Raw genomic sequence first — 115,343 nt, forward strand, 5'->3', positions numbered from 1 at the left:
CTTGAAAAAGTTGCAGCAAACAATTAAGCAATATGAGACGAGCGACGACTGGCAGCTGTTTTTATGGAAAAAGGAAGAAGACATTCTTGGGATTATTGGTATTTTATTATCGGGTGAGCATGTAGCGGAAATTCAGCATATTAGCGTGAACCCTTCGCATCGTCATCAAGGGATCGGAAAGCAAATGGTAAAGGCATTAAAAGAATTATATCCGGATCGCGAGTTAAGGGCGAATGAGTATACAGCTGCATTTTTAGACAAGTGTGAGCTGTAGGAAGAGGCGGCCTAGTGTTTAGGCCGTCTCTTTTTTTGCTTGCTTTGCATGCGGGAAGCGATCACATCAGAGCGGTCGCGCAAAGCATGCTTATGGAGCAAAAATTCATTGCGAAGATCGCTTTCTTTGCCCCAGGCTCCTCCTCTTTTTTGGCAATATTCCAAGCATTTGGCGAGCAGTGCTTCATCAGCGATCGGCAAGTTGATGCTTTGATATGTTTCCCCTTGTTCGACCCGTTGAATGTACCATTGTAAAAGCTGCTCCAGCTGTTCATAATGGATGCCAAGCTGTTCCACCGCTTCTTTTTCTCGATGAAGAAGCAAAGCTGCCTTTTTCATCATGCGTTTTGCTCCTTGGACGTTATTGCGGCGATGATGATAAAGCGCTACAGCTATTTGAATCAGCCCTACCCACACGGGTCGTTTGTGATCCTGCTTCCAATGCTCTTCTAATATTTCATGACATTCAAAATAGTCACGGTCTGTATGAAAGTGAAACAAATAATCGATATATGCATCCGGGTACAAGATAGCCACCTTCTTTTCTATGACGAATCCAAATGGTTTTTTGGTATGATATCTTTCTCAAATAAAAACAGAGAGAGGGATGAGCGAAACGGCAACGGTGGGCTTTATTCGCTCTCGCAGTCGGCGCCGCTTAGATGAATTGAGCCACCAGCTTGCTTTCTTGCTTCTAATCATATTGTATCATAGGATCGGGAAAAATTTGCTTGGACAACATGCAATTATCATCTATACTTAACGGTAGTGTCATTATAAATGGTGGGATGAATGTGCAGTACAATGTAAAAATTGATGCGTTTGAAGGTCCGCTTGACCTGTTGTTGCATTTAATTAACCGATATGAAATTGATATTTATAATATTCCGGTTTCGGAAATCACCGATCAATATATGGAATATATTCATGCTATGCAGGAGCTGCAGCTTGATATTGCAAGTGAATATTTAGTGATGGCAGCGACGCTGCTGGCCATTAAAAGTAAAATGCTGCTTCCTAAACATGAAGAGGAACTGTTGGATGAAGAAATCAGCGACTTAGCCGAAGATCCGCGCGAAGAGCTTATGCACCGTCTATTGGAATACAAAAAATATAAAGAAGCGGCTCATGAGCTGAAAAAGAGAGAGGAAGATCGCTCTCTTTTATTTACAAAACCGCCAAGTGATATGAGTGCTTATGCATCAGAGCTGGAAATAGAAAAACGGCCTCTTGATGTTACCGTCTATGACATGCTTGGTGCTCTATCAAAGCTTTTACGCCGGAAAAAGTTGCAGAAGCCGCTCCATACAAAAGTGGCGCGTCAGGAAATTCCCATTGAACGGCGAATGGAGGAAATTTTGGGGGAATTGCAGAAAACAAAGACACGGAAAAGCTTTTTTGATTTATTTCCGTATTATGACCGTGAGCATATTGTTGTCACCTTTTTAGCGATTTTAGAGCTTATGAAGAAAGATTTAATCATTATTGAACAGGAACGGAATTTTGCTGACATTTTCATTGCGAGCAATGAAAGGATGGAACATCATGGAAATGAACGGCTATAAAGCCATTATCGAGGGATTGTTATTTGCTGCTGGAGATGGGGGACTATCGTTGAAACAAATCGCGATCGTCCTTGAAATTTCAGAGGAGCAAGCGATCAGCGTACTTGATGAACTGAAGGCCGACTACAGCAAAGCGGATCGCGGCATCCAATTAATTGAGCTTGCGGGTGTATATCAGCTTGCTACGAAGAAAGAGCATGCCCCGTATTTAAAGAAGCTTGTCGAAGCACCGGGCTCTTCCTCTTTATCACAGGCAGCGCTTGAGACTCTTGCGATTATCGCCTATCGTCAGCCGATTACGCGAGCAGAAATCGAAGAAATTCGCGGCGTTAAAAGCGATAAACCGCTGCAAACGCTGATCGCGAAAGCACTTGTGAAGGAAATAGGAAGGGCGGAAGGAACAGGGCGACCGATTTTATATGGAACAACAAAGGAATTTCTTGATTATTTTGGATTAAAGACGATTGAAGAACTGCCGCCGCTTCCAGAATTGAATGAAGAGGAAGAAACGGAGAGAGAGGCTGATTTATTCTTCGAAAAATTTGAAGAAACTTTTAAATAATCAAAATAATTATGGTAAGATAAACTTAATAAAAATAAGATGATAGACGCAGTTAATGAAACATCCAGTCATGTCGATTTTTTTCTTATCAAACCTATTTATAAATATTCACCTAAAAAAGAGCGCCGGTGAATGAGACTCGTGACATAGGATCAACGCGTTTGCCAACAGTTTGAATCCAATCTTCTCTATTTGCATGATAACTGTAATGTAACATTTGGATAAACAAGAGGATGGTGGCGTATTTCGACGGCTGGTGGTCGAACCGCAAATGGCTTCACGGGCTGCCATGGCTGTCCGTGTCAAAAGTCCTTCCTTCGGTTCTGCAAAGCTGCATTTGTAAATAAAGGAGGCATGGATCATGCGAATTCGCCGCTGCAAAGGGTATGAATTAGAAAAAGCGCAGCCGAATACATCGGAGGATTTTTTCAATCGCTCTGAGGTGACATTTGTAGAAGATGGGGTGGAGCGGACGTTGCATGTTTTATATGTGCGCTATTTTGATGAATGGTTTTCATCATTGACTCCATATGAACAAAACCCTATTTTTGCCGTCCATGAGCGTGAGGTTTATTTTAAAGATATTGTGGCGCTTGTATGTTTGCTGCAAAATCCGGACTTTCGTCATCGGAAGCGGGTTTATATCAATGATGAAACGGAGTTTCGTCGCTATTTTGCGCAAATGGAATATGAGAAGCTTCCTGAACTTTTTGCCAGCTTAGAAACAAAAGGAGAGTATGAGCTTGCATCACCGCTTTTGTTTATAAAACAACCATCATAAAATGGGGGTCTTTATTTATATGGGAAATTCCATTGTCATAAGTCAGACCAAGCAGGTCGAGACGTTTCTGGAACAAACGGTTCAAACCATTTCACACTATCTAAATGAAACAACGCTGACGGGGTTATTAAAGGAGCAGGAGGATGGAAAGCGAACATATAATGAGCTGCTGCTTTCCAATTTGCGCCGTCTCGTTGTTTATTGCGAGGAAGGGCTGGAAGCGTGCCGAGTGGTGTTGAATGATGAGCCATTTCGCAAAGCGGCAGCTGAAAAAATTCTGTATCGCATTTATCATTCATGCATTACTGAGTTTTTTGCGCCGAAAAACGATGTGTGGTATGAAGATAGCCGCTCTGCTTATACCGGACGAAATTCGATTAAATTTCGGGAGGTTCCTCCTCCTTCTTTTCAGGCGCTGATTGCTTCGCTTGAAGGCCCGTTTCAAACGATCCGCGAAGAGCTGGAATTTTACGAAACCGATTATCGAACCAAAATGATTCAATCGAAATAGCGAGAACATCATCCGCTTTCTAAAATAAGGAAAGCGGATGTTTTTTTGTGGGAGAGATGAACCATTTTTTTTCATTCGTCATAGGATAATGGCGAATAAAAAAGAGGAGGTTGCCATGGAAAAACAAGCTCAACTTCGGGAATATATCGATCAGGTGGCTGAATGGGCGAAGCAATTGGAAGCATGGTGGAGGGGGCATGATGATCCCGATATTCACTACGATTTTAATAGACTATGGAGTCGTTTGGAGGAGCAAGAGGAATGGACAGACGTGGAAGTGTATGAGCTGCAAGGAATGGCTACTCAGCTTTATGAAAAAACCGTGCGGTTGATTCAAGAACAACCGCTGGATTCGGTAGCCGATAGAGAAAACGAGATGGAGGAACAGAGAGAAGCGCGTGTCCCAATCGGTAGGCATCAATTGCCGCCGCTTCCTTATCGCTATGATGCACTTGAACCCCATATTTCCGAAGAAATTATGCGCCTGCATCATACAAAACATCATCAAAGCTATGTCGACGGATTAAATCAAGCGGAAAAAATGATGCAAAAAGCGCGGGAAACTAATCAATATGGTTTGCTGAAGCATTGGGAGCGCGAGGCTGCATTTCATGGATCTGGACATTATTTGCATACGATTTTTTGGAACAATTTGACGCCTAATGGCGGCGGAAATCCACACGGTAGGCTGCTTGAGCAAATAAAAGAGGATTTTGGAAGTGTGGAGCGCTTTAAGCGACATTTTACGGAAGCAGCCAAAAGCGTCGAAGGTGTGGGATGGGCTATTCTTGTTTGGGCGCCGCGTCCTGGACGTTTAGAAATTTTACACACAGAAAAGCACCAATTCATGACGCAATGGGATACGATTCCTTTGCTTGTGCTTGATGTTTGGGAACACGCCTATTATCTGCAATATAAAAATGACCGTTCTGCCTATATTGAAAGCTTTTGGAAGATTGTGAACTGGCGCGATGTCGAGGAGCGATTTGCTCAAGCGAGCCGTCTACGTTGGAAGCCATTTTAACACCATCCATCGAGAAGCCTCCCACCTCTACACGAAGGGAAGATGGGGGAGGTTCATTCTATACGAAGAGGAGGATGTCCCAAAAGAAAGGGACGTCTTTTTTATTATAAAGATGGAACGAATGGTGTCTGTAAAAAGCACGGTGACAAGCATCTCATGATTGTCATTCGATTGGGCTATCGGATCTTCAGACAAAGATTCTAGACCGTTTTCCCACCTTGCCAATGATGTGTGATCTTTGCGGAGACTTGGACATTTCCAAGCATATCCGCTCAACTGATGCATACACTTGTACAAAACGGCAAAAGGGATGGGGATTACATGGAGCAAAAGAAACGATGGATGATGTTCATCATAGCACTTGCGGTGATTTTTTCATGTATTCCGATGCGAGCGGAGGCCCAAGGAGTTAGTGCGCAAAGTGCGATTTTAATGGAGCAATCCTCTGGGCGCATTTTATTTGAAAAGGATGCTTTTACGAAACGGCGTATCGCTAGCATTACCAAAATTATGACAGCGATTATTGCGATAGAGTCAGGAAAAATGAATGATACCGTTACGGTGAGCTCTCGTGCAGTGCGAACAGAGGGGTCATCCGTTTATTTGAAAGAAGGGGAAAAAATCAAGCTGCGCGATCTTGTCTATGGTTTGATGCTCCGTTCTGGTAATGATGCCGCTGTCGCTATCGCTGAGCATGTGGGCGGAAGTGTTGAGGGGTTTGTTTTTTTAATGAACCAAAAGGCGCTGGAAATAGGAATGAAAAATACGCATTTTGCCAATCCGCACGGTCTTGATGACTCGGAGGATCATTACTCAACCGCTTATGATATGGCATTATTAATGCGCTATGCTATGCAAAATAAAGAGTTTCGCAAAATTTCCGGGACGAAAACATATCGCGCGCCAAACCCTGATGAAAAATGGGACCGTATCTGGCGCAATAAAAATAAACTACTAACGAACCTTTATGAATACTGCACGGGCGGAAAAACAGGATATACGAAGAAGGCGAAGCGAACGCTTGTCACGACTGCTTCTAAAGAAGGATTGAATTTAATTGCCGTGACACTGAATGCCCCTGACGATTGGAATGATCATATTTCTATGTACGAATATGGCTTTGATCATTATGTGGTGGCAAAAATAAACAGCAAAAAAATGGGTCGGAAAGTGGACGATCGCTTTTATCGCTATCATATTCAGGCCACTCGCGATTTGCGATATCCGGTTACTGACAAAGAAATGAAAAAGCTGCGTCTCCATGTTCAACTCATTCGTCCAAAAAAGCAATGGAAAAAGGATCAAGAACTCGTTCCCAAAATTGTCGGTAAGGCCACTCTGTACTTGAATGGAGAGGCAGTAGATGAAGTGCCGCTTTTATATAAGCCTTCTTTGCGTCAAACGTCAAAGGACGCTGCTGAACTAGTTTGGAAGCAAGTTTTCTTTTTAGGTGTGGGCGGCAATGGTTAATCTTATTTGGGCTATGCTGGCACTCGTCGGAATTGTTTTTGCGATGTTTAACGGAACCATGAATGAAGTGAATGAAGCGGTATTCAAAGGAGCGAAAGAAGCGGTTACCATCAGCATCGGAATGATAAGTATCTTAGTGTTTTGGCTTGGCTTGATGAGAATTGCTGAGCATGCAGGTTTGCTTACGAAGCTGGCACATCTATGCAAGCCGCTCGTCCGCCGCTTATTTCCAGAAGTGCCGGCGGATCATCCGGCAATGGGATATATTGTTTCGAATATGATCGCTAATATGTTTGGCCTTGGAAATGCAGCAACGCCGATGGGAATTAAGGCGATGGAGGAATTAAAGAAACTCAATGGGAATCGCGACACAGCCAGCCGTTCAATGGTGACATTTTTAGCGATGAATACGTCGGGAATTACATTGATTCCAGCCACAGTGATTTCGATCCGCATGACCTATGAATCATCAGCGCCGGGGGAAATTATTGGAACGACTCTTGTTGCCTCAGCGATTTCAACGATAGGTGCGATTTTCATTGATCGCTATTATTATTGGAGACGAACAAGAGGTGGAAAGCGATGATGGAGATTGTTCAAATCATTTCGCTGTGGCTGATTCCGCTCACCATTGGTTTTATTTTATTATATGGCACATGGAAAAAAATACCTACCTATGAGTCATTTGTTGAAGGGGGCAAAGAGGGAATTTCCATTGCTGTTTCGATTATTCCTTATCTAGTCGGTATGCTTGTCTCCATCTCTATTTTTCGTGCATCCGGCGCTTTAGATTATATGATGAGATTTATCAAGCCATTAGCTGAAGCGATTGGTCTTCCTGCAGAAGTGGTGCCATTAGCCATGGTAAGGACGATTTCAGGAACAGCGGCGCTAGGGATGACGACAGATTTAATTGCAACATACGGCCCTGATTCATTTGTAGGAAGACTTGCTTCAACAATTCAAGGCAGCACGGAGACGACATTATATGTTCTGACCGTTTATTTTGGGGCTGTCGGCATCCGTAAAATGGGGGATGCGCTAAAGGTCGGAATTTTAGCTGATATTTTGAGTTTTGTTGTATCCTTTATCATTATATTGCTCGTATTTGGAAGATAAAGCGGCCGGCTCGGCTGCTTTTTTATTTGCTTGAAAAAACAAAGGTATGATAAAAATAGGATGGTGTACCTGCCAGACTGTTGACGAACCCTTTCTTTTTGCCCGTTCGCTTATGAATGGTCTTGGCCCGATTAATCGTTTCATTCGAATGTGTTTTTTGTCTACCAAGCATTTTCAAGACAGTCAAATATGAAACATTCCCATAAATGAATGAGGCCAAATAGTTGTAGACAAAGTCGGCATAGACGTGGTCTACAATCTCGTACTTGTATCTTTTTGTCGAAAAGAGTAAGATGGTTGAAGAGGTGAAAATGATGGAACGGTTACAAAAAGTGATTGCACATGCTGGAATTGCATCACGCCGAAAAGCTGAGGAGCTTATCTTACATGGAAAAGTAAAAGTAAATGGAAAAGTGGTGACAGAGCTTGGCTTAAAGGTAGGTCCTCAAGATAAAATCGAAGTGGAAGGGATTCCGGTCGAGAGAGAAGAGCCTGTATACTATCTTCTTTATAAGCCGCGCGGTGTGATTTCAAGCGTTCAAGATGATAAAGGCCGAAAGGTTGTTACTGACTTTTTCCAGGATATTGATAAACGAATTTATCCCATTGGACGCTTAGATTATGATACATCCGGTATTTTATTATTAACAAACGACGGTGATTTTGCGAACCTTCTGATGCATCCACGCTACGAAATCGAGAAGGTATATGTGGCGAAGGTTAAAGGAATTCCGGCGAGGGCCCAGTTAAAGCAGCTAGAAAAAGGAATTTGGCTTGAGGATGGGATGACCGCACCGGCAAAAGTGAAAATGCTTTCATTGGATAAGCGGAAGAAAACAGCGGTCATTGAGATTCGCATACATGAAGGACGCAATCGTCAAGTGCGCCGCATGTTTGAAGCAATCGGCTGTCCGGTTATGAAATTGAAACGGGAAAGATATGCCTTTCTCGATTTAAAAGGATTGAATCCTGGCGATTATCGCGAACTATCCCCGCATGAAGTGAAGCAGCTGCGCGCCCTTGCGTTATCTGGGAACGGCATTCACAAATAACCGAAAACTTTTCTCATTTGTCACATAACATTCATAGAATTTTCATTATGAATATAGTGAATATTGCTATAATGATAGGTGGAATATCTTTTGCTTAGGAGAGTTAATGTGATGAAAAAGCAGCGACTTGTTTTACGAACCGTGATTTTAATTGTATTGCTAGGAGCGGTTGGGTATACCATCTATTCAAACTTTTTTATGGAAAAAGCAGAGGTCAAGGTTGGTGCAGAGGCTCCTGATTTTGTATTGACAGATTTGCAAGGAAAAAAGCACCGTCTATCTGAATATCGCGGAAAAGGCGTGTTTTTGAATTTTTGGGGCACATGGTGTAAGCCGTGTGAAAAGGAAATGCCTTACATTAACCAGCAGTATGAAAACTTTAAAAAGCAAGGAGTCGAAGTGCTGGCGGTGAATGTAGGGGAGCCGAAATTAAGCGTGCAAAAATTTGTAGACCGGTATCAATTGACATTTCCCGTTGTCATTGACCGTGAGGACCAAGTCATGAACGCTTATGGTATTGACCCGTTGCCAACGACATTTTTAATCGATAAAGACGGAAAAATTACGAAAATTATTACCGGATCCATGACAGAAGAAATGATTAAACAATACATGGAAAGCATTAAACCGTAGGGAGTTTTTGATTATGGAACAAGTAAAATGCGAATGTGGCCACGTTAATCCATATGGTACCGTGTTATGCGAATCTTGCGGAAAGCCGCTGGAGCATACGGCGAAGCCGTTGCTGGATATGCGCTATGAAGGAAGCGCCCGGCGTTCTCAAACCTATAACAAAACAATCGTTGATAAAATTTGGAATTTCTTTTCGTCTGTCAAGGTCGGAGTCTGGCTCATTGTGATAACACTGGTTGCTTCGGCGATTGGCACGATTTTTCCACAAAAAATGTATTTACCGCCTAATGTGACGCCTAGCGAATATTATGAGGACCGATATGGCTGGGCGGGAAAGCTATACTATGAGCTAGGGTTTGATAATTTGTATGGTTCATGGTGGTATATTCTGCTGCTTGCATCCATCGGGGTATCGCTTGTGATCTGTAGCTTAGACCGAGTTGTGCCTCTTTATCGTGCACTAAAAAAGCAGGGGGTGACACGCCATGAATCATTTTTGCGCCGTCAGCGCTTATTTAGCGCAACAAGAATGGAGGACGAATCTTTTTTAGAAACCATCAAGCAGCGTTTGGCGAAGCGGCATTATCATGTCCGCGAAGAAAACGGTAATATTTTGGCAGAAAAAGGCCGATTTTCGCGATGGGGTCCATATGTCAACCATATCGGACTTATCATTTTCTTGATTGGCGCCATGCTTCGTTTTGTACCAGGCATGTATGTGGATGAGGTACTTTGGATTCGCGAGGGAGAAACAAAAGAAATTCCCGGAACAAACGGTCGGTATTTTTTGAAAAATGAAAAATTTATTTTTGAAACATATGAAAAAGGAAAATCCAATCCAGTTTTTAATGAAGCAATTGATCGTGTCGGAAGCGGAATGGTGGCGAAAACCTATCAAACAACTGCGGTGCTATATAAGCGAGTAGGTCCCACTGTGCCCGGTGAAGAACCGAAGCTAAAAAAAGTGAAAGAATATCACATTCGTGTCAACGACCCGCTTAAGTATGACCATTATGCATTGTACCAAGTAGATTTTAAGATGAATGAATTGAACAAAATGTCCTTTGAGCTGATTGACAAGCAAACAGAAACCGTATTTGGAAATCTTTCAATCGATTTAAACAATCCGAAGCCATCCTATGATTTAGGAAAGGGTTATCGGGTGGAGCTGCTCAGCTACTTTCCTGATTTTTATTTTGACAATGATGGCAACCCGGCGACAAAATCGCGAGTTCCTAACAACCCGGCTTTTGTTTTTAAAATGTATGCACCGGACAAGCCAAAAGGAGAGATAAGCTTTGTGGCAATTCGCCAGACGATTGAACCGTTTGGTGATAACAAATACAAAATGGCGTTTGCTGACGTGGAGACAAGAAATGTATCTGCGCTGACGGTACGCCGAGATTTTACTTTATGGATTTTAGGAGTCGGCGGAGCCATTTTTATGATTGGCGTTATTCAGGGAATGTATTGGAATCATCGCCGCATTTGGCTTAAAATCGTTAACGGGGAAGTGTTGCTAGCTGCTCATACCAATAAAAACTGGTTTGGTCTGAAAAATGAAGTGAGAGCGATTATTGAAGGAACGGGATTAATGATGCCGATCGATCAGGCGGAGGAAGAGAAGAAAGAAGCGCAAGGGGGAAAAGGGAATGGCGCAACTAAGTAGTACGTTGCTATATATCGCATTCGTTCTGTATTTAATTGGCACATTTTTTTTCAGTGGAACGATTCGCCATAAAAAAGATCGACCACAAACGAATCGGTGGGCAACGATTGGGATTGTGATTACCATTGTAGGCTTTCTGTCTCAGGTAGGATATTTTATTACGCGATGGATTGCGGCTGGACATGCTCCTGTCAGCAATCTGTTTGAGTTTACTACCTTTTTCGGAATGATGCTTGTCGGCGCATTTATTATCGTTTATTTCATTTATAAAACAAGCATTCTTGGCGTTTTTACACTACCGATTGCTCTTCTTGTGATCGCTTATGCCAGCATGTTTCCGCGGGAAATTACACCGCTGATTCCGGCGCTGCAAAGTGATTGGCTATATATTCATGTCACAACCGCTGCTGCGGGAGAAGCGATATTAGCGATTAGTTTTGCGGCAGGGTTGATTTATTTGATTCGTGTAGTCGATCAGTCCAGACCATCCAAACGGACATTTTGGCTGGAATTTGTGCTATTTTGCTTGATTACGACTCTCGGGTTTGTCGCGGTTTCTAGTGCTTTTGGACTCGCTGATTATGAAGCCAAATTTCAATGGGTTAATAAAAATAAGGAAACGCAAGAAGTGGTGTATCAAATGCCAGCGCTTGTCGGTCCGCATCAATGGACTCTGGAAAAGCAGAGCGCGGATCGTCTAAAGCCGCTTGTGGAAATGCCGGCCATCATTAATGCCAAAAAGCTGAATACTGTCATTTGGTCATTATTTGGCGGTGCAGTGCTTTATTTGCTGCTGCGTCTCCTATTGCGGAAGCGTGTTGCTGCTGCGCTACAGCCATTTGTCAAAAACGTCAATTTAGATTTAACCGATGAGATTGGCTATCGTGCAGTTGCGATTGGATTTCCTGTGTTTACACTTGGAGCGCTGATCTTTGCCATGATTTGGGCGCAAATTGCCTGGACACGTTTCTGGGGATGGGATCCGAAGGAAGTATGGGCGCTGATCACATGGCTCTTTTATGCGGCGTTTTTACACCTGCGCTTATCCAGAGGATGGCATGGGGAAAAATCTGCATGGCTTGCGGTCATCGGTTTTGCGATTATTATGTTTAACCTCATTGCGGTCAATTTGATTATTGCTGGATTGCATTCTTATGCTTGATCATAAGCATCAGCGAAAAAGGGGATCCTCGCAAGGGATCCTTTTTTTCTTGTTTTTGGATAGTGGTTTCGGGACAACATATTATAATTATAGAAGAAACTCCCGTTTATTCATGGTGGTATTGGTCGAAGTGAACTAATCGACATAAATGAATAATGACAACGCTTCAATGGACAGAAAGAATAGGGGGAAAAAAGGGGGCGGAGTCTGTAGTCAGCTCGCATTGATTTTAACCGACACAACTTACCGCGTCGGCATTTGTTCCTAAGTGTTCAGGCGATAGCCGATATCGGTGTTTTCACATACGCTGGCATGACCGAGGACAATCACCGATTGGTTTTAATTAAAAAAATGGCATTATGTTTTTTGGAAGCATCAGCCGCATCTTCTCATGAATGGGGAGTTTGTTCAAGATTTTTTCGCCTGAACATCTTTTGGCTGCTCCAACTGGACAGGTTTGCATTGAGTTGAGTACGGAGAGTGAAGTTGTTTTTTATGGGCGCGTTCGTTACGAGGATTTTCAACCATTGGCTTTTGCAGATGCCATTCGTTCCATCTTTAAGTTGTATTTATATAGATAAAATGGTGCGGTTTTTGTAAAATAGTGAGCAAGGGAGGATGTTCAATATGGATAAACAAATCAAAATTTTAGTTGTTGATGATGAAGAGAGGATTCGCCGTTTGCTAAAGATGTATTTAGAACGTGAGGAGTATGTGATTGAGGAGTCTGATAATGGGGGGGATGCCCTCAAAAAAGCGTTGGAAAATGATTATGATTTAATTTTGCTTGATTTAATGCTGCCGGGTAAGGACGGCGTAGAAGTATGTCGAGAAATACGTGAAAAAAAGGCAACACCGATTATTATGCTGACCGCTAAAGGAGAAGAAGCGAATCGCGTGCAAGGGTTTGAAGCCGGCACGGATGACTATATTGTAAAGCCGTTTAGTCCGCGCGAAGTCGTGCTACGAGTCAAAGCTTTGCTTCGCCGTGCAGCCAATATGACTTATGTCCAAACGGATACAACAGCGAAGGATGTGCTTGTGTTTCCACACTTAACGATTGATAATGATGCCCATCGCGTGACGGCTGATGGAAAAGAAGTCAGCTTGACGCCAAAGGAATATGAGCTGTTGCTATTTTTAGCTAAATCACCTGATAAAGTATTTGATCGCGAGCAGTTGTTAAAGGAAGTGTGGCATTATGAATTTTTTGGCGATTTACGTACAGTAGATACACACATTAAGCGGCTTCGTGAAAAATTGAATAAGGTTTCCCCAGCCGCTGCTAAGATGATTGTCACCGTCTGGGGAGTGGGGTATAAATTTGAGGTTGTGAATGAATGATGTGGTTTTTGCGGAGCGTCGTCGGGAAGCTATGGGCGACTATTTTGCTTCTCGTTTCCTGTGTTTTATTCATTTTAACCATTCTATTATTAAAGTTTTTCGAAACCTACTATGTGCAGGAGGCAGAAAAAGAGCTTACACAGCTAGCCGTCAGAGTATCAGAAGTGATGCAGGAGCATCGGGATGAAGCGCTTGCCCGTTCGATTGCGGCAACCCTAGTGGGAAATACATCCAAAGCAATCATTGTCGCGGATAAAACTCACTATTGGTATTTGCCGGCTAGCTCACAGATCCGTGATTTGCCGATATCATTTGTGGAAGAAGATCAAGAGCTTCGCGAAGTCATCACAAAGCAAAAGCAAGTGAAAAAGAAAACCTATTTGCCTAGTCTTCAAACAAAAGAAGACCGTTATAATGAATGGTTGATTGTGGGCGTGCCTGTTGCTTTGAACGATGGAAAGCACGGCGCCGTGTTTGTTTACCAGTCGCTGAACGCCGTGGAGGATACGACCCAGCAAACGAAAAAGCTCATTTTTCTGGCCGCGTTTATTGCCATTGTCATGACAACCGTATTTGCGTTTTTTTTGTCCACGCGCATTACCGCGCCGCTGCGCAAAATGCGGCAAGCCGCTTTTGAAGTGGCGCGCGGCAAATTTGACACCAAAGTCCCGATTCTAACGCATGATGAAATTGGGGAATTGGCGATGGCGTTTAATCAGATGGGAAGGCGTTTGCAGTTTAATATTAATGCCCTTAATCAAGAAAAAGAGCAGCTGGCTAGTATTTTAAGCAGCATGGCAGATGGGGTCATCACATTCAATCGCGATGGGGAAATTTTAATTACCAATCCGCCCGCTGAGCGTTTTTTGCAGGCTTGGTATTTTGAACAAGGAAATGAAAGTGAAGCCATGGCAGCCTTGCCGCCGCAAGTAAAAGAGCAGTTTGCCCGCGTGGTAAAGGAAGAAACAAGACAGGTGGCAGAGGTGACGCTGCAAGGGCGGACATGGGTGATTTTAATGACGCCGCTTTATAATCAAACCGCTGTTCGTGGAGCCGTAGCGATGCTGCGGGACATGACGGAAGAGCGCCGCTTGGACAAGCTGCGCAAGGATTTTATTGCCAATGTATCACATGAATTGCGCACCCCTATTGCCATGCTACAAGGGTATAGCGAAGCCATCATTGATGACATTGCGGCAACAGATGAAGAGAAAAAAGAAATGGCAAAGGTAATCTATGATGAATCGTTGCGAATGGGGCGACTTGTCAATGATTTATTGGATTTGGCGCGAATGGAAGCCGGACATATTACGCTCAATTATGAAGATGTTCAGCTTCGGCCATACATTGAACGGGTGACTCGCAAATTTCAAGGATTAGCGAAAGAAAAGCAAATTGATTTATCTACAGAGTTTCAGAGTGAAGATTTGCATATAAACATGGATCCGGATCGCATCGAACAAGTATTGACCAATTTGATTGACAATGCCCTTCGCCATACAGAGGAGAACGGCATGGTGAAGGTGGTGGTCGAACAAACGGGAGAAGGGGTATCCATTCATGTGCAGGACTCGGGATCAGGCATTCCTGAGGAGGATTTACCATTTGTATTTGAGCGCTTTTACAAGGCGGATAAGGCACGTACTCGCGGACGTTCTGGCACAGGGCTGGGGCTTGCCATCGCTAAAAATATTATCGAGGCGCATAAAGGTACGATCCATGCTCATAGCAAGCTCGGCGAGGGGACAACGTTTACGTTTACGTTGCCGCTGAACGAAACAAAGGGTGTCTAAAAGCGTTTGAAACATTCGCTTTTCAGACACCCTTTGCACTTACTTGCCGGACGGCAAAGAAACAAAAATGGTGGTTCCTTTTCCTTTCGTTGATTCGACTTTGATGTCGCCGTGATGCATGGAAACAATTTTTTTGACAATTGCAAGTCCTAAGCCATTTCCGCCTTCAGAGCGATTTCGCGAGCGGTCTGCTTTATAAAACCGTTCAAACATATGCATTTTTTCCTCTTCAGACATGCCAATCCCTGTATCGGAGACAGCGACCTGAATCTTTTGCCCGCTTTGAGACACACTGATCGAAAGTTTTCCTTTTTGGGGAGTAAACTTAATGCTGTTATGGAGCAAGTTCATCCATACTTGATCGAGTAAATCTTTGTCCGCCACAATTTCGGTTTTATCGAGCACGATATCGATGTCAATGGCTTTTTCTAGCCACTGCGGCTCGCAAGCAAGCACAATGTTTTTTAGCTGCTGGTCCAGCCGGTATTTTTTCGGTTCAAATGGATGATGCTCTGATTCAAGCGAGGTCAGCTTTAAAAGGTTATCGCTTAATTTCGACAGCCGCTTGCTCTCAGTTTCGATAATATGAAGATAGCGGGCACGCTGTTCGGCGCTGAGCTTGTCATTTTTCAACGCATGGATAAAGCCAATAATAGATGTTAGCGGCGATTGAATTTCGTGAGAGACATTGGAAACAAATTCTTGCCGCAGCTGTTCCATTTCGCTTAATTCTTGGGCCATTCGGTTAATGCTTTCTACAAGCTCATTAAACGGAGAGTGCGGCGAAATGGATTCAAGCCTGATGTTAAAATTTCCGTTGGCAATTTGTTCAAATGATTTTTTCATGGAATGGAAAAATTCTATTTGTTTTGCCCGCCATCCCCCCATTTTCTCAAGAAATTGAACGGCTATTCCGAGAATGAAAAGGCCGATGATAAAATTCATCAGCTCGCGCACATAATTGGACGGGTGGTAATGAAAATGGCGGTACAAGTAATTCGTTAAGAAAAAAGCGATCGTCCAACAAGAAATTAACGAAAAGATCCCGACGAAAAAAACGAAAAAACGCCATATGAAAAGAAAGATGGAAGGACGCTTGTTCACGGCTGCTGCACCTCTAAGCGGTAGCCTAAGCCGCGGACAGTTATGATTTTAAAGCCGCTCTTTTCTTCAGAAAATCGTTCGCGCAGCCGTTTGATATGGACGTCGACGGTTCGTTCATCGCCTTCATAATCGTAGCCCCAAATCTCTTCAATTAATTCCTCTCTTGATAGTGTCCTTCCAGGATAGCTCGCTAGCTTGAATAAAAGCTCAAATTCTTTTTTCGGAATCGTGAGCATAGAATCGTCCCACGTGATCGTGTAAGTTTTCTCATCAAGCAACAGCCTTCCTGCTTGCACTGTGTGCGAATTCGCGATGCGGTAGCGTTTCAACAAGGCTTTAACCCTTGCTATCAGCTCCATTGGTTCAAAAGGCTTGACTAAGTAGTCATCCGCCCCCAGCTCAAACCCCTTCACTTTTTGTGATGTCTCGCCTTTAGCGGTAAGCATTAAAATGGGGATATCGGCAAAATGCCTAAGTTCTTCGCACAATTCCCAGCCGTCCATTACCGGCATCATAATATCGAGAATGGCCAGATCTATTTTGACGGTTTCTAGCAATCGAAGCGCCTGCCGACCGTCAGCCGCTTCATAAGTTTCAAACCCCGCACTTTCAAGCAAAACTTTCAAAAGCTCGCGAATATGATCATCATCATCCACAATCAATAACTTTGTCATACGTTCTCATCCTTTAGCCGTATTTTTTTGCATTTCTTCATGAAGATGCAATTGTTGGATGGCGAATTCTCGATAAAGCGCATGGGTGGCAAACAGCTCTTGATGCGTCCCCATTCCCGTAATCTCGCCTTTTTCCATGAAAATGATTTGATCAGCGTTGATGACCGTCGATAATCGATGGGCAATCACGATCGTCGTTCGTCCTTTCATTAAGTTTTGCAGCGCTTTTTGCACCGCCATTTCCGATTGGCTGTCGAGGTTGGACGTGGCTTCGTCCAATAATAAAATGCGCGGGTTGCGCAGCAGCGCGCGGGCGATGGCGATGCGTTGGCGCTGCCCGCCGGAAAGCTTGATGCCTCTCTCTCCTACCTCTGTTTCATATTTTTGTGGCAATTCTTCAATAAACGGAGAAGCATAGGCCATGTCGGCTGCCCATTTTAATTCTTCGTCACTTACTTGATGATCAAGCCCGTAGCAAATATTGTCACGAATCGTTCCAGCGATAAGCGGACTTTCTTGAGATACATAACCAATTTGCTGGCGCCATGAAGATAAAGAAAGGGCATGAATAGGTTTCTCGCCGAGAAAAATGCTGCCGCTTGTCGGTGTATAATACCGCTCTAAGATGGAAAAGAACGTCGTTTTTCCTGAACCGCTCGGGCCGACGATCGCTGTCACTTTTCCCGGTTCAATCGTAAAGTTTACGTTCTTTAAAACCGGTTCACCGTTTTCATATGAAAACGATAAATGGTTGACATGGATCGGTTCATCAATGCGAGCGACCTCTTCTCCAGACAGATAGTCTTCTTCCTGCTCGCGCAGCGTGGCCATGATGCGTTGTGTGGCTCCCATCGCTTTTTGCAATTGTGTAAAGAAAGTACTGAATGCAGCAAGCGGCATGACCATCTGGAAAAGATATAAAATGTAAGCAACGAGCTCTCCGGCCGTCATTGCCCCTGTAGAAACCCGATATCCGCCAAAGCCGAGAATGACAACAAGCAGAAGCATAAGCACAATTCCCATCAATGGCATGACCATGGCCTGAACTTTTGCTTCCTTCAATCCATAGCGAAATAAATGCGAAATGCCTTTTTTCCCTTTTTCATATTCAAGCTGTTCCGCATTGGATGATTTCACAAGGCGAATTTCTGACAGCACTTGTGTAATAAAAGCAGTAAATTGCGCTGTTTCATCCTGCAGCCTTTTAGAGTTTTTAAACATTTGTCTTCCTAACGGGATCATAATGCTAACGGCTAGTGGAAGCAGAATAAAGATGGTCAACGTCATTTTCCAATCTAAGTACAGCAATAATGCGACAGAGCCGATTATGGAAATAATGCCATTGAAAAAGTTGGCTGTATGCTCTGTGATTAATCCTTTCACAATAGCGGTATCATTTGTAATTCGGCTAACCGTTTCCCCTGTACGATGACGATCATAGTAAGGAATGCTCAAATGCAGCAGCTTCTGCCATACTTGTTCTCTTATTCTTGATACAACCGTTTCTCCTGTATAGTTAATCAAGTAGATGGAGAAGCCTCTAGCGATTGTTTGCGCAATAAAGGCGCCAACAAGCAAAATGATCGTCGTTTTATTTAATGATGAAACGGTGAAGCCGTCGATCATTTTTTTCGTAAATTGCGGAATCGTTAAGCTGACGATGGAAGACGCCACGCTTAAGAATAGCGCAATAATCATGATCATTTTAGACGGCTTCGTTGCTTGAATCATCCGGATAAACGAGCGCCAGTCTGCTTTTTCTTCTAATGATTGCTTTTCCACGATTTGATCACCACTCTTTTTGCCATGATTTTTTATGCTGTCGTGTATGTATTGTACTTGATGTTTATGAACAGAATATGAACTTTGGGACATCATCATAAATATATTATAGCACTCGCAGCGCTTCTTGATCCTGTGACAAGGCACGGAGGCTTCAGCGAAGAATGACGTTTGTAAAAAACTGTATTCGACAGCGTTCTATGATCTGCCTCCATCTGTAAAAAAAAGGATTGTGCTTTTGAATCGGCTATAAATCCATTTTTTATTTTTTCTGTTTATCGGGTCTGGAAAGCAAATGGATGGTATAATGGGATTGTAGGAAAAGAAAAGGGAGGAGATGCTGGATGTTTGGCAAAGTTGCTGCTGATGTTCTCGGATTAAGTGATATCGGCTCTGTCATTAAACCCGAAAATTATGATAAAGTGGACGCAGACGATTATGTGATGCATGAAGATGAAGAAAAGATTTATTTTTTGATTAAGTCCAAATCAGATGAATATTGCTTTACTAACCGAGCGCTTATTCATTTAGATGGGACGAGCGCGACAAGTAAAAAGCGAACGCTGCGCCGTTATGATTACTATAAGCATCCAATTGCCGGCGTATCGCTTGAGACGGCAGGCACGGTCGATTTAGATGTAGAGATTAAATTTACTATCGGATCGGAGCACTATTCGATTGATGTGCATAAAAAGCATCTGGAAGAAGTGAAAGATTTATATAAAGCGCTTTTGAAAATTTCGGAAATTTGCCATGAAAATGAAACAACGCTCGACTTTGCGCGAAAAAGCCTCGATGTTGCCTCCTCTGTGCTAGGGCGTGTTGCCAGCACTCCAAACAGCATTGCTGAACAGTTTAAAGAGCTAAATCAAATCGCGTTCAACTGGCTTGTTGAGACGAAGAAGCAGTATACAGTAAAAGAGTTTGGGGATGTATTTGAACGCTATATTAACAATTAATGGCGATCCAAACGACTCGAATGGCGATAAACTGCTGTTCGAGTCGTTTTTGCGGTAAGTCGGTGGATGTGCTTTCATCACGCCAATGCGTTAAAAAATGAGATCCATATAATATAGAGACGGGAAAAATGGCGAATTCCGTCATTTTTTTGTTGCCAAACAGCCTTTCGTCCTTTAATATTGTAACTGTCAATTGTTCGATTATTTTTTACAATTGTATATCGATGCAGAAGGGTGCCGAAGTGAGCGAATCGCTAGTAGGCTTAATAGGGAATCTGGTGCGAATCCAGAACTGTCCCCGCAACTGTAAATGCTGACGAAATGAAATAACCACTGTGCGGTATTGATGGGCAAGCTGTTGGCCGCATGGGAAGGTTCAAAGTAGGATGAAGCATAAGTCAGTAGACCTGCCCTGACTGCTCGATGTTTCCAATCTTCGGGGGGTGAGATGGCGAAACGGCAAAAGGTGGCTATTATGCTGCCACAACTCTATGGTTTGTCGTTTCTTGCTCATTCCGTCCGGGATGGGCATTTTTTAATTTATATGTGCAGGAGGAGAAACCATGATGAAGCAACTGAGGTATTATACGTGGCTGCTTGTGTTGATGCTGACGTTCGGCCTTCTTGCCGCGTGCGGTAATCAAGAAACAGACAAATCCACTCATTCATCCAATGCGAAGCAAGAAGCAACAGCTGCTTTCCCGGTAACCGTTAAGGACGGATTAGGGGAAGAGGTCACGATTCAGTCCGAACCGAAAAAAATCGTTTCGTTAATTCCGAGCAATACGGAAATTGCCTATGAACTTGGTTTAGGAGAGAAAATTGTTGGCGTCAGTGATTTTGATAACTATCCGGAAGATGTAAAAAACAAAGAAAAAATTGGTGGCATGGAGTTTAACGTGGAGAAAATTATTTCACTCAAGCCTGATTTAGTGCTTGCTCACGCATCGAGTGCCCATAATTCGCGGGACGGCCTGCAGCAGCTGAAGGATGCGGGAATTACAGTGCTTGTTGTGAACGATGCCAAAACATTTGATGATGTTTACCATTCGATCCAATTAATTGGACAAGCAACAGGGACAACGAAAAAAGCCGATCAAATTGTCAACCAGATGAAATCAAAGCTTGAAGCCATCAAGGAAAAAGCAAAAAACGTGAAAAATCCAGTAAAAGTATGGGTGGAAGTGCAGCCGGCGCCACAAATTTATACAGCAGGAAAGGGAACGTTTATCAATGACATGCTGCAAGTGATTTCAGCAGAAAACGTGGCTGGCGATCAAGAAGGATGGCCGATGTTTACGGAAGAAAAAGCGGTAGCGCTCAATCCGGATGTGATTGTTGTCACGTATGGAGACTATGTGAAGGATGCTGTAAAGCAAGTGATGGCACGGCCGGCGTGGAAGGACGTTTCGGCGGTTAAAAATCAACGCGTATATGAGGTGAATTCTGATTTAGTCACAAGATCAGGCCCACGCCTTGTTGAAGGGGTAGAGGAACTTGCCAAAGTCATTTATCCGGAAATCTTTAAATAATATGATTGCCTACATCATCGCTCTTACAGCGGTGGTCGTGTGCATTTTGTTAGGGATATCGATAGGCTCACTATCGATTCCCTTTTCGTCTATTATTGACATTTTTTTAGAGCAATGGTGGGGAATTGCGCCGTCCCCTGACATTCCTGATACGCTTGTGCAAATTGTGATGGCCATCCGCTTGCCGCGCGTTGTTTTAGCGTTTTTAGTCGGCGCTTCCCTTTCGTTGGCGGGAGCGGCGTTTCAAGGATTGCTAAAAAATCCATTGGCTGATCCTTACACGCTCGGAGTATCATCGGGCGCGTCAGTCGGAGCGGTCGTCGTTTTGTTCTTTCATCTGCAATTGCCGTGGTTTGGATCGTTTACATTACCAATCATGAGCATTGCGTTTGGGTTGCTGACTCTTTTTCTCGTTTTGTTTTTTACTCGCGCCGTCGATCCGCGCATGTCAGTGGAAACGATCATTTTAACCGGAATTATTTTCAGCGCATTTTTCAGCGCGTTGATCTCGCTTATGATTGCGCTGACAGGAGAGGAACTGCGGCAAATTATTACTTGGCTGATGGGAAGCGTCGCGATGCGAAGCTGGAAATATGTTGTCATGATGCTTCCGTTTTTTATAATAGGATGTTTGCTGTTATTAGTGAATCACCGCGAGTTAAACGCTTTTGCCTTTGGTGAAGAGGCAGCTGCTCACATAGGTGTCCATGTTGCCAAGCGCAAGCTGGTCATTTTAATCGGCGCTTCCTTATTAACAGGGGCGGCTGTTGCTGTGTCGGGGGCGATTGGCTTTGTGGGCTTGGTCGTTCCTCATATGATTCGTCTTGTTGCGGGACCGAATCATCGCTTGCTTTTACCGCTATCGCTTTTATATGGGGGCGCTTTTTTAGTGCTAGCCGATTTAGCGGCGCGAACCATGATTTCACCGAGTGAATTGCCGATCGGCATCATTACTTCGTTAATTGGTGCACCTTTGTTTGCGGGGTTATTTTTAAATAGAATGAAAAGGAAGACGTGAAAATGATGTTAAACGTTCATGATGTTTCCTATCAATACGGAGAAAAAGCGGTATTACAAAACATTACCTTCACAGTGGAACAAGGGCAATTTTTTGGAATTTTAGGGCCTAACGGCAGCGGCAAAACAACATTATTAAAGCTGTTAAGCAGAGAGCTTTCTTTACAAAAGGGGACCATTACACTGAACGCCGTCCCGCTTGCTTCCTTTTCGTCAAAAGAACTGGCGCGCCTTGTCGCTGTTCTCCCGCAAAGCGCCGATTCAGCATTTGGCTATACCGTCAAAGAAACGGTAGAGTTAGGACGCTATGCCCATCAAACAGGGTTATTTCCAACATGGACAGAGGAGGATGAACAGGCGGTAGCCGAAGCGCTTGAACAAGTGGGGATGGCACATAAAGAACAGGAAACCATCGACCGTTTAAGCGGTGGAGAAAGGCAGCGCGTCTATTTAGCAAGAGCGCTTGCCCAAAAGCCGAGCTTGCTTTTTCTCGATGAACCGACCAACCACATGGATATTGCCCAACAAATCAAACTGCTAGATCAATTAAAAAAATGGACAGAAGAAAATCAGTTAACGGTTGTAGCCATTTTTCATGATATGAATCTGGCTAGCTTATATTGTGACCGGCTTTTGTTGCTTCATGAAGGAAAGATGGCGGGACTCGGCGAACCAAGCGATATGATTGAAGAAAAACAATTAGAAACCGTATTTCAAGCGTCTGTGCGGCGTCAAGCGCATCCCGTTGTGTCCAAGCCGCTTCTCACGTTTGTTCCTCAGACCTATTCCGATACGAGTCAACAGAACGATTCCTTAAGTGCGTTAACGATTGCTCAAGACGATGAACAGATTGTCATTACCACACCGCAGCCTTTTAAAGTGCTGTCATCGGCTGTGGTTGGCGCTGGTTTTCAATGGGCTACACACTTTGTGAATAGACATGTACCGAAGCATTATCGCTGTGATGATCCAGAGGCAGAAATGAAGCAATATTTACAATCCCATTCTTTTGCCGTGCATCGTACCATTGGCATGATGACCGCTGTCTATTTAGAGGATGCCGTATGGATAAAGAGCAGCGAAGAGGAAGTGGCGCTATTCGTGATGGTGACCGCGGGCGTTGGAAATGCGGTGGATGCTGCAAAAGCGTGGGAAAAAAGGGAGAAAGTGGAAGGAATCGGTACGATTAACGTATTTATTTTTATTGATGGCCAATTAAATGAAGCAGCATTTGTACAGGCCATGATGACGACAACGGAAGCGAAAGTGAAAGCGTTATATGATGCACACGTACTTGATCCGGAAACACATACGCTGGCTACTGGCACATCCACTGATTGCATTGCCATTGCCTCATCACAAACAGGACGCTTGTTTGAGTATGCTGGAACGGCTACGCCGCTTGGCAAAGCGATTGGACGTTTTGTGTATGAGGCGACAACGGAAGCGTTGCGCAAATATAAAAAACGGAGAGGCGATGGGAAGTGACCTATCATTTGCTCGCAATGGCTTTAGCGGTCGTCATTGATTTTTTCATCGGTGACCCGCGTTGGTTGCCGCACCCGGTGCGCGGAATGGGCCGATTGATTGCCTGGCTGGATCATCGGCTGAATCGTGGGCGAATGCGGCGAGCAAAAGGGATCGTAACGATTGGAATCGTTGTTGCAGTGGTCTATGGGATCAGTTCGATCATCATATATGAAAGCTACCGCGTTTCCGTTGTATTTGGCATCGTAATCGAAGCATTGCTTATATTTACGACGATTGCCGCCAAAAGTTTAAAGGAGGCAGCGTGGAATGTGATGATTCCGCTTGAACAAGGAGATATAGAAAAGGCAAGAAACGAGCTAAGCATGATTGTTGGCCGCGATACGGAAACGCTGAATGAGCCGGAAATTGTTAGAGCTTGTGTCGAAACGGTGGCTGAAAATACGAGTGATGGAATTACGGCACCGCTTTTTTATGCGCTTGTCGGCGGCGGAGCATTGGCTTTAGTTTATCGCGCTGTTAATACGTGCGATTCTATGCTTGGCTATAAAAATGAGAAATATGGCGATTTTGGCTGGGCATCTGCACGGCTGGATGATGTATTAAATTACATACCAGCTAGGTTGACGGGGATTGTGATGGTGCTTGGAAATAGCCGGCACATTCGCCGCTGCCTTCGTCTGGTGTTGCGCGATGCCCGCAAGCACCCAAGCCCGAATAGCGGCTGGGGCGAAGCTGCCATGGCTGCATTGTTGGGCGTACAGCTAGGAGGAACCAACACTTATCAAGGCGTCATCTCGCAACGTCCGAAAATAGGAGAGGCGCTGGTTGAGCTGAAAAAAGAGCACATTCGCCAAGCTGTTCATGTGATGTTTCGGACGGTTGTCGTATTTCTTGCACTGCTTTTGTTAGGAGGGATGATCGTTGAAGCTGCCGGCACATGGGGCTAATCCGCAGCAATTATATCAAAGCGTCGGTCTCTCTATTCCGGATGAATGGATTGATTTTAGTGTCAATACCAATCCGTTCCCCCTTCCTCTTGCTGTCTGGCCTACACAAACGGAGTTTTATCAATGGGCAATGGAATATCCGGATCCGTCAGCTTCAGAATTGAAGCGCTATCTTGCACGTATGGAGCAGATCGATGTTCAGCAAATACTGCTTGGGAACGGCGCTTCACAATGTATTGATCTTCTGGCGCAATTATTTTCCGGGAAACGAATCGGCGTTGCGGAACCGACATTTTCTGAATATCGCCGCGCTTGTCTTGCCCGCGGCTGTGAGATTGTTTCCATCATGGCTGATGAAGCAAGCCAATGGACGTACAAGCAAGAGGACTGGCTTAAGCTGATCGAACAGACCGATGTTATTTTTTTATGCCAGCCCAATAATCCGACTGGGATCGTGATGGAGCCGCAACAGCTCCGTTGGCTGTTGGAAAAAGCGGAGCAAAAACGGACGGTTGTCGTGATTGATGAGGCGTTTATTCCATTTTGCGAATCTTCTTTTACCGCTATAAAATGGCTGGACTTTTTTCCGCATCTGATCGTGCTTCGTTCCTTAACAAAAATGTATCATTTAGCGGGGGTGCGTGTGGGCTATATCGCAGCTCATCACGAGATCATCAAGCAGCTTGAAGCACTTCATCCGCCATGGAGCATAAGCCAAGTAGCACAGCAGCTCGCTCTGCGCCTGTTGCCAATGAACGAGTTTGTCGTCCATACGAAGCGAATGATCGCGAAGGAACGAGAGAGAGTAACGGCGGCGTTGCGGCAATTGGGCTATTACGTATCACCATCAGCTGTAAATTTTTATTTGTTACGAGCGCCTAGTGGTTCAATGGATCGCTTATTTTATGATTTGCTACAAGAGGGATTCATTCCTCGGCATACAAAAAATTTCATGGGACTCGAGGGCCGCTATTTGCGCTTTGCTGTGAGGAACCAAAGAGAAAATGATCAGCTTCTATCGTTTTTCACGAGGTGGCAGCCATGATGATCTTTATTAGCGGCGGTGTTCGCAGCGGGAAAAGCGGAATTGCGGAGCAATGCATTCAAGCGCTTGCTTCGCGGCAAAATACGGTCCATTATATTGCGACTGCGAAAACAACAGACCAAGAAATGAAGGAGCGCATCATTCATCATCAGCGGCGGCGCTGTCAGCAATCCATCCAGTGGACCACGTGGGAGCAGCCGCTTCATTTACATGAGTTAGCCTTCCAATTCGGGCCGAATGATATCCTTCTTGTTGATTGTTTAACGAATTGGCTTGCGAACGAGTTATTTGATGAAGAGGGGTGGGAAATAGAAGCGGTTTGCTTGCAGAAAGCTGAGAGGATGCTGCGGACTGTTTCACAATTGAGCACTGTTGTGAGAGCGCTTGTCATAGTATCCAATGAACTGTTTTCCGGAGGAGTGCCGCAAGACGCAGGAACCTATCATTTTATGAAAATGCTGGGCTGGCTTCACCAGCGTATTGTCCATAGCGCTGACTATGCGATTCTTGTACACCATGGTGTGCCGATTTTAAAAAAAGGAGAGTGCCTTCCATGGCTGTTAGGGATGGATGGATTTTAGCCTTGCAATTTTTAACCGTTTTTCCATTGCGAAAAGAGGTGAATTGGCAAAGAGATACAGCCCGCTGGTCCGTTCGTTTTTTTCCGGCTGTCGGCTTATTGATTGGTGCAGCTCTGGCCGGCTGGTACCTCCTGTTAAGGTGGACACCGACGTCTTCGTTGTTTTTGGCCCTTTCGCTGCTATTTTTGTCTATTTTTTTATCGGGCGGGCTGCATGCGGACGGTTGGATGGATGTAAGCGATGCGTTTTTTTCGTATCGCGATACAGCTAGGAGACTGGAGATTTTGAAAGATTCACGAGTTGGGGCGTTTGCGGTTTTATCTGTCGTGTTTCTTTTAGCGTTTCGGTTTTTATTTTTATATGAAACAATCGTTTCTGGCATCTCGCCGCTCGTCTTTGTTGTCATTCCGTTTTTTTCGCGAACATTTATGGCGCTTTTGCTGATGGCAGCCCCGCTCGCTAAGCCGACAGGAATGGCAGCCGCGTTCCGTGAGCACGTAACGGGAGCGGATCAAGCGTTTATTCTTTCTTTTTTTGCCCTGACTGTTGCGATATTTGGATGGTTTCAGCCGCATCTGATGTTTGTATTATTGATTGGCGTTGTTCTTTCTTTTTGGATGGCGCGAACATTTTATAAACAGCAGTTTGGCGGTATCACCGGCGACATGCTTGGAGCGTTTGTAGAGGGAACGGAGGCATGGCTATGGTTTATCATCTGGCTCTTACATTTCTTCGCCATGGAATGACAAAAGCAAATAAAGAGAAACGCTATATTGGTTTTACGGATGTGCCGCTCGCTTTAGAAGAGCAGGCACGTCTCCAAGCACGAGATCCTCGCGCTTATCCTCGCGCGAAGGTCGTGGTGACAAGCGATTTGTTGCGCTGTCGGCAAACATGCGCCCTGCTGTTTGGCGAGGAAGACGTGCTAGTTCGGGAAATGAGTGACTGGCGTGAAATTAATTTTGGAGATTGGGAAGGAAAAACGTTTGCTGAGTTGAAAGAAGTAAAAGAGTATCAGCGCTGGATTCAAAGTCCTTTTTCCATTGCCCCGCCCAATGGCGAGCATTATCGAGATTTTGGTCGGCGAATGGAGCAAGCCTTGGACAAAACACTCGAACTCGCTTGCCATACAAAATCGTCTCATCTTGTTGTCATTACACATGGGGGACCGATTCGCTATGTATTGGAGCGATATGCTTCATTAGAACGTCCATTTTGGGAATGGTCGATCCCGTTTGGCGGCGGTTTTATGCTGCAATCGACAGTCGAGCGATGGAAGGAGCGAAAACGATGCATTTCGTTAGTGGAGGTGCCTTTCAAGGAAAACGGAAATGGGTGTGCGACTATTATCAATTAAATGAAAAAGTGTGGTACCGTTGGTGCAATGGGTATAAAGGCGATTATTTTTTTCCGGAGGAAGAGATGGAGAATGTTGTCGTGTTTGAAGGGATGGAAGCATTGATTTGGCGCTTGCCAGATCGCGAACATTGGGCAATGTTTTTTCAGTCGTGGCATCAATGGGAGCAAAATAAGCCGGGAAGAAATGTGGTATGGATCGGTTGTGACATCACTCAAGGAATTGTGCCGCTTACAGAAGAAGAACGGAACTGGCGTGATGTAACGGGTTGGTGCTACCAAGAGCTGACAAGCAGATGCAGTCGTGTCGATCGCTTGTGGTGTGGTTTGGCCGAACGAATCAAATAAGGGGAGGAAAATCAAGATGAAATTGTATACAAGAAAGGGAGACAAAGGGAAAACAAGTTTAATAGGCGGACGCGTAGACAAAGACCATTTGCGTGTAGAAGCCTACGGAACATTAGACGAAGTGAATTCATTAGTAGGACAAGCCATGACACTGCTTGAAGAAGAGAAGTTTCAAGATATTTATAGCGAATTGCAAAAGATCCAACATGAACTGTTTGATTGCGGTGGTGATTTAGCCATTGTGAATCAAAAGCTTCCATATAAAGTGAAAGCAGAAATGGTCACCTTTTTAGAGCAAAGAATTGATGAATATATTAAAGAAGCGCCACCGCTTGAAAAATTTATTTTGCCGGGCGGTTCCAAAGCGGCTGCAGCCATTCATGTGGCACGGACGGTGACGAGACGAGCAGAACGTTGCATCGTGTCACTGAGCAAGGCGGAGCCGATCAATGAAATTGTTTTGCAATATGTGAATCGTCTTTCTGATTACTTTTTTGCAGCCGCTCGCGTGGTGAATGCAAGACTAAACGTGAATGACATTGAATATGAACGAAGCGCGATCGTTTTTCGTGATAAAGGAGAGCAATAAGCGATATGGGAAACCTTCATTTGAAACAGTTTGCCGCTTTGATTTTATGCATCAGTCTATCTGTCGTTGGCGCCTTATTAAAATTCCCCACTCATCTTGGCAGCATTGCTCTTGATAGCGCACCAGCGCTTGTGGCTGGTGTGCTGCTCGGCAAAAAGGAAGGAGCGCTTGTAGCTGCCGTTGGCCACCTTTTATCAGCCTGGTTTGCGGGTTTTCAGTTAGGGGCTTTTCACGGGCTGATTGCATTGGAAATGGCTGTGCTTGTTTATATATTTAGTTTACTGTTTCACAAGGGCTGGAGAAAAACAGCACATGCTGCTTTTTTTATCGGCAACGTAGTTCTTGCGCCGCTTCCGCTTATTTTCAGCTTTGGGGGGATGTTTATCGTCGCTGTTTTGCCGGCTCTTGCTATTGCCACCGCATTGAATGCTGCTATCTGCTTTATTGTAGCGCCGGTGCTGCTAAAAACCAACATATTGGATCGTGGGAAGATGCACAATGCGTGATGTATTGTTCTTGCCGCTATACGAAAATGAAGAGCTTGTTATTGCTGCCGACGGTTCTGCTGCGATCGGCCTAAAAGAGCTGGATCTTGTTTGCGCATCATATGAGACAGTCAGCTATTTTGCCGCGCGTGTGGCATTGATGGAAGCGTTATGCGTCGGCGCCGAACCCCTAGCTGCCGTTTTGCAAAATTTTAATGGTGATGAATCATGGGGGGCTCTTTGTGCAGGAGTTCGCCAGGCTTTGCTGGAGCTTAGCCTCTCCTTGCCGCTTGTCGGAAGCACTGAATCGAACTTTACCACACAGCAATCTGCGTTTGGCATTACGGTGGTTGGCAAGGTGCAAAACAAGCAAAAGCGAATGGGCATAACACCTCGCCATGCCAAATTCGCCGTCATTGGCGAGCCGCTTGTTGGCGATGAGGTGTTGAAGAAACAAGATCGTCTGCTTCCGCTGCCATTATTTCGTCAACTATTATCAAGATCGGAAATTTTTGAGCTTGTGCCAATCGGGTCAAAGGGAATTTGGTATGAGCTGCAACAGCTGTTAAACGATAATGGGCTGACAGCGTCAAGCTGCTACTGCCCTTTGCCGCTGCATGCTTCAGCGGGTCCAGCTACTTCGCTGTTGATTAGTTTTCAGCCGGAGATGGAGGAAGCTATTCGGAAAATGACAAATCGCTACTTTTTTCCTATTGAGATTGTTCAATAAAAAGGAAGAATATCTGTCATGTTCTTCCTTTTTTTATTGTAAAATTTTTAGGGAGCCTGTAACGAAACGGATAATTTTAACGACGAATATGGCAGAGCGGGAGGAAAAAGAATGGATTCCGTTTTTGACGAACTATATGAAAAATACCATCATGATCTGTTTCAATTTTTATTTTATATGGTGCGAGATCGCGAGCAAGCGGAAGACCTGGTTCAAGAAGTATACATAAAAGTGTTGAATTCATATGGACGTTTCGAAGGGCGCAGCAGCGAAAGAACATGGCTGCTATCGATTGCGCGCCATGTCGCCATCGATTTTTTTCGAAAGCAGAGAAGCTGGAGGGCTAAGATCATTGGATCATTTGATTGGACAGTTAAGCCCATTCAGGATCCGCAGGCGTTACCTGAGGAAGTAGCGCTGCAAAAAGAAGAAATTCAATTGATGTATCAATGTCTGGAAAGGTGCACGCTTGATCAAAGAAGCGTGCTGGTGCTTCGATTTATTCAAGGGCTATCGGTTTCAGAAACGGCTGAGGCGCTAGGATGGACGGAAAGCAAAGTAAAAACGACTCAGCATCGGGCGCTAAAGCATCTAAGACAGCAAATGGAGGAAGAGGCAGCGAAGGGAGGATGGCATCATGAAAAAATTCCAATGGAGTGAAGACGATATTCAAGTAGTGCTCAAGCAGATGCCGCTGGTGCATGACCGCCGCTCTAAAGAAGAGATTTATAACCAGATGCTTAAAAAGAAAAAAATAATTCGGAAAAATGGGCGAATCGTCTCCGCTCTTGTTTCTGTTGCTGCTGTTTGTTTTTTTATGATGATCGGTGCTTCTTTGAACTTGTCTTCGTCATCCAAAAAGGACAAAGCACAAGAACATGAAAACGAAATGAAAGTATTGATGAATGCGGAAGAATCGTCCCCAAAGCAAGCGGTGATGATGAGTACAGATTCAGCGGACAAAGTTGCTTCTCGCATTGTTAAGGATCGTAAGGTTGTGGTTTTAGCACTTCCGGACCTTAATAGAAAAGCGGTGATCCCCGTTAGCGTTTCTGCTTCACCAAACGAACATTCTCGAGAACGGCAGCTTCAATTCGCCAAAGAACAATTGGCGGGACAATTAGGTCTAGATAACCATTGGTTTGATCGAATAACGTTTTCTAATGCTTCTGACGATCAGACTGAATGGGCGGTACACGTTGCGAAAAAACATCCGGTTTTTTCTAATGATCCGGCCGTGACGACGGTGTTTCTCTCTAGCATTGAAGAAACGATCCGTTGGCTTGGAGGAACGAATGTCCAATTTTTCACAGAACATAAAAAAGGAATTAATTTGCCATCTATCGGTCGTCTGGAATCGCTGCGTGTCTCTCACAAAAAACGGGCGTATTATTTTTATCAGTCCGATCCGTCCCATCCTTTGTTTCTCGCACCATCGACTGAGCCTTTTTCAACTATTGAAGATGCATTTCAAAGCATGCAAAGGGTGAAAAGCGCCATTTTTCGTCCGTCTATTTCGCAACATGTACACATCATGGATATACAAAAACAAGGCAAGCATCTTATTGTTCAATTTACGCCCAGCTCTGTTTTGAATGAATCGGCTGCATCTCAATGGATGCTTGAAGCAATGCTGCTGACCGCGAGAGAATTTGGTTTTCATTCTGTTACGTTTTTGGGAGGCAACACGGAACAGGTGGGGCCTTATCGGTTGGGAGAAAGCATCCGTGTCCCGATTGCGCCGAATCCTCTATCCACACGCTAGCGAAAAACATCGGTGGTGGTGGAGGGTTTATTACAGTTTCGTAAAAACTGAAAGCGGACAGTTCTAATTGCTTCTCTTTTCACATAATACATATATGGTCAAAGGAATGAAAGGAGAGGGATTAGGCGATGGAAGATGTAATGAAACGGCTGCTTGCGGTGGCCGGCATGGTCATGTGTATTCGCTTGTTATTTTTCATTGGTCTTGCTGGATAATGGGTGAAAATTCAGGCAAATCATTGTCCTTCCGCTTAACAATAAGATATAATGAGGAAAACACAGTGGGAGGAGATTGTATGCTGACAGATTACCATAATCATTTGGAAAGGGGAACGCTGACGCTTGATTATTTAAAGCAATTCACCGACGAAGCGAAACGGAAAGGCATTCAGCATTTTGGCATTTCTGAGCATGCGTATCATTTTTATCAAACGAAAAACATTCTTTCCAACCCTTGGGTCGAAGAGCGGAGATATTATGATATGGCTGACTATGTCCGTTTGTTTCATGAGGCATGGGATGCGGGGATCGATGTGAAAATGTCGATTGAAATGGACTATACACCAGGAAAGCATGCAGAAATGGCGGCATTTATTCAAGCGTATGATTTTGACTATGTCATCGGTTCAATTCATTGGATCGATGATTTTGGCATTGATTTGGCTGAGTATCGAAAAGAATGGGAGCGTCGCGATTTATATGATACATATCGAAAATATTTCGATCAAGTTGTAACCTTGGCGGAATCGAACTTGTTCGATGTTATTGGGCATTTGGATCTAGTGAAAATCTTTAATTACGTGCCCAAAGATGAAGAGTTTTTGTTTGAGCAGTATGACAGGGCGACAACCGCTCTTGCCAATTCGAAAACGTGCGTGGAAATCAGCACGGCGGGCTTGCGCAAACCTGTAGGCGAACTGTACCCTGACAGACGCTTATTGCAAATGTGCCATGATAAACGAATTCCTATTGTGCTTTCATCAGATGCTCATGTTCCTGAACATGTTGGCGCTGATTTTGACCAAGCGATTGCGCTTGCTCGCGAAGTGGGCTATACAGAGTTGATCGCCTTCCATAAAGGTGAGCGGCAGGCGGTTCCGCTAGGATAATCAAAGAAAACGGCCGAATTTGCTAGCGGCAGGTCGGGACTTTTATCGTATCCCGACAGAAGACGCTCTTTCAGGTTTTCCAAAATCTCCCGCTTCGAAGCGAAAATGGGAGGGGTTCAAAGGAAGGACGAATTCAAGGAGTGGCTTCTTCCTTTAGAAGCGAATCAACGGAAAATGGCTTTTTCATCAAGGAACAAAGGTTAGCCAGTAAAAAGGAGAACGATGGCCCCGTTCTCCTTTTCTATTATTCTTTTATAGCTCCAGTTTTTTCGCTGATTCAATATCTTCAATATCAACCAGTTTTTCTAACAGCTCGTCGTCGAGTGGCTTATCTAACGAAAGCATCATAATCGCTCTTCCGCCGGCTTGTTGCCGTCCTACCTGCATGGTTGCGATATTAGCATGATGGCTGCCTAATACGTTTCCAACCTTTCCGATCATTCCTGGCTTATCTTGATGTTGAATATAGAGAAGATGTCCTTCTGGCGCAAAATCGATCGAAAAACCATCAAAATAGACGATGCGGTTTCCGTAATTTGGAATATGAGTACCCATAATAGTAAATGTTTTATTTTCGCCATACACGGTTACCGAAATGCAGTTGGCATAGCCATGTGTTTGATCAGAAAATTTTTCCCCGAATGTAATGCCGCGCTCTTTAGCGATCATAGCTGCATTGACTTCGTTGACAGTCGAAGCGACACGCGGTTTTAAAAAGCCAGCAAGCAGGCTTCGCGTGATGTAGGTTGTTTCTAAATCAGCCACGGTCCCTGCGTAAGTCACCGTAATCTCTTGAACAGGAAGATTCATATATTGGGAAGCAATCATTCCCATTTTTTTCGCAAGAGTATAGAATGATTGAATTTTTTCGTACAAATCTTTAGACAATGTTGGTAGGTTAATCGAAGATGTGACTGGTTTTCCGTTTAAAAACTGAAGAACTTCCTCTGCTACTTGGGTAGCCACATTAAGCTGTGCTTCTATTGTGGATGCTCCAAGATGTGGTGTGACAATGACGTTATCAAAAGAAAGAAGCGGATGATCTCCAGGAGGCTCTTGTTCAAACACATCAAGAGCAGCCCCAGCGACATGGCCGTTTTCTAAAAATTTGACAAGAGCCTGCTCATCGATGATTCCTCCACGGGCACAGTTTAGCAAGTAAACTCCTTTTTTCGTTTTGGCGAGATTTTTTTCGCCAAGCAGCCCCTTTGTTTCTTTGGTTAGCGGTGTATGTACCGTAATAATATCGGAGAGAGCGAGCACTTCATCAAGCGAGCAAATCGAAACACCAAGCTTTTCCGCCCGTTCCTTCGTTAAGAAAGGATCATATACATGAACATTCATGCCAAATGCGCGCGCACGTTTAGCGACTTCTGAGCCGATTCGGCCGAAGCCGACAATGCCTAAATGTTTGCCGTGCAATTCGGAGCCTACGAAGGCGGAACGGTTCCATTCGCGCGATTTTACAGAAACATGTGCTTGAGGGATGTGACGAACGAGTGCGGCCATCATGGCAAATGTATGCTCAGCTGTGGAAATCGTGTTGCCATTGGGAGCGTTAATGACAACGACACCGTGACGAGTGGCTGCTTCAACATCAATATTATCGACCCCAACCCCTGCGCGGCCGACAATTTTTAAATTTGGCATTTTCACTAAAAGATCTTCTGTTACTTTTGTAGCGCTGCGGACAAGCAAAGCATCGAATTCGTGCAATCGCTCTTCGGCTTCTGTTACCTTCTTTTGCACAACTTCAATATGTTCGGATTTTCTGAGGGGGGCTAGACCTTCTTCGCTGATTGGATCGGATACTAAAATACGAAACAAAATGATGCACTCCTTTCAGGAACAACAATTCTGAATTTCTGATAATTTATCATAGGAGAAATAGTCTGTCAACGAAATATCAAGAAGTCATACAAATGTAAGCGTTTTTATAAGAAATGTTCGGAATTTGCTAAAAAGGAAAGCCAAGCGGATGCTTTCCGCTTGGCTTCTCAAGTGATGGGTTTATTTTTTTGTTTCTTGGTAGCGGGCGATGCACTCTTCAATTAGCTTAGCCGCAGCTTCTGGGCCTTCCCAAGTGCCGATCTCTGTTCGCTTGCCCTGTAAATCTTTGTAGCGTTCAAAGAAGTGAGCGATTTCTTTTAATTTATGCTGCGGGAGGTCTTCGATGCTGCGAACTTCGTCGAAACGAGGATCTTCGACAGGGACACCGATGAGTTTAGCATCTTCTTCACCACTGTCTACCATATTTAAGTAACCGATGACGCGAGTATCAATAACGCAGCCAGGGAAGGTCGGATTGGTCGTGATGACTAAAATATCAAGCGGATCGCCATCAAGAGCAAGCGTATTCTCTAAATAACCATATTCTGCTGGATAAAACATTGGAGAGAATAATACACGATCTAGTTTAAAGATGCCGCGCTCTTTATCAAATTCATATTTGTTTTGACTGCCTGTCGGAATTTCGATAAACGCTTCTACTACTTTGTTTTCAAACGACATGACTCATTTCCTCCTTCTTGTATGTATGCGCTTCTATTATAAAACACAGTAGCAAAATATAGCAATATGCCTGTGGTGCTGAGTGGATGCTGAAAGCTCGTTTCTTGCAAACAGCTCCCATATCCATATAATATAGTCTATGAATCTATTCATTACTCGTGGAGCTAGTTGGGCATTATTAGCCATGATGATCAATACAACTTGATCTTTCAAACATTGCTCTTATATGACAGTCGATAGTTGGCGCTCGGTCACGCCAAAGTGTGGCCGTGACAAGTCACCGCCTTGCCTTTTGACCACGGGCTTTTACAGATACCATTCATTCATTAAATATATAGCCAATAAGGGAATCGATTGGATCTGGCGCCACGAATGATGAATGGATATTGAACACATTCACCGATCCATCTCTAAACGAAATGATTTGTTCCAATGTGCTGGTTTGTTGGGTTCAAGCCGATGGCACTACGAAAAGACAAATAAAATCCCCCTCTTACCTTGTTCAAGAGAGGGGGATGAGGACTTACTCAAACTTGTTTGGATCACCATCAAATGGCTCGTCAGCAACTTTGATGGAGTCAGTTGGACAGCCTTCAAACGCATCCATCATATCATCAAGGAGAATATCTGGAATTTCAACGATTCCTTGGTTATCATCAAGCGTTACATAGGCAATTCCTTCATCATCGTAGTCGTAAATGTCTGGAGCCGCAGCGCCGCAAGCACCGCAAGCAATACAGGTTTCTTTATCAACAATCGTATACTTTGGCATAAAATGACCTCCCCAATTCGATTTGCGCCGGTGAATAGACCGTGCATATGTAACCAAAACATATTCTCTATCCCTATAATAAAGTGCTTTGTCCAACTTTTCAACCTAAAAGTCAAGTGAGAATAGCTCTCATAGCTGTATAGATCAAGCATCGCTGTTAATCTATCCACTGTGAAGTCTTCCATCTCTAAGCGGAGGGAATGGATTCCGAGTTGTCTTTTTGAGATGGTACCCGGGGACTTATCAAGCGAAGAAGCGGTAAAGACAAGTGATGAAACTTCCTCGGTCCGCTGCAGCTATCCATCCTCTCTCTATTCGAGCTCCTTAAGTTTATATTTATTATATACACGAACAGGATGAACGTTTCCACTTCATTCGAGTTTTGGTACAATCGATGTAGGCTGGGATCGATATGATAAAAAGATGTAGAATGATGAAGGATGACTGGCGGCTTTTTGAGGATCTGTTCGTTTGCTGGCAACAAAAGCGCGAATGAAGAACAGGGGCAACTTCCGCCATGTCCAAGAAGAAGACCAGAACATCCGCTCGTTCCTGATAGATGCTCATTTTTTGGAAGCAATATGACTTGTAAGAGGCGATGATGGATGGATAGGACCTTGCATTTTCTTCTTTTATTTTGTTTACAGCGTTTTAACGGTGAACGTTCTCTATCGGCTGTTTACCATTTACTTTCGGGAAAGAAATCAGCGCAAACGCTGCAAGATAGCAAATGGTTCCGACTAGAGAAATTATTTGGAGCATATAAGGACGTTTCCGGGTACGAGCTTGAGAAGGCGGCTGCAGAGCTTATGACCGACCAATGTCTCTCACTTGTCGGTGACCGTTCCTATGTATTAACAGAAAAAGGTGAGGAACAGCTCAAACATTGGCTCCCCTCTGCTCGTTTTTTGCAGCACTTAAATGGATTTTTATATCATTCGGTAGATACCTTATTTTGGTACCGGCTGTCGCTTTTGGTGCAGACAATTTCTAACCTTGTTCATAAATGCCGATTTGAACCGATTCATCGACATGAAGCAACGTTTGAATGGGTAAAGAGATACATATTTTCACAAAAACGCACAGCTTCTGAATGGGCGCATGCTTTGTATAACGAGCTGGTGGATCTGCTTACAGCGCTGTCGGATGAAGAGGCGGAGATGTTAACGCTACGGCTTACCAGCTTTGAACGGATTGGCTGGACAAATGAGCAGTTAGCCGCTTTCTTCAACAAAGATTCGCTTTACATTCAGCTTATGCTCCAGCATGTTCTTCACTATATGATGGAAAGGCTGGTGCGTGATGCCGCTTCCTTTCCGATTTTGCACGCATTAGCGCGCGATCTCGTTTCTCCTGTTTCGTTGACGCGATCGGCGCAAAAAACGTATGAGTGGCTGCAAAGTCAAAAGGATATTGAAGAAATAGCCCGGATTCGTGGATTAAAACGGAGTACAATTGAAGATCATATTGTGGAAATTGCTGCGAATGTTCCCGGTTTTTCGATTGCACCATTTGTTGATGAAAAAACGAGAAGAAATGTTATGAAAGCAACAAAAGAACTGGGAACCAAACAATTAAGAAGGATCCGTGAGGCCGTTGGAGATCATGTCAGTTATTTTGAAATTCGGTTGATCTTGGCAAAGGCAGGGGAAGCTGGTGAATCTTGAACAATTATTGGAGAAAGCGTTTGGTTATCGTTCGTTTCGACCGGGACAAAAAGAAATTATCGAAGATGTTTTGAAGGGAAACGATGTATTGGCGATGCTGCCAACAGGTGGAGGAAAATCGCTTTGCTATCAGCTTCCTGGTTATATTTTTTCTGGTCGTATTTTAATTATTTCTCCGCTTGTTTCATTGATGGAGGATCAAGTACAGCAGCTACGAAAGCGCGGGGAAAAGAGAGTGATTGCGATTAATAGCTTTCTAGCAAGCCACTTGAAGCAGGCGGCACTGACCGATTTGCGCCCATTCCGCTTTATTTATGCATCTCCAGAAATATTGCAATCACCAAAATGGATAGAAGCCTTACAGAAGGCGGGAATCTCTTTATTTGTTGTGGATGAAGCTCACTGTATTTCACAGTGGGGACATGATTTCCGTCCTGATTTTTTGAAGCTTGGCCATATTCGCCATCAGCTTGGAAATCCGCCTTGTTTAGCATTAACGGCTACAGCACCTCCCGAAGTTATAAATGATATTTTAGCTACATTGCAGTTGAAGAAGGCACAGCTGCACATTCATCCTGTCGATCGTCCGAATATTGTGATGAAGGTGGAGTGTGTTCCATCCGTTGAAGAAAAAGTAGAGAGGATATTTCATTATGTAAAAATATTGCAAGGCCCAGGCATGATCTACGTTTCAAGCCGACAATGGGCCGAGGTCCTTGCCCGCAAACTGCAGGTGGAAGGAATGGAGAAGGTGGCCTATTATCATGGAGGAATGGATGCGGAGCAGCGCATGCTTATTCAACAACAGTTTTTGTGCGATCAGCTGCAGCTTGTCTGCTGTACAAGTGCTTTTGGAATGGGCGTAAACAAAGAAAATGTTCGTTATGTGATTCATTTTCATTTGCCCGGACAAATAGAAGCGTACATGCAAGAAATTGGACGAGCAGGCCGCGATGGGAAAAATAGTGTTGCGATTTTACTGTATACCCACGGCGATGAGGAAATGGTACAATCACTTATAGAAACAGAGCTGCCAGCTCGTGAACAAATTCGGTTGTTTATAGAGCATAAGAGATCTTCAGAACCTGAATGGTCTTTGCAGGTACCTAGTACGATGCTAGGTCTGAGCGACACGCAATGGCGAATTTTGCAATACATGTTTGAAAGTGAGCAACTAGCTTCGCAGGACCTTGAAAAGGTGGAAGCGGACATGTTACAAATGATCGAGGCAAGAAGGAGATGGAAGCAAAAAAAGCTACAGCAAATGCTGAGATGGCTGTTCCATTCCTCGTGCCGCCGCCAACAGCTTTTATCGTATTTTGATCAGCGGCTTGTACAAAAGCCAAGCATGTGCTGTGACATATGCGGTTTTTCGCTTCATCACTATGAAAAACGTGCAGCGCAGAACGAAGACACATGGACGTTCCACAGCTGGCAAAAAGAACTGCAGCGAATGTTTTTTGAAATGGGGAGCCTTCATGAGCAGACAAAGTAAACAAATTCAAGCCATGAGTGATCGAGAAGTACTGCGTCATTTATATGTGACGCAAGGGCTGCTCCTCATTATTTCCAGCGGGTTAGGATGGTTTTTGTTGGATGGGACGTCATTCGAACGAATGTGGCGCTGGGAGACCGCGACAGTTGTTTTATACGGGGGCGGTGGCGCGCTTCTGGTACTGGCGCTTGAGTTTTTGCTGCTTCGCTATTTGCCAAAAGAGTGGTATGACGATGGAGGCATTAATGAGAAGCTGTTTCAAACTCGTTCACTTCCTCACTTGCTTTGGCTATGCCTTGTGATCGCTTTTACTGAGGAATGGCTGTTTCGAGGGGTCCTTCAGACACGTTTCGGCTTATTGGCAGCAAGCCTTATTTTTGCTGTTTTACATGTTCGTTATTTGGCAAAATGGTTTTCGTTTATCATGGTGATGCTGCTAAGCTTTTTTCTCGGCTATCTTTATGCTTGGACCGGAATTCTTTGGGTCACCATTTCCGCCCATTTTTTCATTAATTTTGTGCTGGCTGTTCATATTCGCCTTGACTATCTTCAAGCGAAGCATCCAGAGGATTGAGGTGAACAATATTGAAGCATGCTTATGACCAAGCTGAGCTGTTGCGTCAGCAAACCAATGATTGGAGGCAGCCTGAAAAAAAAATGGATGTGCTTGCTCTCCCGTCTCGCAGTGAAGTACATAAACGGAAACGGACGAAACAAAAGAAGAAAAAAAGAAAATGGAAAATCAAATATCCGCTGATCCGGCTATTATTCGTATTTTTTATTCTTTTACCTGTTACGATTTTAATTGTCCATCATCTGTATGATGATGACTTGCCTGTCGTCACGGTGCAAACAAGCAGCAGCTACGAGCCGATTGATATTGAAAGAGAGCAAAGCGAAAGCGAGAAAATACCAAAGCAGCCAACACAGCAGAAGACGATCGCAAAGTCTGATACAGAGAATTCTGAAGCCGCGGAGAAAAAGCAGGAAAAACCGCAAGTCACGACGCATGTCGTCAAAGAAAACGAGACGCTTTTTAGCATTGCGATGGATTACTACAAAACGGAAAAAGGAATGGAGATTATTAAAAAATGGAACCATCTCCAAACTTCACGGCTCCATAAAGGACAGGTTTTGCAAATCCCCAATATTTCATTAAAGTGAAGGGACGAATATCGTCTCTTTTTTTGTTCTATTTTATTGTGCTTGTACATAAGATGGAAGTAACCATTTAGTTAAAGGGGAACGGTTGCCGTGGATGAATGGCTTTCGGGACTAAAGGATGAAGTAACAAAGCAAATGCTGCTCGGGGTGATTGAAAAAAAAGAAAGATGGGAGAGATTCAAACAAAAAGTGAAAATGCTACAAATCGTGACAAGTATCGGATTTATATTGTTTTTTCTATATATTATATGGGAGATCGCGCCTTTGGGCGGTACGGTTGCTAATGTGATGACACAGTTTTTCGGAAAAGTAGAGCACTTATATGCTTTATTGCTTTTGTTTACGTTGTATTGGGCTATATCATTTTACAAGAACAAATGTGAGAAAGCAGAAGAGGAATTTCATTTGCTGCGCTGTGAAATTATTCAAAAAAGTGCTGAATTATGGAAAAATGAGGAAGAATGGAAGGAACGGCATAAATGGTTTGAAATGATGAAAGCGAAATATGATATTAACTTATTTTATGAAAATAGCTGAATGAGGCGATCATTCAGCTATTCTCCGTCCTTCGAAAATAACATTGATTTTGCACGTTCTGCCATTATTAAAAAATCTTTTTGCGGTCACGTTCTTCTTTTAAAATTTCAACCGCTTCACGGAATCGTTGAGCATGAACGATTTCTCGCTCGCGTAAAAACCGCAAACCATCATTTAAATCAGGGTCGTCGCTCATATTAATAATCCATTGATAGGTCGCCCTTGCTTTTTCTTCGGCCGCGATATCCTCATATAAATCAGCGATTGGATCGCCTTTCGCTTGAATATAGGCGGCTGTCCATGGTACCCCTGCGGCGTTGTTATAAAAAAGAGCGCGATCGTGATTGACGTAGTGGGCATCTAAGCCGGCTTCTTTTAACTGCTCGAGGGTTGCGTCCTTGGTTAATTTGTAGACCATGGTGGCGATCATTTCTAAATGGGCAAACTCCTCTGTGCCGATATCAGTCAATAATGCAATCACCTTATCAGGAATAGAGTATCGTTGATTTAAGTAGCGAAGAGCGGCCGCAAGCTCGCCATCAGCTCCGCCATATTGTTCAATTAGATATTTCGCTAATTTGGGATTACATGTGCTGACACGCACGGGATACTGTAACTTTTTTTCATAAATCCACATGTTGCTTCCCCCTTGATCTCGTCATTTACACTTGCCATGGCCATGGAGTATCGTCCCAATTCCAAGGGTAGCTCGAATAACTATTGCCGAATTGCTGGAGAGGGCCATAGGTTTCTTCATATTGTTTTTTTAATTGTTTTCTTTTTTGAGCGAATTGGTTAAATTGCTGAATGGCTTGATAATCATTTGGATGAGTGTCAAGGTAGAGAGTTAATTCAACAAGCACAAAATCAACAGCCTGCAATTGTTCAAGCAACTCATAATATTCTTTTGGTAGCTGCTTCATTTGTAATCACCCTTGTTTGCCATTTCGTATGGGCTGTAATAAGGATCGTAAAATACCTTCCAAAGCGTTCCTTTTTGTAATGCTTCATGAGGAGAAAATTGCGGCAAGTTTGGCGGTTGGAAGCCGAGGTATAAATTCGGTGCCGTCACATATGTTTTGACACGGATCGGCGGGCAAGGGTCAAATGGGCTGATATATGGATAGTACTGCTTTCGCGTAGTGAACATGCATACGCCTCCTTTACAATCAAGCTTCAGTCTATGTTTATGCATACGTTTCTTTTTTCATGAATACATGTAAAGAATAGGGAGGGATGAGATGCGGCAGCAGCTTTTTTATGTGGCGATTGGCTATGTATGTGGCTATTTGATGATTTCCTGGATGCCAGATGTGACTCCGTTTACTTGGGTCAACTTTTTGGCTGATTTTACATTTCGCCCGCTGCACTCATTTTTGGCAATGGCTTGCTTTTTTATTGGCTTTCTTGCCAATGCCATGGCCATCCGAACAATGGTGGAAGGGGCGGTTCAGTTTTTCGTTAGGAAAATCGTCAATTGGTATGAATGGCTAGCGAGTTATACGGTAGTGGGCAGCTTTTATTGGTTGTTTCATCTTAATAAACGCTTATCGCTTTTATTTTTCATTTTTTCTGTTGTTTATGGTATGATAGCGGTAGATTTTTCATCTGGTCATCGGTATAAAAAGCTTTTGTAGGAGAAGAATTTATGATGATGCTGGTTCTGTTTTTTTGTATAGGCTTGGTCGCATATATGTGGTGGGAAGCGCACCGAAATCGGATTGTGAACGTACATGTAGCATTTTCCGATTTTCCGAAAAGCTTTCGGGCGTTGACCATCTTTTTTATTTCCGATATTCATCGCCGCCGCGTGTCTAAAAAAATCATTGAGCAAGCGCAGGAGAAGGCAGATATCGTTGTTATTGGCGGAGATTTGACAGAAAAAGGAGTACCATTGGCACGCACAAAAGAAAATATACGGCGTTTAAAGCAAATTGCGCCGACGTATTTTGTTTGGGGAAATAATGATTATGAAGCGGATTATGAAAGACTGGACGCGCTTTTGCGGCAGGAAGGCATCCATGTTCTAGATAACCGAGCAGTTACGCTTCGGTCCAAAGAAGGAGAAAAAGTAGCATTGATTGGGATTGATGATGTTAGCAAGAGGAAAGCACGCCTTGATTCTGCATTGTTTGGCGTGGAAGAAGAAGCATTCCGCATTATTGCTTGCCATAATCCAGAAATAAAAAGGAAAATTCGTCCCGCTCACCGCATTGCGCTTGTACTCAGCGGGCATACTCACGGGGGGCAAATTCGTTTGGGACGTTTTGGAATTAAGGAAAAAGGAGGACTGAAACAAATCAAACAAACGGTTCTGTTCATAAGCAACGGATATGGGACAAGGCGCATTCCCTTGCGTTTTGGAGCGCCTGCTGAAGCGAATCTAATTACGATTGAGTGCAAAGCTGAAGATGCTCCAAGAGCCTAGATTTTTCTGCTTTTATCTATAATATACGTCAATATATGTTCATGACGAAAATAGTGATTATTAGGAAAGATAGAAATGGGGTTTTATGGAATTGATGCAGTTTTCTTATTGGCGAATAGGAAGTGTTTGCAGGATAGCTGCACCTAAACATTTTTACATCATTCACCGAAAAGTCTCCCCCTCTTGACGGAGTGCAGGTGGGGGAGATTTATTTTAGAGCACTTGTGATGCAGAATCAAATGGATTCACTTATGGTCATCGTTTCATGTAATGCCACACTAGCGCCACGGGTATGGGAGCTTCTTTGCTCGGCAACAGGACAAGCTTTGATTGTAACTCTGTCTGGTTTGCAAAGGAATATCGTTGAACAGATCGTGATGTTTGGCTGGAGATTGCATAAAAAATCCGCAAATTCAATTTTATGAACGTTTCTTAAGCTGCTTTGTTGCTTCATAAATGAGGAAGTAAGAAAAAACTACATATTTGCACATATTATGCTTGTCTAAATAGATAAAAACGATGTAAACTCAATAATAACAATAGAACCATTTACAGTTTCTTTCATACAATGAACATAAGAAGATGGCTGTGTAGGTAAGGAGGGGTGTTGATGCGCCTTGAACGCTTAACCCACAACAAAATAAAAATTTTCCTCACCTTTGATGATTTAATGGATCGCGGCTTAACGAAAGATGATTTATGGAAAGACACGTTTAAAGTGCAGCAATTGTTTCGCGACATGATTGAGGAAGCCAACGAAGAACTTGGTTTTGAAGTAAATGGCTCCATTGCGGTGGAAGTATACTCTTTACCGGCACAGGGAATGGTTGTGATCGTAACGAGCGAAGACCAAGAGCATGATTTTGACGAAGAGTTTGCTGATGATTATATTGAAATGCAAGTGACGCTCGATGAGAGCGAGGATATATTTTATGAGTTCCAAACGTTTGAAGATGTCATCCAGTTGGCTCATCGTCTTTCTGCTATTGGCTGCGTGGACGGCACGCTGTATTCGTATAATCAACGCTTTTATTTGCACGTCTCAGAAGAGCCGCCTGTTGCTGCCGATGATTTTATCGCTATATTAGCGGAGTTTGGCAGCTCATCGACGATCACGATTCATCGTGTTGCAGAATATGGAAAAAAAATAATGGACCATCGTGCCATTGAACAACTTGTTCGATATTTTCCGGCTTAATCGCTTTTTTGATTCAGACTCCTGAGCAAAGGAGTCTGATTTTTATTTTTTCAGAAAACATTATACAATGGATGTATAGAACGAGGCTGAAAAATACAGTTGTTGATATAGTAAAGAATGTAAGCGGTTGCAAATCAAGAAAAAACAAATAAAAAATTGATTTTTTTACTTTGCATAAACAAGAGGAAGGTGTATACTATGACATGAAAGGTGGACAATATCATTATCAAGTGATTTGTATGGGAGGTTTACGTATGGTAGCCGACAAGCATACCAGCGAAGAAAAGCAAGAAGAAAAACACGACGTTTTAAAAGCAACGCAAATCGTCATACATAGAGCGTTGGAAAAGCTCGGTTATCCTGAAGAGGTATATGAGCTATTAAAAGAGCCGATTCGCATGCTGACAGTGAAAATTCCTGTGCGCATGGATGACGGTACTGTAAAAATTTTTACCGGCTACCGTGCCCAACATAATGATGCGGTTGGACCAACAAAAGGGGGTATCCGCTTTCATCCGAACGTTACAGAACGTGAAGTGAAAGCGTTATCGATTTGGATGAGCTTAAAATGCGGGATTGTTGATTTACCGTATGGCGGCGGAAAAGGCGGGATTGTTTGCGATCCGCGCAATATGTCGTTCCGTGAGCTAGAGCGGCTAAGCCGCGGATATGTCCGCGCAATCAGCCAAATCGTCGGGCCGACAAAAGACATTCCGGCTCCAGATGTCTTTACGAACTCGCAAATTATGGCATGGATGATGGATGAGTATAGCCGTATTGACGAGTTTAATTCTCCTGGATTCATTACAGGAAAACCGCTTGTGTTGGGTGGTTCACACGGTCGTGAAACAGCCACAGCGAAAGGGGTCACGATTTGCATTCGCGAAGCTGCGAAAAAGCGCGGCATTCAACTGGAAGGCGCGCGTGTTGTTGTGCAAGGATTCGGAAATGCAGGCAGCTTTTTAGCGAAGTTTATGCATGATGCCGGCGCAAAAGTGATCGGTATTTCCGATGCATATGGCGCGCTTTACGATCCGAACGGCTTGGATATTGATTACTTGCTTGACCGTCGAGATAGCTTTGGAACTGTCACGAAGCTATTTAAAAATACAATAACCAATAAAGAGCTTTTAGAGCTAGAGTGCGATATCTTAGTTCCAGCAGCAATTGAAAACCAAATTACTGAAGAAAATGCCCACAACATCAAAGCGAAAATTGTTGTTGAAGCGGCTAACGGTCCAACAACGCTGGAAGCGACAGAAATTTTAACACAGCGTGGCGTTCTCATCGTTCCAGATGTATTGGCAAGCGCCGGCGGTGTAACCGTTTCTTACTTTGAATGGGTGCAAAACAATCAAGGGTACTATTGGACAGAGGAAGAAGTTGAAGAAAAACTTGAAAAAGTGATGATAAAAGCATTCAACAACGTGTATGAAACCGCTCAGACACGCCGAGTGGATATGCGCTTGGCCGCTTATATGGTTGGCGTTAGAAAAATGGCCGAAGCTTGCCGTTTCCGCGGATGGATTTAATTGAAATCTATACAAAAATCCCCTATCATTTTTTAGGTAGGGGATTTTTTATTGCCTCAAGGAGGGAAAGAAATGAAGCAAGAAAAAATCATTATTGTCGGTGGAGGGCCATGCGGACTTGCTGCTGCTATTGCCATGCAGGATGCGGGCTATACACCGTTAGTGATAGAAAAAGGGAATATCGTCAATGCCATTTATCATTATCCGACACATCAAACGTTTTTTAGCACTAGCGACCGCCTGGAAATTGGTGGGGTGCCATTTATTACGGAAAATCGCAAGCCAAAGCGTAACCAAGCGCTCGCTTACTATCGCGAAGTTGTGACGCGCAAGCAAATTCGCGTTCATGCGTTTGAAAAGGTGGAACAGGTTGTCAAACAGGAAAATGGAAAGTTTGCTGTCAGGACCACAAAAGATCAATATGAAGCCGATTACGTCATTATTGCGACAGGATATTATGACAATCCTAATTATATGAATGTTCCTGGAGAAGAATTGCCTAAAGTGATGCATTATTTTAAGGAAGGACATCCATATTATAATACAGACTGTGTGGTGATTGGCGGAAAGAATTCAAGTGTTGATGCAGCTCTGGAGCTAGTAAAGGCAGGGGCTCGAGTAACGGTACTGTATCGTGGCAGCGCTTATTCGTCAAGCATTAAGCCTTGGATTTTGCCGGAATTTGATGCGCTTGTGCGCCATGGCACAATTAAAATGGAATTTAATGCCCATGTAAAGGAAATTACAGAAGACGCCGTCATTTATGAAGTGGACGGGGAGTGGAAGAAGATAAAAAATGATTTTGTATTTGCGATGACCGGTTATCGCCCCGATCATGAATTTTTAAAAAGCATGGGTGTGGTCATTGATGCAGAAACAGGTCGGCCGCTTTATGATCCGGATACGATGGAAACGAATGTGGCTGGCATTTTTATTGCCGGAGTGATTGCTGCGGGAAACAATGCCAATGAAATTTTCATTGAAAACGGTCGGTTTCATGGTGAGCAAATTGCCGCTTGCATCGTTGCACGCGAAAAAGCGGCTGAGGTTCGCTTAGAGCTGTAAACGGGAGACTAAAAAGGGGTATAGGTGATCTAAACGTGAAAAAACGAAAAGTGGTTCTTATTACAACCGGCGGTACGATCGCTAGCAAACTGAATGCTGCATCAGGACGTTTATCTGCCGGAGTGCTAACCGGCGAGGAGCTTGCTTCGATGTGTCATTTGCCCAAAGATATTGAAGTCGTTATTGAGAGTGTTTTTCAACTGCCAAGCATGCATATGACGTTTTCGAATTTGGTGCATTTGAAGGAACGGATTGAATATTATTTCCAAGATCGTTCAGTCGATGGGGTCGTGGTCACGCATGGCACGGATACGCTTGAAGAAACAGCCTATTTTTTAGATTTGACGATTGCTGATGAGCGCACAGTTGTGGTGACTGGCTCTCAACGATCTCCAGTTGATTTAGGGAGCGATGTCTATATTAATATTCGGCATGCGATATACGCCGCATGCGCCAACGAGTTAAGAGGAGCAGGAACGGTTGTTGTTTTTAATGAGCGCATTTTTCCAGCCAAATATGTAAAAAAAGAGCATGCATCGAATATCCAAGGCTTTAATGCTTTTGGATTTGGTTATTTAGGAATTATTGATAACGATGAAGTGTATGTATATCAAAAGCCGGTGAAAAGGGAGCATTATAAGCTTGTGCGCGAGATCCCAGAAGTGGATATTATTAAATGCTATTTGGAAGCGGACGGGAAGTTTATTAAAGCAGCAAGGGAAAGCGGCGTTGCTGGAATAGTGCTTGAGGGGGTTGGCCGTGGACAAGTCGCGCCGAAAATGGTTGAAGAGATCGAGAGAGCCATTAAGCAAGGCATTAAAGTTGTCATCACAACTAGCGCAGAAGAAGGAGCGGTATATACGACCTATGATTATTTAGGCAGCGCGTATGATTTATATAAAAAAGGCGTGATATTAGGGAGCGATTACGATTCAAAAAAAGCGCGAATGAAACTGGCGGTTGCTTTAGCAGCGGATTGCGACATAGCGAATATTTTTGAACAGTAAAGAATGGCGGTTTTGCCTTGGGAAGGGAGCGGAAAATGATGAGCGAGTCATTAAAAAGAGGAGACCTAGTGATCGGTCTTTATAAGACAGGAAAATATATTGGAGAAATTACCGATATACGCCCACAGCATTATTTAGTGCGTGTCAAAAGCGTGTTAAAGCATCCGATGCAAGGAGATCTGCATCATCCGAAGCAGGCTGATGTCCCTCTCTTTCATGAGCGGCGTGCGCTTGCTTTCAATGAACAAGCGAATATGCCGAAGCCAATGGTACGTTTATACGAGGGAGAAGTGCTCGACTATCACGAATCGTTAAAGCAAGCGGTCGATGCCATGAAAGAAGAACTGCTCGCAGACGGCAGCGAATGGGCCCTAAAAAGTTTGGAGAACGTAAAAGTATTGGAGCAAGATTATTTTTGCGAATAACACGCTCAGCTTGCAGTGGAAAAATTTAATCATAATTGAAGAGAAATGTTTTTTCCATCCGAATCGATCTAAACAATGGCCGGAATTTGTAAAAAACGCTGGGGCATGCCCCAGCGTTTTTTACTGTCATTCCTATTAGGCAAGAAAGACAGCGTGTCCTTTTTACATTTTCGAAAAGATGGATTTTGTTAATCCATGTGGCTAGGTTCAAACGGACGATCTTGATAAAAGAGCAAAATACCATGATACACTTGCAAAAACTCGTCACACGCTTCGCAGTACACTTCCTCGCCATCGTTCCAAAAACAGGCGATGGATGATCCTTTGATTTGATAGTGATCAAATCGTTGGCGGTGCGCTTCAACGAGCGCCTTGTATTGTGCCATCGCTTCTTTTGAATTGGCGAATTGCTTTTGTTCTTTAATTTGCTTCTCCCAGCCATCGAGAAAATACCATGGTTCAACTTCTCCTTCAGTAATAAGGATGGACCATTGTTTTTGATTTTCCATCGTGCTTTCAGTATCCTTTCCGTTCGATTCTATTTTTATTTTATCATATTCATCGGGAATTCGTGGTGCAAGACCCAATCGCTTCACTGATGGTTCTTGTTATTGCGTAAGATAATGGAGGAGATCTGTAAAACACGGTGGAAAGATAAGCTCTAAGCCAATCAAGTAGTCTGTGATGGTGTTGTTCACTGGGAGCAAATGTTGAAGGATCGAATGATTGGCATGTAATGTCCAACTAACGCCACGAGTCCCCCGTCTCTGAGTACCTTGTAGGAAAGTGCTAGACAGATGATGGGGCAGGACAAGGATCACGCTAGGAATAAAAAGCACCTAAAGGAATCGCTCCTTTAGATGCTTATTTGATTTGGAAATAATCAGCCATCTGATTGACGAAATAGCGCAGCTCTGGATATTCATAGAGATTGGCCAGCATTCCTTTAATAACGGGTATTCTTGGTTGTTCAGCCATGATTTCCGCTTCTAAAACTTCAATCGAAATCGTGAATTGTTCATCATGAAGGATTGAACGGCTTATGTCTTTTATCTTTTTTAAAATATCTAACGGATGATCCGGCGGTTGAGGATGATCCAATATTTGGTTTAGGATATCAGCAGGAATGATGGGATCTTCTTGTTTTGCCAGCATTCCTTTTACTAAATCATCAGTTGTTTGTAAAATGTATTTTGCTAATTTTTCTTCATCCACTCTCACTCCATTTTCAAAAACGAGAAATTGAATGAATGAAAAAAAGATTCCTTGAATGATAATGTTGGCATCGACTATATATTTGTCGATGGCTCGTCCATAAATTTCTTTTAGATTGGTTGTAAAAAAATGAAAAAAGTCACTTTTTATATCTTGTAGCAACGCTTCAATTTTTTGATTATGTTCTTTTAAATTTTCGTGCATCTGCGTGATAAATATCTCTTTATGCTCCAAAATTTCTTTCAATTGAACCGACAGTTGTTTCATAAAACGTTTTTTGGGATCATCATAAACGGTCTCGATTTGCTTTGTTTTTTCCTTTAGATGATTAAAAAACTGCTCCAATAATTTAATTAACAACTCGTCTTTTGATTTGAAATAAAAATAAAAGGAGCCTTTCGGAATGCCGCATGCATTGGTAATATCTTGGATGGAGGTGGAAGATACACCTTTGCGGGCAAATAATTTCATGGCAGCTTCAATAATTAAGCGTTCTTTTTCTTTCACAGAAACACCCCTTATTGATTGTCGGAAAAATGTCATTCGTTTCGTTGACTTGTAGTTAACCGGTCAATTATAATGACTATGTAGTCAACTCTCTATCAGTATGGATAAAAAAATCAAAATTGTCAAATCTGCATGAAAGGAATGGAACGTGGTGGAGAACATGATTAAATTTTCGCTCCGTAATAAACTGGCCATTTGGATTTTAACTGTTATTGCGATATTTGCTGGCCTATTTTCTGGGTTTAATATGAAGCTGGAAACGATTCCAGACATAAATACTCCCATTATAAGTGTTACGACTACGTATCCAGGCGCAACACCTGAGGAAGTACAAGAAAAAGTGACGGTTCCGATTGAAGAAGCTGTTCGTAATTTGAACGGCGTGGAAATCGTCAGCTCTAATTCGTTTGAAAATGCTTCTTCCATTCAAATCGAATATAAATTTGAAAAAGATATGGAGCGAGCGGAAGAGGAAGTTGAAAAGGCACTCAAACAAGTGGAGCTTCCTGACGGAGTCGGAGAGCCTAAAATTGCAAGATTTAGTATTAATGCTTTTCCTGTTTATACAGTCAGTTTTTTTGATGAAGGAAAAACACTTCCTGAATTAACAGAACTGGTGGAAAAAATCATTGTTCCAGAATTGAAAGGAATAGATGGGGTAGAAAGCATTGTCACTTCTGGCCAACAAGTGGAAGAAGGACGGATTGTTTTTCATCAGGACAAATTAAAAGAGCTTGGGCTTAATGAAGAAACCATTAAAAATTATATTCAAGGTGCAGATCTTCGTGCGCCATTAGGTCTTTATACATTTAAAGACACGGAAAAGTCTGTGGTCGTTGATGGAAATATTACGACCATTGAGGATTTGAAAAAGCTGAAAATTCCTGTCACAGGGGCGTCACAAGGACAGCAAGCCGGAGGGGCGCAAATGAACCAGATGCCAAACGGTTTGTCTGGAGCTAATGGCGCAGCACCAAATCAAGCACTCTCGCAGAAAAACATGGAATTACCAACAGTCGAGTTGGGGGAAATTGCTGATATTGAAATCGTCGGCAAAGCTGAATCGATATCAAGAACAAACGGAAAAGAAGCTATCGGATTGCAAATTGTAAAAGCTACTGATGCGAATACCGTTGAAGTCGTAAATGAAGTAAAAGAAAAACTGGATGAGCTTAAAGATGAATATAAAGGGCTTGGCATCGTTTCCACGCTAGATCAAGCCGAACCGATTGAAAAATCTGTCGCAACGATGCTAAATAAAGCGTTATTCGGTTCGATTTTTGCCGTTGCGGTCATTTTGCTATTTTTGCGCAACATTCGCTCTACGTTGATTTCTGTAGTGTCCATTCCGCTTTCCATCTTAATTGCCTTGATCGTTTTACATGAAATGGACATCACGTTGAATATGATGACACTAGGAGCGATGACCATGGCGATCGGCCGTGTCATCGACGATTCGATTGTCGTTATTGAAAATATTTATAGACGGATGACATTAAAAGGAGAGCAATTAAAAGGAAAAGAGCTGATTATTGCAGCGACGAAAGAAATGTTTATTCCGATTATGTCCTCAACCATCGTCACCATTGCGGTTTTCTTGCCACTTGCATTTGTCGAAGGCATGGTTGGACAGCTATTTATGCCATTTGCTCTTACGATTGTGTTCTCGCTTTTAGCGTCTCTTTTAGTAGCGATTACGATTGTGCCGGCATTGGCTCACGTCTTATTTAGAAAAGGAGCGAAACAAAAAGAGAAAGAAAAAGAAGCGGGATTTTTGGCTACTTACTATAAAAAAATCTTAAATTGGTGTTTAAATCATAAATGGATCACATCATTGATTGCGATTTTGCTTCTTGTCTCCAGTTTATTTTTAATTCCTGTCATTGGCGTAAGCTTTTTACCGAGTGAACAGGAAAAACAAATGATTGTTACGTATAATCCAGATCCAGGACAAACGCTTGAAGAAGTGAAAGATGTCGCGTTGCAGGCAGAAGATTTACTGGTTGATCGCGATCATGTGAAAACTGTTCAATTGTCTGTCGGCAGCGAAAATCCGATGAATCCCGGAAATCGAAATCAGGCGATTTTCTTTATTATGTATGAAGATGACACGCCGAATTTTGAACAAGAAAAGGAGAAGGTAGTCAAAGATTTAAGTAAATTAACGCACGAAAAAGGCGATTGGGGCACCATTGATATGATGGCGTCAAGCAATGAGTATACATTGTATGTATTTGGCGACTCAATGGAAGAGATTGAGCCTGTCGCTCAAAAGGTACAAAACATCTTGGAAGATGAATCCAATCTAAAAAATGTGGAATCAAGTTTATCGAAGACATATGATGAGTACACATTGGTTGTTGATCAAGAAAAGATGAGTAAACTCGGTTTGACGGCTGGACAAATTGCGATGGCATTAAGCCAACAGCATGAACGTCCTGTTCTAACGACCATTCAAAAAGACGGCCAAGACATTCAAGTTTATATTGAAGGAGACGAAGAGACTTTTGCTTCAATTGATGAGATGAAAAAGAAAACGATCCAGTCCCCTCTCGGCATGAATGTGCAAATTGGAGAGGTAGCGACGGTCAAAGAAGGCGAGACATCCAATACCATTACGAGACGCGGAGGGAAATTTACCGTTTCAGTCAGCGGGGAAATTACGACGAATGACGTTAGCCAAGTCAACGAAAGCATTCAAAAGAAAATCGATGATTTAAAATTGCCGCCTGGTGTCAACATTGAAACAGGCGGAGTGACTGAACAAATCAATGAGTCGTTTTCACAATTAGGATTGGCCATGCTTGCAGCTATTGCTGTGGTCTACTTTGTGCTAGTGGTTACGTTCAGTCAAGGGCTGGCGCCTTTTGCTATTCTTTTCTCGCTTCCATTTACCGTTATCGGCGGATTTGTGGCGCTATGGCTTGGAGGAGAAACGTTGAGCGTTTCGGCTTTGATCGGCGCACTCATGCTCATTGGAATTGTTGTAACGAATGCGATTGTGTTAATTGACCGCGTCATTCATAAAGAGCGTGAAGGGCTCTCTACAAGAGATGCGCTCATTGAAGCGGGAGCAACGCGTCTCCGGCCGATTTTAATGACGGCGCTGGCGACCGTTGGGGCATTGCTCCCTCTCGCATTAGGGTATGAAGGAGATGGAGGCATGATTTCGCGAGGGCTTGGCCTAACTGTCATTGGCGGTTTGACCAGCTCGACATTGTTGACTCTGATTATCGTGCCGATCGTCTATGAAGTGTTAAGCAAATTTAGAAGAAAAACGACGGTTGAGGAATGACAAGCAAAAACCTGAAAAGCGTTGAGCAAGCTTTTCAGGTTTTTTCTATGTTTGTTGGTTTCCTCATCTTGTTCGCTCTTTTTGGCTCAAATAAGAGGTTCAATTGTTCCGATTGATCAAACGAAATATGGTTCCCAATCATGATTATCTTATGTTACCATTATAAATAAATAGATGGAAACGAGGATTTGTTATGTTTGCAATTATTTCTGCCGGCATCGCCCCGGGTGTGGCGCTGCTCAGCTATTTTTATTTAAAAGATGAATATGAGACTGAGCCGCTTTCTCTTGTATTGCGAACTTTTTTATTTGGCGCCATTCTCGTTTTTCCGATTATGTTTATTCAGCATGTTTTGCGGCTAGAAGGAATTGCGTCTGAAAAGTGGATACAAGCGTTTTTATCTTCCGGATTACTTGAAGAATTTGTCAAATGGTTTATCGTCTATTTTTTTATTTTTGACCATGAAGAGTTTGATGAACCATATGATGGGATTGTTTACAGCGCCAGTGTGTCGCTCGGCTTTGCGACGCTTGAAAATATTTTATATTTGCTTGCCAACGGTGTAGAGTTTGCTGTTACTAGAGCGTTGCTCCCTGTATCCAGCCACGCATTGTTTGCCGTAATGATGGGATTTTACTTAGGAAAAGCGAAATTTCAAGGAAAAAGATATTTGCACTTAGCTCTTTCCTTTTTGCTGCCCTTTCTTTTGCATGGCACATACGATTTTATTTTATTCACACAAGAAAAATGGGGCTATTACATGGTTCCTTTTATGCTTGCGATGTGGTGGATGGCACTGAGAAAAGTCAAACAAGCGAAAGGAATGTATGCAGAAGCGGTCATTCCTTCTGTAAAAGGCCAAGCCTAAAGCTTGGCCTTTTTGTTTTGAGCTGTCAATGTATTCTTTTAGGTCTATTGCATGGTAAATTTTTCATTTAGAAGGATGAACATCATGTTCTGGTATGTGGGGGAAGCGTTCCTCGTTATGAGTGGAAATATTTTTAGGAAAGATATGAGATGTAATCTCCGACCGCCGAAAAAGTGGGATTTTGTTTTTGAATCATAAGTTCAACCCTCTAGTTCTTCATAGATGAAACTTAGCTGTTTACAGATCCTTTTCGTCCAAGAATCGAATAGGTTCTTCCGTTTATTCAAACTCCCTGATTGATTAACATGAGTCTTATAAATAAACCACGTTATTGCTTTATGTGCATAAAAAGGAAGTTTAGGTGAAAAATACGGATAGAGCCAGATCGATTAAAGGGGGTATGTATACAATGCGCTGGCGAATCATTATATGCTTGCTCGTTATTTGTTTATCGACATATGAATGGCCGATGAAAGAGGCACATGCGTTTTCTGATCAGGTCATTCAGCGCGGAGCTGTGGGAGATGATGTCATTGAGCTGCAAGCGCGTCTGCAATATATTGGCTTTTATAAGAGCAAAATTGACGGAGTATTTGGCTGGAGTACATACTGGGCTGTCCGCAATTTCCAGAGTGAATATGGGTTACCGATTGACGGACTAGTCGGTGCAAGTACGAAGCAAAAGCTTGTAAAAGTGTCAAAGTACTACGAATCCTTTGTTAAAGAACAAATTCGCAAAGGAAACTCCTTTACACATTATGGAGGAATACCGTTAAGCCAGCAGGTCAAGCAGCAAGGAACAGCAAGCAGCGGCGGATCTGCAACAGCAACGAACGTACCAAAAGGTTTTTCGCAAAATGATATTCAATTAATGGCTAACGCTGTATACGGAGAAGCGCGCGGTGAACCATATGTCGGTCAAGTAGCGGTAGCAGCGGTTATTTTAAACAGATTGGAGCATCCATCTTTCCCTAACAGTGTAGCTGGGGTCATTTTCCAACCGGGAGCATTTACAGCGGTTACTGACGGGCAAATTTGGCTGACGCCAAATGAGACAGCTAAAAAAGCGGTGCTGGATGCTATTAACGGCTGGGATCCAAGCAGTGGAGCGATCTACTATTTTAACCCGGATACAGCAACAAACGGATGGATATGGAGTCGACCTCAAATTAAAAAAATCGGTAAGCATATTTTTTGTAAATAAAAAGGCAGGTGATTTTATATGTTGCGGACTTTGCTTATTGGCTTTTTATCACTAGGGATTATTGGAACAGCTTACTGGGGCTATCGTGAGCATCAGGAAAAAAACGCGATTTTGGTGCATGCCGAAAACAATTATCAGCGTTCATTTCATGATTTAGCTTACAAAATAGATCTGCTGCACGATCAAATCGGCACAACATTAGCGATGAATTCTAAAACGTCGCTCTCTCCAGCGCTGGCAGAAGTGTGGCGGATTGCCTCGGAAGCGCATTCCGACGTTGGACAGCTTCCACTATCGCTTCTTCCCTTTAATAAAACGCAACAATTTCTTGCGCAGATCGGTACATTTAGTTATCGTGCGGCGATTCGCGATTTAACAAAAGAGCCGCTTACCAAGCAAGAATATCAAACGTTGCAAACTCTTTATAAACAAGCGTCTGATATTCAAAATGAGCTGCGCAATGTTCAGCATTTAGTCATCAAAAATAATTTGCGTTGGATGGATGTAGAGCTGGCGCTAGCAACAAACCAGCGCCCGAGCGATAACACGATTATTGATGGATTTAAAACGGTGGAAAGCAATGTCGAATCGTTTGCCGAAACAGCGAATCTGTCTCCGACATTTACAAGCGCTGCCGTTCAAGAACGGGGATTTGTTAGAGCGAAAGGAAAGCGAATTACGGCAGATGAAGCGAAGAAGATTGCTAAATCCTTTTTAGGATTAAAAGGAAACGAAAAGATCAAGGTTGTTCACAGTGGAAAAGGAGCGGAAGATCGCTTCTACAGTCTCACGATTTATGATCCGAAAACAAAAACAGAAACGTATATGGATGTGACAGAAAGGGGCGGCTACCCGATTTGGGCCATTGATAACCGCGCCATTCACAAACAAGCGATCAGTTTGAATGAAGCAACGATGAAAGGCATGGATTTTTTAAAGAAGCATCATTTTACCAATGTTGAATTATATGACAGTACTCAATACGACAACGTAGCCGTATTGACCTTTGTTACGAATGATCATGGTATTCGCATATATCCAGAAGCGATCCAAATGAAAATTGCGTTAGATGATGGAACGGTGGTCGGTTTCTCGGCTCGCGATTACCTATCCTCCCCTAGCCTTCATCGCTTTCCAAAACCAGCGATTTCGCTTGAACAAGCAAGAGCGAAGCTAAATCCAAGTGTTAAAGTGATGGAAGAGAGACAGTCTGTGATTACAAATGATTTGAATCAAGAAGTGCTTTGTTACGAGTTTTTAGGCACATTAGGCGATGATACGTATCAAATTTTCATCAATGCCCAAAACGGCGTTGAGGAAAAAGTGACCAAAATGCAAAGCGTCGAACGAACGTATGATTAAAGGAAAAGCTTGTCAAGAGCTTTTCCTTTTTGTTTAAATAAAAATGAAAGGTGATAAGGAATGTGAGGGAGAACATATGATAAACATTGGGGATGTGCTCATTCTCGAATCAAGGAACGACAAAGAAGTGCATGAATATAAATGCAAAGTGGCAGAGGTTTTCCCGGATTTTATTTATATCGACTATCCTGTTAATCAAAAAACGGGGAAAACTGTATTTTTAATGAATGGAATGCAATTTAAAGCAAGCTTTGTCGGTAAAGATGGAAGTCTTTATTTATTCGATACAGAAGTACGGGGAAAAGTGCGCGACCCGATTCCGATGATTATGCTTTCTTATCCAGATGAACAGCGCCTGATCCGTGTGCAGCGCAGGCAATATGTGCGTGTGGAAGCTACAGTAGATGTTGCGATTCATCCGCTTCAAGGAGAATTTTCTCCCTTTGCTACCATGACCACGGATATCAGTGCAGGAGGAGCGGCCATTGTTTTGCCGGAAAGAGGAATCCATATTTTGCCAGGAATGATCGTGGAGGCTTGGTTTGTCCTGCCTATGAAATCGGGAGAATATCATTATATGAAAGTGCCAGCCAAAATTGTTCGAGTGTTTCAGGTGGAAGGGAGCTATGTTCAGAAGGCATCATTGCAGTTTTTGACCATCTCTTCTCAAGATCGCGTTCTACTGATACGCTACAGCTTTGAAAGACAACTAGCTATAAGGAAAAAAGCAGAGGGACTACCAGAATAAAAGAAAGAAAAATGTGAAAGGATGATAATGACAAAAAAATGAAAAAGGCGGTTGTCAGATGAAACGAATGGAACGCATTTTGCTTAAAATTGTGATTGTGCAGCTGCTCTTTTTACTGTTAGCACAATGCTTGCTATTGTATACGCCTTTGGCTCCGTATGTGACCAAAGTCTACGAATATGAAGGAGTTAGCAAACAGGAAAAAACGAAAACAATGGAAACAACCGTCGACCATCCTTGAATCATGTGATAAAATATCATCGAAGTATGCAGGAGATGTCCTGCTTTTTTCTTTGAAAAATATGTTTGAACGATCATTAGGAGGGTATATGAAGCGAATATCAATCGCCATTGACGGACCAGCCGCTGCCGGAAAAAGCACGGTTGCAAAAATTGTGGCAGAAAAACTTGCTTATGTTTACATTGATACAGGAGCGATGTATCGTGCTCTTACGTATCTTGCGTTGCAAAAGGGAGTTGATCTACATGACCAACAAGCGCTTTTGCAGGTATTACGCGATACATATATTGAATTGAAGCCTTCTGAACGCGGTCAGCTTGTGCTTGTTAACGGACAAAATATAACAGATGTTATTCGGAGTGAAGAAGTCACCAATTCTGTTTCATTAGTGGCGAAGCATCCGCTTATTCGTGAGGAAATGGTGGCACGGCAGCGGGCATTAGGCGAACGGGGCGGCGTGGTCATGGATGGGCGCGACATCGGAACGCATGTATTGCCCCAGGCAGAAGTCAAAATTTTTTTAAAGGCATCGGTAGAGGAGCGAGCCAAGCGTCGGCATGAGGAAAACTTGGCTCGGGGATTTGCCTCCGATTTGGAGAAGCTGAAGGAGGAAATTGCCCGCCGGGATAAGATAGACTCCGAACGGGAGGTTGCGCCGCTGAAAAAAGCGGAAGATGCCGTTGAAATTGACACAACTTCTTTATCTATCAATGACGTCGTGAACGAGATTATGAAAATCATAGAGGAAAGGATTTGATTGCCTTGAATTTTTATTCGTTTGCGAAAGGAGTGGTATCGGGGATTTTAAAGCCCCTTTATCGTGTCGAAATCATCGGCACCGAACATTTTCCGAAGGAAGGCGGCGTACTTCTTTGTTCTAACCATATTAGCAATTTAGATCCTCCGATTGTCGGCATTACGGCTCCAAGGCCTATTCATTTTATGGCGAAGGAAGAGCTATTTCGTGTACCGATTTTAAAAAGCTTGCTTCCGTCATTGCACGCTTTTCCGGTTAAGCGGGGAATGAGCGACCGGCAAGCACTACGAACGGGCTTGGATGTGCTAAAGCAAGGAAATGTGCTCGGAATTTTTCCAGAGGGGACAAGAAGCAGGGACGGCAAATTAAAAAAGGGGCTGTCTGGTGTCGGCTTTTTTGCTTTAAGAACGGATGCCCAAGTAGTGCCTTGCGCGATTATCGGGCCATATCGGCCATTGAAAAGGCTGAAGGTTGTATACGGTTCGCCCATTCCAATGGATGAGCTGAGAGAACGAAAGGCGTCTCCTGAGGAAGCAACGGATTACATTATGAATCATATTCAAGCACTTTTAGATGAACATCGTTGAGCATTCCAATACATGCTTTTTGAAAAAATATGGTATAATAATGAGAAAAGTAGACCTCATGGGAAAATAGGCACATTTGTTTCCTTTGGTCATGCTTTACAGTAGCTATGGGTAGTCGACGAAGGAGGGTTTTTAATGGTAGAGGATATGAATGTAGAGGTAAATGTATATAAGGTGGGTGATCTCGTTCACGGCAAAGTCGCCAAGCTTGAAGAAAAACAAGTGCTTGTGGATATTGCAGGCAGCAAGCAAAGCGGCATCATTCCGATTAGCGAGCTATCCAGCCTTCATATTGAAAAAACAAGCGATGCGGTCTCCGTTGGGGATGAGATCGTTGCAAAAGTGAAAAAAGTGGAAGAAGGAGAAAATGAAGACGAAGGATTATTAATTTTATCTAAAAAGGCGGTCGATGCGGACCGCGCCTGGGAGGAGCTAGAAAAGCGATTTACAAGCGGCGAGCCGTTTGATGTGGTGGTAAAGGATATTGTAAAAGGCGGTCTTGTTGCGGATGTCGGCGTAAGAGGATTCATCCCGGCATCGTTTGTTGAAACTTATTTTGTGGAAGACTTTTCTGATTATAAAGGGCGCACGTTGAAAGTGAAGGTTGTAGAGTTGGATCGCGCTAAAAATCGCGTGATTTTATCTCATCGCGCAGTGATTGAACAACAACAAGAAGAACAGCGGAAGCAAGCATTCCAGAAGCTTCAAGAAGGGCAAGTGATTGAAGGCACCGTTCGCCGTATTACTGATTTTGGCGTATTTGTTGACATCGGCGGCTTTGATGGACTTGTACATATTTCGCAGCTGTCTCACGCACGTGTCGCTCATCCGTCTGATGTTGTTCAAGAAGGAGATACGTTAAAAGTGAAGGTGCTGTCAGTGAACGAAGAAAGTGGCCGCATTTCGCTGTCTGTTAAGGAGGCGCTGCCGGGCCCATGGGAAAATATTTCACAAAAACTAGCACCTGGCGATGTAGTAACAGGAAAAGTCAAACGTCTTGTGCCTTTTGGGGCGTTTGTTGAAATTTTCCCAGGTGTTGAAGGCCTTGTGCATATTTCACAAATTTCTAATAAGCATATTGGCACTCCGCATGAGGTATTACAAGAAGGCGATGAGGTTCAAGTAAAAGTGCTTGAAGTCAACGAAGCGGAGCATCGCATTTCATTAAGCATGCGCGAGTTAATGGAAGAGCCAGTGAATGAAGAAGATTACAGTCAATATACAAAACAGGCAGAATCAACAGGCTTCCAGCTTGGAGAAGTGGTTGGTGACCAGCTTAAGAAACTGAAATAACGGTGAATGCTAGTGGAAAGAGGCAGACGGAAGCTAGAGCACATTGTGCATGCGCTAAATCTTGAACAAAAAAGAGAAGCAGGATTCGATGACATTGTATTTGTTCATCAAAGCCTGCCGGATATGGGTACAAATGATGTGAATTTGAGCACGATTTTAGGTGAACTTTCATTAAGTTCGCCTCTTTTTGTCAATGCGATGACAGGAGGAGGGGGACCGCCGACTCTGGAAATTAACAAAGGATTAGCTGAAATTGCAAAGGAATGCGGGATTGCTATGGCTGTCGGTTCCCAGATGGCAGCGCTCAAGGATGCAAAAGAGCGGCAGTCATTCGAGATTGTTCGTCGAGTCAATCCAACAGGTGTTGTTTTTGCGAATATTGGCAGTGAAGCGACAGTAGACGAAGCGAAGCAAGCGGTCGAAATGATCGAAGCAAATGGCCTGCAGATTCACTTAAATTCTGTGCAAGAGTTGGTCATGCCTGAGGGTGACCGCAACTTTATCGGAGCTTTGCGCCGGATTGAGCGCATGGTCCATGCTGTCGGTGTGCCGATTATTGTCAAGGAAGTTGGCTTTGGCATGAGTAAGGAAACGGCACAAAAGCTGGAGGAGATCGGTGTTACGATTGTCGATGTCGGCGGCTTTGGCGGCACGAATTTTGCTCGTATTGAAAACAATCGGCGCCCAACTAGCTTATCCTATTTTAACGATTGGGGAATTTCAACCGCTGCGTCCATTGTAGAAGTGTCACAAAGCGCCACCTCTCTGTCGGTGATTGGAAGCGGGGGAGTGCGCAGCGCCTTTGATGCGGTAAAAGCGATCGCTCTTGGCGCACAAGCGGTGGGAGTCGCACAGCTATTTTTGAAAGTATGGATGGAACAGGGGACAGAGTCGTTACTGGAGCTTATTCATGAATGGCACAAAGATTTTCGCCTGTTGATGACGGCTTTAGGCACTCGAACCATTGAAGAGCTTCGGCATGTTCCGCTTGTGATTTATGGGCAAACACATCATTGGCTCAATGAAAGAGGATTTGATACGAAAGTATACAGCCGCAGATAAAAAGCGGATTTTCACCTGCTGGCAAGCGCTTTTATCTTGCGTTTCGAACCTTGCTAGGCTATGTTTTTTGTCTGACAAGCGTTTTTTTATATCATCCACCGAGAAGTCTCCCCCCTTAACGAAGTGCAGGCGGGAGAGGCTTACGACAGTTTGCGATAGATAAAGATCGAAAGAAATAAAAGCTGACTTTTCTCGTAAAGTCAGCTTTTATTTTTAGTATTCATAAACGATCATTGGACGAGGTTAATGTTGATTTTGTTCCCGCGCTTCGTCCGGTGTGTCGAGACGAGTCGCCCCCTTGTTTTCAAGCGCTTGGTCGCGGTCAGATTCAACGCGTCCAGAGCGCTTGAGCTTTTTTTCCTGACGGTCCTTTCCCATTAGAACACTCCCCTTTCTCCTTAAACTTCAAGAATAGTTTCACACGTTTTGATTTCTTGTATGCAACGATATCAGGCTTGAAGAAGTAAAGTGAAAAAAAGAGCATGATCCGATTTGTTCGCGGTGACCACTTACAGACGATTGGCTAATGGAATGAACCGGACTTTAGACGGAAAGATGCCGATGTGAGGAAAAGAGGGGGTGACTCTGCCATGCAAATATGCGACAAAAGACCGAGCGATAGAGATTTAATGGACTTTTTGCGCGCTCTAAAAGCGGCATGTTTGGACGCTCTACCGCATCATCCCCTTGTTTTGGAGCAACTGTTGACACATCACGTTTGTTATGTGAAAAAATGCAATTTGATTTTCCGGTGGTTGCCAATGATTTTCGATGGTTCTTTCTTTATTTTCATTCGAGTCTATACAGGTGATGACAGGGGTTAGGTTTTTAGAAAACATGAAATAATGGAAAGAGAAGGGAGGATTCATGTGGAAGGATTCTATTTTTATTGGTGCTCGTGGGCATGCTGGATTTTTGCTACATTTTTAATGAAAAAAACAAAAGTGCGCACCATGCTAGCCGCCGCTGTGCTTATTTCCATTATGCTTTCTATTTATCATATAACCATTGGCGGTTTTTCTATCACTTTATCTTTTTTATTCGCTCTTGTGATTGCCTATTATTTTATCACTAAAAAAAGTGGCTGGAAGCTTGTTTATATGTTGCTATCGATGATGATGGTTTCATTTGTGTATGCTTCCTTCCATCTGCTTATTTTGATTGATCCTGTTTGGATGCTGATTGACAAAACGTGGATGGTCGCGATCATGTTAACATTTGTCTGCCTTATGCTGCATCATCATTTTCCAGAAAGATTGTTATGTATCATTGCTGGAAGTTGCCAAGGAGAAATGATGTATGCATTCGTAATCAAGACGTATTCGTTTCCTTATGCGATTGGTTCGCTTGCCTTTTTGGATGAACTATCACTTTCATGTGTGTGTCTGGCCTTATGGTCAGTATTGGAAAATCTTTCTGTTTATGCTGATATGGTCCACAAACAGATGAAGCGAAATAAACCGTTATAGCGCTCTATCTATTGTTGAGTGTGATCGTTTTTGATAAAATAAAACAGCTGTGTTTTTGAGTCGCCGTAATCAGAATGAAGGAAAGGATGATATAATGGCCAATCCAGTAGTAGCGATTGTTGGTCGTCCAAATGTGGGAAAATCGACCATTTTTAATCGAATTGCTGGCGAACGCATTTCGATTGTTGAAGATGTGCCGGGAGTCACTCGAGATCGGATATACAGCAGTGCTGAATGGTTAAATTATAAATTTCATGTGATTGATACAGGTGGAATTGATATTGGTGACGAACCTTTATTAGTACAGATTCGCCAGCAGGCAGAAATTGCAATTGATGAGGCGGATGTGATTATCTTTATGACGAATGGGCGTGATGGGGTAACGGCAGCAGATGAAGAGGTAGCCAAAATGCTGCATCGCTCCAATAAGCCGGTTGTACTTGCTGTCAATAAAATCGACAACCCGGATATGCGGGATCTGATTTATGACTTTTATGCTCTTGGATTTGGTGAACCGTATCCAATTTCGGGATCGCATGGCACAGGACTTGGAGATTTATTGGATGCCGTGGCTCAGCATTTTCCTAAGCAAGCTGAATCCGATTATGAGGATGATGTCATTAAGTTTTGCTTAATTGGCCGTCCTAATGTCGGGAAATCGTCGTTAGTAAATGCTATTTTAGGGGAAGAGCGCGTCATTGTAAGCGATATGGCCGGCACAACGCGTGATGCTGTCGATACAACATTTACGCGTGAGGGACAAGAATACGTCATTATTGATACAGCCGGTATGAGAAAAAGGGGCAAAATTTACGAAAGCACTGAAAAATATAGTATTTTGCGTGCGCTCAAAGCGATTGAACGATCCGATGTCGTTCTTGTCGTATTAAATGCAGAAGAAGGAATCATCGAGCAAGATAAAAAAATTGCCGGCTATGCTCATGAAGCAGGACGGGGAGTTGTCATTGTCGTCAATAAATGGGATTCTCTGGAAAAGGATGATAAAACGCTCATAGAATTTGAACGAAAAATTCGTGATCATTTCCAATTCCTTGATTATGCTCCGATTTTGTTTGTATCAGCAAAAACGAAGCAGCGTCTGCATAAACTGTTGCCACTTGTGCAAACGGTTAGTGAAAATCACGCAATGCGCGTGCAAACAAATGTCTTAAACGAAGTCATTATGGATGCCGTAGCGATGAATCCGACGCCGACCCATAACGGCCAGCGCTTAAAAATTTATTATGTCACCCAAGTAGCAGTCAAGCCGCCGACATTTGTTGTGTTTGTCAATGATCCAGAACTGATGCATTTTTCGTATGAACGCTTTTTAGAAAATCGGATTCGGGATGCATTTGGCTTTGAAGGCACGCCCATTAAACTAATTGCTAGACCAAGAAAATAATATGGTGAGGAAGTGGTAAGAGTGGAGCAAATTGCGGTATTGGGGGCGGGAAGCTGGGGCACAGCGCTGGCTATGGTGCTGGCCGATAACGGTCATGGCGTTCGTTTATGGGGCCAACGCCCTGAGCAAATCAAAGAAATTAACGAAAAGCGGACAAATGAAAAATATTTGCCGGGAATTCAGCTTCCTGAAGGAATTACGGGCTATTCTTCTTTGAGCGAGGCACTTGAAGCGATTGACACAGCTGTACTGGCTGTTCCAACTAAGGCCATTCGCGAGGTGCTCAGAAAAGTAAAGCAATGTCTGCGACAACCGATTACGATTGTAACGGTTAGCAAAGGAATTGAACCAGATACACATAAACGAATTTCGGAGATTATTGAAGAGGAAATGGGAACGCTTTTGCAGGATGTCGTTGTGTTGTCGGGACCGAGCCATGCGGAGGAAGTGAGCCTGCGCCATCCGACGACAGTAACCGTTTCGTCGAAAAATATGACGGCAGCTGAACGCGTTCAAGATTTATTTATGAACTCGCAGTATTTTCGGGTCTATACGAATCCAGATTTAATCGGGATTGAAATTGGTGGAGCATTAAAAAATATTATCGCCCTTGCCGCTGGGATTACAGACGGATTAGGATATGGAGATAACGCCAAGGCGGCTCTTATTACAAGAGGGCTTGCGGAAATTGCGCGATTAGGCTGCGCGCTGGGGGCGAATCCGTTGACGTTCTCAGGGTTGGCGGGCATTGGCGATTTAATTGTTACGTGTACAAGCGTGCATTCGCGCAATTGGAGAGCAGGGCATTTACTCGGTAAAGGAAATCCGCTGGATGAAGTGCTTCAAAGTATGGGAATGGTTGTCGAAGGAGTCAGAACAACCAAAGCCGCTCATCAGCTTGCTAAAAAGCTGAATGTGAAAATGCCCATTACTGAGGTGCTTTACGACGTATTGTTTAACGGAAAAGATCCGAAAGAAGGGGCAGATTCATTAATGGCGCGCATGAAAACGAATGAAATGGAAGATTTAATCAATATTTTAGAAAAATAGGCATTCGATGATGCCAGGGTGCTGACCGATGCATACAATATCACGAACATTCATAGACTTGAACTTCCGGACAAAGGGTACTAGTCTACTGAAGTAAAGAGCCCCACTTTACTTCAGTTTTTTTTGCGTAGTTTGCTGCCAATCTTGTATAATAGTTGTCGAAAAAAGGGGGAACGAATATGTCGCCGGGATTAGCGAAAATGTGGATTGCCATTACTTCGATGGTTTTTATGTTTATTTCTGTTTTTTCGATTTATATCAGCCGTTATAAAGTAAAAAACAAGGCCGTGAAAGCAGTGCTTGCGCTAATAGCTTACATATTAATGATTTTAGCTGGAATTATTATTATTTTTGTTGTGTTTAGCGGGCCAACGCCAGAATAATGGACAGGCAAAAGGATGGAGATTAGGATGAAATTAGCTCTACGATGGATGATTGCTAGCGTCATGGTGCTGCTATTAGCCGGTTGTTTATATCCGGATGAACGATTAAAACAAAACCAAATTCCGCATGAAAGCCAAGTAGCAAGTGTACAGCAAGCCGTTGATCAATACCGCCAAGCAACGGGGGGGCTATTGCCGATTAAAACACGAGATATGAAAACGCCCATTTATCAAAAATATCCGATCGACTTTCAAATGCTTGTTCCACGCTATATGCAGGAGCCGCCAGGAAATGCGTTTGAAAGCGGGGGGATTTTCCAGTATGTCATTGTTGATGCTGAAACCAATCCAACAGTAAAATTACTTGATTTGCGGATGGCGGATCAAATCCGTGATCTAAAGCTGCGCTTGCAAATGTACCGTGATTCCCATGGATATCCGCCATTTAAGAATATGGTGGCGAAAGGTGTGTTTACACTGGACTATAAAAAGCTCGGATATAAGGAACCGCCATATGCGATTAGTCCGTTTTCCGGAAATAATTTGCCGTTTGTGATTGATTATAATGGCGAGATTTATGTGGATTACCGGATCGATTTATATGACATGCTGAAAAAAACAAAGGCATCATATAAGCCGGGCGATGATATTCGCGATCTGCTAGTAAAAAACTCTTTATTTGTTCCGGCTTATTCTCTTCCCTATACAATCGATGAGCATAACGAACCGATTTTTTTAACGAAATAAGTCATGATCCCTTCTCTTCTGAATACATTCTAGAGAAGGGATTTTTTCTTATTTTAGTCATAAATGAATAGGACAACATCATATTCATATAGTGTCCTATAGGGCCACAACGACTCAAAGACTGGAGGGGAGTCATTTGGAAAAAGTCGATATTTTCAAAGATATCGCGGAACGAACAGGCGGCGATATTTACTTAGGAGTAGTCGGAGCTGTTAGAACAGGCAAGTCGACATTTATAAAAAAATTTATGGAGCTTGTGGTTATTCCGAATATCGGAACCGAAGCAGATAAGGCACGCGCACAAGATGAGCTGCCACAGAGCGCCGCCGGTAAAACCATCATGACAACTGAACCAAAGTTTGTACCCAATCAAGCGGTTAAGGTAAGCGTTGATGACGGGCTAGAAGTCAATATTCGGCTTGTTGATTGTGTCGGATATGCCGTAACAGGTGCGAAAGGATATGAAGATGAAAACGGCCCGCGCATGATTCATACGCCGTGGTATGAAGAGCCGATTCCGTTTCAAGAAGCAGCGGAGATTGGGACGAGAAAAGTGATTCAAGAACACTCAACGATCGGCGTCGTGATTACGACGGACGGTACGATTGGAGAAATTCCGCGGCAAAACTATGTAGAGGCGGAAGAACGAGTGATTAACGAGCTGAAAGAAGTTGGAAAGCCGTTTATCATGATTATCAATACGGTCCGTCCGCATCATCCGGAAACGGAAGCGCTCCGCCAGCAGCTTGGTGAAAAATATGATATTCCTGTGCTGGCCATGAGCGTTGAAAGCATGCGTGAAGCAGATGTATACAGCGTACTCCGTGAAGCATTATATGAATTTCCGGTGCTTGAGGTGAATGTGAATTTACCGAGCTGGGTCATGGTGCTTCGTGAAGATCATTGGCTCCGTGAAAGCTACCAAGAAGCCGTTAAAGACACGGTGAAAGATATTAAAAGGCTTCGTGATGTTGACCGGGTTGTGCAACAGTTCGGTGAATATGATTTTATTGATAAAGCAAGCCTTGCTGGTATTGAAATGGGGCAGGGAGTGGCTGAAATCGATTTATACGCACCGGATGATCTGTATGACCAAATCCTAAAAGAGGTTGTTGGCGTTGAAATTCGCGGGAAGGATCATTTGCTTCAGCTGATGCAGGATTTTGCACATGCAAAAGCGGAATATGACCAAATCGCGGATGCTTTAAAGATGGTGAAACAAACAGGATATGGCATTGCCGCTCCAGCGCTTTCGGATATGAGTTTAGATGAGCCGGAAATCATCCGCCAAGGCTCACGATTTGGTGTACGTCTAAAAGCGGTTGCTCCATCCATTCATATGATTAAAGTGGATGTTGAGTCAGAATTTGCTCCAATCATTGGTACGGAGAAGCAAAGCGAAGAGCTAGTCCGTTATTTAATGCAAGATTTTGAAGATGATCCGCTTTCCATTTGGAATTCCGACATTTTTGGACGTTCACTTAGCTCCATCGTGCGGGAGGGAATTCAAGCGAAGCTCGCTTTAATGCCAGAAAACGCGCGCTATAAATTAAAAGAAACGCTTGAACGCATCATCAACGAAGGTTCTGGAGGATTAATCGCCATTATTTTATAAAACGAGAAACCGAGACTCCGATTCGGGGTCTTTTTTTGTTGAACGAACTTTCTTGATAAACTTAGTCGTATAATGTCTTCAAAAGGGGAATTTCCGTTTTTTTGACGATCGTCCGCCGCATAGAAGCTTGGTATACCATTTCGCCGGAAGAGAGTTTTGCTGGCTTTATAGCCATATTTTTATGAAGAGGAAGGACCCTATTGAAAGAAAATAAATAAAAGCCTTGAAAAAACAAGGGTTTCATCTTGCGAACAAATAAGACATATGATAATCTTTTATCAGCAAAACTTAGTTTCATTGGTGAAATGTGACTAAATTACATTCATTTGCTGAAAATATGTTGAATTATGCCGATGAATCGTTTAAGATAGGCATGTCGACAATTTAATATTGCTTGATACGTATAGAAATACGCGAAATTGTGAACAAATGGAATAAGCATGTTGATTAGCCCTTGGGAGGAGGTGAATGGCATGAACAAAACAGAATTAATCAATGCGGTTGCAGAAACTAGCGGCCTTTCTAAAAAAGACGCAACAAAAGCAGTCGATGCTGTTTTTGAATCCATTACAGAAGCGCTTAAAAATGGCGATAAAGTGCAATTAATCGGTTTTGGGAACTTCGAAGTTCGTGAGCGCGCAGCTCGTAAAGGACGCAATCCACAAACAGGGGAAGAAATGGAAATCCCTGCGAGCAAAGTTCCTGCGTTCAAACCAGGTAAAGCTCTTAAAGATGCTGTAAAGTAATTGCTACATAAAAAGAGCTGGAAAGAAGGGCAAGGCGGTTTCGTCGCCCTTCTTTTTTTGCTTTTTTTTTCCCATATGTGCTAGAATCGGATTACAGGCCCCCCCTCATTTATACATAATAAGCTATATCAATCATTTATCATGTTTGTCTTTATGGTATTTTTCATTTTGAAAAAAAGAAAGTCCAGTTGATTTCGGGCGCTGCATGTGGAAAGAAAGTTCTCGCTCCAAGATGAGCGGACGGCTGATCATTTCGGTTCGGATCACTTACAAAGAGATTTTGTGCGATGCAGGAGGATGTAGAGCAAGATGTCAAATGTGAATTATGAGCAAATTGAACAGGCGGTTCGCCTGATTTTAGAAGCGATTGGTGAAGATCCTAATCGAGAAGGGTTAGTAGATACACCGAAACGGGTAGCAAAGATGTATGCGGAAATGTTTTCTGGATTGAATGAGGACCCTAAAGAGCATTTTCAGACGGTTTTTAGCGAAGAGCATGAAGAATTGGTGCTTGTCAAAGACATCCCGTTTTTTTCTATGTGTGAGCATCATTTAGTTCCTTTCTTTGGTGTCGCACATGTTGCTTATATTCCGCGCGGTGGAAAGGTGACAGGGCTCAGTAAGCTCGCGCGGGCGGTTGAGGCAGTGGCGCGTCGTCCACAGCTTCAAGAGCGGATTACAGCGACGGTGGCGGATGCAATTGTGGAAACGTTGGATCCTCATGGTGTTATGGTTGTGGTAGAGGCAGAACATATGTGTATGACGATGCGCGGAGTGAAAAAGCCTGGAGCAAAAACGGTGACGACAGCCGTACGCGGGTCGCTTGAAACGGATTCCACCGCCCGTGCGGAAATTCTGTCGTTGATAAAAGGGTAAACCTGCCGTTAAGTTGAAAGGGGGCAATTGGATGTATAATAGCGACTATATCGTCATTAAAGCGCTGGAGGACGGCGTTAGTGTCATCGGTTTAACAAGAGGGGCAGATACGCGCTTTCACCATTCTGAAAAGCTGGATAAAGGAGAAGTGCTAATTGCGCAATTTACAGAGCATACATCTGCTATTAAGGTCAGAGGAAATGCATTGATTCAGACAAATCACGGTGAAATTCATTCGGAAGCGAAAAAATAGCGGTAGAACGTGCATTTCTGTTGTCCTTTTTCTATCGAAACTAGAGCCATTCGCGAAATTTTATGCTATAATTAAATGCGCTATGCATTGAAAACGAATTTTGGGGAGCAAGGGTGATCGTATTGGAACACATCATGAAAAAAATTGCGGTTCTAAAAGAACAAATCGGGCGCTTTCTTCATCATCCGTATTTATTGCAGCATATATCTGCTCATGTGATTGATGAGGATCGGATTCTATTGTCGCTGTCAATGCTGGAGAGTGCGGATCTTTCTTTTGATGAGATAGACGGGTACGTTGTTCCGATGATGCTTGTGCAAATCGCCCTTGATACCCATGATGAAGTGACAAATTCGCTTCCACAGCAGCAGGATCGTGAGTTGAAGACAAGGCAATTGACGGTGCTTGCCGGAGATTTGTATAGCGGGCTGTATTATGATTATTTAGCCAAAAAGAACAATTTGGAAATGATTCATGTATTTGCTCAAGCCATCAAAGAGATTAATGAACATAAGATTCGCTTGTACCAAAAGGATATTACGCGAATCGAAGCGCTGTTTCATAGCGTTGCCGTCATTGAATCGTCGTTAATTTATAAAATCGGCGAGCACATCTCCTTACCGTCATGGTCAAAATTTGCCTACTATTTTTTGCTGCTGAAACGAATCGTCCGTGAAAAAGAGCGCCTCATGAAGCACGGGACATCCGTTTTGTTTGATCAGATGGCAAGCATTGTTTTTCCAAAAAATAAAGGGATCGCAAAAGAACAGAAGCATTATTTGTCTCATATTTGCAACCGCTATATTGAGCATTGCAAAGAGGAGCTGCTCAACATGAAGCTCGAGTGCAACGAACTGCTGCAAACACGGCTTTCTGAGCTTATTAGCAATTTTTCTGTCATCGTTAAAAAGACAGTGGAAGAAGGGTAAGACGATGCAACGATCGAAAGAGGAACGAGTTCATCACGTATTTGAAAAAATTTATGAAAATTATGATCGGATGAATTCCGTCATCAGCTTTAATCGCCATTTAAAATGGCGCCAAGATACGATGAACCGCATGAAGGTGCAAAAAGGGACGAAAGCGTTAGATGTTTGCTGTGGCACGGGTGATTGGACCATTGCTTTAGCCGAGGCGGTGGGTCCGGATGGAAAGGTCTACGGGCTTGATTTTAGTCAAAATATGTTGCAAATTGGGCAGCAAAAAGTGAATGAACGGCAGTTGCACAATGTGGAATTAATCCACGGGAATGCAATGGAGCTTCCGTTTTCCGATAATACATTTGACTATGTGACGATCGGATTCGGATTAAGAAATGTTCCGGATTATATGACTGTGCTGAAAGAAATGCACCGCGTGCTGAAACCGGGCGGAAAAGCGGTTTGTTTAGAAACATCACAGCCAACGCTCATCGGGTTTCGCCAGCTGTATTACTTTTATTTCCGCTTTATTATGCCGGTGTTAGGAAAGCTTTTTGCGAAAAGCTATGAGGAGTATTCATGGCTTCAAGAATCAGCACGAGATTTTCCAGGGATGGAAGAGCTGGCGCGCATGTTCGAGAAGGCTGGATTTATCAATATCGAAGTCAAGCCGTATACATTTGGCGCAGCTGCCATGCATCTAGGATATAAGCCGTGACGCATTATAAAAGATTAAGGTGAACATAATGAAGTTAAAAGCGATGTATGCGTTTTTGGATGCGGATTTACAAGTGATTGAGAAGGAGCTGGAAGCAGCGATTCAGTCCGATTATTCGTTGCTGAGCGAAGCCGCTCTTCATTTGCTCCAGGCGGGCGGTAAACGAATTCGCCCAGTCTTTGTGCTGCTCAGCGGCAAATTTGGGCAATACGATATTGAGCGAATCAAGCATGTGGCTGTTGCTCTCGAGCTGATTCATATGGCTTCGCTTGTTCACGATGATGTCATTGATGATGCTGAGCTGCGGCGGGGACGGCAGACAATCAAAGCGAAGTGGAGCAACCGTTTTGCCATGTATACAGGAGACTACATTTTTGCGCGTTCACTTGAACGGATGACGAGAATAGGAAATCCGGTGGCTCATCGCATTTTGGCGCATGCTATTGTCGAAGTGTGCCGCGGTGAAATTGAACAGATTAAAGATAAATATCGTTTTGACCAATCGCTTCGCTGTTATTTGCGTCGCATTAAGCGAAAAACAGCACTACTGATTGCTGTAAGCTGTCAGTTGGGAGCCATCGCTGCAAACGCTCCCCAAGAAGTAGCTGAGCGTCTCTATACATTTGGATATTATGTGGGTATGTCGTTTCAAATTACAGATGATATTCTTGACTTTATTGGTACAGAAAAGCAGTTAGGCAAACCAGCAGGAAGCGATTTACTGCAAGGAAACGTTACCTTGCCTGCTTTGTTTGCCATGGAGAATGCCGATGCAAGACAGAAAATTGTACGCGTCCACCCCGGTACATCGGCCGGTGAAATGAAAGAGATTATTGATTGCATCAAAGCATCCGGTGCGATTGAAAAATCATATGCATTAAGCGATTGGTATTTGCAAAAAGCATTAGACATATTAGACGAGCTTCCAAAAAGCAAAGCCCGTTCAACATTGCGAAATTTAGCAAAGTATATCGGCAAAAGAAAGTTTTAAACGCTTTCATGTTTGAATATTGCTAATTAAGAGAAACAATGTTACTATTTTTGTGGGAATCCTTTTCCTAGTACATAATTTTTTTAGGGGTGGCGTATAAACAATGGAAAGAACATTTTTAATGGTCAAGCCTGATGGGGTTCAACGTAATTTAATCGGCGAGATCGTATCTCGCTTTGAAAAAAAGGGATTTCAGTTGGTTGGCGCAAAGCTGATGCAAGTTTCCCGGGAATTGGCGGAGCAGCACTATGCGGAGCATAAAGAGCGTCCATTTTTTGGAGAGTTAGTCGACTTTATTACATCTGGTCCTGTATTTGCCATGGTATGGGAAGGAGAAAATGTCATTGCAACAGCGCGTCAAATGATGGGCAAAACCAACCCTCAAGAAGCGGCTCCTGGCACCATTCGCGGTGATTTCGGCTTAACGGTCGGCAAAAATGTGATTCATGGATCGGATTCGCCAGCGAGTGCCGAGCGCGAGATCAACTTATTTTTCCAAAAAGAAGAGCTTGTCAACTATTCAAAGTTGATCCATGAATGGGTGTATTAATATAGCAAGCGATTGGCTCCAAGAAAGGGCCAGTCGCTTTTCTTATACGTAACACACGGTAATGAGGAAGAGGAGAAGCACAAATGGACGATTACCAGCAATTTGTGATAAGTGTTAGAAAAAAAACGGGAATTGATTTGTCCCAATATAAAGAAGCGCAAATGAAAAGAAGACTGACCTCTCTCTATGAGAAGAGAGGATGTAAAAGCTTTCAAGAATTTTTTAAAGCAATAGAGGCAGACCAAGCGCTTTTTCACGAGTTTCTTGATCGCATGACGATCAACGTGTCGGAGTTTTATCGGAATGCTAAACGATGGGAAGTGCTTGAGAAAAAAATTTTGCCTAAGCTACTCGAGCGAAACCGTCGTTTAAAAATATGGAGCGCAGCTTGCTCGACAGGAGAAGAGCCCTATACGCTCGTGATGATTTTATCCAAGCTTTTACCGCTTTCACAACTATCTGTCCTGGCAACGGACATTGACGACAATGCCATTCGCCGTGCCAAGCTAGGGATTTATGCAGAACGTTCGTTGCAGGAAGTGCCAGAGGATATGAAAAAAAAGTTTTTTACAAAAGAAGGAATGTATTATAAAATAGACGAAAATGTAAAAAACGCGGTCACGTTTAAAAAGCATAACTTACTTGCGGATCCGTTCGATACGAACTACGATTTGATCGTCTGCCGAAACGTCCTTATTTATTTTACCGAAGAAGCGAAGCACAGTCTGTACCATAAATTTAGCCAAGCGCTGCGTCCAGGCGGTATTTTTTTCGTTGGAAGCACGGAGCAAATTTTCAATCCATTCTCTTATGGATTTGAGACGGAAGACACGTTTTTTTATCGGAAAATAGACTGAAAATCGAAAGGATTCATCGTCATTGATGAGTTCTTTTTTTATAGGGGCTTTTCATTTTGTGAAATTATGATATATTTTTACATAAACGCGTTAAAGAGTTGAAGGGAGAGGGAACTAGAAAATGAGATACATAACAGCAGGGGAATCACATGGTCCACAGCTTACGGCAGTTTTAGAAGGAGTCCCAGCAGGTCTTCCGCTTCTAAAGGAGCACATTGATGAAGAGTTAGCGAGAAGACAAAAAGGATATGGACGCGGCAGACGGATGCAAATCGAAAAAGACGAAGTGAAAATTTTAAGCGGCGTGCGTCATGGCAAAACGCTTGGCTCACCAATTACGCTTGTCGTCGAAAACAGGGATTGGAGGCATTGGACAAACATTATGTCCATCGAACCGCTTGAAACAGAAGAGGTTAAACGGAAAGTGACGAGACCGCGTCCGGGGCATGCGGACTTAAATGGTGCCATCAAATATGGCCATCGTGATATGCGGAATGTGCTGGAGCGCTCATCTGCGCGGGAAACGACCGCGCGTGTAGCCGCTGGAGCGGTAGCGAAACGGATTTTAGCGGAGCTTGGAATTCAAGTAGCTGGTCATGTTCTGGAGATCGGCGGTGTGCGGGCGCAGTCTCCTGCTTATGAGTCGCTTGAGCAGCTGCAAAGCGTTACGGAACAATCTCCTGTTCGTTGCTTTGACGAAGAGGCTGCCGTAAAAATGATGGAAGTGATTGACCAAGCGAAGGCGAACGGTGACTCCGTCGGCGGAATTGTTGAAGTGATCGTAGAAGGAGTACCGGCAGGGGTTGGCAGCTATGTTCATTATGATCGAAAGCTTGATGCCAAAATTGCGGCGGCGATGGTTAGCATCAATGCCTTTAAAGGAGTTGAAATCGGCATCGGCTTTGAAGCCGCCCGGCTTCCGGGAAGCGCCGTGCATGATGAAATTACTTGGGATAAGGAAGCAGGATTTCGTCGCCGCACCAACCGCGCTGGCGGTTTTGAAGGCGGAATGACAACGGGGATGCCGATTGTGGTGCGCGGAGTGATGAAGCCGATTCCGACTTTATATAAACCGCTTGAAAGTGTCGATATTGAAACAAAAGAGCCGTTTGCCGCCAGCATTGAGCGTTCAGACAGTTGCGCGGTTCCAGCCGCCAGCGTTGTTGCAGAGGCAGTGGTCGCTTGGGAAATTGCCGCCGCTATTGTTGACCAATTTGGCCAAGATCGAATGGATTTAATTAAAGCGAATGTGGAACAGATGCGCCGATATGCAAGGGAGTTTTAATGATGGAGCAGATAGCTATACAAACAGCGACTAAACAGTACCCGCTTTGTTTAGGGGAAGGAATGCTTGAATTATTGCCGCATTGGCTGGAAGAGCTCGGCTTTCCGCACGGGACAAAGATAATGGTTGTTACAGACGAAACGCTGGAAGCTCTCTATTTGTCCCAGCTTGCCGAGCTGCTCAGCCGCCGCTATGATGTTTACACACACGTGATTCCGAGCGGAGAAGCCGCTAAATCATTTGAACATTATTATGCTTGCCAAACGGCAGCACTTACGTATGGTTTGGATCGCCATTCACTTATCATTGCGTTTGGCGGCGGGGTCGTTGGCGATCTGGCTGGATTTGTGGCTGCAACATTTATGCGCGGGATTCCTTATATTCAAATGCCGACCACATTGCTCGCCCATGATAGTGCCGTCGGAGGGAAAGTAGCGATTAATCATCCACTTGGAAAAAATATGATCGGCGCTTTTTATCAACCAGAAGCGGTTGTGTATGATGTGAAACTTTTACAATCATTGCCGGAGCGCGAACTGCGCTCTGGATTTGCTGAAGTTGTGAAACACGCTCTAATTGGTGATCCGGGGTTTTACAACTGGCTCAAAATGAACATTCATAGCCTTGCTGATGTTAAAGGGGAAAAATTGCAGCATTGTATTCGAAAAGGGATCGAGGTAAAGGCGCGTATCGTGTCTGAGGATGAACGAGAAACAGGAGTTCGTGCTCATCTCAATTTCGGCCATACGCTGGCCCATGCGCTGGAAAGCGAGCTAGGATATGGTGTGATGACACATGGAGATGCAGTAGCGCTCGGAATGCTATTTGCGATTTTTGTCAGCGAGCGCACATATCGCTTATCATTTGCTGACCATCATTTCGCCAAATGGTTTGAATCGTACGGCTTCCCTGTTGTTCTGCCGAAGCAGCTTGATCCGGAACGATTGCTGCAAAAAATGAAAGGAGATAAAAAAGCGAAGTCGGGAAAAATCCGCATGGTGCTTTTGCGAGAGATTGGACATGTATGCGTAGAGGAAATGGATGATAAACAGGTGTTATCGCTTTTAAATGAATTTTGGCAAAGTGGGGAGAAAGCTGATGATTAGAGGAATTCGAGGAGCGACAACCGTCACGAGTAATGATGCCGAAGAAATTGTGGATGCTACTGAAGAGTTGCTACGGCATATGATTCAAGCAAACGGGATAAAAGCAAGCGATGTAGTATCTGTGCTGATCTCAGTTACCGATGATTTAACGGCTGCATTTCCTGCTCAAGCGCTGCGCCGAATTGAGGGCTGGACGTATGTGCCAGTCATGTGTACAAGAGAAATCCCGGTTCCCGGCTCTTTGCCGGGCTGTATTCGGATTATGATGACCGCACAAACTGCTAAAGCGCAAGATGAGGTCATTCATATTTATCTGCGCAACGCGGTCCAGCTTCGACCAGATTTATCATTGACAAAAAAAACAGACTTGTAATATTATAGGAAAAAGCAGAAGCGCACTTCTGCTATGTTGACTAGAAGAGTGGAGAAGATGAAGTGTGACGGCATTTTTTGCCGCGAGTAACAAAGCATGAATGGTAGTAAATGAAGTGAGTGAGACGAGTAATAGGGTAGATGAGAATGAGCGAGTTTAGCTGAGGTGAGTGCATGTATGGGATGATTCTACCCAAAGACGCCACGTCTTTGGGTTTTCCTCATTTTATGCCTCATAAACCCTCATTCTCCATCCGAGTAAACGGAGGAGAGAAAAATGAAAAACTGCACATTAACCACTTTTTTGGAAGATTCCGCTGAATTTCGCACGATTCCGATTGTGCGCCGTTTTTTTGCTGATGTACTGGAACCATTGCAGCTCTTTGAAAATTTAAAAGATGAGGCCCATTTTTTACTGGAGAGCAAGGATGAACAATCGCCATGGTCGCGATATTCATTCATTGGGATTGACCCTTTTTTGAAAATTCAGAGCGAAACAGGCCAATCGTTTTTCGTTGTTGATGAGCATGGGAAAATCGCTACAACCCTCACATTAAAAGAAGCGTTTTTGCATGTGGAAAAGAAGCTGCGAGTAAAGCCGATTGAAACGGATATCCCGTTTGTCGGAGGGGCCGTTGGTTATTTAAGCTATGATTTTATTTCAACGATTGAAAAAGTGCCGTTGCATTCCCAACGCGATCTTGCAATGAAAATGGCTTATTTTGTAATTTGTCAATCACTGATTGTATTCGACCACATAAAGCGTGAAGTTGTATTGATTCATTATGTTCGTCTGCACGAGGACGATCATGAGCGAGAAAAACAAAAAAAGTATGAAGAAGGATTGAGAAGCATAGAAGCGTTGATGAAAAAGGCAACAGCTGGAATTCATCGGCCAATTTTACCACTTTTTGATGATGAAGAACTGCAGCGTATTTCTTTTAAACAACTATCGTCAACATATGATCGAGCTTCGTTTATGCGGGATGTCGAAGCGATCCAACGCTACATTGAAGCGGGGGACATTTTCCAAGCTGTGCTGTCGCAGCGTTTTACGATTCCCGTTCGCATCACTGGATTTCAATTATATCGCATGCTCAGAAAAATCAATCCGTCGCCATATATGTTTTATATTCAAACAGACGAAGAAGAAATTGTGGGAAGCTCGCCAGAAAAGCTAGTCCAAGTGCAACAGCGCCAAATTGAAATCCATCCGATTGCCGGAACGCGCCGGCGAGGAAGGTCGAAAGAAGAGGACGAAGCGTTAGCGCTTGAATTATTGAACGACCCAAAGGAACAGGCAGAGCATTATATGCTGGTAGATTTAGCAAGAAATGATATTGGAAAAGTGGCGAAATATGGAACAGTGAAGACGCCTGTGCTGATGGAGATCGGTAAATTTTCTCATGTTATGCATCTGATTTCGAAAGTAACAGGGGAGCTAAAAGACGGAGTTCATTCTATTGATGCCTTGCTGGCGTCATTTCCTGCTGGAACAGTAAGCGGGGCCCCAAAGGTCCGGGCCATGCAAATTTTAAATGAATTGGAACCAACGGCGCGCCACATATACGCCGGAACAATTGCTTATATCGGTTTTGATGGCAACATCGATTCTTGCATTGCCATTCGCACGGCGATGGTGAAAGACGGTTATGCTTATGTGCAGACTGGCGCCGGTGTCGTGGCTGACTCCATCCCCGAACGGGAGTGGAAGGAAACCCATAATAAAGCAAGTGCGCTAGTAAAATCCATCGAGCTGGCAGAAAAGGTGTTCACAAAAAGGGGGCGTTTATATGCTTAAACAGCTATTAGCCAAATGTATTGAGGGATATTCGCTAAGTGAACAAGAAGCGTATGATGCCATGATTGCCATTATGTCAGGTGAGGCAACAGAAAGTCAGATTGCCAGCTTTTTATCGATTTTGCGTTTGCGTGGTGAAACGGTCGATGAATTAACAGGATTAGCGCGTGGCATGCGCAGTCAAATGCTCCGCATTGAGTATGATGAGGAAGTCATTGATACATGCGGCACAGGGGGAGATGAAAAACGGACATTTAACATTTCTACAGCAGCGGCCATTATCGTTTCCTCCCTTGGGGTTAAGGTGGCCAAACATGGCAATCGAGCTGTATCATCGACGAGCGGCAGCGCTGACGTCTTGGAACAGCTTGGCATTCATATTCAAGGAACACCGCAGGAAGCGAAAGCAGCGCTAAAAACAAAAGGGCTCGCCTTTCTCTTTGCTCCCTTTTACCATGCGGCGATGAAGCATGCAGCAGTTCCACGTAAAGAAATCGGCTTTCGCACCGCATTTAATCTGCTTGGACCGCTTGCCAACCCTGCTGGATGCAAGCGACAAGTGATTGGCGTATATTCAACAGCATATGCTGAAAAATTGGCGGAAACATTGAAACGGCTCGGCTCCTCTCATGTTGTGCTGGTAACTGGCCGAGATGGATTGGATGAATGCAGCATCACCACTGAAACAGATATCGTTGAACTAAAGGATGGAAACATTCGCCGCTTTGTCGTGACTCCTGAGGAGTGCGGACTGCCTCGCGGAAGGCTCGAAGATATTCAAGTCTATAACGCTTCGCAGAGCGCAGCGCTTTTGCGGATGGTGATGGCAGGAACAGCGAATGAGAGCGCTGAGAATATTGTTTGTCTGAATGCAGGTGTCGCGCTTTATATTGCCCAAAAAGCCAGTACGATTCATGAAGGGGTCAAACTGGCAAAAGAAGCAATCAGAACGAAGCGGGCGCTTGCACAATTGCATCGTTTGCAAACGAGGGAGGTGGAAAATTATGCTTAAGCAAATTCTTGCTACAAAGCAAAATGAGATCGAACGAATAGAATTACCGCCTCGCTATCATTTTCCACGCTTTTCGCTGTGTACAGCACTTAAAAATGCGAAGCGATCCATAGGGATGATTGCTGAGGTGAAAAAAGCGTCTCCATCCAAAGGGATTATCCGGCCCAATTTCCAGCCTGTTGAGATTGCCAAAGCGTATGAACAAGCGGGAGTGGATGCCATTTCTGTTTTGACGGATCAAACTTATTTCCAAGGTCATTACCGATATTTAATCGAGATTAAAGAGACGGTCCGTCTTCCTGTGTTGCGTAAAGATTTTATCATTGATCGGCTGCAAATTGAAGAGAGTGCAAGAATCGGTGCCGATGCCATTTTATTAATTGGAGAAGCACTTTCACCAAAAAAACTGCATGAGCTCTATGAAGAGGCATATGAAAAAGGCTTGGAATGCTTAGTCGAAGTGCATAGCCGTCAAACGCTGGAAGCCATTTTAGAACGATTTACTCCAGAAATAGTGGGCATTAATAATCGAGATTTGCAGACATTTACGACCTCTTTAGACACAACAAAGAATTTGCTCCCGCATGTGCCTCCATCATGCGTGGTAGTCAGTGAAAGCGGCATTGCGAATGCCTATGATTTACAGCGGGTACGCGCATACGGCGCACATGCAGTGTTAGTAGGTGAATCGTTAATGAGACACGACGATGTGATGCAGGCTGTTGACGAGCTATACAAGGAGGTTAGAAGCGATGTCCGTCCTTCTTAAATATTGCGGGCATCAGTCCCTTTCCGATCTGCAAAAAGGGATCAAGAGCTGCGCGGATTATCTTGGGATTATTTTTGCCGAAAGCAAGCGAAAGGTCGATGCGCATGAAGCGGAAACATGGTTAAAGATGGTGGATTTAGGGAAGAAGCAGCTGGTTGGGGTGTTTGTAAACAGTTCAGCAGAGGACATTTATGCAGTCACAGAGCTGCTTCCTCTTTCTGTGATTCAATGTCATGGCACGGAAACGGTGGAGCAGATAGCAAAGATCAAAGCGGCAACGGATTTGCCTGTTTGGAAAGCGATTCATCATAGCGAAGAGGCGTTGAGTAAAATGAGACAATATGCAACAGTTGCTGACGGCTATATTGTTGACAGTCGAGTGAAAGGAGCGTGGGGCGGAACAGGCCTATCGTTTAACTGGGAAGCAATCCCCTTTTATTTGGAAGAAGCGAATCGCCAGGGAGTCCCGTGTTTCATTGCAGGCGGCATAACGCCAGATAATGTGGCCCAACTGCTTTCTTATCGCCCCCATGGTGTGGATATAAGCAGTGGTATCGAAGAAAACGGTAAAAAAAGTGCGCGAAAAATGATGGAGATTGAAAAGAGGGTGAAGCATGATGTACAAGGGACCAAATGAAAATGGGAGATTTGGGGAATTTGGCGGCAAGTTTGTTCCCGAAACGTTAATGCTCCCGCTTGAAGAAATAGAGAGAGAGCTTGAGAAAGCCATGGCGGATCCAGCGTTTCGAACGGAATATATGGATAGTTTGCAAGAGTATTCAGGGCGGCCGACATCGCTCACATTTGTTAAGAACCTTACTGAAAAATTCAATGGAGCGAAAATTTATTTGAAACGTGAGGACTTAAACCATACCGGTGCTCATAAAATTAACAATGCGATCGGACAGGCGCTTTTAGCAAAGCGAATGGGTAAAAAGAAACTGATTGCTGAAACTGGAGCGGGACAGCACGGAGTCGCTGCGGCCACTGTCGCCGCACGCTTTGGCATGGAATGCATCGTATTTATGGGCGAAGAAGATATCAAACGGCAAGAGTTAAATGTGTTTCGCATGAAACTCTTAGGAGCGGAAGTCGTGCCTGTTTTTAGCGGAAATCGAACATTGAAAGACGCGACCAATGAGGCCATCCGCTACTGGGTTCAGCATTGTGACGATCATTTTTACATGATCGGTTCGGTTGTCGGACCGCATCCTTATCCAAAAATGGTACGTGAATTCCAGCGCATTATCGGCGATGAAGCTAAACAGCAATTTTTAGAGCGTGAAGGAAAGCTTCCAGAAGTCGTCGTGGCGTGTGTAGGCGGAGGAAGTAATGCGATTGGCACGTTTTATCCGTTTTTAGACGACGAGGTTGCGCTTATTGGTGTGGAAGCAGCAGGAAAAGGCACGAACACCCCTTACCATGCCGCGACAATAACAAAAGGCACCAAAGGAGTGATTCATGGTTCACTCACCTATTTGTTGCAAGATGAATACGGACAAATACTGGAACCTTACTCCATTTCAGCTGGCCTTGACTATCCTGGAGTCGGTCCAGAACATGCTTACTTAGCAAGCATTGGGCGTGTGCAATACGAGAGTGTCACAGATGAGGAAGCGCTCCATGCCTTCCAGCTGCTTGCCAGAGAGGAAGGAATCATTCCAGCGATCGAATCTGCTCATGCTCTTGCTCATACGTTTAAACTCGTGACACACCTTCCGAAGGACAGCGCGGTGCTCGTATGCTTGTCAGGACGGGGCGATAAAGATGTGCAAGCCATTATGAATAGAGAGAAAGGGGGAGCTGACATTGCAGCTATCTCTAACCACTAAAACGATGTTTATTCCATTCATTATGGCCGGGGATCCGCATCCAGATATAACAGTGGATCTAGCGCTTGCTCTTCAAGAAGCTGGTGCCGATGTATTGGAGCTGGGAGTTCCTTATTCTGATCCGCTCGCAGACGGTCCCATCATTCAGCGGGCAGCATCAAGAGCGCTGAAGCACAAGATGAACTTACCAAAAGCGATTGAACTTGTGCCGGTGCTGCGAAAAAAAGGTGTGAAAATTCCTATTATTCTCTTTACCTATTACAATCCTGTGTTACAATTAGGAGAAGAATTCTTTTTTACTTTAGTGAAGGAAAATGGAGTCGACGGCGTCTTAATTCCTGATTTGCCATTTGAAGAAAGCGGACCGATTCGCAAGCTGAGCGCAGAGGCTGGTGTCGCCTGCATTTCGTTAGTAGCGCCAACATCCAAACAGCGAATCGAGAAAATTGCTTCCAGCGCACAAGGCTTTTTGTATTGTGTTTCGTCGCTTGGGGTAACCGGTGTACGAGATACGCTGCCTGATGAATTGGAATCATTTTTAATGGAAGTGAAGCAATACAGCCGGGTTCCGGTAGCGGTCGGCTTCGGAATTTCAACAAGCGAGCAGGTGAGCATGCTGAAAAACTATAGCGATGGTATCATCATTGGCAGCGCGCTTGTCCAAAAAATGGAACAGCTTGGGGATCGGCTGCTGCATGAAGAGACAAAACAGGAAGCGCTCAATGAATTTCAGCGGTACGCTCAAATGCTGACGGCGTCGTTGGGAAAACGCTGCACTCCTTAAATCAGCCAAAATTTGCAATGGGGTGAGAAGATGAAAATTAAAAATCAATTGCAAGGGCTGCCCCCTTATCAGCCAGGTAAATCGATGGAGGAAGTAAAGCAGCAATATGGACTAACGGATGTCATCAAGCTGGCCTCGAATGAAAATCCATATGGCAGTTCTCCAACTGTTAAAAAGGCGATTGTCGAGGTTTTGGATCAGCTTGAGCTGTATCCAGACGGTTACGCCCGCATTCTCCGGGAAGAAGTAGCACGGCATCTCGGAGTGAAAGAAACGCAACTTCTTTTTGGCAATGGTTCAGATGAAGTAATCCAAATTCTTTGCCGTGCTTTTCTGTCAGCGGAGACGAACACAGTGATGGCTGCTCCAACTTTTCCGCAATATCGCCATAACGCTGTAATTGAAGGAGCAGAAATTCGTGAAATTCCGCTTGTGGATGGATGTCATGACTTGCCGTCCATGCTTGCTGCGATTGATGAACAGACGCGCATTGTTTGGGTATGCAATCCGAATAACCCAACGGGCACGTATGTCGATGAGCAGCAGCTATCCGCCTTTTTACAACAAGTTCCAAAGCATGTGCTTGTCGTATTAGATGAAGCATACTATGAATATGTCACGGCGGAAGACTATCCAGAAACCGTACCGCTGTTAAATGAATATCACAATTTAATGATTTTGCGCACGTTTTCGAAAGCTTATGGATTAGCGAGCTTGCGCATTGGCTACGGCGTAGCAAACGAAGCGTTGATTCAGCAGGTTGAACCGGCCCGCGAGCCGTTTAATACATCGAGTGTTGCCCAAGCGGCAGCGCTGGCTGCTCTTAGTGACCAGACATTTATCCAGCAATGTGTTTCTAAAAATAAACAAGAGCTGGAAAAGTTTTATCGTTTCTGTCAGGAACATCGTCTATCTTATTACCCTTCCGAAACGAATTTCATTTTGATTGATTTCGGAATAGAGGGGAATCGTGTATTTCAATACTTATTAGAAAAAGGAATGATTGTGCGCTCTGGAAATGCGCTCGGATTTCCGACTTCCGTGCGGATTACCATCGGATCGGAGGAACAAAATCAAAAGCTTTTCCAAGTGCTTGGACAAATGTTGAAAGAAACGCAACTCGTTTGACAAAAGCCCGCTGCCTAGTTGCGCAGCGGGCATATGTGAAAGAAGAAGGTGAATTTGTTGAAAGGAACGGTCTTTGTCGTCGGCCTTGGGCTCATTGGAGGTTCGATGGCGCTTGCCATTAAAAAGGAGCATCCTGAGGCAACGATTGTCGGATTTGATATCAATGAAGATGAAATAAGGATGGCTCGCACACTGGCAGTCATTGATGAAGCGGCTGCTTCTGTTGAAGAAGGGATGAGCCGGGCTGATGTCATTATTTTAGCAACGCCAGTGATGCAGACTGAAAAAATTTTAACCGATATGCTGACATACCGTTTGCGTCCATCTGTGCTTGTAACGGATGTTGGCAGCACGAAGCAGCGGATTATCGAGCAGGCGAAGGCGTTGCTGGACCAAGGTGTGATGTTTATTGGCGGACACCCGATGGCAGGGTCCCATAAAAGCGGTGTAGTAGCGGCAAAAGCGCATTTGTTTGAAAATGCGTTTTATATTTTAACGCCGACAGAGGCGGTGCCGATGAGTGAAGTGGAGCGATTGAAGCAATGGTTGAAAGGAACGAAAGCGAACTTTGTCATTCTATCGCCAAACGACCATGATCGGATTACGGGAGTGATCAGCCATTTTCCGCATATTATTGCCGCGAGCCTTGTCCATCAGGCCCAGCAATATGAGAGCGAAGACGAGCTTGTCAGCAGGCTGGCGGCTGGCGGTTTTCGCGATATTACGCGCATCGCTTCAAGCAACCCGGAAATGTGGCGCGATATTCTGATACATAACAAAACTGAACTGCTATCGTTGTTTGATCGATGGCTTGCTGAGATGCATAGGATCCGCTCGCTTGTCGAGAAGGAAAAAAGCGAGGAAATCTATCGCTATTTTTTAGAAGCCAAACAATTTCGTGATGGATTGCCTGTAAGGACGAAAGGGGCAATACCGTCTTTTTATGATTTATATGTAGATGTTCCTGACTATCCAGGGGTTATTTCTGAGATTACTGGATATCTAGCACAAGAAAAGATTAGTATCACCAACATCCGCATTATTGAAACGAGGAAAGAAATTTACGGTGTGCTCCGTCTCAGCTTTCAAAGCGAAATGGATCGCGAAAAGGCAAAACAATGCATCCGTGCGCACACGAATTATGAAACATATGAAGGATGAGGAGGAACAACATGCAAGCATTAAGAACCAATGTTCAGTCCTTGCGGGGAACCATTGAAGTTCCTGGGGACAAATCCATCTCTCATCGAGCGGTTATGCTTGGAGCGATTGCTCGCGGCACAACGACGATTGCTCATTTTTTAACAGGTGAGGATTGTTTAAGTACGATTGATTGTTTTCGCAAAATGGGAGTCGATATTGCACAAAATGGGACGGATGTGGTGGTAAAAGGAAATGGAATAGCGGGGTTGTTGGAGCCGCAGGAAATTTTAAATGTCGGAAATTCAGGAACGACAACACGACTGTTGCTTGGTATTTTAGCGGGCTGCTCCTTTCATGCTTGCCTTATTGGCGATGAATCCATTGCGAAACGTCCGATGAAAAGAGTGACAGAACCGCTCCGCATGATGGGGGCCCGTATCGATGGAAGAGATGGCGGGAATTATACGCCTATTTCCATTCGCGGCGGAAGTTTACAGCCGATTCACTATACTTCTCCGGTTGCCAGCGCCCAAGTAAAGTCGGCCATTTTATTGGCGGGGCTCATGGCTGATGGTACGACAACAGTAACAGAGCCGATCAAGTCGCGTGATCATACAGAACGAATGGTGCGATTATTTGGCGGTGAAGTGATAACGAATGGGCTCAGCGTTTCTGTGACTGGAAAACAACAGCTGCGAGGAGCGGATATTTATGTTCCCGGCGATATCTCGTCAGCCGCCTTTTTCTTAGTCGCGGGCGCGATTGTGCCCAACAGCGAAATCGTTCTAAAAAATGTCGGATTGAATCCAACTCGAACAGGAATGATCGATGTGCTGCAGCAAATGGGGGCGGATTTAACCATTGAAAACATTCGCAATGAAGAAACGGAGCCGCTTGGCGACATTACCATTCGAACCTCTAAATTAAAAGCGGTGGAAATTGGCGGAGCGCTTATTCCGCGTTTAATCGATGAAATACCGATTATTGCTCTGTTGGCTACTCAAGCAGAAGGAACAACTGTCATTAAGGATGCAAGCGAGCTAAAAGTGAAAGAAACGAACCGGATCGATACGGTTGTGTCGGAATTGCGCAAGTTAGGCGCTGAAATTGAAGCGACAGAAGATGGAATGCGAATTCACGGAAAAACAGCATTGAAGGCGAAAGAAGCTATTGTCGACAGCTATGGAGACCATCGAATTGGCATGATGCTGGCGATCGCTGCTTGCATTACGGAAGGCACGGTGTCGCTCAAGCGCTCGGAAGCAATCGCTGTATCTTACCCGACGTTTTTTGAGCATTTGCAGGTGCTTTGCTAGTCAAAATAAGAAGAAGGGGATGAACCGCAAGAGAGCAAAACTTCCTTGATGGTGTCATCCTCTTTTCACATCATCCACCGAGAAGTTTCCCACCTCTTAACGGAGTGGAGGTGGTTCATTTGATATCATACGGCACAAAGCCTATGATTGAAATCAATCGATAGAGAGGAATCCGCTGATCATAAGGAGAGTCGCCGAGAAGCATTATATATTCTCGGTCTTTGTCCGCATTCGTATGGCTGGCCTCCAACCGCCGATTTTTCCGACGTTGTTCATTTTGTCTTCCATCCGCGTTGATCAATTGGTTTTTTCATAGATCATACAGGATTGTGTCCATGATTTTTTACGATTTTGCTAATGTTTGATCCATTCACGCATGGATTGTCTCTTCTTTGAAAAAATATTCATACGCGGTTCGATTCTCTCATAGCTTGTCATAAGGACAAGTGTGGGAGGAATGAAACCGTGCCATATATTATTGATCAAGCGAATATGATAAAAAATGGGCAGTTACAGCGCTGTTCCATTGTGGTTGATGGAAACCGCATTGATTACATAAGCCAACAGACAAAGGCTTATCGATGGATCCGCATGCCAGTGAACGAATTTTTATTGACACCTGGATATATCATGCTTGATTTCTCCTTTCAAACGCCACGTTCTTTTCCGGAATTTAAGGAATATATGCAGCAGCATTTCCTTTCTAAAGGATGTACATCACTGCTGGCTGTATGCGATGTTTTATATGAGCAACAACTGCCCAATGCGTTGCAAAAGCTGCGGCAAAGTTTGCTAAACAGCCCCATTGATTATTTCATCGGCGCCAAAATTCCTTTTCGTCTGTTAACCCCTTCCTTCATCAGAGCGTGCAAGCGATGGAAAGTTCCTGTTTTGTTTGTTGAGTTGCAGGGAGAGGAGCGCTTGGAAGAAACCCCATGGAGTTGGATGTACGAAGCGTTTGTATCGTATCCAGTAACACTTGTTCCTTATTGGATCACCAAAGACGCGACCAAGCGTCTACAAATGCGTTGGAAGGAGCTCCTATCTTCTTATCGCATTCCGTTTATTCCGTTTGCACTGCAAGAACGTACCCCTTTATCATTGGATGTGTTGAAAAAAATCGGCGTTTATCCGCACAAAGGAGATGTGCGTATTGGTGGCGAAGTAGATTATAATCTGTATGCTCGCACATTGCTGAGCGATTCAGTTGCCGAAACGGCGATTGTCGATTATGATAAACATATTCCGATGATTACGGTTCATAATGGAAGAATCGTGAGAGCGGGCAATCACTTGTTTTTTTATCCAGGATTTGGAAAAGAGCGAACGATTCGTGTACCGGGAATGTTTGCAGCCGATTTTTAAGTTTGTAGTAAGGAAGTGTCGGTTATGAAGCAGATGGAACAAATTCTTCAGCTTGTGGAAGGCGGAGAGGTGGAAAAGGCGCTGGCGCTTGTCCCGAAAGTAAAAGCTGAAGCAACGGATGAAGAAAAATATATGCTGGCAGAGCAGCTGTTTTCGTGGGGAATGGTCGATGAGGCTTGCGAAATAGCGGAAGAGCTTTCGTTCCGTTATCCAGAAGACGGTGAAATACAGCTGTTTTTAGCGGAAATCTATATGGAACTGGATGAAGAAGAGAAGGCGCTAGAAATATTGGCAGATGTGGACGAGCAGGATCCTCTGTTTCCGAGGGCATGCTTGCTGGCAGCCGATCTTTATCAAATGCAGGGGCTTGAGGAAGTTAGCGAGCAGAAGCTCAAAAAAGCATATGAGAAACTGCCGGATGAGCCTATTATTCAATTCGCACTTGCTGAGCTGTATTTTGCCAATGGGAACTATCAGCAGAGCATTCATTTTTACCGGAAAATCCTTGAGCAGGAGACAACGATAGCAGGCACTTTAATTTCGGAACGAGTGGCAGAGGCGTTTAGCTTGCTCGGAGAATTCGAACAGGCTTTGCCGTATTACGAGGAGGCTCTGCAGCAAAAAGTGGACAGCCATATATTGTTTGGCTACGGGTTTACCGCTTTTCAGGCCGAATATTATCAAACTGCCATTGAGAAACTAACACAGCTCAAAGAGCTTGATCAGGATTATGTCCCTCTTTACTTATATTTGGCTAAGTCATATGAACAGGAAGGCCAAATAAGCGAAGGCTACGAAATGGCCAAGGAAGGGTTGCAAATAGATGAATGGAACAAAGAACTGTTTTTATACGCCGGTAAGCTTGCTTTAAAGCTTGGAAAGGAAAATGAGGCAGAAACGTATATCCGAAAGGCCATTGAAATCGATACAGGATATATCGAAGCGTTTCTTACTTTGATGCATATGCTTCTGCATCAAGAGCGCTATGATGAGGTGCTTGCTTGCATTGAAGAGGCGATGGCGCAGGGAGAATATGATCCGCAAATGGAATGGATGCTGGCCCGTGCTAAACATAAGCTTGAGATGTATTCGGATGCATTAAACCATTATCAAGAGGCATATACTTTCTTTAAGAATGACGTTGATTTTCTTGAAGAATACGGTTATTTTCTTCTGGAAGAAGGAAATCGGGAACGTGCTAAAGAAGTATTTGAACAAATGGTGCGAATTGATCCGGTTCATACGGAAGCGCTGCACATGCTATGGCAGCTCGAAGAGTAAGGGGCTTGGGTGAACATAAACCTCTTTCTTGGAAAACAATAGAGGGGGAGGAGTAGGATGACAGTATCGGTGAACGAAAAAAAGGAGTTCATTCGTTGGTTTTTGAGCCACTACCAGTTAAAAAGGCGCGAGTGTGTATGGATTTTAAACTACTTAATGAGTCACGACCAGCTGATGCGCAGAGTGCATTTTGTGGAAAATGCCCAATATTGCCCGCGGGGAATGGTGATGTCGACTCATTGCGTTGACGATGTTCCGTTTCGCTTTTATAAAGAAAACGTCATGACGACAGATGCTGAAAAGTCATTTCATGATATTCGCCTTAACCGCGAAGAAGATATTTACATCCAGCTTAATTTTCGAGCTTCATTTCATTCGCCGCAATACGTTGCCGTGCTGGAAGAAAATCCGTATGCCCCAAAATATACACAAGTGAATGAAAAAGATCAAATACTTGCAGAGCAATTTTTAGAAAAATCGCTTTATAACTTTCAAAAAGAACGGCTGATGAAGCTTATTGATGAAGCGCTGGATCGTCAGGATGAACAGGAGTTCAAGCGATTGACAGACAAATTAAAACAGCTGTAAGCCTTGCGTGATGCAAGGTTTTTCTTTTTTGTGCAAGTATGGTATGTTGATAAAGAGGAATGGATAACCAAAAAGAGGGGAGAATAAAATTGTGAAGTGGACAGTAAGCGATGTGGATATGTATGAAAAAGAGAAGCAATATATTGATACAGCTTTGCTTCCTCTTGTCCAACTTACTTTATCCAATGCGACGAAAACAGCTGTTGCCGGCGGTGAATTTGTTCAGCTGCTTGCAAATGAAGTGGAGCGGCAGTTGAAGGGGCGTCTCTTCTTGCTTCCGCCATTTACATACTTTTTAACAGAAACGAAGGAAGAATGTGTGAAGCGGTTGAACGTTTGGACAGATGAACTAAAGAAAAGCGGCATGGCTCACGTCTTTTATTTAACAAGCGATCGGATGTGGAACGAAACAGAGCTTGGCGGCAAACTGTTTGTTTTGCCTTCTATTCCGTTCGAGCATATGGATGAGGTCTATCAGCAGCAAATGGTCCGCGAACAAACCTCCAAGCTGTTAAGCTCATTCATTTCGCATTGGACGTAGAGGGATTGATTTGTGAACGTTTTCATTGATGATCTTATTGACCTTGTCTCCATCTTGAGCTATCATTAGAATGTCCTAGTTTTATATGTGTTATAAGATTTTGTCCGGATGGACTTAATTTTACATAGAGGGGGGAAAATAATGAGCGAAAAGAAACACCGTGTATCAAGACGCCAGTTTTTAAACTACACGTTAACGGGAGTGGGCGGATTTATGGCTGCTGGTATTCTCATGCCAATGGTGCGGTTTGCGCTAGATCCGATTCTAAAAGAAGAAGAGGCGACAGAAATGGTGGCGGTGGCGCAAGTGAAAGACATCACAACAGAGCCGCAGCGCTTCGACTTTAAAGTCAAAGTGAAAGACGCATGGTATGAAGCGGACGAGCCAAAATCGGCATGGGTATACAAAGATGAAAAAGGTGATATCGTTGCTTTGTCTCCAATCTGTAAGCATCTTGGCTGTACCGTTAACTGGAATGGGGATGAGTCGAAACCAAATCATTTTTTCTGTCCATGCCACTACGGCCTTTATACAAAAGATGGTACAAACGTGCCTGGAACGCCGCCGTTGGCTCCGTTAGACCGTTACGAGTACAAGGTCAAGGATGGTAAATTGTTTTTAGGTAAAGCGAAACCACGAAAGGAGGCGTAATACGTGTTAAATAAAATTTATGACTGGGTGGACGAGCGGTTAGATATTACGCCTTTGTGGCGAGATATCGCTGACCATGAGGTGCCAGAGCATGTAAACCCAGCCCATCACTTTTCTGCATTCGTTTATTGTTTTGGAGGGCTCACATTTTTTGTTACGGTCATCCAAATTTTGTCGGGAATGTTTTTAACCATGTACTACGTTCCAGATATTAAGAATGCTTGGGAATCCGTGTATTATTTGCAAAATGAAGTAGCATTTGGTCAAATTGTGCGCGGAATGCATCACTGGGGAGCAAGCCTTGTCATTGTCATGATGTTTTTACATACATTGCGCGTCTTTTTCCAAGGGGCCTATAAAAAGCCTCGTGAGCTGAACTGGATTGTTGGCGTGCTCATCTTTATGGTCATGATGGGACTAGGCTTTACAGGATATTTACTTCCATGGGATATGAAAGCGCTATTTGCGACAAAGGTTGGTTTGCAAATTGCTGAGGCTACTCCGATTATTGGTCCGGCAGTGAAAACGCTATTAGCGGGTCATCCGGAAATTGTCGGTGCACAAACGTTGACGCGTTTCTTTGCAATCCATGTATTTTTCTTGCCAGCTGCATTGCTTGGATTAATGGCTGTACACTTTTTGATGATTCGCAAACAAGGAATCTCTGGTCCACTGTAAAATGTATGATTCATGGGTGAATCTATAAGATAAAGGAGGGAAACATGATATGCATCGCGGAAAAGGGATGAAATTCGTCGGCGATTCGCGTGTTTCTGCTGTGAGAAAACCGAATATTCCGAAGGATTATTCGGAATATCCAGGGAAAACAGAAGCGTTTTGGCCGAACTTCTTATTAAAGGAATGGATGGTTGGTGCGGTCTTTCTAGTTGGTTTTTTATGTTTAACGGTTGCCCATCCATCTCCGCTGGAACGGGTTGCTGACCCGACAGATACGTCATATGTTCCGCTTCCAGACTGGTATTTCTTGTTTCTATACCAATTGCTGAAGTACTCATATGCTTCAAGTGATTATACAGTCATTGGCGCGATCGTGATGCCAGGGCTTGCCTTTGGAGCATTATTGCTTGCGCCGTTTTTAGATCGCGGTCCGGAACGTCGTCCGTGGAAGCGACCTGTTGCGGTCGGTATGATGTTGTTAACGCTTGCAGCAATGGTTTACCTTACTTGGGAATCGGTCGTTACTCACGACTGGAAAAAAGCTGCGGAACAAGGAAAAATCCGTGCTGAAGTCGAAATCGACAAAAACGCGGACGGATATAAAATTGCCCAAGCAAATACATGTACAACTTGTCACGGTGAAAACCTTTCCGGAGGAGCGGCAGCGCCTTCGCTTGTCGGTACAGGGCTAACGCCAGAAGAAATTGCCAAAATTTCTAAAGAAGGTAAAGGCGGCATGCCTCCTGGGGTGTTCAAAGGAACAGATGAAGAATTGAAAAAGCTATCTGAATTTATTGCAGGATTGAAAGCAGAGTAGGATTAAAAGTGACAGGAAAAAAGCTGGCTACTATTAGTCAGCTTTTTTCTTTCATCTATATAATAAATACAATTTGATGGTTCAACACTTATCCGAAAGTGAGCGGATGATAACCGATTTCGACGGTCGGACGACCGAATAACACCGCTTTCTAGGCACATGAACTTGTCTGGAATGGCCAGCCGTTTGGGGCTTGGTCACGCCAAAGCGTGACGGCGGCAAGCCGCTAGCATGTTTCCAATCATCAAAGAAATTGGGGTTCTATTTTTTTCGTCGGCTATAACATATAAGCTTGCTATAGAAGAAAGGAGGTGGAACATGATACAGTGGTATCTTTTACTTGCGGCTCCCTCTGTTCTTTGGCTGCTGCTCGTGATCAACATTGCCGGAACTATTTACGGATATATATGGTATGGACCGCAGCTTGCGGAAACACCAAGCCGATTTTTATTATTTGTCCCTGACAGCCCTACCGCTAGTTTGTTTTTTGTTTTTGTCTTGCTTGCGTTTATATTAAAAAGAAATTGGCCATTATTAGAAGCTCTGGCGATGGTGACTCTATTGAAGTACGGAATTTGGGCGGTCGTTATGAACATCCTTGTCTGGAAAGTGACTGGAACGCTTGGATGGCAAGGATGGATGCTTATTTTCTCTCACGGAGCAATGGCCATTCAAGGCTTGCTGTATGCCCCGTTCTATCGAATGAAGGTGCGGCATTTAGCTTTTGCTGCTATATGGACTCTACATAATGATGTGATCGATTATGTGTTTCAGATGCTGCCTCGTTACAGCATGCTTGAACAGTATATCCCGCAAATCGGCTATTTTACTTTCTGGCTAAGCATGATTTCTATTGCCGTTGCTTATGTATTGGGAATAAAAGAAGGTCGTCTACAAATTTCGCTCAAATAATGGTCTAACCTTGTCCAGCCTCTCATACATTGTAGTAGTTAGCGGAGGAGGGACAAGAATGAGGCGAATGGCAGTCATATGGATCATTATGATCCTTTGTGCATTTCCGTCAGCTGTCTTTGCTACACATCATGATGAATGGCAAAGGCTTGATAAAATTTCAGATCAGGCATTGCAGCTTGCTAAAAATAAGCGTTTTGAAGAAGCGAAGGACGTGTTGAATTATTTTTCTGATGAATTTTTAAAGTTAAATGCACGCGATCGCCTTAAATCGATGGATGAATTGCGTGCCATCACCATCACGCATGAAAATGCGTTAAAAGCCATTACCGCTTCCACATTGCCGGCGGAAGACCGAATTGATCAAGTGGTGCAGTTTCGTCTTGTAATCGATGCTGTTCATTCCAATTATCAGCCGCTTTGGGCGGAAATGGAATCTTCGATTATGGGGGCATTTCAGGAAATTGAAACAGCGATTGAGAACGGGGATGAGCAGCAGTTTCAAACGGTGCTACAGCAATTTTTGCATCAATATGAAATCATTGAGCCAAGCGTAAAAATTGATGTGGAGCCTGCCTGGGCCAAAAAGGCAGATCAAGACATTGAACAGCTCCAAAGCCCGAGCTTTCATGCCCTTGACAAAGCCAAGCAGCAGGAGCAGCTTGCGCAAATGAGGCAAGATCTTGCGGCATTGTTTAATCATATGAAAAAGGATGAAGCAGATTCTTCCTTATTGTGGGTGATGATTTCTACGGGAGGAATGATTATATTGACATTAACCTATGTCGGGTTTCGCAAATATCGTGGAGAAAAGCAAAAAGCTCGCTCACATGAGGAACAATAAAAAAGGCTGAGGTCGAATCTCAGCCTTTTTGCTTGGCAGACCGGCCTTATGCTTTTGCTCTTAATCGTTTTGAATGGGCTGCTTATTTTCATCGAGGGTAAATCCCTCACCGAGTACATCATGCACATCTGTCACGGCGACAAAAGCATGGGGATCTACGGAAATAATGACATTTTTAAGGCGCGGTAATTCATTTTTGGCTACTACGCAATAAAGCACATCTCGTTCTCTTTTGGTATAGGAGCCGCGTCCTTTTAAAACGGTTACACCACGCTCCATTTCTGTTAAAATTTTGGCAGCGATTTCTTCGCTCTTTTCAGAAATAATGGTCGCTCCTTTTGCAGCATAACCGCCTTCCTGCATAAAATCAATGACGCGGGCGCCAATAAAGACGGCAACTAGCGTGTACATGGCCTCGCGGTATGAAAGGTATAAAAGCGACAATGTAATGACAACCGCATCAAAAGCAAACATGGTTTTTCCCATGCTAATTCCGCGATATTTGTAGAGAAGCCTTGCAATAATATCGACGCCCCCGGTTGTTCCGCCATAGCGAAAGATGATCCCAAGCCCGATTCCGACAAAAACGCCAGCAAACAAGGCTGCGAGCGTTAAATCATGCTTTAGCGGCATCTTGATTGCATAATGTTGAAAAATCCATAGAAATAAGGATAAGCTGACGGTCCCGATCATGGTATAAAAAAAGGAATGGCGTCCGAGCAGCTTCCAGCCGATAAAAAAAAGCGGGATGTTCAGCAGCAAATTCGTGAGGGAGGGATCGATGCCGAACAAGAAATAAAGGAGAAGCGTGATGCCTGTTACTCCTCCTTCCGCTAGATTATTTTGCATATTAAAATGAACGAGTCCAAATGCGAAAATAGCCGCGCCAAGTAAAATAAATAAGACATTTTTAATTTTCAGTCCAAAAACCATATGACACCTCCGCATAGTAATGATAGGCCGGCGATCTCAGTCATTAATTATAAATTATAGTGGAAGAGGAGGACTTGAGCAACGAAACGCAAAAATATTTGTCAAAATGGCTGCTTTTAGCTAACATGAAAGCATGAAAGGTGGGAATCAACGATATGTCGGAAAAAACGATCCAGCAATTGCAGAAGGAAGTTGATGATTATATTGGCCAATTTAAAGAAGGCTACTTCAGCCCGCTTGCCATGCTGGCTAGGTTGACTGAGGAATTAGGGGAATTAGCGAGAGAAGTCAACCATTATTATGGAGAAAAGCCAAAGAAAAAATCAGAAACCGAAAAGACGATCGAAGAGGAGCTTGGCGATTTATTATTTGTCTTGATTTGCTTTGCGAACTCCCTTCAAATTGATTTAGAAAAAGCGCATGATATGGTGATGGAAAAGTTTCAGACAAGAGATCAAAACAGATGGACAAGAAAGGAAGAGAAAGAGTGAATAATCCAATTAAAGTAGCAGTGGCAGGCCCGCGAGGACGGATGGGACGGGAAGCGGTAGCGCTTGTGCATCATGCGGAGAATTTTCAGCTTGTGGCGGTGATTGACCGCATCCATGATGGAAAGGACTTAGCAGAGGTAGATGGTTTTAACGGCATTCATGCGCCAGTGTATACGGATATTGAACGCTGCTTTCAAGAGACAAAGCCGGATGTTTTAGTTGATTTAACGACTCCGGAAACGGGCAAGCGCCATACTGAGATCGCGCTTCGCTATGGGGTTCGTCCCGTAGTGGGAACGACAGGGTTTAGTCAAGAAGAGATTGAGCAATTAACAAAGCTGGCGGAAGAAAAAGAAATGGGCGCGATTATTGCACCGAATTTTGCAGTGGGTGCCATTTTAATGATGAAGTTTGCTCAAATGGCCGCCAAATATTTTACTGATGTTGAAATTATTGAGCTGCACCATGACCAAAAGCTTGATGCTCCGTCTGGAACAGCTGTAAAAACAGCACAGCTTATTTCGGCGGTGCGACCAACTAAAAAGCAAGGGCATCCTGATGAAAAAGAGACGCTTAAAGGTGCTAGAGGAGCCTCTTATGACGGGATTCCGATTCACAGTGTCCGCCTGCCGGGGTTGATTGCGCATCAAGAAGTCATTTTCGGCGGAAATGGACAATCATTAACCATTCGTCATGATTCGTTTCATCGCGGGTCATTTATGTCTGGAGTCAAGCTATCAATCGAAACCGTGATGAAGCTGCAAACGCTTGTGTATGGCTTAGAGCATATTATTGAATAGCGGGGGTGTCAGCGTGAAAATTGCCTTAATCGCGCATGATAAAAAAAAGGCGGATATGATTCAGTTTGCGACAGCTTATCAAACGATTTTAGCAAAGCATGAGCTGTATGCAACGGGAACAACGGGTTTGCGCATTATGGAGGCCACCGGTTTGCCTATCCATCGGTTTTGTTCGGGACCGTTAGGCGGGGATCAAGAGATTGGCGCTATGGTTGCACGCAATGAAATCGATATGATATTGTTTTTCCGTGATCCTTTAACCGCCCAGCCTCATGAGCCGGACGTCAGTGCTCTGCTTCGGTTATGCGATGTCTATAATGTGCCGCTGGCCACTAATATGGGGACGGCCGAAATTTTAATTAGAGGACTTGAGCGTGGCGACTTCCAATGGCGGACTATTATTCATGAGAGAAAAGGTGACGAAAATGGAGCGTGAGCAACTTGATATACTAGCATTTGGCGCTCATCCAGATGATGTGGAAATCGGGATGGGGGGAACGATCGCCAAATATGCGAAGCAAGGGTGTCGAATCGGCATTTGCGATTTAACCTTGGCAGAGCTGTCGTCTAACGGAACTGTAGAGCTGCGGCAAAAAGAAGCGCAAAAAGCAGCTGAGCTGCTCGGAGTTGCGGCAAGAATCAATCTTCATCTGCCCGATCGGGGCTTATATAAAACAGAAGAAGCTATTCGCTGTATTGCCGCTGTTATTCGCCAATATCGTCCACGAGCCATCTTTGCACCGTATTGGGTAGATCGTCATCCCGATCATGGAAATTGTGCTTTTCTTGTCGAAGAAGCGATGTTTTCAGCTGGGATTCGCCGTTATGAGGCAGGAGGGCTGCCGGCACATCGTGTTTCATCGCTTTATTACTACATGATTAATAGTTATGAACGGCCACATTTTGTTGTTGATATTAGCCATACGATGGAAACAAAGCTGGCGAGCCTGAAAGCTTATGCAAGTCAATTTCAAAAAACAGCTCAGTCGATTGATACGCCGTTAACCAATGGCTATATCGAAACCGTTGAAAGCCGCGAGCGGTTATGGGGAAAGCAAGTCGGAGTGCTGTTTGCCGAAGGATTTATGACGAAACAGCCGCTCGTCATTTCAAATGATTTGCTAGGAGAGAAACAATGAAGCTAAAAATAGGAATTGTCTGTTACCCAACGGTTGGCGGATCCGGTGTTGTCGCCACAGAATTGGGAAAATTGCTGGCGGAAAAAGGACATGAAATTCATTTTATTTCTTCAAGCATGCCCTTTCGTTTAAATAAAGTATATTGCAATATTTATTATCATGAAGTAACAGTCAATCAGTATTCCGTGTTTCAGTATCCGCCATATGATTTGGCATTAGCAAGTAAAATTGCTGAAGTAGCCAAACGGGAAAAGCTGGATGTGCTGCATGTTCATTATGCGATTCCGCATGCGGTTTGTGCGGTATTAGCCAAGCAAATGGTTGGATACGATGTGAAAATTGTGACGACGCTTCACGGGACGGATATTACTGTTCTCGGATATGATCCGTCGTTAAGCGATATGATAAAATTTGGAATTGAACAATCGGATCTGGTTACGGCTGTGTCAAATGCGCTTGTTAAGCAAACTTACGAGCTGCTTGATGTTCAAAAGGATATTCATACCATTTATAATTTTGTGGATGAACGCGTATATCATAAAAAAGATGTTAAGCATTTAAAACAACAATATGGAATAACAGAACAAGAAAAGGTCATTATTCATGTGTCCAATTTTCGCAAGGTGAAGCGTGTTCAAGATGTTGTGCATGCCTTTCTGCATGTTCGCAGCCAAATTCCTGCTAAGCTATTGCTTGTTGGTGATGGACCAGAAATGACCGTTGTGTGCAGATTAGTGAGGCAACTAGGATTAACAGAAGACGTTCTTTTCTTAGGAAAACAAGAAAATTTAGAAGAACTTTATTCGATGAGTGATGTCAAATGGCTTTTATCGGAAAAAGAAAGCTTTGGACTTGTTTTGCTTGAAGCAATGGCTTGCGGAGTTCCGTGTGTGGGCACAAACATTGGCGGCATCCCTGAAGTGATTGAAGATGGCAAGACAGGGTTTCTATGCGAGCTTGGCAATATCGAAGAAGTAGCTGAAAAAACGCTACAAATGTTGACAAACGAAGATTTGCATACATATATGGCTGAACAAGCGCTTAAAGCTGTTTATGAAAAATTTCATTCGCAGCACATCTTACAGCAATACGAAGATGTTTATTTTTCGTTGATAAAAGAGGTGAAGCGATGAAAGAACCGTTTCAACGCGCGCTTGGCATTATTCGTAAACTGAAGCAACATGGATATGAAGCTTATTTCGTCGGCGGTGCGGTTCGCGACTATTTGCTAAATCGTCCGCTTGGCGACATTGATATTGCCACATCCGCTCTTCCCGAAGAAGTGATCAAGCTTTTTCCAAAAACGATTCCCGTTGGTTTAAAGCATGGAACCGTTGTTGTGTTAAACGACGGTATTCCATATGAAGTGACAACCTTTCGAACGGAAGGTACGTATGAAGATTATCGTCGTCCCGAGTCTGTGACATTTGTCCGTTCCCTGCGCGAAGACTTGCAAAGGCGCGACTTTACGATGAATGCCATTGCGATGGACGATCATGGAACACTATACGATCCGTTTCATGGACAGCGGGCGATTTCTGCTAAAATCATTTGTACCGTTGGAAAGGCGAGCGAGCGTTTTTCTGAAGATGCTCTTCGCATGATGCGGGCGATTCGGTTTGTCAGTCAGCTCGGTTTTGCGTTAGAAACGGAGACGAAGCAGGCGATTATTGAACATGCTTCGCTGTTGGCGCATATTTCGGTGGAAAGAATAACAGCCGAGTTTGAGAAATTGATGGCGGGCTCATTTGCAAAGAAGGCTTTCTCACTGTTAGAGGAAACAGGATTATATGTGTATTTGCCGGGACTTCGTGAAAAAAAAGAGCCATTAAAAAAGTTGGCGCAATATGATTGGAAAGCGTTGTCCTCTTCGATGGAGCGCTGGGGATTTTTGTGCTATTTGCTGTTAAGCGATCAAGAATCTTCCGCTTTTTTGCGACTTTGGAAGCTGCCTAACCGGCTAATGAAGGATGTGCAACATATTTTGCGCATTCTGCCCCTCATTCGCTCACATGATGATTGGAAAAAAGAGCAGTTGTATGAGTTTGGGCTTGATTATGCTTTAGCGGCAGAAACCATTCGTTCCCTTATTGATATGGAAGATGCTTATAGCAATCGCCAACGGCTCGTCTCGCTCTTTGCTCAATTGCCTATTAAAAGCAGAAGTGATTTAGCTATTACCGGAAAAGATATCATGGGATGGATGGGACGTCCGGGCGGTCCGTGGCTGGCAAATATGCTGAAGAAAGTGGAGCAGGCGGTGATTCAAGGAAAAGTAGAAAATGACAAAGAGCGGATAAAGGAGTGGCTCATTTCATGCAATCTGACACAAGAAAAAAATTGCTAGAATTATTTTCTGAGGCCAATGGTGATTTTATTTCCGGACAAAAAATCAGCGATATTCTCGGCTGTTCCAGAACCGCCGTTTGGAAGCATATTGAAGATTTGCGGAAGGAAGGATTTGAGCTTGAAGCGGTGCGCCGCCTTGGATACAGAATTGTGAGTACGCCTGACAAAATTACAGCCAATGAAATCCGCCTTGGTTTAAAAACAGAGGTGTTTGGACAAACGATTTATTTTGAAGAAGAAGTGACCTCTACACAAAAAATGGCTCATCAGTTGGCACATGAAGGAGCAAAAGAGGGGACGATTGTTGTCGCTGAATTGCAGACGGCAGGGCGCGGCCGAATGGATCGAAAATGGTTTTCGCCAAAAGGGACAGGAATTTGGATGAGCTTAATTTTAAGACCGCCGATTCCGCCGCAAAAGACGCCACAGTTGACGTTGCTGACAGCTGTCGCTATTGTCCAAGCTATTCAGGAAGTGACAGGGCTTGTTCCTGATATTAAATGGCCGAATGATATTTTAATCAACGGCAAAAAATGTGTCGGCATTTTAACGGAGCTGCAGGCTGATCCTGATCGCGTTCATTCTGTTACGATTGGAATGGGAGTGAACGTCAATCATGAACGCGATCAATTTCCTGAAGATCTTCGCGGCATTGCCACATCATTGGCGATTGAAAAGGGAGAAAAAATAAAACGAGCTCGTCTCATCCAGGAAGTACTATTAAAAATGGAAACATTGTATCGGCAATATTTGCAGCATGGCTTTTTGCCGATCAAGCTGCTATGGGAAGGATACGCTATAAGCATTGGTAAAGAAATTACCGCTCGCACCTTGAACGGAACGATCCGCGGTTTCGCGCGCGGCATTACAGATGAAGGCGTATTAATCCTGGAAGACCATGATGGAACGATTCATCACATTCATTCCGCCGATATTTCATTGTAGCAAAAGTGTTCGAATTTTGTTAAAATATAGATGGATGTACAAGGGCAGTATCTTTTAGCGAAGAACTGCACCATAAAAAATGTGTCAGTGTTGTCAATGTGATCTGCCTTGATCCGCTAAAGGACTGGGACAGAGGGATGAACTCGGCCGATACAATCAACATCCTTCTTCTCAAGGTAGGGAAGAAGGTTTTTTTATTCGGAGATTCATCTCCTCTGCAAACAAAGAGGAGGAATATGCCATGAAAACAACCAGTGATTTTTTGAAGATGAAGAAGACAAACGAGCCGATTGTGATGCTGACAGCGTATGATTTTCCGTCAGCAAAGCTTGCGGAAGCTGCTGGAGTAGACATGATTCTTGTCGGCGATTCGCTTGGGATGGTTGTGCTCGGATATGATTCCACCATTCCGGTAACAGTGGAGGACATGATTCATCATACGAAGGCGGTGCGTCGTGGAGCCATGAACACGTTCATTGTCACGGACATGCCGTTTATGTCTTACCATCTGTCGAGGGAAGAAGCACTTCGCAATGCTCAGCGCATCATGCAGCAGTCTGGAGCTCATGCCGTAAAAGTCGAAGGGGCCGGCGAAGTCATAGAGGTCATTCGTGCCCTGACTGAAGCAGGTGTTCCAGTTGTTGCCCATTTAGGTTTAACTCCGCAATCTGTCGGGGTGCTTGGTGGATATAAAGTGCAAGCGAAAGACGCTGAAAGCGCTCGCAAACTTTTACAAGATGCAAAATGGTGCGAGGAGGCCGGAGCGGTCGCTTTAGTTCTCGAATGCGTGCCAAAGCAGATTGCCGCCGAAATTACTAAGCAATTAACCATTCCCACTATTGGAATAGGAGCGGGCAATGAAGTAGATGGACAGGTGCTTGTCTATCATGATGTGCTCGGATATGGGGTAGAACGGGTACCTAAATTTGTTAAAAAATATGCCAATATTGAAGAAACGGTGCAGCATGCCTTGACAAGCTATGTGACGGAGGTAAAGCTTCGGCAGTTTCCCGAACGCGAGCATATGTTTACGATGAAAGAAGAAGAATGGATTGCACTATATGGAGGAAAGCAGCAATGATGATCATTCAAACGATCCAAGAAATGCAGCAAAAAACAGCCCAATACCGTCAGCAAGGAAAGTCCATTGGCTTTGTACCGACAATGGGGTATTTGCATGAAGGCCATGCTGCCTTGCTGAAAAAAGCGCGAGAGGAAAATGATATTGTTGTATTAAGCGTGTTTGTTAATCCATTGCAGTTTGGGCCAAATGAAGATTTCGACCGATATCCGCGCGATATGGAGAGAGATGAAAAGATCGCCAAAGCGTCAGGGGTGGATCTATTGTTTTATCCATCCGTGACAGAAATGTATCCGCGGCCATTAAGCGTGCAGGTGGCCGTCAAGGAGCGCGTTGATGTATTATGCGGAAAATCAAGACCGGGGCATTTTGATGGCGTGGCTACGGTATTAACGAAACTATTTCATATTGTCATGCCGACCCGTGCTTACTTCGGGATGAAAGATGCGCAGCAGGTAGCAGTGGTTGATGGACTTATTCGCGATTTCCATTTTCCGATCGAGCTTGTTCCAGTTCCGACTGTTCGCGAAGCGGACGGGCTAGCGAAAAGCTCGCGCAATGTGTATTTATCTCCGGAAGAGCGAAAAGAAGCTCCTGCCCTGTACGCGGCATTGCAAAAAGCGAAGCGGGCGATTGAAAATGGCGAGCGCAATCCATCGGCTATTTGTGCTCTTGTTGAAGATTATATTCAAACCTATACACATGGTATCATTGATTATATTGAAGTATATTCTTATCCAGATTTGCAACCGCTTCAGAAAATATCTGGAAAAATCATCATTGCGCTTGCTGTCAGGTTTACAAATGCGCGACTCATTGATAATATAACTCTTGATGTGGAATCGTAATGTTGGGGGGACAATCATGTTTCGTACATTAATGAATGCAAAAATCCACCGTGCGCGTGTGACGGAAGCGAATTTAAATTATGTTGGAAGCATCACGATTGATGAAGATATTTTGGACGCGGTTGGCATGGTAGCAAATGAGAAAGTACAAATTGTTAATAACAATAACGGCGCACGTTTTGAAACATATATTATTCCAGGAGAACGGGGAAGCGGTGTATTTTGCTTAAATGGAGCGGCTGCTCGTCTTGTGCAAAAGGATGATGTCATCATCGTCATTTCCTATGCCCTTATCCCAGAGGAGAAAATTGCGGCGCATCGTCCGAAAATCGCGATTATGGACGAGCATAATCGAATTCAGCAATTAATGGTAGCCGAACCAGCTCATACAGTGATGTAAGCTGAGACTCAAGCTTTCTAAAGACAGAACCTCTCATGTTTAGAGAGAAAAGTAATGGTTCCGGCTTATTATAAATGTTTGGCCAGGATAGAGATTCGATCCGTTTGTATGGATATAAAAGCAGGGAGGCGGGGATGCTACCGCTTTTCCTGTCATAAAAAAGGGGGCTGTTTCTCAGTAGAGAACGCCCCTATTATTGCGCGATTGAGGTGAAACGATGGATGAACGGTTTGTAGTCATAGATCTAGAAACAACAGGGAATTCAGTGAAAAAAGGGGATCGAATTATTCAAATCGGGCTCGTCGTTATGGAAAATAGACAAATAGTCAAGCGGTTCTCCAGTTTTGTTAACCCGGAATGCAGCATTCCACCTTTTATCCAGCAATTGACGCAAATTGGTGAGCAAATGGTGCGCCATGCGCCGCTTTTTTCTGAACTTGCCCCAACAGTTGCTGCATTATTGAAGCAATCGTATTTTGTTGCCCATAATGTTGCATTTGATTGGCCGTTTTTGCAGGAGGAATTGAACAGAGCGGGAGTTTTTTTGCCGGAGCCGCCGATGATTGATACGGTTGAACTTTCTCGAATTTTATACCCGAGCATGGAAAGCTATAAATTAAGTGATATGGCGAAGGCATTGCATATTCCCCATCAGCATCCTCATCAGGCGGATAGCGATGCGGAGGTTACAGCCCAATTATGGCTCGCTTTACTTGATAAATTGGAGTCGCTGCCGGTCGCGACATTGCGGCAATTGTGCCGTTTATCGCGCGATATGAAAAGCGATGTCCATTCGATTATGGATGCAATGCTGGCCCAAAAAATAACATCCTTGCACGATGACCAATATAGTTACTACCAAGGAATCGCATTGCGAAAACCGTCTCCTCTTCCTCAAAAAATTGGAGAGTGTCCCGTTTCCTTTCGAGAATGGTTCACCTATACGGAGACGCTTCCTTTCCGTGATTACGAACATCGACAAGGACAATGGGACATGATGGAAATGGTTTATGAGGCCCTCGATACATCACAACATGCTTTAATTGAAGCAGGAACTGGAATTGGGAAATCGTTGGCCTATCTTATTCCGAGTCTTTACTTTGCTCGGCAATATCAAAAGCCTGTTGTGATTAGTACATATACGCTCCAGCTAGGCCAGCAGCTGATGGAGCGCGATATTCCATTGCTCCAAAGTATCGCGTCGTTTCCATTTCATGTCGCGCAATTAAAAGGGAAACGAAATTATCTTTCACTCGAAAAATTTGTTCACTTTTTGCATAAACCAAACAAAAACTACGATGAAGTGCTAACCAAATGCCAGCTGCTCGTTTGGTTAACAGAAACGGAGACAGGCGATGTTGATGAGCTTCAGCTATCTTCGGGCGGCCAGCTGCTTTGGACCATGCTGCATATGGATGAGGAAAAAGAAGAAGCGGAGTATGATTTTTTCCAGAGGGCGCGCCAGCGAGCCAGTAAGGCCGACCTGATTATTACCAATCATGCGTTTTTATTGCAGGATCTGAATTCTGATAAGCCGCTGTTTCCGCCATATGAGCAGCTCATTGTTGATGAAGCACACCATCTTGAGGATGTTGCTTCTCAATACTTTGGTCAGAGCGTTGATTATGTAGCTGTTCGATTATTATTAACTCGCATCGGAAATGGTCATGATGAAGGATCTTTCTTTCAGCTTCGAAAACGGCTTGAACAACAAGCCTATTTTATGTATTTTCAGTCTGTGTTAAGCGACATTGAATTGGAATGTGATGAATGGTTTCGCATGATCCGGCAATACGTGCTGCGAAAACAAACGAATTCCAATGCCGTGCGGCTGCGCTATCGCTTTCATCCAAGCGAAGAGAAAGGGAGACATTGGAACGCTATTCGTGAGTTGCTTTGGCGGCTCTGTCATCACACCTCCGAGCTGGCAGAGAAGGCGGAACAGCTGAAAATGCTCGACCCTTCGCTTTCCTCCCTTTCGTTCTTTACAGATGTGACGGTACTGAACGACATGATTCATGGTCTGCGCTTTTTGCTTGAAGATACGGATTCGAAGGTGGTTCGCTGGATGGAGGCGGATGTGAAAGGGGCCGCTAATGCTACTGCTATTTATGCACAGCCGATTGAGCTTGAAGAATTTTTTGCTGAGCGGTTGTTTACAAGAAAGAAAAGTGTTATTTTGACATCGGCAACCTTAACAACGGACCATTCGTTTGCTTATGCGATCTCACAGCTTGGGTTAGAGGATTTTTATCCCATTTGTCGCATGATTCCATCTCCATTTGATTATAAGCGCCAAGCAAAAATTATGATTCCAAGCGACTTACCGTCTATTGTAGATGTGTCGCTTCCAGAGTATGCCCATGCTGTAGCTGAACAATTGCTAGAAATTGAAAAGCAGGTCAAAGAGAAAATACTGGTATTGTTCACATCATATGAGCTTCTGCGAATGACGGCTGCCATTGTGAAAGAAAAAAATGAGGACGAAACACTGGTGTTGCTTGCTCAAGGAATTCAAGGAGGAAATGCGGCAAAGCTCACAAAGGCCTTTTTACAATTTGACCGTGCCATTTTATTTGGAACGAGCAGCTTTTGGGAAGGGATTGATTTACCTAGGGAGCAGCTATCTTTTATTGTCATGGTCCGCTTGCCATTTGCTCCGCCAGATGACCCTGTGATAGAAGCGAAAAGTGAGCGCATTCGCGCCAAAGGCGGACGGCCGTTTTATGATCTGTCGCTGCCTCAGGCGATCATTCGTTTTAAGCAAGGCTTTGGCCGCCTCATTCGTACAGCAACTGATTCCGGAGTGCTATTTGTATTGGATCGCCGTTTAACCACTGCTTCTTATGGAAAATATTTTGTAGGTTCGCTTCCCCCCGTATCTATTTATGAAGCACCGCTAGAGCAGCTTTTGCAAAGCTTGAAAAAATGACAATGCTAGATATGGGGTTCGGTTTATTTTCGCTGGTCAAGTGGTTAAACAAGGTTGTTTAGGCCTGCGTTACATGGATACATGACGAAAAAATTTGAATGGTGATGGCCGTTAAAATAGTATACAGATAATGGATGAGTGTTGATCGTGTAAATAGAGAGCAAATGAGCAATCTATAGGTAGGATAGCGGAATAGAGCAGCGTCGCTGGATCTTGTCGCATGTAAGATGAAGAGGGCTTTTATAAAGATATGGTGAGGAACCATTGAAAGTTTTTTGATCGTTTGCTTTTCGATCATCAGATAACGAACACGGATGAAAGAGCATTTCCTTTGCCCAAAAAGATCGGGTAGCTTTAATGAGAGGAAGCCTAATTGTCATTTAAATCCCGCATCGTATATATACACGATGCGGGATCCATAAGATGTAGGTGGGGGAATTTTTTTATGAAATTGTCCAACGAACCTGTTATAATTATGGAAAGGTACAACACAAATTTGTTGTATGTATAGTGTAGCCACGCCGCTCTGTTCCTATGAGTAACAAAATTTGTGGCATGGAGGAGGAAAATGTGAAATGGAAAGTAAAATCGAGGTGTTAGCCACTGTCAAAATTCAGCACTCACCCGATTTATATAAAGTTGTCGACTGCTTGAATCGAACGCTGAAAAGGCAGAACTTAATGTTTGGATTGGCGCTTGATGAAAAAGATCAAAATAAAGCGGTTTTTACGATTTACCGTACATAGAGAAGTGGTTTGTTATGAAAAAGTGGGGTATTTTATGCTTTGTTGTGCTATGTATTTTCTTTTGGCAAGCTGCAAGCGTTTATCACACAGCGATCGGACAGAAGCAATCGCTGATGGAAACAGCAAGAAAGCGAGCGATTGAGAGAGTGGCCTTTGCGCGTATCGATCAAGTTTATACATATTACGGTGAAAAGACCTATATTGTATTTATGGGTGACGATCGTAAAGGAGCTCGCAAAATTGTTTGGGTTCCGGAGAAAAGTGGAAGCATCGTGGTGAAAGACGCCAAGAGCGGAATTACACAGGAAGAAGCCATCAAAAAGTTAACAGCGGAACGAAATCCGAAAAAGATTGTTTCCGCAAAGCTTGGCATGGAAAAAGGAGTGCCTCTTTGGGAGCTGACATATATTGATCAAAACAATCGTTATTCTTTTTACTACCTCAGCTTTAAAGACGGTACTTTTTTGAAAAGATATAGCTTTCAACAATCATGAAGGGGGACATGGATCATGAAATTAGCAAAACGAGTGGCATCGCTCACGCCTTCTGCGACATTGGCGATTACGGCTAAAGCGAAAGAGCTGAAAGCAGCTGGATATGATGTCATCGGTTTAGGAGCAGGAGAGCCGGATTTTAATACACCGCAGCACATTATGGATGCGGCCGTTCAGGCGATGAATGAGGGACATACAAAATATACGCCTTCCGGTGGACTAGCGGGCTTAAAAACGGAAATTGTGAAAAAGTTTGAACGAGACCAAGGGCTTCGCTACGAGCCATCTGAAATAATCGTTTGCGTGGGAGCAAAACATGCGCTCTATACCTTATTTCAAGTCATTTTAGACGAAGGTGATGAGGTCGTTATTCCAACGCCATATTGGGTCAGCTATCCGGAACAAGTAAAGCTTGCTGGCGGAGTGCCTGTTTATGTCGAGGGGCTTGAGGAAAACGAATTTAAAATTACGCCTGAGCAATTAAAATCGGTTATTACTGATCGCACAAAGGCGGTTATTATTAATTCACCAAGTAACCCGACAGGAATGATTTATACGGAAGAAGAACTAAGAGCGCTTGGTGAAATTTGCTTGGAGCATGATGTATTCATTGTCTCGGACGAAATTTACGAAAAGCTGGTCTATGATGGACATCGCCATGTGTCCATTGCTCAATTGTCGCCAGAGTTAAAGGCGCAAACGGTAATCATTAATGGCTTGTCTAAATCGCATTCGATGACTGGCTGGCGGATTGGATATGCTGCAGGAAATAAAGAGATCATTCGGGCGATGACGGATCTTGCAAGCCACAGCACTTCAAATCCGACTTCCATCGCTCAATATGCCGCTATTGCTGCATACAGTGGGCCACAAGAGCCAGTGGAACAAATGCGGCAAGCCTTTGAACAACGGTTAAATATTATTTATGAAAAACTCATTCAAATTCCAGGATTTACGTGCGTTAAACCGCAAGGCGCATTTTATTTGTTCCCGAATGCGCGGCAGGCGGCCGCAATGGCTGGATATCGCCATGTAGACGAGCTTGTCACAGCGCTCTTAGAAGAAGCAAAGGTGGCGCTTGTTCCGGGTTCTGGCTTTGGTGCTCCTGATAATGTTCGCTTGTCTTATGCGACATCGCTTGATGTGCTAGAAACGGCGATGGAGCGCATTCAGCAATTTATGGAGCAACGCGTAAATCGTGTGTAAGCTTCAAAAGCGGCTTTGTCGATGACAGAGCCGCTTCGTGTATTGCTTACATTTTGGCTGAAAGGTATAATATAAGTTATGCATACATAGTTTTTTGAACAAATGTTGGAGGGAATTTTCGGTGAAAGCAACAATTGCAGAAGTAAGCAAATATGTAGGACAAGAGGTGACGATCGGCGCATGGCTGGCAAATAAGCGTTCAAGCGGAAAAATCGCTTTTTTGCAGCTGCGCGATGGCACTGGTTTTATTCAAGGAGTAGTTGAAAAATCGCAAGTAGCGGAAGACGTCTTTAAGGCGGCAAAATCCATTACGCAAGAAACATCTTTATATGTGACAGGGATTGTTCGCGTGGATGAGCGCTCGCCATTTGGCTATGAATTATCGGTGACAAACATACAAACCATTCATGAAGCGGTTGATTATCCGATTACGCCAAAAGAGCATGGTGTCGAGTTTTTAATGGATCATCGCCATTTATGGCTGCGTTCAAAACGCCAGCATGCGATTATGAAAATTCGCAATGAAATCATCCGGGCAACCTATGAATTTTTTAATAACAACGGATTTGTCAAGGTAGATCCGCCGATTTTAACAGGAAGTGCACCAGAGGGAACAACGGAGTTATTCCATACAAAATATTTTGATGAAGATGCCTATCTTTCTCAAAGCGGTCAGCTTTATATGGAAGCAGCGGCAATGGCGCTTGGAAAAGTGTTCTCATTTGGTCCGACGTTCCGTGCGGAAAAATCGAAAACACGCCGCCATCTCATTGAGTTTTGGATGATCGAGCCGGAGATGGCCTTCTACGAATTTGAAGATAACTTAAAGATACAAGAAGAATATGTATCGTATATCGTTCAAGCGGTGTTGAAAAATTGCCAGCTTGAATTAAAAACTTTGGGACGTGACACATCAAAGCTTGAGCAGATTCAAGCTCCATTTCCGCGCATTACATATGATGAGGCGATTAAACTTCTCCATGACAAAGGATTTGATGATATTCAATGGGGAGATGATTTTGGAGCGCCGCATGAAACAGCGATTGCGGAGAGCTTTGACAAGCCAGTGTTCATTACCCACTACCCAACTGCGTTAAAGCCGTTTTACATGCAGCCTGATCCGAACCGTCCAGATGTGGTGCTTTGTGCGGATTTAATTGCACCGGAAGGGTACGGCGAAATTATTGGTGGGTCTGAACGGATTCACGACTACCATCTGCTTAAACAGCGCTTAGAAGAGCATCATTTGCCAATTGAAGCGTATCAATGGTATTTAGAATTGCGTCAATACGGCTCTGTACCTCATTCAGGTTTCGGTTTAGGGTTAGAGCGTACAGTGGCTTGGATTTGCGGAGTCGAACATGTGCGTGAAACGATTCCGTTCCCACGGCTATTAAACCGATTATATCCATAATCGCACCAGTATTTTTATTGAATCCATGTTTTGTTTATCGTGTTGAATTAGCCCCCAAGCTTTTAGGGGGCTTTCTTATCTTCCTAATACGCAATGGCTTGATGATCGTGCTTATTACATGATTTAGACAAGTCGTGAGATTCTTTCGAATGTAGGTTTTGACAGACACCCGTTTTCAGTTGTATTTATATGCATAGATACAACGAGAAGATTGAACTGATTATTTATTCAAAAGCAAACTTCTATTTTTCGACGGTCCAAGAAAAGTCAATAACTTTCCTGCTTATGCCTTAGCGTGGCACAGCACCGAACAACAGGCGGCTTACAGACCGATTGATGGGTCTGTAAGCCGTATTGTTCAGTCACACGACCGTCGACTTTATATCGACGCAACTGTTAAAGTGTCAAGTTATATCGATATAGATTATCTAATACTTAGCATCCATGTTATACTTATAGTTGAGGTGTATTCCAATGGACAAAGAAAAAATGGCGGAATGGCTGGCCCAAGGCAGCATTGCAATTCCAAAGCTGCTTTTGCAGCATTATAAACGTTTAGGTTTAACGGAAGTAGAATTTATGCTGCTTTTGCATTTGCATGCATTTATGGGAGAAGGGGTATGGTTTCCAACTCCAGATGAGCTGGCAGAAAGGATGACGTTAACGCCGGCACAATGTATGGAAGCATTACGGAAGCTTTTGCAAAAAGGATTTGTTTCTATTGAAGAACAGGTGGATGGAGCCATTTTGGGCGAAAAATACTCGCTTAAGCCGCTATGGGAAAAGTTAGTGCATCATTTAATTTCCGAGTCGATGAACGAACACAAGAAAGAGCGCCAGGAAGAGGAACAAAGCTTGTATACGATGTTTGAACAAGAGTTTGGCCGACCGCTTTCGCCGTTTGAATGCGAGACGCTGGCGATGTGGATGGATCAAGATGGGCATGATCCAGCTATCATAAAAGCCGCGCTTCGCGAAGCGGTATTGTCCGGGAAATTAAATTTCCGTTATATTGATCGAATTTTGTTTGAGTGGAAAAAGAATGGAGTGCGTACGATTGAACAGGCGAAAGATTATGGCCAAAAATTCCGCAAGCATCAATCGAAAGCCAAGCCTGTATCACAGGAAGAGCATCGACAAACCGTTACATTTTATAATTGGCTAGAATCGTAAGCGAGAGGCCCTATGTCTCTCGTTTTTCTATGATTGAGGCAGCCACTTTTTTAACATCATCCGCCGAGAAGTCTCCCACTTCTTAATGGAATGGAGATGGGGAAGGTTCATACGGACCTATGTGACGAAACCGTAATAGGACAAGCTTTGATGTGAGAAAGAATAGAATCGCCGCTATTGTTAGCGGCTGTAAAACGAAAGGAGAATTCTTATGCTGAATCGGCAACAAATTCGCATTTGTTTGGATCGAATGGGAGAGATGTTTCCGGACGCTCACTGCGAATTGATACACCGCAACCCTTTTGAATTGCTAATTGCGGTAGTTTTGTCGGCGCAATGCACGGATGCGCTCGTAAATAAAGTAACAAAACATTTATTTGCAAAATATCAAACGCCTGAAGATTATATATCGGTTCCGTTGGAAGAGCTTCAGCAAGATATCCGATCGATTGGACTGTATCGGAACAAAGCGAAAAATATTCAAAAGCTGTGCACCATGCTGCTCGAACAATATGGAGGAGAAGTACCTTGTGATCGCGACGAATTGATGAAGCTGCCGGGAGTTGGGCGCAAGACGGCGAATGTGGTGGTTTCGGTCGCTTTTGGCGTCCCAGCGATCGCAGTCGATACACATGTGGAGAGAGTTAGCAAACGGCTTGGTTTTTGCCGCTGGAAGGACTCTGTGCTTGAAGTAGAAGAAGCCCTGATGAGAAAGGTACCAAAAGAAGAGTGGTCGATTACCCATCACCGGATGATTTTTTTCGGACGATATCATTGTAAAGCCCAATCACCAAAATGCGAAATCTGTCCGCTGCTTGAACTATGCCGAGAAGGAAAGAAAAGAATGAAGGGCAGGGAGAAAATTGCAAGTGCCGATTGACTTTGTTCATCCGTTATTTTTCCAAGAAGGCGAGATGATTGAGAAGCAAGAAGAAATTCCGTTCCCTCATGCGCTTAAGACTGTGTATTTTTATTATGATATCGTAGATAGCGCTTATGTGCCTTGGGAAAAAGCAGAACAAACGATCCCTGCTTTACTGAAGCTGTGGAATGAGGAAAAAGCGCAGCTTCAGGTACTTTTTGCGGAAAAAAGAAACCGAACGCTCGTCCAGAAGCCGATGGTTCGCGGATTATCTTATTTTATAATGCTTTTATTTTGGATGAATCAAAGCAAAGTCACCCAGCTTCGCATGTGGCAAAAAGCAGTGGAAGCGTTGCCGCTTAAACCGATGAACTGTATGGAGCGCTTGCAATTCATTTTTCAGCGCTGTGATACGTACCCTTCGTTTGTTCAATTAAATGAATTGTTTGAGGAAGCAGCAAAGCTCTTTTATAAGAAGTTAGCGATTGTAAAAAAAAGGATGCCCTCATGTTGAGGCATCCTTTTTTCTAGCGGCACTAGGCCGTTAATGGGTTTGAGTTGAGTTATTAGGGCTGGTATTTTGGGTTGTTGGCGGTGTGCTTCCGCCAGAGCTACCGCCGTTGTTATTTTGTCCGCCGCTTCCACCATTGTCTGTATTATTGCCGCCACTTCCGTTATTATTGTTGCCGGAATTGCCGCTGCCGTTATTACCAGAATCATTATTGTTTCCATTCCCATTGTTCCCGTTATTGCCAGGACTTCCGTTATTGTTTCCATTTCCGTTGTTCCCGTTATTGCCAGGACTTCCGTTGTTGTTTCCATTCCCATTGTTTCCGTTGTTATTATTGTTGCCGTTTGGTTCCTCCTGTTCGTTGCCCGGAACATTGACAGTCGCCACGGCTGGATTGCTTCTGATTTGTCCGTCCTTGCTTACCGCATATACTTCAAACGTATAAACGGCTCCTGGAGTCGGATGATTAATGGTTAAAGAAGAGTTGGACGTTGGAATCACACTTGAGTCGCCTTTATCATTTTTGATACGCACTTCAAATGCCATGTCTCCATTTGAACCGTTGTCATATTTCCAAGAAAGGGAAATGGCATCTGTGGCAGCATCATAGACGGCTTGCAAATTCGCTGGTGCTGCTGGCGGCTCATCTTTTGCTGTTTCCGTCGGCTCTGTTCCTTTTATAAAGCATTCATACGTAATTTCGCTGGCTGGCGTATATTTGCTTGCCAGCTTCGGCGGATTGGAGCCTTTTTTAATTGGCAGCTTCTCTACGCTATTTGGCATTGGGAAATCTTTGCCGCCTTTATCTACATGGGCGATGACCTTTTTGAATAACAAGCGCGGCAGCTTTTGTTCATCTGTCGATAAATCCGCTGTGCTGCTTCGTTTGCTAAAGCCGGTCCATACAGCCGCCGTATAATTTGGCGTATAGCCGACAAACCAGCTATCTGGGACCGCGCTGCTAGACAAGCCGTATTTACGGGCCGTATCTTTATCATAGTTGGTGGTTCCCGTCTTCCCAGCGATATGAAGACCCGGCACGTTCGCAAGCGTACCTGTTCCGGATTGCACGACTGATTTGAGCATGTCGGTAATCATATAAGCGGTATAATCCTTCATCGCTGTTTTCGGTTTTGGCGTCAAATTCATCTCTGTATTATCAGGAAAGACAATTTTAGTGACCGCATGCGGCTTGATATAGACCCCATTATTGCCAAAAGCGCTGTAAGCCCCAGCCATTTGCAGCGGCGATACGCCTTTTTCAAGACCGCCGATAGAATATGATTCATAAACGGTGTCAAATCCCATGCCAAGCTTATTGGCAAACTGTTTCGCACGTTCTCGACCAACAGCTTGAAATGCCTTCAAAGCAGGAATGTTGCGTGATTTGGCAAGAGCCGTCCGCATCGTCATCGCGCCTTCATAACTGCCATTCCAGTTTTTAATCGGCGTGCCATCTGAATATTGATATGGTTCATCAACAAGCTGATGGGCTGTCGACCATTTTAAATATTCAATGGCTGGACCGTAATCTAAAATTGGTTTAATGGTTGAACCAGGCTGCCCAACTGGCTGAATCGCGTAGTTGAAGCCGAATGTAACGTTCTCTGGATCGCGTCCGCCGCCAAGTGCACGGATTTCGCCAGTTTTTGTATCAATTAAAGCAATGGCTGATTGTAAATCCTTTTTCTTTGTAAATAACTCATTAGAATTAAGCAAGTCTTCTACATAATCTTGGGCATTTGGATCGAGCGTCGTGTAAATTTTTAATCCATCTTCATATACGTTCACGTTCGCTTGATCTGTTACTTCTCTAATCACTTCGTCGATAAACGAATCATATGGAAGCGAGGCCGTGCCGCTGTTCTTTTTCCGATCGACGAGCATGGAGGAAATCGGCACTTTCTTCGCTTTTTCCGCTTCTTCTTTTGTAATAAATCCATGCTTGGCCATAAGCGATAACACGACGTCGCGCCGCTTTTTCGCCGCTTCTGGATGTTCGTACGGATTATAGTTGTTTGGGCTTTGCGGCAAGCCTGCGAGCAGGGCCGCTTCAGGGAGCGTTAAGTCTTTCAAATTGGTTTTGCCAAAATAAAATTCTGCCGCTTTAGCCACCCCATAAATACTGTTCGAATAATAAATTTTGTTCAAATACATCTCTAAAATTTCGTGTTTAGAATATTTTTGTTCAAGGCGAAGGGCCAGCCACAGCTCTTGTGATTTGCGTTTGAGCGTTTTTTCGGGTGAAAGGAAGGAGAGTTTAACCACTTGTTGAGTGATGGTGCTTCCTCCCTCCGCTCCAAACCCTTCTTTCACATTCGCCAGCACCGCGCCGCCAAGCCGGATAAAATCGACGCCGTGATGCTGATAGAACCGGGCATCCTCTGTTGCCAGCACCGCGTTTTCCAAGACTTTCGGAATGTCAGAATAGGAAACGTATGTTCGTTTTTGGCCATTCGCGCTGAGCTCAGCGATTTTATGACCATTCATATCGTAGACAGTCGATGATAAAGGGTCTTTAATTTTGGCCTCATCAAGCGGCGGTGTGCCCTTGACGAAATAGGCAAATGTCGCAATCCCTCCGACTAATCCGATTATGATTAACAACATAAGCGAGAGTGCGATTGTTTTCAATAACGAGTTGGCTTTTCGCTTTTTTTTCTTCTTTTGCTTTGGTTGTTTTGCTGCTTGCTTCCGTTCTGCACGAGAACGATATTCACCAGACATAAGCAAATCCTACCTTTCTAATCATTGTAAGAAATTGATTTGATTTCTTACTTAAAAGTAGATGTTTTCTACTACT

At 43.8% G+C, this 115,343-nt stretch carries 122 protein-coding genes and 1 riboswitch (2 of these 123 cut by a window edge); of the genes, 106 read left to right on the forward strand and 16 right to left on the reverse strand.

The window, feature by feature from the left end; translation table 11 throughout:
• Positions 1–274: the 3' portion of a GNAT family N-acetyltransferase gene (locus GFC28_RS00330; protein WP_044742181.1), read on the forward strand. The gene continues 74 nt to the left of window position 1, outside the view; 274 of the gene's 348 nt are visible here — the last part of the coding sequence; its start codon lies beyond the left edge, outside the window; its stop codon occupies positions 272–274.
• A gap of 11 nt (positions 275–285) precedes the next feature.
• Here GFC28_RS00330 and GFC28_RS00335 read toward each other — a convergent pair whose 3' ends face one another.
• Complete coding sequence (locus tag GFC28_RS00335; RefSeq protein WP_369818752.1) at positions 286–810, reverse strand: DUF309 domain-containing protein; 525 nt, start codon at positions 808–810, stop codon at positions 286–288.
• Positions 811–1,061: 251 nt separating this feature from the next.
• On the opposite strand from GFC28_RS00335, the gene GFC28_RS00340 reads away from it, so the two are divergent.
• From GFC28_RS00340 to GFC28_RS00405, 14 genes are all read left to right on the forward strand, one after another.
• Entirely contained in the window at positions 1,062–1,838 is a 777-nt protein-coding gene (locus GFC28_RS00340; protein ID WP_044742183.1) for a segregation/condensation protein A, read from the forward strand.
• A complete protein-coding gene (scpB, locus tag GFC28_RS00345; protein WP_044742184.1) occupies positions 1,819–2,400 on the forward strand; it encodes an SMC-Scp complex subunit ScpB in 582 nt (193 codons plus the stop codon). The genes GFC28_RS00340 and scpB overlap by 20 nt, the downstream gene beginning before the upstream one ends.
• A gap of 361 nt (positions 2,401–2,761) precedes the next feature.
• Positions 2,762–3,181 carry a hypothetical protein gene (locus tag GFC28_RS00350; RefSeq protein ID WP_044742185.1) on the forward strand — a complete coding sequence of 140 codons (420 nt, stop codon included), beginning with the start codon at positions 2,762–2,764 and terminating at the stop codon, positions 3,179–3,181.
• Between the two features lie 19 nt (positions 3,182–3,200).
• Positions 3,201–3,692: a YpuI family protein gene (locus GFC28_RS00355; RefSeq protein WP_044742186.1), complete on the forward strand. Its 492-nt coding sequence runs from the start codon at positions 3,201–3,203 to the stop codon at positions 3,690–3,692.
• Between the two features lie 115 nt (positions 3,693–3,807).
• Complete coding sequence (locus GFC28_RS00360; protein ID WP_044742187.1) at positions 3,808–4,716, forward strand: superoxide dismutase; 909 nt, start codon at positions 3,808–3,810, stop codon at positions 4,714–4,716.
• A 321-nt stretch (positions 4,717–5,037) separates the two neighbouring features.
• On the forward strand, positions 5,038–6,186 hold the full coding sequence (locus GFC28_RS00365) for a D-alanyl-D-alanine carboxypeptidase family protein (RefSeq protein WP_044742188.1): 1,149 nt from the start codon (positions 5,038–5,040) through the stop codon (positions 6,184–6,186).
• Positions 6,179–6,772 carry a nucleoside recognition domain-containing protein gene (locus GFC28_RS00370; protein WP_044742189.1) on the forward strand — a complete coding sequence of 198 codons (594 nt, stop codon included), beginning with the start codon at positions 6,179–6,181 and terminating at the stop codon, positions 6,770–6,772. Before GFC28_RS00365 ends, GFC28_RS00370 begins: the two co-directional genes overlap by 8 nt.
• Entirely contained in the window at positions 6,772–7,305 is a 534-nt protein-coding gene (locus GFC28_RS00375; RefSeq protein ID WP_044742190.1) for a spore maturation protein, read from the forward strand. Before GFC28_RS00370 ends, GFC28_RS00375 begins: the two co-directional genes overlap by 1 nt.
• Before the next feature lie 314 nt (positions 7,306–7,619).
• Entirely contained in the window at positions 7,620–8,357 is a 738-nt protein-coding gene (gene rluB, locus GFC28_RS00380; protein WP_044742191.1) for a 23S rRNA pseudouridine(2605) synthase RluB, read from the forward strand.
• A 111-nt stretch (positions 8,358–8,468) separates the two neighbouring features.
• Positions 8,469–8,990 carry a thiol-disulfide oxidoreductase ResA gene (gene resA, locus GFC28_RS00385; RefSeq protein ID WP_044742192.1) on the forward strand — a complete coding sequence of 174 codons (522 nt, stop codon included), beginning with the start codon at positions 8,469–8,471 and terminating at the stop codon, positions 8,988–8,990.
• A gap of 13 nt (positions 8,991–9,003) precedes the next feature.
• Positions 9,004–10,659, forward strand: a complete 1,656-nt coding sequence (gene resB, locus GFC28_RS00390) for a cytochrome c biogenesis protein ResB (RefSeq protein ID WP_044742193.1) — start codon at positions 9,004–9,006, stop codon at positions 10,657–10,659.
• The gene (gene ccsB / locus GFC28_RS00395; protein WP_044742194.1) at positions 10,643–11,821 is read left to right on the forward strand and encodes a c-type cytochrome biogenesis protein CcsB; all 1,179 of its coding nucleotides are present in this window, start codon (positions 10,643–10,645) and stop codon (positions 11,819–11,821) included. Before resB ends, ccsB begins: the two co-directional genes overlap by 17 nt.
• 627 nt (positions 11,822–12,448) lie before the next feature.
• Positions 12,449–13,165 carry a response regulator transcription factor gene (locus GFC28_RS00400; RefSeq protein WP_044742195.1) on the forward strand — a complete coding sequence of 239 codons (717 nt, stop codon included), beginning with the start codon at positions 12,449–12,451 and terminating at the stop codon, positions 13,163–13,165.
• On the forward strand, positions 13,165–14,958 hold the full coding sequence (locus tag GFC28_RS00405) for an ATP-binding protein (protein ID WP_082063550.1): 1,794 nt from the start codon (positions 13,165–13,167) through the stop codon (positions 14,956–14,958). Before GFC28_RS00400 ends, GFC28_RS00405 begins: the two co-directional genes overlap by 1 nt.
• Before the next feature lie 39 nt (positions 14,959–14,997).
• Here the strand turns inward: GFC28_RS00405 and GFC28_RS00410 are convergent, their stop codons facing one another.
• From GFC28_RS00410 to GFC28_RS00420, 3 genes are read right to left on the reverse strand one after another with little or no spacing between them, the layout of a single operon-like run.
• The gene (locus GFC28_RS00410; RefSeq protein WP_082063528.1) at positions 14,998–16,062 is read right to left on the reverse strand and encodes a sensor histidine kinase; all 1,065 of its coding nucleotides are present in this window, start codon (positions 16,060–16,062) and stop codon (positions 14,998–15,000) included.
• Entirely contained in the window at positions 16,059–16,736 is a 678-nt protein-coding gene (locus GFC28_RS00415) for a response regulator transcription factor (RefSeq protein WP_044742197.1), read from the reverse strand. The genes GFC28_RS00410 and GFC28_RS00415 overlap by 4 nt, the downstream gene beginning before the upstream one ends.
• A gap of 6 nt (positions 16,737–16,742) precedes the next feature.
• Complete coding sequence (locus tag GFC28_RS00420) at positions 16,743–18,467, reverse strand: ABC transporter ATP-binding protein (RefSeq protein WP_172798668.1); 1,725 nt, start codon at positions 18,465–18,467, stop codon at positions 16,743–16,745.
• A gap of 395 nt (positions 18,468–18,862) precedes the next feature.
• Between GFC28_RS00420 and GFC28_RS00425 the strand changes: the two genes are divergently transcribed.
• The 16 genes from GFC28_RS00425 (at position 18,863) to GFC28_RS00500 (ending at position 32,471) form a co-directional block, all read left to right on the forward strand.
• Entirely contained in the window at positions 18,863–19,477 is a 615-nt protein-coding gene (locus GFC28_RS00425; protein WP_044742199.1) for a PH domain-containing protein, read from the forward strand.
• A 215-nt stretch (positions 19,478–19,692) separates the two neighbouring features.
• Positions 19,693–19,906: riboswitch (cobalamin riboswitch) on the forward strand.
• 137 nt (positions 19,907–20,043) lie between these two features.
• Positions 20,044–21,009 (forward strand): ABC transporter substrate-binding protein, encoded by a 966-nt coding sequence (locus tag GFC28_RS00430; protein ID WP_044742313.1) that lies wholly within the window; start codon positions 20,044–20,046, stop codon positions 21,007–21,009.
• Positions 20,975–22,027 carry a FecCD family ABC transporter permease gene (locus GFC28_RS00435; protein ID WP_044742200.1) on the forward strand — a complete coding sequence of 351 codons (1,053 nt, stop codon included), beginning with the start codon at positions 20,975–20,977 and terminating at the stop codon, positions 22,025–22,027. The genes GFC28_RS00430 and GFC28_RS00435 overlap by 35 nt, the downstream gene beginning before the upstream one ends.
• Positions 22,028–22,029: 2 nt before the next feature.
• On the forward strand, positions 22,030–23,514 hold the full coding sequence (locus GFC28_RS00440) for an adenosylcobinamide amidohydrolase (protein WP_044742201.1): 1,485 nt from the start codon (positions 22,030–22,032) through the stop codon (positions 23,512–23,514).
• 17 nt (positions 23,515–23,531) lie between these two features.
• Entirely contained in the window at positions 23,532–24,464 is a 933-nt protein-coding gene (gene cbiB / locus GFC28_RS00445) for an adenosylcobinamide-phosphate synthase CbiB (protein WP_044742314.1), read from the forward strand.
• Positions 24,439–25,509 (forward strand): threonine-phosphate decarboxylase CobD, encoded by a 1,071-nt coding sequence (gene cobD / locus GFC28_RS00450; protein ID WP_044742202.1) that lies wholly within the window; start codon positions 24,439–24,441, stop codon positions 25,507–25,509. The genes cbiB and cobD overlap by 26 nt, the downstream gene beginning before the upstream one ends.
• Positions 25,506–26,090, forward strand: coding sequence for a bifunctional adenosylcobinamide kinase/adenosylcobinamide-phosphate guanylyltransferase (locus GFC28_RS00455; RefSeq protein ID WP_044742203.1), 585 nt, complete (start codon positions 25,506–25,508; stop codon positions 26,088–26,090). Before cobD ends, GFC28_RS00455 begins: the two co-directional genes overlap by 4 nt.
• Positions 26,063–26,836, forward strand: coding sequence for an adenosylcobinamide-GDP ribazoletransferase (locus tag GFC28_RS00460; protein WP_044742204.1), 774 nt, complete (start codon positions 26,063–26,065; stop codon positions 26,834–26,836). Before GFC28_RS00455 ends, GFC28_RS00460 begins: the two co-directional genes overlap by 28 nt.
• Entirely contained in the window at positions 26,794–27,447 is a 654-nt protein-coding gene (locus GFC28_RS00465; RefSeq protein WP_044742205.1) for a histidine phosphatase family protein, read from the forward strand. Before GFC28_RS00460 ends, GFC28_RS00465 begins: the two co-directional genes overlap by 43 nt.
• Entirely contained in the window at positions 27,381–27,794 is a 414-nt protein-coding gene (locus GFC28_RS00470) for a bifunctional adenosylcobinamide kinase/adenosylcobinamide-phosphate guanylyltransferase (protein WP_044742206.1), read from the forward strand. The genes GFC28_RS00465 and GFC28_RS00470 overlap by 67 nt, the downstream gene beginning before the upstream one ends.
• 16 nt (positions 27,795–27,810) lie before the next feature.
• Positions 27,811–28,383 carry a cob(I)yrinic acid a,c-diamide adenosyltransferase gene (locus GFC28_RS00475; protein WP_044742207.1) on the forward strand — a complete coding sequence of 191 codons (573 nt, stop codon included), beginning with the start codon at positions 27,811–27,813 and terminating at the stop codon, positions 28,381–28,383.
• A 5-nt stretch (positions 28,384–28,388) separates the two neighbouring features.
• Complete coding sequence (locus GFC28_RS00480; RefSeq protein WP_044742208.1) at positions 28,389–28,889, forward strand: ECF transporter S component; 501 nt, start codon at positions 28,389–28,391, stop codon at positions 28,887–28,889.
• Positions 28,882–29,598, forward strand: coding sequence for a hypothetical protein (locus tag GFC28_RS00485; RefSeq protein ID WP_044742209.1), 717 nt, complete (start codon positions 28,882–28,884; stop codon positions 29,596–29,598). Before GFC28_RS00480 ends, GFC28_RS00485 begins: the two co-directional genes overlap by 8 nt.
• A 111-nt stretch (positions 29,599–29,709) precedes the next feature.
• Positions 29,710–30,258 carry an RNA polymerase sigma factor SigX gene (gene sigX, locus GFC28_RS00490; RefSeq protein WP_044742210.1) on the forward strand — a complete coding sequence of 183 codons (549 nt, stop codon included), beginning with the start codon at positions 29,710–29,712 and terminating at the stop codon, positions 30,256–30,258.
• Complete coding sequence (locus GFC28_RS00495; protein ID WP_044742211.1) at positions 30,236–31,363, forward strand: hypothetical protein; 1,128 nt, start codon at positions 30,236–30,238, stop codon at positions 31,361–31,363. Before sigX ends, GFC28_RS00495 begins: the two co-directional genes overlap by 23 nt.
• Positions 31,364–31,658: 295 nt before the next feature.
• Positions 31,659–32,471, forward strand: coding sequence for a histidinol-phosphatase (locus GFC28_RS00500; protein WP_044742212.1), 813 nt, complete (start codon positions 31,659–31,661; stop codon positions 32,469–32,471).
• 252 nt (positions 32,472–32,723) lie between these two features.
• Here GFC28_RS00500 and serA read toward each other — a convergent pair whose 3' ends face one another.
• The 3 genes from serA to GFC28_RS00515 form a co-directional block, all read right to left on the reverse strand.
• Positions 32,724–34,298: a phosphoglycerate dehydrogenase gene (gene serA, locus GFC28_RS00505; protein ID WP_044742213.1), complete on the reverse strand. Its 1,575-nt coding sequence runs from the start codon at positions 34,296–34,298 to the stop codon at positions 32,724–32,726.
• Between the two features lie 183 nt (positions 34,299–34,481).
• Positions 34,482–34,982, reverse strand: coding sequence for an inorganic diphosphatase (locus tag GFC28_RS00510; protein WP_044742214.1), 501 nt, complete (start codon positions 34,980–34,982; stop codon positions 34,482–34,484).
• A 523-nt stretch (positions 34,983–35,505) separates the two neighbouring features.
• On the reverse strand, positions 35,506–35,754 hold the full coding sequence (locus GFC28_RS00515) for a ferredoxin (RefSeq protein ID WP_044742215.1): 249 nt from the start codon (positions 35,752–35,754) through the stop codon (positions 35,506–35,508).
• Between the two features lie 605 nt (positions 35,755–36,359).
• Here GFC28_RS00515 and GFC28_RS00520 point away from each other — a divergent pair.
• The 5 genes from GFC28_RS00520 to GFC28_RS00540 all read left to right on the forward strand — a co-directional run bounded on the left by GFC28_RS00520 (position 36,360) and on the right by GFC28_RS00540 (position 40,617).
• The gene (locus tag GFC28_RS00520) at positions 36,360–37,421 is read left to right on the forward strand and encodes a YpbB family protein (RefSeq protein ID WP_044742216.1); all 1,062 of its coding nucleotides are present in this window, start codon (positions 36,360–36,362) and stop codon (positions 37,419–37,421) included.
• A complete protein-coding gene (locus tag GFC28_RS00525) occupies positions 37,408–38,916 on the forward strand; it encodes a RecQ family ATP-dependent DNA helicase (protein ID WP_044742217.1) in 1,509 nt (502 codons plus the stop codon). Before GFC28_RS00520 ends, GFC28_RS00525 begins: the two co-directional genes overlap by 14 nt.
• A complete protein-coding gene (locus tag GFC28_RS00530) occupies positions 38,900–39,490 on the forward strand; it encodes a CPBP family intramembrane glutamic endopeptidase (RefSeq protein ID WP_044742218.1) in 591 nt (196 codons plus the stop codon). The genes GFC28_RS00525 and GFC28_RS00530 overlap by 17 nt, the downstream gene beginning before the upstream one ends.
• An 11-nt stretch (positions 39,491–39,501) precedes the next feature.
• A complete protein-coding gene (locus tag GFC28_RS00535; RefSeq protein ID WP_044742219.1) occupies positions 39,502–40,080 on the forward strand; it encodes a LysM peptidoglycan-binding domain-containing protein in 579 nt (192 codons plus the stop codon).
• A gap of 135 nt (positions 40,081–40,215) precedes the next feature.
• On the forward strand, positions 40,216–40,617 hold the full coding sequence (locus GFC28_RS00540) for a DUF2663 family protein (RefSeq protein ID WP_044742315.1): 402 nt from the start codon (positions 40,216–40,218) through the stop codon (positions 40,615–40,617).
• A gap of 67 nt (positions 40,618–40,684) precedes the next feature.
• Here GFC28_RS00540 and GFC28_RS00545 read toward each other — a convergent pair whose 3' ends face one another.
• Genes GFC28_RS00545 through GFC28_RS00555 form a run of 3 tightly spaced genes read right to left on the reverse strand, consistent with a single transcriptional unit; the run spans position 40,685 to position 41,767 of the window.
• Positions 40,685–41,254 carry a manganese catalase family protein gene (locus GFC28_RS00545; RefSeq protein WP_044742220.1) on the reverse strand — a complete coding sequence of 190 codons (570 nt, stop codon included), beginning with the start codon at positions 41,252–41,254 and terminating at the stop codon, positions 40,685–40,687.
• A gap of 25 nt (positions 41,255–41,279) precedes the next feature.
• Complete coding sequence (locus tag GFC28_RS00550) at positions 41,280–41,540, reverse strand: spore coat protein CotJB (protein WP_044742221.1); 261 nt, start codon at positions 41,538–41,540, stop codon at positions 41,280–41,282.
• Positions 41,537–41,767, reverse strand: a complete 231-nt coding sequence (locus GFC28_RS00555; RefSeq protein ID WP_044742222.1) for a spore coat associated protein CotJA — start codon at positions 41,765–41,767, stop codon at positions 41,537–41,539. Before GFC28_RS00555 ends, GFC28_RS00550 begins: the two co-directional genes overlap by 4 nt.
• 91 nt (positions 41,768–41,858) lie before the next feature.
• On the opposite strand from GFC28_RS00555, the gene GFC28_RS00560 reads away from it, so the two are divergent.
• The 7 genes from GFC28_RS00560 to GFC28_RS00595 all read left to right on the forward strand — a co-directional run bounded on the left by GFC28_RS00560 (position 41,859) and on the right by GFC28_RS00595 (position 48,272).
• Positions 41,859–42,254 (forward strand): hypothetical protein, encoded by a 396-nt coding sequence (locus tag GFC28_RS00560; protein ID WP_044742223.1) that lies wholly within the window; start codon positions 41,859–41,861, stop codon positions 42,252–42,254.
• A gap of 14 nt (positions 42,255–42,268) precedes the next feature.
• Positions 42,269–43,045, forward strand: a complete 777-nt coding sequence (locus tag GFC28_RS00565) for a metallophosphoesterase (protein ID WP_139788138.1) — start codon at positions 42,269–42,271, stop codon at positions 43,043–43,045.
• 610 nt (positions 43,046–43,655) lie between these two features.
• Positions 43,656–44,243, forward strand: a complete 588-nt coding sequence (locus tag GFC28_RS00575; RefSeq protein ID WP_044742225.1) for a genetic competence negative regulator — start codon at positions 43,656–43,658, stop codon at positions 44,241–44,243.
• A gap of 254 nt (positions 44,244–44,497) precedes the next feature.
• Positions 44,498–45,775, forward strand: coding sequence for a Glu/Leu/Phe/Val family dehydrogenase (locus GFC28_RS00580; protein ID WP_044742226.1), 1,278 nt, complete (start codon positions 44,498–44,500; stop codon positions 45,773–45,775).
• 72 nt (positions 45,776–45,847) lie between these two features.
• Positions 45,848–46,840, forward strand: a complete 993-nt coding sequence (locus GFC28_RS00585) for a YpdA family putative bacillithiol disulfide reductase (protein WP_044742227.1) — start codon at positions 45,848–45,850, stop codon at positions 46,838–46,840.
• Positions 46,841–46,875: 35 nt separating this feature from the next.
• Positions 46,876–47,847 carry an asparaginase gene (locus GFC28_RS00590; RefSeq protein WP_044742228.1) on the forward strand — a complete coding sequence of 324 codons (972 nt, stop codon included), beginning with the start codon at positions 46,876–46,878 and terminating at the stop codon, positions 47,845–47,847.
• Positions 47,848–47,885: 38 nt separating this feature from the next.
• A complete protein-coding gene (locus tag GFC28_RS00595; protein WP_044742316.1) occupies positions 47,886–48,272 on the forward strand; it encodes a kinase-associated lipoprotein KapB in 387 nt (128 codons plus the stop codon).
• Positions 48,273–48,460: 188 nt separating this feature from the next.
• On the opposite strand, the gene GFC28_RS00600 is transcribed toward GFC28_RS00595, so the two are convergent.
• Together GFC28_RS00600 and GFC28_RS00605 are read right to left on the reverse strand one after the other, a co-directional pair.
• The gene (locus GFC28_RS00600) at positions 48,461–48,781 is read right to left on the reverse strand and encodes a DUF1033 family protein (protein ID WP_044742229.1); all 321 of its coding nucleotides are present in this window, start codon (positions 48,779–48,781) and stop codon (positions 48,461–48,463) included.
• A gap of 355 nt (positions 48,782–49,136) precedes the next feature.
• A complete protein-coding gene (locus GFC28_RS00605; RefSeq protein WP_052660923.1) occupies positions 49,137–49,994 on the reverse strand; it encodes a TetR/AcrR family transcriptional regulator in 858 nt (285 codons plus the stop codon).
• A gap of 151 nt (positions 49,995–50,145) precedes the next feature.
• Between GFC28_RS00605 and GFC28_RS00610 the strand changes: the two genes are divergently transcribed.
• The 10 genes from GFC28_RS00610 to fni all read left to right on the forward strand — a co-directional run bounded on the left by GFC28_RS00610 (position 50,146) and on the right by fni (position 61,411).
• The gene (locus GFC28_RS00610; RefSeq protein WP_156487488.1) at positions 50,146–53,289 is read left to right on the forward strand and encodes an efflux RND transporter permease subunit; all 3,144 of its coding nucleotides are present in this window, start codon (positions 50,146–50,148) and stop codon (positions 53,287–53,289) included.
• A 193-nt stretch (positions 53,290–53,482) separates the two neighbouring features.
• On the forward strand, positions 53,483–54,157 hold the full coding sequence (gene prsW / locus GFC28_RS00615) for a glutamic-type intramembrane protease PrsW (RefSeq protein ID WP_044742232.1): 675 nt from the start codon (positions 53,483–53,485) through the stop codon (positions 54,155–54,157).
• Between the two features lie 469 nt (positions 54,158–54,626).
• Complete coding sequence (gene sleB / locus GFC28_RS00620) at positions 54,627–55,361, forward strand: spore cortex-lytic enzyme (protein ID WP_231734580.1); 735 nt, start codon at positions 54,627–54,629, stop codon at positions 55,359–55,361.
• A gap of 18 nt (positions 55,362–55,379) precedes the next feature.
• A complete protein-coding gene (ypeB, locus tag GFC28_RS00625; protein WP_044742234.1) occupies positions 55,380–56,723 on the forward strand; it encodes a germination protein YpeB in 1,344 nt (447 codons plus the stop codon).
• A 76-nt stretch (positions 56,724–56,799) separates the two neighbouring features.
• The gene (locus GFC28_RS00630) at positions 56,800–57,471 is read left to right on the forward strand and encodes a flagellar brake protein (RefSeq protein ID WP_044742235.1); all 672 of its coding nucleotides are present in this window, start codon (positions 56,800–56,802) and stop codon (positions 57,469–57,471) included.
• Between the two features lie 58 nt (positions 57,472–57,529).
• Positions 57,530–57,712, forward strand: coding sequence for a DUF5359 family protein (locus GFC28_RS00635; protein ID WP_044742236.1), 183 nt, complete (start codon positions 57,530–57,532; stop codon positions 57,710–57,712).
• Between the two features lie 88 nt (positions 57,713–57,800).
• A complete protein-coding gene (cmk, locus tag GFC28_RS00640) occupies positions 57,801–58,469 on the forward strand; it encodes a (d)CMP kinase (RefSeq protein WP_044742237.1) in 669 nt (222 codons plus the stop codon).
• 5 nt (positions 58,470–58,474) lie between these two features.
• Entirely contained in the window at positions 58,475–59,056 is a 582-nt protein-coding gene (locus tag GFC28_RS00645) for a lysophospholipid acyltransferase family protein (protein WP_044742317.1), read from the forward strand.
• A gap of 135 nt (positions 59,057–59,191) precedes the next feature.
• Positions 59,192–60,349: a 30S ribosomal protein S1 gene (gene rpsA / locus GFC28_RS00650; RefSeq protein WP_044742238.1), complete on the forward strand. Its 1,158-nt coding sequence runs from the start codon at positions 59,192–59,194 to the stop codon at positions 60,347–60,349.
• A gap of 12 nt (positions 60,350–60,361) precedes the next feature.
• Positions 60,362–61,411 carry a type 2 isopentenyl-diphosphate Delta-isomerase gene (gene fni / locus GFC28_RS00655; protein WP_044742239.1) on the forward strand — a complete coding sequence of 350 codons (1,050 nt, stop codon included), beginning with the start codon at positions 60,362–60,364 and terminating at the stop codon, positions 61,409–61,411.
• Positions 61,412–61,654: 243 nt separating this feature from the next.
• Here fni and GFC28_RS18545 read toward each other — a convergent pair whose 3' ends face one another.
• Positions 61,655–61,789: a YpzI family protein gene (locus GFC28_RS18545; RefSeq protein WP_082063544.1), complete on the reverse strand. Its 135-nt coding sequence runs from the start codon at positions 61,787–61,789 to the stop codon at positions 61,655–61,657.
• Between the two features lie 491 nt (positions 61,790–62,280).
• Here GFC28_RS18545 and GFC28_RS00665 point away from each other — a divergent pair, with 491 nt between their 5' ends.
• The 35 genes from GFC28_RS00665 to ypjB all read left to right on the forward strand — a co-directional run bounded on the left by GFC28_RS00665 (position 62,281) and on the right by ypjB (position 94,216).
• A complete protein-coding gene (locus GFC28_RS00665; protein ID WP_044742241.1) occupies positions 62,281–62,880 on the forward strand; it encodes a YphA family membrane protein in 600 nt (199 codons plus the stop codon).
• Between the two features lie 94 nt (positions 62,881–62,974).
• Positions 62,975–64,285: a ribosome biogenesis GTPase Der gene (der, locus tag GFC28_RS00670; protein ID WP_044742242.1), complete on the forward strand. Its 1,311-nt coding sequence runs from the start codon at positions 62,975–62,977 to the stop codon at positions 64,283–64,285.
• 21 nt (positions 64,286–64,306) lie between these two features.
• Positions 64,307–65,335, forward strand: a complete 1,029-nt coding sequence (locus GFC28_RS00675) for an NAD(P)H-dependent glycerol-3-phosphate dehydrogenase (protein WP_044742243.1) — start codon at positions 64,307–64,309, stop codon at positions 65,333–65,335.
• Between the two features lie 179 nt (positions 65,336–65,514).
• Entirely contained in the window at positions 65,515–65,718 is a 204-nt protein-coding gene (locus tag GFC28_RS00680) for a DUF2768 domain-containing protein (RefSeq protein ID WP_044742244.1), read from the forward strand.
• Positions 65,719–65,745: 27 nt separating this feature from the next.
• Positions 65,746–66,465 (forward strand): hypothetical protein, encoded by a 720-nt coding sequence (locus tag GFC28_RS00685; protein WP_044742245.1) that lies wholly within the window; start codon positions 65,746–65,748, stop codon positions 66,463–66,465.
• Positions 66,466–66,601: 136 nt separating this feature from the next.
• The gene (gene spoIVA, locus GFC28_RS00690) at positions 66,602–68,080 is read left to right on the forward strand and encodes a stage IV sporulation protein A (protein ID WP_044742246.1); all 1,479 of its coding nucleotides are present in this window, start codon (positions 66,602–66,604) and stop codon (positions 68,078–68,080) included.
• Positions 68,081–68,553: 473 nt separating this feature from the next.
• Positions 68,554–68,826, forward strand: a complete 273-nt coding sequence (locus GFC28_RS00695) for an HU family DNA-binding protein (protein WP_149917072.1) — start codon at positions 68,554–68,556, stop codon at positions 68,824–68,826.
• Positions 68,827–69,135: 309 nt separating this feature from the next.
• A complete protein-coding gene (gene folE, locus GFC28_RS00700; protein ID WP_044742248.1) occupies positions 69,136–69,702 on the forward strand; it encodes a GTP cyclohydrolase I FolE in 567 nt (188 codons plus the stop codon).
• Between the two features lie 31 nt (positions 69,703–69,733).
• The gene (gene mtrB, locus GFC28_RS00705; protein WP_044742249.1) at positions 69,734–69,955 is read left to right on the forward strand and encodes a trp RNA-binding attenuation protein MtrB; all 222 of its coding nucleotides are present in this window, start codon (positions 69,734–69,736) and stop codon (positions 69,953–69,955) included.
• 113 nt (positions 69,956–70,068) lie between these two features.
• Positions 70,069–70,884 carry a heptaprenyl diphosphate synthase component 1 gene (locus GFC28_RS00710; protein ID WP_044742250.1) on the forward strand — a complete coding sequence of 272 codons (816 nt, stop codon included), beginning with the start codon at positions 70,069–70,071 and terminating at the stop codon, positions 70,882–70,884.
• Positions 70,885–70,888: 4 nt separating this feature from the next.
• Complete coding sequence (locus tag GFC28_RS00715) at positions 70,889–71,593, forward strand: demethylmenaquinone methyltransferase (RefSeq protein WP_044742251.1); 705 nt, start codon at positions 70,889–70,891, stop codon at positions 71,591–71,593.
• A 28-nt stretch (positions 71,594–71,621) separates the two neighbouring features.
• Positions 71,622–72,584, forward strand: a complete 963-nt coding sequence (hepT, locus tag GFC28_RS00720; RefSeq protein WP_044742252.1) for a heptaprenyl diphosphate synthase component II — start codon at positions 71,622–71,624, stop codon at positions 72,582–72,584.
• Between the two features lie 103 nt (positions 72,585–72,687).
• Positions 72,688–73,134 (forward strand): nucleoside-diphosphate kinase, encoded by a 447-nt coding sequence (ndk, locus tag GFC28_RS00725; RefSeq protein WP_044742253.1) that lies wholly within the window; start codon positions 72,688–72,690, stop codon positions 73,132–73,134.
• Between the two features lie 83 nt (positions 73,135–73,217).
• Entirely contained in the window at positions 73,218–73,991 is a 774-nt protein-coding gene (locus GFC28_RS00730; protein ID WP_044742254.1) for a CheR family methyltransferase, read from the forward strand.
• Between the two features lie 121 nt (positions 73,992–74,112).
• A complete protein-coding gene (gene aroC / locus GFC28_RS00735; RefSeq protein ID WP_044742255.1) occupies positions 74,113–75,276 on the forward strand; it encodes a chorismate synthase in 1,164 nt (387 codons plus the stop codon).
• A complete protein-coding gene (gene aroB / locus GFC28_RS00740; RefSeq protein ID WP_044742256.1) occupies positions 75,276–76,382 on the forward strand; it encodes a 3-dehydroquinate synthase in 1,107 nt (368 codons plus the stop codon). Before aroC ends, aroB begins: the two co-directional genes overlap by 1 nt.
• Entirely contained in the window at positions 76,375–76,755 is a 381-nt protein-coding gene (gene aroH / locus GFC28_RS00745; protein ID WP_044742257.1) for a chorismate mutase, read from the forward strand. The genes aroB and aroH overlap by 8 nt, the downstream gene beginning before the upstream one ends.
• Positions 76,756–77,031: 276 nt before the next feature.
• Positions 77,032–78,555, forward strand: coding sequence for an anthranilate synthase component I (trpE, locus tag GFC28_RS00750; RefSeq protein WP_044742258.1), 1,524 nt, complete (start codon positions 77,032–77,034; stop codon positions 78,553–78,555).
• Positions 78,548–79,567 carry an anthranilate phosphoribosyltransferase gene (gene trpD, locus GFC28_RS00755; protein WP_044742259.1) on the forward strand — a complete coding sequence of 340 codons (1,020 nt, stop codon included), beginning with the start codon at positions 78,548–78,550 and terminating at the stop codon, positions 79,565–79,567. Before trpE ends, trpD begins: the two co-directional genes overlap by 8 nt.
• Positions 79,560–80,336 (forward strand): indole-3-glycerol phosphate synthase TrpC, encoded by a 777-nt coding sequence (gene trpC, locus GFC28_RS00760; RefSeq protein WP_044742260.1) that lies wholly within the window; start codon positions 79,560–79,562, stop codon positions 80,334–80,336. Before trpD ends, trpC begins: the two co-directional genes overlap by 8 nt.
• Entirely contained in the window at positions 80,320–80,973 is a 654-nt protein-coding gene (locus GFC28_RS00765; protein WP_044742261.1) for a phosphoribosylanthranilate isomerase, read from the forward strand. Before trpC ends, GFC28_RS00765 begins: the two co-directional genes overlap by 17 nt.
• The gene (trpB, locus tag GFC28_RS00770; RefSeq protein ID WP_044742318.1) at positions 80,954–82,168 is read left to right on the forward strand and encodes a tryptophan synthase subunit beta; all 1,215 of its coding nucleotides are present in this window, start codon (positions 80,954–80,956) and stop codon (positions 82,166–82,168) included. Before GFC28_RS00765 ends, trpB begins: the two co-directional genes overlap by 20 nt.
• 4 nt (positions 82,169–82,172) lie before the next feature.
• A complete protein-coding gene (gene trpA, locus GFC28_RS00775) occupies positions 82,173–82,952 on the forward strand; it encodes a tryptophan synthase subunit alpha (RefSeq protein WP_044742319.1) in 780 nt (259 codons plus the stop codon).
• 30 nt (positions 82,953–82,982) lie between these two features.
• Positions 82,983–84,080: a histidinol-phosphate transaminase gene (gene hisC, locus GFC28_RS00780; protein ID WP_044742262.1), complete on the forward strand. Its 1,098-nt coding sequence runs from the start codon at positions 82,983–82,985 to the stop codon at positions 84,078–84,080.
• 57 nt (positions 84,081–84,137) lie between these two features.
• A complete protein-coding gene (locus GFC28_RS00785; protein ID WP_044742263.1) occupies positions 84,138–85,241 on the forward strand; it encodes a prephenate dehydrogenase in 1,104 nt (367 codons plus the stop codon).
• An 11-nt stretch (positions 85,242–85,252) separates the two neighbouring features.
• Complete coding sequence (gene aroA, locus GFC28_RS00790; protein ID WP_044742264.1) at positions 85,253–86,539, forward strand: 3-phosphoshikimate 1-carboxyvinyltransferase; 1,287 nt, start codon at positions 85,253–85,255, stop codon at positions 86,537–86,539.
• A 465-nt stretch (positions 86,540–87,004) separates the two neighbouring features.
• Entirely contained in the window at positions 87,005–87,904 is a 900-nt protein-coding gene (locus GFC28_RS00800) for a hypothetical protein (RefSeq protein ID WP_044742266.1), read from the forward strand.
• A 24-nt stretch (positions 87,905–87,928) separates the two neighbouring features.
• Complete coding sequence (locus tag GFC28_RS00805) at positions 87,929–89,185, forward strand: tetratricopeptide repeat protein (RefSeq protein WP_044742267.1); 1,257 nt, start codon at positions 87,929–87,931, stop codon at positions 89,183–89,185.
• Positions 89,186–89,242: 57 nt separating this feature from the next.
• The gene (locus GFC28_RS00810) at positions 89,243–89,773 is read left to right on the forward strand and encodes a ReoY family proteolytic degradation factor (RefSeq protein ID WP_044742268.1); all 531 of its coding nucleotides are present in this window, start codon (positions 89,243–89,245) and stop codon (positions 89,771–89,773) included.
• Between the two features lie 91 nt (positions 89,774–89,864).
• Entirely contained in the window at positions 89,865–90,314 is a 450-nt protein-coding gene (locus tag GFC28_RS00815) for a YpiF family protein (RefSeq protein ID WP_044742269.1), read from the forward strand.
• Between the two features lie 141 nt (positions 90,315–90,455).
• Positions 90,456–90,965: a Rieske (2Fe-2S) protein gene (locus tag GFC28_RS00820; protein WP_044742270.1), complete on the forward strand. Its 510-nt coding sequence runs from the start codon at positions 90,456–90,458 to the stop codon at positions 90,963–90,965.
• A 3-nt stretch (positions 90,966–90,968) separates the two neighbouring features.
• On the forward strand, positions 90,969–91,643 hold the full coding sequence (gene qcrB, locus GFC28_RS00825) for a menaquinol-cytochrome c reductase cytochrome b subunit (RefSeq protein WP_044742271.1): 675 nt from the start codon (positions 90,969–90,971) through the stop codon (positions 91,641–91,643).
• A gap of 49 nt (positions 91,644–91,692) precedes the next feature.
• Entirely contained in the window at positions 91,693–92,460 is a 768-nt protein-coding gene (locus GFC28_RS00830; RefSeq protein ID WP_044742272.1) for a menaquinol-cytochrome c reductase cytochrome b/c subunit, read from the forward strand.
• Between the two features lie 318 nt (positions 92,461–92,778).
• Positions 92,779–93,372 (forward strand): lipoprotein heptaprenylglyceryl N-acetyltransferase LhaT, encoded by a 594-nt coding sequence (locus GFC28_RS00835; protein WP_044742273.1) that lies wholly within the window; start codon positions 92,779–92,781, stop codon positions 93,370–93,372.
• A 58-nt stretch (positions 93,373–93,430) separates the two neighbouring features.
• Positions 93,431–94,216: a sporulation protein YpjB gene (gene ypjB / locus GFC28_RS00840; RefSeq protein WP_044742274.1), complete on the forward strand. Its 786-nt coding sequence runs from the start codon at positions 93,431–93,433 to the stop codon at positions 94,214–94,216.
• A gap of 60 nt (positions 94,217–94,276) precedes the next feature.
• Here the strand turns inward: ypjB and GFC28_RS00845 are convergent, their stop codons facing one another.
• Complete coding sequence (locus tag GFC28_RS00845; RefSeq protein ID WP_044742275.1) at positions 94,277–95,149, reverse strand: YitT family protein; 873 nt, start codon at positions 95,147–95,149, stop codon at positions 94,277–94,279.
• 155 nt (positions 95,150–95,304) lie between these two features.
• Between GFC28_RS00845 and GFC28_RS00850 the strand changes: the two genes are divergently transcribed.
• The 18 genes from GFC28_RS00850 (at position 95,305) to GFC28_RS00930 (ending at position 112,543) form a co-directional block, all read left to right on the forward strand.
• A complete protein-coding gene (locus GFC28_RS00850; RefSeq protein WP_044742276.1) occupies positions 95,305–95,640 on the forward strand; it encodes a nucleotide pyrophosphohydrolase in 336 nt (111 codons plus the stop codon).
• On the forward strand, positions 95,613–96,440 hold the full coding sequence (gene dapB, locus GFC28_RS00855) for a 4-hydroxy-tetrahydrodipicolinate reductase (RefSeq protein ID WP_044742277.1): 828 nt from the start codon (positions 95,613–95,615) through the stop codon (positions 96,438–96,440). Before GFC28_RS00850 ends, dapB begins: the two co-directional genes overlap by 28 nt.
• A 13-nt stretch (positions 96,441–96,453) precedes the next feature.
• Complete coding sequence (gene mgsA, locus GFC28_RS00860; RefSeq protein WP_044742278.1) at positions 96,454–96,876, forward strand: methylglyoxal synthase; 423 nt, start codon at positions 96,454–96,456, stop codon at positions 96,874–96,876.
• Positions 96,866–97,579 carry a bacillithiol biosynthesis deacetylase BshB1 gene (bshB1, locus tag GFC28_RS00865; RefSeq protein ID WP_044742279.1) on the forward strand — a complete coding sequence of 238 codons (714 nt, stop codon included), beginning with the start codon at positions 96,866–96,868 and terminating at the stop codon, positions 97,577–97,579. Before mgsA ends, bshB1 begins: the two co-directional genes overlap by 11 nt.
• The gene (gene bshA / locus GFC28_RS00870) at positions 97,576–98,712 is read left to right on the forward strand and encodes an N-acetyl-alpha-D-glucosaminyl L-malate synthase BshA (protein WP_044742280.1); all 1,137 of its coding nucleotides are present in this window, start codon (positions 97,576–97,578) and stop codon (positions 98,710–98,712) included. The genes bshB1 and bshA overlap by 4 nt, the downstream gene beginning before the upstream one ends.
• A complete protein-coding gene (locus GFC28_RS00875; RefSeq protein WP_044742281.1) occupies positions 98,709–99,926 on the forward strand; it encodes a CCA tRNA nucleotidyltransferase in 1,218 nt (405 codons plus the stop codon). The genes bshA and GFC28_RS00875 overlap by 4 nt, the downstream gene beginning before the upstream one ends.
• Positions 99,884–100,873, forward strand: a complete 990-nt coding sequence (locus GFC28_RS00880) for a bifunctional biotin--[acetyl-CoA-carboxylase] synthetase/biotin operon repressor (RefSeq protein WP_044742282.1) — start codon at positions 99,884–99,886, stop codon at positions 100,871–100,873. The genes GFC28_RS00875 and GFC28_RS00880 overlap by 43 nt, the downstream gene beginning before the upstream one ends.
• A gap of 241 nt (positions 100,874–101,114) precedes the next feature.
• On the forward strand, positions 101,115–101,954 hold the full coding sequence (gene panB / locus GFC28_RS00885) for a 3-methyl-2-oxobutanoate hydroxymethyltransferase (protein WP_044742283.1): 840 nt from the start codon (positions 101,115–101,117) through the stop codon (positions 101,952–101,954).
• Positions 101,951–102,802 carry a pantoate--beta-alanine ligase gene (gene panC / locus GFC28_RS00890; protein ID WP_044742284.1) on the forward strand — a complete coding sequence of 284 codons (852 nt, stop codon included), beginning with the start codon at positions 101,951–101,953 and terminating at the stop codon, positions 102,800–102,802. Before panB ends, panC begins: the two co-directional genes overlap by 4 nt.
• 16 nt (positions 102,803–102,818) lie before the next feature.
• Entirely contained in the window at positions 102,819–103,202 is a 384-nt protein-coding gene (gene panD, locus GFC28_RS00895; protein ID WP_044742285.1) for an aspartate 1-decarboxylase, read from the forward strand.
• A gap of 217 nt (positions 103,203–103,419) precedes the next feature.
• The gene (dinG, locus tag GFC28_RS00900) at positions 103,420–106,134 is read left to right on the forward strand and encodes an ATP-dependent DNA helicase DinG (RefSeq protein ID WP_044742286.1); all 2,715 of its coding nucleotides are present in this window, start codon (positions 103,420–103,422) and stop codon (positions 106,132–106,134) included.
• Between the two features lie 575 nt (positions 106,135–106,709).
• Complete coding sequence (locus GFC28_RS18550) at positions 106,710–106,880, forward strand: YpmA family protein (RefSeq protein ID WP_080862420.1); 171 nt, start codon at positions 106,710–106,712, stop codon at positions 106,878–106,880.
• Positions 106,881–106,894: 14 nt separating this feature from the next.
• Positions 106,895–107,374 carry a cell wall elongation regulator TseB-like domain-containing protein gene (locus tag GFC28_RS00905; protein WP_044742287.1) on the forward strand — a complete coding sequence of 160 codons (480 nt, stop codon included), beginning with the start codon at positions 106,895–106,897 and terminating at the stop codon, positions 107,372–107,374.
• Between the two features lie 15 nt (positions 107,375–107,389).
• Positions 107,390–108,580, forward strand: coding sequence for a pyridoxal phosphate-dependent aminotransferase (locus GFC28_RS00910; protein ID WP_044742288.1), 1,191 nt, complete (start codon positions 107,390–107,392; stop codon positions 108,578–108,580).
• A 121-nt stretch (positions 108,581–108,701) separates the two neighbouring features.
• The gene (asnS, locus tag GFC28_RS00915) at positions 108,702–109,994 is read left to right on the forward strand and encodes an asparagine--tRNA ligase (RefSeq protein ID WP_044742289.1); all 1,293 of its coding nucleotides are present in this window, start codon (positions 108,702–108,704) and stop codon (positions 109,992–109,994) included.
• Between the two features lie 474 nt (positions 109,995–110,468).
• A complete protein-coding gene (locus GFC28_RS00920) occupies positions 110,469–111,167 on the forward strand; it encodes a DnaD domain-containing protein (protein WP_044742290.1) in 699 nt (232 codons plus the stop codon).
• 211 nt (positions 111,168–111,378) lie between these two features.
• On the forward strand, positions 111,379–112,047 hold the full coding sequence (nth, locus tag GFC28_RS00925) for an endonuclease III (protein ID WP_044742291.1): 669 nt from the start codon (positions 111,379–111,381) through the stop codon (positions 112,045–112,047).
• Positions 112,037–112,543 carry a YpoC family protein gene (locus GFC28_RS00930; RefSeq protein ID WP_231883456.1) on the forward strand — a complete coding sequence of 169 codons (507 nt, stop codon included), beginning with the start codon at positions 112,037–112,039 and terminating at the stop codon, positions 112,541–112,543. Before nth ends, GFC28_RS00930 begins: the two co-directional genes overlap by 11 nt.
• Positions 112,544–112,573: 30 nt before the next feature.
• Here the strand turns inward: GFC28_RS00930 and GFC28_RS00935 are convergent, their stop codons facing one another.
• The gene (locus GFC28_RS00935; RefSeq protein ID WP_044742293.1) at positions 112,574–115,267 is read right to left on the reverse strand and encodes a PBP1A family penicillin-binding protein; all 2,694 of its coding nucleotides are present in this window, start codon (positions 115,265–115,267) and stop codon (positions 112,574–112,576) included.
• A 51-nt stretch (positions 115,268–115,318) separates the two neighbouring features.
• A protein-coding gene (gene recU, locus GFC28_RS00940; RefSeq protein ID WP_044742294.1) for a Holliday junction resolvase RecU crosses the window boundary here: on the reverse strand, positions 115,319–115,343 show its final stretch. The gene runs 572 nt beyond the window's last position; the window shows 25 of its 597 coding nt (coding positions 573–597); its start codon lies off the right edge, out of view; its stop codon occupies positions 115,319–115,321.

This window comes from Anoxybacillus sp. B2M1 (genome assembly GCF_001634265.1).
In the GTDB taxonomy this organism is placed as follows: Bacteria; Bacillota; Bacilli; order Bacillales; family Anoxybacillaceae; genus Anoxybacteroides; species Anoxybacteroides rupiense.

What these genes read in the sequence shown, in the direction of transcription:
- GFC28_RS00805 (WP_044742267.1), top strand. Translation starts at nt 87,929, where the DNA reads ATGAAGCAGATGGAACAAATTCTTCAGCTTGTGGAAGGCGGAGAGGTG.
- GFC28_RS00375 (WP_044742190.1), top strand. Translation starts at nt 6,772, where the DNA reads ATGGAGATTGTTCAAATCATTTCGCTGTGGCTGATTCCGCTCACCATT.
- GFC28_RS00400 (WP_044742195.1), top strand. Translation starts at nt 12,449, where the DNA reads ATGGATAAACAAATCAAAATTTTAGTTGTTGATGATGAAGAGAGGATT.
- scpB (WP_044742184.1), top strand. Translation starts at nt 1,819, where the DNA reads ATGGAAATGAACGGCTATAAAGCCATTATCGAGGGATTGTTATTTGCT.
- GFC28_RS00420 (WP_172798668.1), bottom strand. Translation starts at nt 18,467, where the DNA reads ATGATTCAAGCAACGAAGCCGTCTAAAATGATCATGATTATTGCGCTA.
- GFC28_RS00495 (WP_044742211.1), top strand. Translation starts at nt 30,236, where the DNA reads ATGAAAAAATTCCAATGGAGTGAAGACGATATTCAAGTAGTGCTCAAG.
- GFC28_RS00340 (WP_044742183.1), top strand. Translation starts at nt 1,062, where the DNA reads ATGAATGTGCAGTACAATGTAAAAATTGATGCGTTTGAAGGTCCGCTT.
- GFC28_RS00810 (WP_044742268.1), top strand. Translation starts at nt 89,243, where the DNA reads ATGACAGTATCGGTGAACGAAAAAAAGGAGTTCATTCGTTGGTTTTTG.
- GFC28_RS00480 (WP_044742208.1), top strand. Translation starts at nt 28,389, where the DNA reads ATGGGAAACCTTCATTTGAAACAGTTTGCCGCTTTGATTTTATGCATC.
- GFC28_RS00520 (WP_044742216.1), top strand. Translation starts at nt 36,360, where the DNA reads ATGGATAGGACCTTGCATTTTCTTCTTTTATTTTGTTTACAGCGTTTT.
- GFC28_RS00460 (WP_044742204.1), top strand. Translation starts at nt 26,063, where the DNA reads ATGGCTGTTAGGGATGGATGGATTTTAGCCTTGCAATTTTTAACCGTT.
- mtrB (WP_044742249.1), top strand. Translation starts at nt 69,734, where the DNA reads ATGTATAATAGCGACTATATCGTCATTAAAGCGCTGGAGGACGGCGTT.
- folE (WP_044742248.1), top strand. Translation starts at nt 69,136, where the DNA reads ATGTCAAATGTGAATTATGAGCAAATTGAACAGGCGGTTCGCCTGATT.
- resB (WP_044742193.1), top strand. Translation starts at nt 9,004, where the DNA reads ATGGAACAAGTAAAATGCGAATGTGGCCACGTTAATCCATATGGTACC.
- GFC28_RS00715 (WP_044742251.1), top strand. Translation starts at nt 70,889, where the DNA reads ATGCAACGATCGAAAGAGGAACGAGTTCATCACGTATTTGAAAAAATT.
- cbiB (WP_044742314.1), top strand. Translation starts at nt 23,532, where the DNA reads ATGGCTTTAGCGGTCGTCATTGATTTTTTCATCGGTGACCCGCGTTGG.
- rpsA (WP_044742238.1), top strand. Translation starts at nt 59,192, where the DNA reads ATGGTAGAGGATATGAATGTAGAGGTAAATGTATATAAGGTGGGTGAT.
- panD (WP_044742285.1), top strand. Translation starts at nt 102,819, where the DNA reads ATGTTTCGTACATTAATGAATGCAAAAATCCACCGTGCGCGTGTGACG.
- GFC28_RS00630 (WP_044742235.1), top strand. Translation starts at nt 56,800, where the DNA reads ATGATAAACATTGGGGATGTGCTCATTCTCGAATCAAGGAACGACAAA.
- GFC28_RS00560 (WP_044742223.1), top strand. Translation starts at nt 41,859, where the DNA reads ATGCGGCAGCAGCTTTTTTATGTGGCGATTGGCTATGTATGTGGCTAT.
- GFC28_RS00875 (WP_044742281.1), top strand. Translation starts at nt 98,709, where the DNA reads ATGAAAGAACCGTTTCAACGCGCGCTTGGCATTATTCGTAAACTGAAG.
- GFC28_RS00595 (WP_044742316.1), top strand. Translation starts at nt 47,886, where the DNA reads ATGAGCGAGTCATTAAAAAGAGGAGACCTAGTGATCGGTCTTTATAAG.
- GFC28_RS00515 (WP_044742215.1), bottom strand. Translation starts at nt 35,754, where the DNA reads ATGCCAAAGTATACGATTGTTGATAAAGAAACCTGTATTGCTTGCGGT.
- nth (WP_044742291.1), top strand. Translation starts at nt 111,379, where the DNA reads ATGCTGAATCGGCAACAAATTCGCATTTGTTTGGATCGAATGGGAGAG.
- GFC28_RS00540 (WP_044742315.1), top strand. Translation starts at nt 40,216, where the DNA reads ATGCTGCTCGGGGTGATTGAAAAAAAAGAAAGATGGGAGAGATTCAAA.
- GFC28_RS00470 (WP_044742206.1), top strand. Translation starts at nt 27,381, where the DNA reads ATGCATTTCGTTAGTGGAGGTGCCTTTCAAGGAAAACGGAAATGGGTG.
- GFC28_RS18545 (WP_082063544.1), bottom strand. Translation starts at nt 61,789, where the DNA reads ATGGGAAAGGACCGTCAGGAAAAAAAGCTCAAGCGCTCTGGACGCGTT.
- GFC28_RS00685 (WP_044742245.1), top strand. Translation starts at nt 65,746, where the DNA reads ATGAAATTAGCTCTACGATGGATGATTGCTAGCGTCATGGTGCTGCTA.
- GFC28_RS18550 (WP_080862420.1), top strand. Translation starts at nt 106,710, where the DNA reads ATGGAAAGTAAAATCGAGGTGTTAGCCACTGTCAAAATTCAGCACTCA.
- GFC28_RS00440 (WP_044742201.1), top strand. Translation starts at nt 22,030, where the DNA reads ATGATGTTAAACGTTCATGATGTTTCCTATCAATACGGAGAAAAAGCG.
- GFC28_RS00910 (WP_044742288.1), top strand. Translation starts at nt 107,390, where the DNA reads ATGAAATTAGCAAAACGAGTGGCATCGCTCACGCCTTCTGCGACATTG.
- ndk (WP_044742253.1), top strand. Translation starts at nt 72,688, where the DNA reads ATGGAAAGAACATTTTTAATGGTCAAGCCTGATGGGGTTCAACGTAAT.
- GFC28_RS00500 (WP_044742212.1), top strand. Translation starts at nt 31,659, where the DNA reads ATGCTGACAGATTACCATAATCATTTGGAAAGGGGAACGCTGACGCTT.
- GFC28_RS00485 (WP_044742209.1), top strand. Translation starts at nt 28,882, where the DNA reads ATGCGTGATGTATTGTTCTTGCCGCTATACGAAAATGAAGAGCTTGTT.
- GFC28_RS00905 (WP_044742287.1), top strand. Translation starts at nt 106,895, where the DNA reads ATGAAAAAGTGGGGTATTTTATGCTTTGTTGTGCTATGTATTTTCTTT.
- trpC (WP_044742260.1), top strand. Translation starts at nt 79,560, where the DNA reads ATGCTTAAGCAAATTCTTGCTACAAAGCAAAATGAGATCGAACGAATA.
- GFC28_RS00920 (WP_044742290.1), top strand. Translation starts at nt 110,469, where the DNA reads ATGGACAAAGAAAAAATGGCGGAATGGCTGGCCCAAGGCAGCATTGCA.
- GFC28_RS00935 (WP_044742293.1), bottom strand. Translation starts at nt 115,267, where the DNA reads ATGTCTGGTGAATATCGTTCTCGTGCAGAACGGAAGCAAGCAGCAAAA.
- dapB (WP_044742277.1), top strand. Translation starts at nt 95,613, where the DNA reads ATGGACAAGAAAGGAAGAGAAAGAGTGAATAATCCAATTAAAGTAGCA.
- bshA (WP_044742280.1), top strand. Translation starts at nt 97,576, where the DNA reads ATGAAGCTAAAAATAGGAATTGTCTGTTACCCAACGGTTGGCGGATCC.
- GFC28_RS00350 (WP_044742185.1), top strand. Translation starts at nt 2,762, where the DNA reads ATGCGAATTCGCCGCTGCAAAGGGTATGAATTAGAAAAAGCGCAGCCG.
- trpA (WP_044742319.1), top strand. Translation starts at nt 82,173, where the DNA reads ATGTTTATTCCATTCATTATGGCCGGGGATCCGCATCCAGATATAACA.
- GFC28_RS00465 (WP_044742205.1), top strand. Translation starts at nt 26,794, where the DNA reads ATGGTTTATCATCTGGCTCTTACATTTCTTCGCCATGGAATGACAAAA.
- ypjB (WP_044742274.1), top strand. Translation starts at nt 93,431, where the DNA reads ATGAGGCGAATGGCAGTCATATGGATCATTATGATCCTTTGTGCATTT.
- ypeB (WP_044742234.1), top strand. Translation starts at nt 55,380, where the DNA reads ATGTTGCGGACTTTGCTTATTGGCTTTTTATCACTAGGGATTATTGGA.
- bshB1 (WP_044742279.1), top strand. Translation starts at nt 96,866, where the DNA reads ATGGAGCGTGAGCAACTTGATATACTAGCATTTGGCGCTCATCCAGAT.
- GFC28_RS00575 (WP_044742225.1), top strand. Translation starts at nt 43,656, where the DNA reads ATGCGCCTTGAACGCTTAACCCACAACAAAATAAAAATTTTCCTCACC.
- aroB (WP_044742256.1), top strand. Translation starts at nt 75,276, where the DNA reads ATGATGGAGCAGATAGCTATACAAACAGCGACTAAACAGTACCCGCTT.
- GFC28_RS00510 (WP_044742214.1), bottom strand. Translation starts at nt 34,982, where the DNA reads ATGTCGTTTGAAAACAAAGTAGTAGAAGCGTTTATCGAAATTCCGACA.
- ccsB (WP_044742194.1), top strand. Translation starts at nt 10,643, where the DNA reads ATGGCGCAACTAAGTAGTACGTTGCTATATATCGCATTCGTTCTGTAT.
- GFC28_RS00635 (WP_044742236.1), top strand. Translation starts at nt 57,530, where the DNA reads ATGAAACGAATGGAACGCATTTTGCTTAAAATTGTGATTGTGCAGCTG.
- GFC28_RS00730 (WP_044742254.1), top strand. Translation starts at nt 73,218, where the DNA reads ATGGACGATTACCAGCAATTTGTGATAAGTGTTAGAAAAAAAACGGGA.
- dinG (WP_044742286.1), top strand. Translation starts at nt 103,420, where the DNA reads ATGGATGAACGGTTTGTAGTCATAGATCTAGAAACAACAGGGAATTCA.
- GFC28_RS00545 (WP_044742220.1), bottom strand. Translation starts at nt 41,254, where the DNA reads ATGTGGATTTATGAAAAAAAGTTACAGTATCCCGTGCGTGTCAGCACA.
- GFC28_RS00365 (WP_044742188.1), top strand. Translation starts at nt 5,038, where the DNA reads ATGGAGCAAAAGAAACGATGGATGATGTTCATCATAGCACTTGCGGTG.
- aroH (WP_044742257.1), top strand. Translation starts at nt 76,375, where the DNA reads ATGATTAGAGGAATTCGAGGAGCGACAACCGTCACGAGTAATGATGCC.
- GFC28_RS00555 (WP_044742222.1), bottom strand. Translation starts at nt 41,767, where the DNA reads ATGTTCACTACGCGAAAGCAGTACTATCCATATATCAGCCCATTTGAC.
- GFC28_RS00405 (WP_082063550.1), top strand. Translation starts at nt 13,165, where the DNA reads ATGTGGTTTTTGCGGAGCGTCGTCGGGAAGCTATGGGCGACTATTTTG.
- panC (WP_044742284.1), top strand. Translation starts at nt 101,951, where the DNA reads ATGATGATCATTCAAACGATCCAAGAAATGCAGCAAAAAACAGCCCAA.
- GFC28_RS00565 (WP_139788138.1), top strand. Translation starts at nt 42,269, where the DNA reads ATGATGCTGGTTCTGTTTTTTTGTATAGGCTTGGTCGCATATATGTGG.
- GFC28_RS00550 (WP_044742221.1), bottom strand. Translation starts at nt 41,540, where the DNA reads ATGAAGCAGCTACCAAAAGAATATTATGAGTTGCTTGAACAATTGCAG.
- resA (WP_044742192.1), top strand. Translation starts at nt 8,469, where the DNA reads ATGAAAAAGCAGCGACTTGTTTTACGAACCGTGATTTTAATTGTATTG.
- GFC28_RS00425 (WP_044742199.1), top strand. Translation starts at nt 18,863, where the DNA reads ATGTTTGGCAAAGTTGCTGCTGATGTTCTCGGATTAAGTGATATCGGC.
- GFC28_RS00370 (WP_044742189.1), top strand. Translation starts at nt 6,179, where the DNA reads ATGGTTAATCTTATTTGGGCTATGCTGGCACTCGTCGGAATTGTTTTT.
- GFC28_RS00600 (WP_044742229.1), bottom strand. Translation starts at nt 48,781, where the DNA reads ATGGAAAATCAAAAACAATGGTCCATCCTTATTACTGAAGGAGAAGTT.
- trpB (WP_044742318.1), top strand. Translation starts at nt 80,954, where the DNA reads ATGTACAAGGGACCAAATGAAAATGGGAGATTTGGGGAATTTGGCGGC.
- rluB (WP_044742191.1), top strand. Translation starts at nt 7,620, where the DNA reads ATGGAACGGTTACAAAAAGTGATTGCACATGCTGGAATTGCATCACGC.
- GFC28_RS00530 (WP_044742218.1), top strand. Translation starts at nt 38,900, where the DNA reads ATGAGCAGACAAAGTAAACAAATTCAAGCCATGAGTGATCGAGAAGTA.
- GFC28_RS00765 (WP_044742261.1), top strand. Translation starts at nt 80,320, where the DNA reads ATGTCCGTCCTTCTTAAATATTGCGGGCATCAGTCCCTTTCCGATCTG.
- panB (WP_044742283.1), top strand. Translation starts at nt 101,115, where the DNA reads ATGAAAACAACCAGTGATTTTTTGAAGATGAAGAAGACAAACGAGCCG.
- hisC (WP_044742262.1), top strand. Translation starts at nt 82,983, where the DNA reads ATGAAAATTAAAAATCAATTGCAAGGGCTGCCCCCTTATCAGCCAGGT.
- GFC28_RS00830 (WP_044742272.1), top strand. Translation starts at nt 91,693, where the DNA reads ATGCATCGCGGAAAAGGGATGAAATTCGTCGGCGATTCGCGTGTTTCT.
- aroC (WP_044742255.1), top strand. Translation starts at nt 74,113, where the DNA reads ATGAGATACATAACAGCAGGGGAATCACATGGTCCACAGCTTACGGCA.
- hepT (WP_044742252.1), top strand. Translation starts at nt 71,622, where the DNA reads ATGAAGTTAAAAGCGATGTATGCGTTTTTGGATGCGGATTTACAAGTG.
- prsW (WP_044742232.1), top strand. Translation starts at nt 53,483, where the DNA reads ATGTTTGCAATTATTTCTGCCGGCATCGCCCCGGGTGTGGCGCTGCTC.
- sigX (WP_044742210.1), top strand. Translation starts at nt 29,710, where the DNA reads ATGGATTCCGTTTTTGACGAACTATATGAAAAATACCATCATGATCTG.
- trpE (WP_044742258.1), top strand. Translation starts at nt 77,032, where the DNA reads ATGAAAAACTGCACATTAACCACTTTTTTGGAAGATTCCGCTGAATTT.
- GFC28_RS00695 (WP_149917072.1), top strand. Translation starts at nt 68,554, where the DNA reads ATGAACAAAACAGAATTAATCAATGCGGTTGCAGAAACTAGCGGCCTT.
- aroA (WP_044742264.1), top strand. Translation starts at nt 85,253, where the DNA reads ATGCAAGCATTAAGAACCAATGTTCAGTCCTTGCGGGGAACCATTGAA.
- GFC28_RS00355 (WP_044742186.1), top strand. Translation starts at nt 3,201, where the DNA reads ATGGGAAATTCCATTGTCATAAGTCAGACCAAGCAGGTCGAGACGTTT.
- cmk (WP_044742237.1), top strand. Translation starts at nt 57,801, where the DNA reads ATGAAGCGAATATCAATCGCCATTGACGGACCAGCCGCTGCCGGAAAA.
- GFC28_RS00680 (WP_044742244.1), top strand. Translation starts at nt 65,515, where the DNA reads ATGTCGCCGGGATTAGCGAAAATGTGGATTGCCATTACTTCGATGGTT.
- GFC28_RS00845 (WP_044742275.1), bottom strand. Translation starts at nt 95,149, where the DNA reads ATGGTTTTTGGACTGAAAATTAAAAATGTCTTATTTATTTTACTTGGC.
- der (WP_044742242.1), top strand. Translation starts at nt 62,975, where the DNA reads ATGGCCAATCCAGTAGTAGCGATTGTTGGTCGTCCAAATGTGGGAAAA.
- GFC28_RS00835 (WP_044742273.1), top strand. Translation starts at nt 92,779, where the DNA reads ATGATACAGTGGTATCTTTTACTTGCGGCTCCCTCTGTTCTTTGGCTG.
- GFC28_RS00415 (WP_044742197.1), bottom strand. Translation starts at nt 16,736, where the DNA reads ATGACAAAGTTATTGATTGTGGATGATGATGATCATATTCGCGAGCTT.
- trpD (WP_044742259.1), top strand. Translation starts at nt 78,548, where the DNA reads ATGCTTAAACAGCTATTAGCCAAATGTATTGAGGGATATTCGCTAAGT.
- GFC28_RS00580 (WP_044742226.1), top strand. Translation starts at nt 44,498, where the DNA reads ATGGTAGCCGACAAGCATACCAGCGAAGAAAAGCAAGAAGAAAAACAC.
- GFC28_RS00475 (WP_044742207.1), top strand. Translation starts at nt 27,811, where the DNA reads ATGAAATTGTATACAAGAAAGGGAGACAAAGGGAAAACAAGTTTAATA.
- GFC28_RS00850 (WP_044742276.1), top strand. Translation starts at nt 95,305, where the DNA reads ATGTCGGAAAAAACGATCCAGCAATTGCAGAAGGAAGTTGATGATTAT.
- sleB (WP_231734580.1), top strand. Translation starts at nt 54,627, where the DNA reads ATGAAAGAGGCACATGCGTTTTCTGATCAGGTCATTCAGCGCGGAGCT.
- GFC28_RS00455 (WP_044742203.1), top strand. Translation starts at nt 25,506, where the DNA reads ATGATGATCTTTATTAGCGGCGGTGTTCGCAGCGGGAAAAGCGGAATT.
- GFC28_RS00360 (WP_044742187.1), top strand. Translation starts at nt 3,808, where the DNA reads ATGGAAAAACAAGCTCAACTTCGGGAATATATCGATCAGGTGGCTGAA.
- GFC28_RS00820 (WP_044742270.1), top strand. Translation starts at nt 90,456, where the DNA reads ATGAGCGAAAAGAAACACCGTGTATCAAGACGCCAGTTTTTAAACTAC.
- GFC28_RS00430 (WP_044742313.1), top strand. Translation starts at nt 20,044, where the DNA reads ATGAAGCAACTGAGGTATTATACGTGGCTGCTTGTGTTGATGCTGACG.
- GFC28_RS00585 (WP_044742227.1), top strand. Translation starts at nt 45,848, where the DNA reads ATGAAGCAAGAAAAAATCATTATTGTCGGTGGAGGGCCATGCGGACTT.